Raw genomic sequence first — 115,343 nt, forward strand, 5'->3', positions numbered from 1 at the left:
ACTGGCCGCACACGACTGTCTGACGATTTCCAATCGCCAGGGTCGCAGCACGTGGCGTTTGCAGGGTCCACGCGGCAGTCAGGAAGTCTCGATCAACAGCCGGTTCGCGGTCAACGACATGCGAGTGCTGGCGCAGGCTTGCACAGCTGGACTTGGCATTGCGCTGCTGCCGCAATTGATAGTTGAGCCAATCATCGCGCAGGGGAAACTGGTGCGCGTGCTGCCGACCTATCGGCGCACGAGTACCGGCCTGGGTCTTCAGCTCGTCTACACGAGCCGCCCGCCAGTGGCGCCTGCAGTTGCGGTCTTCGCCGAATTTCTTCTGGAGAAGCTGGGCGAAGCGATGACAATCCCCTCAATGAACCATGCAATTCGATAGTACGGATGTCCAGCAGACGGTCCCGTTATGCGGGGGAGGGTATGCGTCTCACCGGCGTCAAACTTGAAGACGTTCGACAGCTTATCGGTGGGGCTCCTGTCCGCGCGGCCGCTGTTCGCGTATGCGAGCCACAGTTCCCAACTCTGAACCCGAGGGGCGTTTAAGGTCGCTTCTGGAATGATCGGCGCACGTAGCGTGCGCCGTGCCTCGCCGCTGCCGGTCGCCTGCTCGACGCTCGCGCGCAGCGCCGATCTCAGCAGCCTCGAATCGATCAAACCAGCGGAGCCCTTGCACTTCGATCCGCTCGCCAGCTTGATATTTCCAGACGATTGAAATACACAGGTCATACAAACCCGGGGGTAGCGAAAGACAGAGACACTCGCTAGTCTGCGTCCGCTCTATCGATCATATCTGCGCTCCATCCTCCACCCATCGCCTCATAGAGCGTCACGCGCGCCGCAAGCGTATCGGCACGAAGCTGCACCACACCGAGTTCCGCTGAAAGCAGGTTGCGCTGCGCGTCGAGCTGATCCAGATAGCCGGCGTATCCTTCGCGATATCGATTGGTGGCAATGCGCAACTGTTCGGACAGGGAGTCGCGCTGGGCGATTGCCAGCACCAGTTGCTCATCGAGACGCTGGACGGCGGCCAACGCTTTTTCAGCCTCGCTGATCGCGGTCAGTGCAGTGCCACGATAGGCGAAGGCGGCCTGGTCGCGCTGCGCGCCGGCCTTTTCGGCGAGCGCAGTCAGCTTGCCGCCCTCGAACAGCGGCGCCAGAATGCTCCCGCCTATCGACCAGATATTGAACGGGTAGATCTGCTCCGTGCCGAAGGAGCGGCCAAACGAAGCCGCCAGATTAAACTGCGGCAGGAAGTTCTTGCGCGCCGCGGCTAGCGACTCGTCTGCCGCTGAAAGCTGGTACTCCGCGGCAGCGACGTCGGGGCGCCGCCGCAACAACCCGGATGGCAACTCCTGCGGAATGACCGGATCGGTCAGCGCGTCGAGCACCTTGCCGCGCGGGATATCGCCTGGGATATCGTCGGTGAGCACGCTCAACGAATTTTCGGCGCGCGTAATCGCCAGCTTCGTCTGCGGGATGAGCTGCCCGGTCGAATCGTATTCCGACTGCGCCTGCTGCAATTCCAGCCGCGACGAATAGCCGCTCTCGAATTCCGTTTTGGCAAGGCGCAGCGAATTCGCGCGCGCGGTGAGGGTTGCCTCGGCGATCTTCAACTGTGCATCGAGACTGAGCAGCGTGATATAGCCGCTCGCCGTCGAACTGGCGACTGACAGCCGCGTCGCATCGCGTGCGGCTGCGCTGGCGAGATACGCATCGCGCGCGGCAGCACGCTGGTCGGCCAACCGGCCGAACAGGTCCACTTCCCACGCAGCCTCGATGTCAACCTGTCCGGTGCTTAGCTGGAGTGGCGTACCAAACGGGCTGACGATCCGGGAGCGCCCGGCGTTATCGAAGCCGGCGTTGAGCGTCGGCAGCAACGCCGCACGCGCGATCCTTGTGTCTGCGCGCGCCTCGCGCACGCGGCCGATTGCCTTGCCGATATCGGTATTGCTGGCGAGCGCTTTTTCCACCAGCGCGGTCAAGACCGGATCGCCGAATTGCCGCCACCAGTCCTTGTCCAGCGACATCGTCTGTGCGGCATCGTGTTGCCAAGCCGCGGGCTCGACGACAGCGGGCACCGCGGCGACCTTGACTGGCGGCCCCGCGCAGGCAGACAGCAGCAGGGCAACGCCGAGGCCAGGGACGCAGCTAAGAACGCAACTACGGACGCAACTACGGACGCAACTACGGACGCAGCGCTTCATCGGTCACCATCGCGAGTATCGACCGCGGTTTCGACCGACATGCCCGGTCGCAGCCGCCGCGCCAGTTCCTGTCCCGGATCGACACTGATGCGTATGGCAATGCGCTGCGCGACCTTGACGAAATTTCCGGTCGCATTGTCGGGCTTGATCGCCGCAAACTCCGATCCCGTTGCGGGCGCGATTGTTTCGACATGGCCATGCAGCTGCGCGTCGCCCAGCGCATCGACGCGGAACGTCACGCGCTGGCCGGCCCGCATGCGATGCGTCTGCGCTTCCTTGTAGTTGGCCACGACCCAGACGGTGTGCGGTACCAGCGACATCATCTGCGTGCCCGCCGTGACGTAGTCGCCGTTGCGCACACCGACTTCGGAAAGCTGTCCATCGACAGGCGCGCGAATCACGGTGTTCTCCAGATCGACCTGCGCACTGCGCAGCGCGGCTTTGGCGGAGTCGATCGCCGCCTGCAATCCTGGCCGCGCGACAAGCACGGTGCGCACATCTTCCGAGCCGATCGAGCGGCCCGCGACGGCCTGTTGCAGCGTGGCCCGGGCCGCGAGCAATGCAGCACGGGTCTGGTCGTATTCGCGCTTCGAAAGCGATCCGTCTTTGACGAGTGCATCGGCACGGCGCATGTCGGCTTCGGCGCGGACCTGCTGTGCACGCGCTGCGGCGATGTTCGCATCCTGGCTTTGCGTCGCCAGTTCGCGTGAGCGCTGCGATTGCGCGGAATTAGCGAACGCCGCCCGCTGTGCGGCGAGATTGGCCTCGGCTTGCGCGACCCTCGCAGCATAGATGCGGTCGTCGACGGTCACGAGAATCTTGCCGGCCTTCACTTCCGCAAAATCGTCGACCGGCACGCTGGTGACATAGCCGCTCACCTGCGAACTGATGGTCGTCACCAGCCCGCGCACATAGGCGTTGTCGGTATCCTCCGAAGTGCCGGTGAAAGGCGGCAGGCGCCAGGCGCGCAGGACCACGCCAATCGCGCACAGTGCGAGCAGTGCGATGACGATGATCGTAACCGGGCTCTTTTTCGGCGGATGCCAGCTGCTCGGCTCAGCCGCTGCAGCGGGAGAAACAACCGTTTGCTTCTGGCTATCGCCCGCGGGCAGATCTTTCTTGGGCTCGTTCATTCCGGGCTCTTCCTGTTGGCTTGTGCCTGATTTGCCTTCATCACTTTTTGCTGAAGAAGGATGAGCGGCGAGACTTCGCGGCGTCGCCACATCAACCACTGGATTACCACGCCCCAAACAACGGTCAGGCTGGCCAACACACCCACCAGCAAGAATACGTCGTTATAGGCCAGAACATTCGCTTCGCGCGTTACGCGTAGCGACAGTTGCACCGCTCCTTGGCGAACCTGCGCGGCGACCACTGGATTGCTCATGACGAGAGACTGAACGAGTTCGTTCGAATGAAACCTCTCGCGAACTGTCTGAAAGGTGCCGAGCAAGGTACTGCCGACGACTCCCCCAACGCTCTGGCTGATGTTGAATACAACGATGAAGCTCACGAGATAATTCTGGCTGCCGGCCACGACCATTCGCGAAGCACCGATCACCATCGCCCGCCCCAGGAACAGGAGCGAGGCAAAGCCGATCAATCCCTGGCTGATGTAGAAATTTGCCGGCCTCGACAGGTTGGTTGCGTCCGCATCCATGAAGGCTCCTATCGCGATCAGCGCGGCCGCCACGGCGATCGGCCTGCCTGGATTTTTTGGATCGAGGGTCAGCGCACTGAAGACGATCCCGGCGACCGATGCAACGAGGATGATGGAATTGAGCGTGATCATCTGGTCGTTGAGCATGCCGAACAACGTCAGCAAGCCGACCGATCCAAAGGTTTGCTCGGAGAGGAGGATGCGGATCGCTGCGGCGATCAGCATGACGCGGGCTACTTCGCGGGTGCTCAGCCAGCGCGTATTGATCAATGGATTCATGCGACAGTGTTCGACGATCAGGCCCGCGGCAATCAGGGCCACGCTGGCGACGAGGGCCCAGCCCAGCCAGGCGCGTTCGGTCCACCATTCGATCCGGCCTTCGGAGAATATCGCCACGAATAGTGCGAGCCCGGGCCCCAGCAGGGCCAGAGTCAGGAAGTCGGCCGGCTCGAATACCTTGCGGCGCTCGCTCGGCGGCAAGGGTAGGGCCATCACGGCCGCCAGCGTCGCCAGCGCCATGCCCAGTTCGAACCAGTTGAGCCTGTGCCAGTCACCCGTCTCCAGCAGTCCGGGCGACAGAACGCGCGCGAGCGGCGTCGCAAGCTGGGGAACGCTGATGCCGATGAGCATCCCGAGCATCTTCTTCGGCGGGGGAAACGACTGCATCAGATAATAAATGCCCATCGACGAAAGGCCGGCTGCGGAGATGGCGCTGATAGCCCGCACAGCCACCGCCGAGCCGAAACTCTGCGCGAACACATGTAGCAGCGCGACCAGGACATAGGTGCCGAGCAGGGAGGTGACGAAGCGCCGCAAACCGAACTGCTGGCGAAATTTCACCAGGATCAGGTTGGCGGTCGCATAGACCATGAAATAGGCGGCGGTAAGCCAGGTCGCTTCATCGCTGTAGAGGCCGAGCGTCCCCTGCGCGTAATTCAGATTCACCGAGACCAGCCCGTTGCCGAGTCCTTGGGTGATGCCGATCAGGCAGCCGATCGCGAAATAGGCATAACGCCTTGCCGCCGGATGGTCGGGACTGGCAGGGCCGCCCAGCACCAGCGGCCGTTCATGCGGCTTTAACGCATAGTCGCTCTCTTCAAATTGGGTAGACAAGCAACTCCCCCTAATTTACTGAACGCACACTATCGCTGTCTGGCTGTGCACTGCCGGAAAAATAGCAGGGCGCATGGGAAGTACTTCATATGGCACAAGCGGGTTCCGTACGGTCGAGCGGCGGCCGCCGAGGCGCAAGCTTTGTTGGGTGAGGCGCGGTCGATGCAGTGATCTGGTCTGTTACCAGGGATAGCGTCGCCGCGCGTGCAACACGTTCGGGATCTGAATTCGATCCAACTTCACGCGATAGACGACGATGTAGTTCGGCAGAAGGGTAAGAGCGGGCTCGATCAGAATTCTTCTCATGAGAGTCACCTCTTTTCGATGCGTTAATGATAACGCAGCCCCGTCGGAGCGTCACCGCGACCAGCAAACACCCACTGAAATTCCCCCGCACGTCACTTGAGAAATGTGGCGAGACGGCGACACTTGTAACCGGAAGTAAGCGGAGTGTGCGGTGCACCACATAGCGATCATCCGTCTGCACATACCATGCATTCACTGACCGACAACGACCACCCGGACACATAAAAATCACGATCCAGAGGCAAAAGGCCAGATACGAGGGAAACACCATCAAGGCGGTAACGGGGGTTCCCGCCTTGATTTGCGGCCCGGCTTTTGCCGGGCCTTTTGCTTTCTGCAGCCAATTTGACATCTCCGCATTGGAGACTATTTTTGAGGTTTTCGCTCAGGACGCGAGAAAATTTTCTTCGTCGCCACGTTGACGACCCAATAAATCAGTGGGCCGATGGCGACCGCAGCAATGGCTATAGATCAGACGTGCGCGTTGAGTCTCTTGTCCACTCGCCGCAGCGCGCTGCTCAAGTCTTGGGCCATCTCCGCTGACGTGCCCCAGCCACGTGCTTCATCCGGTGCCGCATTCGGTTCGCCGAGGGGGAGCGTTCTGACATGATTCAGTCGTGCGAGCTCGCTGTCGAGCTCGGCAAGCCACGCGTCGAACAAGACGCTCGCTTCGAGCGCCGTGATGTCCGCGCTTTTGCGCATCTGTTGATAGGCGGTGATCAGGTTGGCCTTCGCGCGCTCGGGGCCATCCGCGCCATCCCAAAGCGCGTTGAGCGCGTCGTTCTTCATGTCTATGAAAGGGCCGAGGCTTTCATCGTCGCGCGACGCTGCCCCGGTGATACCCAGGAGCACATAGTCGGAAGCGCGATACGGGATCTCGCCTGCTGCGGGGGCATCATGAATGCGCAGCCGGCGATCGCGAACGACGAGTGCGCTGGTGTCTGGCGGCACGGGTGGCGCGATCATTGCGCAAAAGCCTGTGGTCAGAGGATCCATCGCGGAGGTCGCGAGCGAGAGCCTCAGTCCGGTCAGCATCACCGTGCCCTGAAGGTTCAGCAATTCGTCCACGCCTTCGAGCAGGGCGGCGCCCGTTCTCGCCATCACACCGATCTGAAGCGCGCCTCCGACCAGATCGGACAAACGCTCGATCATGCTGAGCATGGCCTTCGCGTGATTGGCGCGCTGCACCTGATAGAAGCCGATCGATATGTCGATGTCGCCTCCCCGATACGGAAAAGGTCCGGCGACGCGCGTGTCCAGCACGACCGAGCCATGCTTCGGGTTTTGTTCCGCGTTCTGCTTGTGAATCAGGTTGGGGCCGACCACATAGGGGACCGTTACTCGTTGCTTGCCATGGTTGAATTCGGTCACAACCAGGACGAGCGGGTCGAAGACCGTGTACCACTGATGATTGAGGTCGAGATGCAGTTCGTTGACACGCAGCGTGAAATAAGCCTCGTCTCGCCGGATGCGGGCGCCAGCCGACCCGTCTGGCCAGCATCGCTCCTGCGGGACGACGGCGAGCGCGGGCAGCGGCGCATTGTGACCTTTGATGTGGGACCAGATCTGTTGCACTTGCTCGAAGAAGTCGGTCATGGTGGTGGCCTATTGGGGTGAGAGGAGAGGAAGCGCTGCCAATGCAGCCCTCAGCTTGAGCTCGTGCGACTGGATCTCGTCCCTCTTCAAAAGGACTGGTCAGTCATCAGGCGCTACGCAAGGAAGGCATCAGAAACCGTCGACACCCCCATTCACGACGTTCGCGTTTTGGACGACCAAGCATCTTCTAAAATTCACCGTGCGAAATTTCATAGTAAAGTAAGGGCGTGTGAAACTGATTCCACGCGGCTTCCAGATCCACTTTACTAATCGCTCGCCAGTGATGAATTCAATGCAAAACGAAGCTCCCCCGGTACATCTGATTGGCCCGCGTTTGCGCATGATGACGTCGGCGCTCACGCCGCTCGAGAACAGCCTTGTACGTGTCATTCTCAATCCCGGTTTTAACGACACCACACCGTTAAAGGAGGTGGCTGAGCAAGTCGGGATGTCAGAGGCAATGGTGGTCAAAACCGCGAAGAAGCTGGGCTTCGACGGTTTTCGGCAACTGCGTCAGTCGGTGGCCGCGTACAACCGGCTTCCGGTGAACGAGATGCACAAGGAGTTGCTTCCGACCGACAGCACGGGCGAGATCGTCACGAAGGTATTTCGCACGGCCATCAAGGCGCTTGAGGAAACGCTGGCGATCCTCGATCTGAAAGCCTTCGAGCACGCCGTAACCCTTCTCGCCGGCGCCCGCCAGAGAGACTTCTATGGGCTTGGCGGATCCGCGCAAATCGCCCGCGACGCCGTGCACAAGTTCCTGCGCATCGGCATCCGCGCAACCGGATACGACGACACCCATCTGATGCTGATGTCCGCGTCTCTGCTCTCTGAAAAAGACGTGGTTCTGGCCGTCTCACATTCGGGTCAGACCGCCGGCTTGATCGAGGCGGCAAAGGCTGCGCAGGCAAGCGGAGCGAAGATTATCGCCCTCACGAACTACCCCGACTCGCCGCTCGCCGGGCTCGCTGACGCCGTTCTCTATTCAACCGCGCAAGGCTCGCCGCTGATGGGCGAAAACGCCGCCGCCCGCATCGCGCAACTGAATATTATCGACGCGCTGTTCGTCGCGGTGGCGCAGCATGATTACGGTACCGCAGAGGACAATCTCGCTCGCACCATGGGTGTCGTGGCACACAAGCGTCGCTAAACGCTCTGTCGTTGGACATTCGCGTAAACCCCTTAAACTTTACTATTGACACTTTCATAGTAAAGTAAAGAAAATGGGTTCACGCGATTACCCACGACAGGAGCAACCATGAAATTTGCCGCACGCCTGAACTCTTTTGGAACCCGCCCCGAGATGCAATGGCCCGGCCTGACCGGCAAGCCGAACGTTCTGCAGCTCCTGCAGCGTGCCGCCACCGTGAAGGGCCTGACCCACGTCGATCTGAATTTCCCGAACCATTTTCGCGACGCGGATGCCCGTACCCGGGCGTCGCAACTGGAAGACGTCGGGCTCAAGCTCAACGGTTTCGCGATGCGCTATTACAGCGAGCCGGAGTTCAAGGCCGGCGCCCTGACTCACCCGGACGCGGCAGTGCGCCAGGCTGCAATCGACCTGGCGAAGCGCGGGTTGGATGCGCTGCGAGAGTGTGGCGCGTCACTGATGACCTTCTGGCCCGGACAGGACGGTTTCGAATATCCGTTCCACGCCAACTACGGAAAACTGTGGGACCTGCAGATTGACGGTATACGCCAGCTCGCCGAATACGCGCCCGACATCACATTCAGCCTTGAATACAAACCGGACGAACCCCGTGCATTTTCAGTGCTTAACAATGCCGGCACGACCCTGCTCGCCATCAAGGAACTCGGCCTGAAGAACCTCGCCATGACGCTTGATTTTGGCCATGTGCTTTACGCTCATGAGCAGCCTGCTTGCACGGCCGCCCTGGTGAGCAAGCACTGCCGTCTTGCCGGGCTTCACCTTAATGACGCTTACGGTCACCGCGATGACGGCTTGATGGTCGGTTCCGTCAACACGATCCGTACGATCGAGTTGCTCACGCAACTCGTTCGCGACGGTTACGACGGGGTCTATTACTTCGACACCTTCCCGGACGCAATTGGACTCGATCCCGTGCTTGAGACCGAAACGAATATTCGTACCGTACGGGCGATGATGAAGCTCGCCGAAAAGCTCGCAGCCAATACGGAATTGACCGCGGCGAATGAGCGTCAGGACGCGCTGACTTCCCAACGCATTGTCCAGACGGCCCTGTTTGGAAACCTGTGGACGGAGTGACAAAGGGAGTGGGGGCACACATTGCCCTGCGACCTTGGACCCGGTAAGCCGTGTTCATTTAATCAACAAGCCGTGCAGGAGACAAAAAATGAAAAAGCGTTGGAGCATAGTCACGTCGCTCTTGATCTGCCAAGCCCTTCAGTCAGCGAGCGCTGCAGCGCTCAAGCCGCTAGACCCTGATCGCGAGCCGGATCGCGTGGAGTGGTCGCAATTGACGGAAAAGCTTGGACCGGTTCCCAAACCCAAAGCAGGAACCAAGATTGGCGCTGTCGCCAAGACATTGACTAACGAGTACTGGCGGCTGCTCGGGGATGGCTATAAGGCGGGGTCGGCAAAGTTCGGGGTCACGGACGACCTGCAGGCGGCCCAAAGCGAAGGTGATCAGCTCGGCCAGCTTGCAATGGCAGAGAACATGCTGACGCGTGGCTACACGGCCTTGTTGTTGTCGCCGCAAACAGATGCGAATCTGCAACCGGTGCTCGGTGAGGCTGCCAAGGCGAACGTGCCTGTCATCAACGTCAATGACGCTGTCATTCCGCAAGCCGAACACTATATCGGCAACGTGCAGCGCGACAACGGCGTGCGCGCGGCCCGATGGTTCATCCAGAACCGGCCGGCCGGCGGCAAGATTGCCGTGATCGAAGGTATGGCGGGCGTCTATGCCGCGGTTCAGCGAACCGACGGGTTTAAATCGACGCTCACGAAAGAATCGACCAAATTTTCCGTGGTCGCGAGTGTGCCGGGCAACTGGGATCGACAGATTTCGTATGACGCGGCGGCAACGATCTTGCAACAGCATCCGGATCTGGCCGGCTTCTATTGCAACAACGACACCATGGCCTTGGGGGTAATCGAAGCTGTCAAAGCGGCGGGCAAGCTGAAGCAGGTGGCGGTCATCGGCACAGACGGCACCAGCGATGCGTACAAGTCGATCCTGGCCGGCGATCTGACGGGTACGGTTGATTCCTTTCCTGTCCTGACCGGCGAGGTCGCTGTCGAGACGGCTCTGCGCATTCTCGCCGGTCAGAAGGTGCCACGGGTCGTTGCCACACCGCAAGCACTTGTCACCAAGCAGAACTACGCAAGATACAAGACTGACGAGGCGTCACAACGCAAGGCCCTGATCGAGGACAGTGCCAAAAAATAGGCGTTCGAATGGGAAATGCCGGGCCTTGCGGCCCGGAGAACGTCTTGTCAGGCAAAAGGTGAATCGAATGACTACCTCGTATGCACTACAACTGAGCCACATCACCAAGCATTACGCCGCGGTCAAGGCGCTCACCGACGTTCATCTCCGGGTCCGGAAGGGGGGAGGTTCACGCGCTCGTTGGCGAGAACGGGGCCGGCAAGAGCACCTTGTTAAAGGTGATTTCGGGTGTCATTCGCCCTGACAGCGGCGAAATACGTCTTGGGGATCAACTCGTTTCGCTCAATTCGCCCAAGGATGCGAAGCGCGCGGGAATCGCAATGATTCATCAAGAACTACAGTTGGTCCCGGAACTGGATGTGGTTCAGAACATGTTTCTCGGCGCGCCTCGCACCCGCTTTGGAACACTGCTCGATCGCGCGTCGATGATGGAACGAGCCGGCAGCGTGCTGCATCCGCTCGATCCGACTATTCCCTTGACGGCCAGGATTCGGCAGCTGAGCGTCGCGCAAAAGCAGATGGTGGAAATCGCGCGCGCGTTGTTGGCCGATGCTCGCGTCATCGCGATGGACGAGCCGACTTCAAGCCTCACGCCCGCGGAATTCGACAAACTGTCCGAGATCATTCGCAAACTGTCACAGCAAGGCGTCGCGGTCATCTATGTGTCGCACAAGCTCGACGAACTGTTCGCGGTATGCAGTCGCGCGACGGTCCTGCGCGACGGGAAGTTTATCGACGAGCTGGATCTCGAAGGCGTGACCGAGCAGCAACTGGTGCACAAGATGGTTGGCCGGGAACTGGCCGCATGGCCCAAGCGCGAGTACAGCGAAGCGGACACCGTGCTCTCCGCCAATGCGCTCTCCTGGGGAACGCGAGTGCGGGACGTGTCACTCACGCTCAAGCGCGGGGAAATTCTCGGTATCGCCGGTCTCGTCGGAGCGGGGCGAACCGAACTGGTCAAGCTTCTTGCCGGCGTCGAACGGGCGGACAAAGGCGAGATTCACAAGGATGGACGGCTTCTGAAACTGCGCTGCGCGCGCGACGCCATCAAGGCCGGCATTGTCCTGGTGCCCGAGGAGCGCAAGGTCGAGGGCATCGTGCCGATGCAATCCATCTTCTCGAATATTTGCCTGCCGGTGCTGGGCAAATGGACACGAGCGGGATTCATACGACGGGCCGCGTTGCACAAGCGCGCCATGGAACTCGCGAAACAGGTCAATCTTCGACCGTTGCAGCTTTCCCGGCCCATACGCCTCTTGAGCGGCGGCAATCAGCAGAAGGCGATCATCTGCCGCTGGCTCAATTCGGGCGCCGACGTTCTGATATTCGACGAACCCACACGTGGTGTCGATGTAGGCGCGAAGCAGGAGATCTACCAGCTGATCGAGCGGATCGCCCATGAGGGGCGCAGTGTTGTCATCGTTTCGTCCGAGCTTGATGAGGTCATGCGTCTGTCGGACCGAATACTGGTCATGCAGTCCGGACGCATGTCCGGAGAGGTCCACAGCGCGAACTTTTCTGAAGCCGCCATCATGACTTTGGCGATTCCGCGTGAATTGAACACGCAGCCGTCTTAATGGAAACACCATGAATACTCGAACCCTTTCGAACGTGGCGCTGCCTTTCTCAGTGCGCGATCTTGGAACCCTGATCGGGCTGGTGCTGATATTTGCCGCGTTTTCGTTCGTGGCGCCATCATTCCTGAATTCGCAGAACATCATCAACATCTTCCAGCAGAGCAGCATCAACGCCTGCGTTGCCATCGGCATGACGATTGTCATTATCAGCGGCGGAATCGATTTGTCAGTTGGACCGGTTGCCGCACTTTCTGCGGTTGTTGCAGGAACACTGATGCTGAAAGGGCTGCCGCCGGCCATCGGGTTCCTCGCTGGAATCGGTGTGGGTGTCGTATGCGGGACCATCAACGGCGTCATCGTGGCGTACTGCGGGTTGCAGCCGTTCATCGTGACGCTCGGCACCTTGAGCATCTATCGTGCGGTCGCTTTGATCTTCACTGGCGGCAATCCCGTGCTCGGCATCCCCGATGACTTTCGCAACTGGCTGTCCGCCACCGCGTTCGGCTTGCCCATGTCGGTGATCCTGGTGGCGATCGTCGCGGTCTGCGCATGGCTGATGCTGCGCAAGACTCCGATCGGCGAGTATCTCTTCGCCGTGGGCGGCAACGAGGAAGCGTCGCGCGTGGCCGGTGTGCCGGTCGAGCGCACGAAGATCGTCGCCTATGCGATCAGCGGTGCGCTGGCTTCGCTCGGTGCAATGATTGTTGTCGCTCGGCTCGGTGCAGCAGAACCGATTCTCGGCAACCTTTGGGAACTCGAAGCGATCGCGGCGGCGGCTATTGGCGGTGCTTCGCTGCTGGGTGGCAAAGGCGGCATAGTCGGGACGCTGCTCGGCGCGATCATCCTGGGTGGCATGCGCAATGGACTAACGCTCATGAACGTGCAGGCTTTCTACCAGTTGCTGGCGACAGGCATTGTCATCCTGTTGGCGATGATGGTGGACCGGTTGACGAGAGGCCGCCGATAGGCGTCGTCGAAGCACACGCTGTGTCAGAGCTATCTGAAGTTTGATGACGGACAAAATTGTTGAGGTATCGCATGAGCGAGTCGGTTGCAGTCTTGGGCAGTATTCATATGGATCTTTTAGTGGGGGCGTCGCGCCTGCCGATTCTCGGTGAAACGCTCATGGGTGGTAACTGGTACCAGACTCCCGGAGGCAAGGGGCTTAATCAGGCGGTTGCCTGCGCGCGAGCCGGAATCAAAGTAGCCATGTACGGCGCGGTAGGCAGCGACAGCTTCGGGGATTCACTTGTCGCTTACATGAAAAGCCATCATGTCTGCACGCATAACGTGACCCGCGTCGCTGAGCAGCGCTCGGGCATCAGTATTGTCGTGCGAACGCCCGACGACTATGGGGCCGTGGTTTCTTCGCAGGTCAACGCATACCTGAGAAGCGGCATCGTCGCGCAATGGGCGGACTCGCTGGCAAATACCGGCCTCCTGGTTCTTCAGAACGAAATTCCGGAAGAGGTAAACGTTGCGGCCGCAGCGCTTGTCAGACGCGCGGGCGGGCAGGTCGTACTCAACGCGGCACCAGCCCGGCCCCTGTCGAAAGCGCTCTCCGATCAGCTGACGCTCCTTGTGGTCAACGCTGTCGAAGCGTCCATGATGGGCGCCGGTGACGTGCACGATTTACAGTCGGCCGTGAGCGCGTGCGAGCAACTGCAGGGGTCGCTTGATTGCGCGGTTGTTGTGACGGCCGGTCCTCATGGCGCCGCGTGGATGCTCGGAAGCGGTGAACGAGGGAGTGTTGCCGGAATCAGGGTCGATGTCATCACGTCTCATGGAGCGGGCGATGCCTTTATTGGCTACCTCGTGGCGGAGCTTTCTCGCAAGCGGCACCTCGGCGAGGCCGTTGAGGTTGCAAACAAGCAGGCCGCGTTGTTCGTTTCTACTCCACGGCCACGGGATCAGGGAACGTTGGCGTGAAAAGTCGGCGGTGTTAAAAGGGCGCGGGTTACACCGCGCCCACACCTATTTCTGCGCCAGCGAAAAACTACAAAACATACCGATAGATGGCACTACGAATAGAAAATAGCGAGCACTCAAGTGACGTCCTGACAGACAAAGGTTCGCGGGTACGTTGCCACGGATCGATGAAAGAACTGCCGTTTGATGCAGTCATGTTCGACTGCGATGGAACACTTGTCGACTCCGAGCCCATAACGACCGGAGTCCTGGCCGACATGTTGAGACAGTCTGGCTGGCAAATCACGCAGAAGGAGATGGACGAATTCTTCGTCGGTCGTTCGGTAAGAGACCAACTGCCGCTTATTGAAACCAGGACCGGTGCGCCGGTGACATCCAACTGGCTGAAAGCATACCGGGCCCGGCGCGATGCCGAACTGACCGAAAGAGTCACCGCGACCTCCGGTGTCGCGAGCGCAATAGCGCAATTGGCCGACATGACGGGCGCACGTCTCGCGGTGGTCTCCGCGTCCGACCGGAGCAAGGTTCGACTGCAACTCACGAAGGTCGGCATCATCCACCGGTTCGGAAACAACATCTTCAGCGGCCATGACGCCGAACGCAACAAACCCCATCCCGACGTCTATCTTGAAGCAGCGGCTGCGATGGACGTTCCCATATCCCGTTGCGCGGTCGTGGAGGACACGGTCTCCGGCGTAACGGCGGGAGCGAGCGCGGGCGCCACCGTTTTCGCCTACCTTCCGATGGATCGCGACCAGGGCAATCGGGAGGTTCTTCTACAGGCGGGCGCTGTGCACGTATTTAGCGACATGCATTCATTGCCGATGTTGCTCGCGTCTGTGGAGATAGCGGAATGAAACGCGATTTCCACTGACGGCGAAGCGTGAAGATGCTGACTAAACTCGCGCCTGGAAACATCGAGATGACAATTACTGCGGTTGATATTCAACTGAGTCGTCGCTTGGGTGTTAGCCGCATGTTCGAGACGCGAGAGCTTCCATGGAGGCGAAAGTATCTGTTGTCAGTCGCACGCCATGGCCGGCAGATTTGCAGCGAGGGGGCTTCTCAGCGTCCGATAGAAGAAAGCCGGTTTGGCCCGATAACCCTCCACGCGCCAAGACGCCCCATGGATCGCCAGGCAGGGTCACTAGCTGGCGGTCGGGCAAGCCAGCCACGTCATTTGCGCCTTGCCCACCACGTTCGCACTACGCCGGCGCCCGCAACGCCAATTAGCGTGGCGCCCCAGATGGATAGCGTAATGAACTGACTCAGGTCGATCATGCTGGCCGCAGTCGATATGAGCTGCAGGATCACCAGCGCAAGCACGAGCCCGCTGACCCGGCCGAATCCACCCGTTGGGCTGACACCGCCAAGAACGGCCGCGAGGATGGTCACGAGCAGATAACTTTCGCCGTAGGCGGCGTTCGCCGAGTCAAAGCGGGCCATCATCACCAATCCGGCAAGGGCGGACAGGAGTGAGGAAAGAAGATACACGCGCATCTGCACGCCTCTGGTATTGACACCGGAGTAGCTCGTTGCCCGTTCGTTCGAACCGATCAATGCAATCCGTAAGCCGAGGGGGCTACGTGTCAGCATCACGCTGACCGGCAGGGCGACGGCAACAAACAGCAACAATGCAGCGGGTACGCCGAACACCAGGCCATGGCCCAAAAAAAGAACCGCGGCAGGAAAACCGGAGATGACGCCGCCGTGCGTGAGGCCAACCGCAACCCCTTTTACGACTGTCATGCTCCCCAGCGTCGCGAGAATCGGGGAAACACGCAAATAAGCAATCAGCCAGCCGTTGAGTGTGCCGACAAGCGCCGCAACCGCGAGGCCGGCCATCAGCGCGCCTGCGACCCAAAGGGTTGAGGTGAGCGCGCTGCTGCCCGGCAATACATGCGTGCACATCCATGCCATCGCCAGTGCGCTCAGGTTCGCGGTGGCGATGATGGAGAGATCAAGTCCGCCGGATAGCAGGGGTATCAGCATGGCCAGCGAAAGCAGACCAAGTTCGGGAAGTTGAAAGGCCATCGACCGCAAGCTGCCCGCACTGAACAGCTGTGTTCCTGCGATGCTTCCAAAGAAGATGGAAAGCGCGATGAGCAGTCCGATGAGTCCGAAATTGGTCGGTCCGACGGTGGACCGGATGGTGGCGATACCGGATGCAAGGGGAGTGGGAGTTGCCACCGTTGCGGCCTTATGGTTTGAGTGAAGCAGGCTCATGCGGTGGTCTCCTGAAGAATCGCTTTGCGGGTTGCCCGTTGCCGCGCCATCGTTGCCACTGCGAAAAGAATGACGATGCCGGTACAGAGTTCTGACCAGTAGGATGAAACGCCCATCAGCGCGAGACCGTTTTGCAGGACCGCAAGCAGCACGACACCCAGCGCGGTGCCAGGCACGCTGCCAACCCCTCCGTTCAGACTCGCGCCTCCGAGTACAACGGCTGCCAGAACGTCGAGTTCACGGCCGACCAGCGCTGAAGGGGACACCGACTGGACGTATTGCGCATGCACGAGTGAAGCGAGCCCTGCAAGCATCCCCATGAAGCAGTAGACAATCAGGTTGAGCTGGAAGACCTTGAATCCGACCCGCCGCGCCGCCTCAGGATTGCCGCCCATGGCCACGATCTGGCGACCCACGCTGGTCCGGCTCATCATCAACCATGTAAAAGCAATAACGGCTACGAGCGTAATGATCTGGAAATTCAGCGCCTGTTGTGCGCCATGGGAGTCCGTGTAAAACACCCAGTGCAGACCTTCTGCAAACCAGTCCGGCAGGGAATAGATGTCCTGGCCCTTGGTCACGCTCATCAGCAGTCCATAGAACAGGCTCTGAGTCGCTATGGTGACAATAATGCTCGACAGGCGCAGCGTACTGACCAGCACGGCGTTAAACAATCCCAGCAACGCGCCGATGAGAAGACTGACAAGGATGAGGCCGGTCCATCCAACCATCCCATGGTTGGCGAGGGTCAAGGCTATGTATTGCGTGATGGATGCCGTCGCTGCAAAGGATATGTCGACACCACCCGACACAAGGACAACAAGCAGTCCGGTCGCCAGGATGCCGGTGAATGCGGTGGATGTGGCGAGGTCCATCAGGTTCTGCACCGTCGCGAAGCGGGGTGTCGTGATGGCCAGGAGAACACTCAGCAAAATGACCACGCCGAGGATGCGCGCTTCCGGCGCGCTACGTAGATGACGCCATTGCTCAGCCATGGACGGCCTCCTCAAGGATGTCGGCGCTGGTATTGCCGGCGATATGCTCAGAGACAATACGGCCTTGCCGCATCACCACGATTCGATCGCTATGAAACAGCACTTCGGGAATCTCGTCTGAAATCATGATTACCGCCATACCTTGTGCGGCCAGCTCCCGTATGACTTCGTAGATGCCGTCTTTCGCGCCGATATCGACGCCAACAGTCGGACTGTCGAGTATCAGAACCCGGGGATCTGTCGCGAGCCACTTGGCCAGGACGACACGTTGTTGATTGCCGCCGGACAGCGTGGACACTGCATTGTTGGCATCGCGGGTCTTGATGCGAAGGCGGTCGATCCCATGCTTCTCGGCTTCGTTGCGCCGTTTGGTGCTGATCAGGCCGAGGCCGTTGGTCAGACTGTCGAGCACCGAAACGATAATATTCGAACCGATGGATTGCTCGACCACGAGGCCAAGGCTCAGCCGGTCCTCTGCCAGATAGGCGATACCGTGGCGGATGGCGTCGCGGTTGCTGGAGAGGTTGACCGCCTCGCCGTCCACGCGGATTTCTCCGCGGTCCGGACGGTTCATGCCGAACAGGGAAAGTGCCAGCTCGGTGCGCCCGGCTCCGAGCAGTCCGGTGACACCCAGGATCTCGCCGGCGCGCACCTGCAGAGTGATGTCGTCGTATTCGCCCGAGCGGCTCAATCCATGGGTTGACAAGGCAATGGGCGCACTGCTGTGGTCGATCTGCCGGGGTTGATATCCATACGCCTGACCGGTCATCAGCATCGTGAGACGTTCATCGTTCATCTCGCTGGCGGGGTAGCAGCCTTGCGAGACCCCGTCGCGCAAGACGGTCACCCGTTCAGCGACCTCCATCACTTCGTCGAGCCGGTGGCTCACGAAAAGCACCGTTACACCGCGCTCCTGAAGTTGGCGGGTCAACGCCAGCAACGCGTCGACTTCGTGGCGCGTCAGTGATGCAGTGGGTTCATCCATGACCACGAGGCGAGCCTGACCGGCCATGGCCCGGCAAATGGCCACCAATTGACGCTGGGCAATACCGAGTTCGGCCACCCGTATCAGAGGATCGAGCGCGATACCGAGATGCTCCATTGCTTCGCGCGCGGTATCGCGTATTGCTTTGCGATTCACGTTGTGCCAGCGGCCGGCGTGCTGCGCAACCGCGATGTTTTCCTCGACCGTGAGGTTAGGGAACAGCGACAGATCCTGGTAAATGACCTGCACGCCCAGCCGCGTGCTGATGGCAGGGGTGAGGTGAGTCTGCAGTTGACCATCGATTGTGATGAGGCTGTCGGCGTCGGGACGCTCGACGCCGGCAATGATCTTGATCAGGGTCGATTTTCCTGAACCGTTCTGCCCGCAAAGGCAATGAACCTCGCCACGTCGCAGCGTCAGGCTCACGCTTGATAGCGCCTGGACACCACCGTAGCGTTTCGACACGTTGTGCAGATTGATGAACGGTGTTTCTTGAGTAGAGCCCGTCGGACCGCTCAGCGGTGTCTGGGCTGCTGGCGACGGGGTCGGGCTCATGTCGGTCACAGTCCTTGCTTGACGAGACCGTCGATGGTCGATTTGTTGATGGTCAGGATGCGGTCCAGCATCACAACACGGCTGGCCTCGTCGACCGTTGCCTTGCCGAGACCCGGCACGTCCATACCCGACTGGAACTTGTCGCCGTTAATGGTCATGTGCGCGACGGCGACCATGGCATAGCCGGCGTCTCGTGGACTCCACAAGAATCCTTCGCGGATCACCCCCGCCTCAATGAGCGGTTTCGCCTGAGAAGGGATCACCGTGCCGACCAGTGCGACCTGCTTCTGCAGTCCGCGCTGGCGCAGCACGTTGCCGACCCCGATCGGGCCGTTCGAACCCATGGAGACAATGCCGCGAATATCCGGATAGGTCTGGAAAATCTCTTGTGCCACGCGCGTGGACTGGTCGATGAGGTCGGCACCCGGGAATCGGTCCGCGACCTGATGCATCTTGGGGAAGTGGGCCTTCTGATAGGCGACGGCGGCATCCGCCCACTGGTTGTGACCGGTTGTCGTCAGCGTTCCCACCAGAATCGCGTAACCACCTTCGCCGCCCATCTCGCGCGCCAGCGACTTCATCTGCGCCTCACCGTAAGCCTGCGCGCTCATCAGTTCGACGTCCCACGTTTTGCCCTGCTGGGTAGGGCCTTCCTGGGTAATCACAATGATCCCGGCTTTACGCGCGAGTTGCACTACCTGCTCGGTGACGCGCGTGTCGAGGGGCACAAGACCAATGATGTCGACCTTGCGAGCGATCAGGTCTTCAATCAGCTTGACCTGCTGCGCAGGGTCGGGGGTTGCGGGTCCCGTCATTGACGACTGGATCGAGTACTTGGCCGCGGCATCATTGAGACCCTGGTTGAGAATGTTGAACCAGGGGACACCGGCTTCCTTGACAACAGTCACCATCGTCTTGGTTTCAGCAGCGCGGCCGAGGGAAGGAATCTCCCACAGACTGCTCCCAAGCAGCGTGCCACCCAGCACGGAAAGGCATTGTCGACGATTCATAAGGGTTCCTGATCTGGTGAGATGTTCTGAGGAATTCGCAGTTTTCCTATGTATCGACATAGTCGACTGCGGGAAACGCCAAGCGGTGGTGACGGGCTTTCAGCATCGGCACTCCGCAAACTCTATCCAGACTCAACTTTACCCAAACTACTTTTACAGTGAAGTATGAGAAACCCTTGAACACTATTCGGGACCCCGCTGCGACACGCTACGGTGCAGCTTCAAACAATCTCGATGATCCGGGCGATATATCTTTTCACTATCCAGCGATTTCGCTGTGCCGCAACGGCAAATGCAAAGCCGCAAACGATGTTGTATGACGCAGACCTTTACCCGTAACCAAAAGGAAGCAGGCCGGGCAACGGTAGGGGATTCTCTCAAGCGCCGGTAAAGTCGATTGAAGAGCAGGCATTTTCGATCTTCACATCAACCCTATGAAGCAATTTCCTGTTCGTTCTGCCGCGTGACGACGCCGCGTAATCGATGGATGTTCTGCGGACCGAAACTCACGTTACTTTACTATCTTGTTATTGTTAGTGAAAATATGTCTGTCTCAGGCATGCGACTTGAGGCCACTCAGCGAGGCTCGGCCATGCACTCTTTCGAAATCCATCTCAGCCCCGATCAGTTTGATGTCTCTGGCCGGTGTGTTGTAAGCAGTGACATGTTTAACGTCGAACTATTCCGCTATCACACGGGTGTTCCGGCAGTCCGGCTGAAGAACAATCGTGGCGCTCTGGAGGTGTTGCCTTATTGCGGGCAGATGATCTGGAGCGCGACGTTCGACGGCGTGAATCTAACCATGGGCAGTCCGTTCCGTGCACCGCGTCCGACTCAGGATCTTCTGGCCACTTACGGGTGCTTTCTGTACCACTCCGGAATTCTGCGCAATGGCAATCCGGGCCCGGAGGATGATCATGCGTTGCACGGGGAAATGCCATGCGCTCCGATGGACCGCGCGACATTGACTATCGGTACAGACGCACTTGGGCCCTGGCTCGAATTGAATAGCGAGTGCGAGTACGTGCGTGGTTTTGGCGATCATTATCTGGCCCGGCCTGCCGTGCGCCTGCGGCCGGATTCCGCGTGCTTTGAGGTGCGAATGGAGGTGCGCAACCTGGGCCGCGAGCCGATGGACCTGATGTACATGTGCCATGCGAACTTCGCGTTTTTGCCAGGTGGCCGACTGATTCAACCAGCTCCGTTTGATTCCAGGCATACGGCAATCCGGGCGGCGGTTCCCGCGATCGTAAAATCAAGTCCTGATTACCTGACACGACTCGATCAGATAGGACAGGACCCGTCGGAAACTGAGTGGCTGGACCAGGTTGCGCTCTTCGATCCCGAGCTTGTCTTTTATCTCAGGGGCTTGCGTGAGGGTGACGATGGGTTGACCCGCTTCATGCTGAAGGCGCGAGACGGCTCGGCGTTTTGCGTACGTTATCGGCAGAAAGAGTTTCCGCATGCGATCCGGTGGCTGCTGTACAACAGCCGTGCGCAGGTGGCGGGGTTCGCGATGCCTGCCACCTGTGAAGTGGAAGGGCATGCGGCCGAGCGGCGAAAGGGGAACGTCCGTCAACTTGGGGGAGGTGAGTCGGCGGCGTTTTCGGTGGAGATGGGCCATTTGAACGAGGCCGAGGCGCTCACGGAAGAAGCACTGATCCGCAGTGCCTGATCCAGTTGAAGACTTTCTGAACGCAAACGGGCGAAGCCTGGAGCATCCATCGCGCTATGCATGTGCCGGCACCACAAGTGATGTTCCGCCTTGGATGAACGTCAGCTTGCGTGATACGAAGTGATTGATCGCTTTAGACCACGTGGAGACGGAAATGGCCAACAAGACCTTCGACGATTTACCCCGAAGCTAGCAGGAAGACTTCCGAACCGTTTGCTTGAATGCCGGGCTCGCGCCAGACGCATTTACCGTGTCTTATACAGAGGATTTAGTCGGGACCGATGACATCAAGGTGTTGGAGCGCGAGGTTATGGTTAGTTATGTTTAGTTTTGGCAATATCACTCGTGGATACACCACTGGCAACGGCACACACTGGAGGGTCGATTTCGAGGATGACGTAAGGTCGCATGTGTTCGTCTAGCTGCGAGCTATGCTGTGCACCGAACTCCGTTGTATTGAACAGTATAAAGACCGATAACGATGGAAAGAATGTTCGTGATCGTCTCGGTGATCCTAATGGCAGCATATGCCTCACCGGCTGTGTTCAAAGATCCGAAAACAGGCCAGGTCGCTCAATGCAACGCATCGACACCTGGCGTCTTTCCGATTATCGTGCAGCACGAAATCGCCACCTGCTCTGACGCATACGCGCGCATGGGCTGGGTGAAGCAGTGAGCCGCAAGATCTACGAACACACCTGGTTACTTACCATAGGCAGGCCTTTAGCTGTCATCGAGCGCCGCGAAGCCTCGCTCCAGTAACGCACCCTGATGGGTAAAGCGGGTAGCGTCGCGGGTCCTAAGCTTGCCAAGATTCTCGATCTTCCAGCGGATTGCCGGTAGGTCGCGTAGATGGTCGTACGGCATCAGTGACCAGTCTGGCTCGAGTCTCACGAGCGAGGTGAGAAATTCGCGGTGCTCCGTGGTCAACGCCCGCGGAAGGTCATGGTGGAGTCGGGATTGGACAGCCTCCAGTGCAGCCAGATCGACCTGATCAACGGTCATGCCGACAAAGCCGGCCTCGTATTCGTCCTCAAGCGATCGCGGCTTCGCAAAGAGTGCCGACCTGGATGACTGTTGTCAGGCTCCTAGCGACCTCCAGAGAAAACTATGACATCGCTGTCCGGAAGTTCTGCCTCAAGGACTTACCCTGCACAATGTCAAACTTCTTGACATTGTGAATTTGGTTTCATAAATTCGCTTCAACCGAGCCGTCATTTGTCCTGGCGGCTCCACGGCAACGATGCCGTGCTACATATGGAAGGCTATGCAGCCCCCGAACTTGCGTCCAACGCTGGTTCGGGGGCTTTTTGCTTTTGGGAGAAGAAATGGTGACATTGGAATACAACCGCTCGGAACGTAGCGCTGAAAGCCTGGTCGTGGCATGCGTTCAGATGGAACCTCATGTCGGCAGGAAGCATGACAACGTGGCGCAATGCATTCGGCACATCGAGGCCGCCGCGGCTCACGGCGCGTCGCTGGTGGTGTTGCCTGAGCTGGCCAATACCGGCTACGTGTTCGCCGATCGCGCTGAGGCGTTCGCGCTGGCCGAACCGTTACCGGAAGGGGAAACCACGCAATTGCTTGCAGAAGCGGCGCGGCGTCTCGGCGTCCATATTGTCAGCGGTATCGCTGAGAGGGCAGGCACGCAACTGTATAACTCAGCGATCCTGACCGGGCCGGCGGGTCACGTCGGCGTCTATCGCAAGCTGCATCTCTGGAATAACGAGCACCTCTTCTTCGAGCCGGGCGACCGCGGCGTTCCAGTGTTCGACACGCCATTGGGACGAATCGCGATCGCTATCTGCTACGACGGCTGGTTTCCCGAAACATACCGGCTCGCCGCGATGCAAGGTGCGGATATCGTTTGCGTGCCGACCAACTGGGTACCCATGCCCGCGCAACCGGACGATCGTGCTGCCATGGCCACGACGCTCACCATGGCGGCCGCGCACAGCAACGGCGTGGTGATCGCATGTGCAAACCGCATCGGCATAGAGCGTGGTCAGCCGTTCATCGGCCAGAGCCTGATCGTGGGCGGCAACGGCTGGCCTGTTGCGGGTCCGGCCAGCGTTGACCGGGAAGAAATCCTGTACGCCGCAATCGATCTGACGCGCACCCGTTCGGAACGCACGTTGAACGCCTTCAATCACGTGCTGCACGATCGTCGCGCGGACGTGTACGACCCAATGCTTGGAACCGGCTGGCCGACCTCAGCCGCATGAAGCATCCAATCGCACGCCCCGATGAAACACAAGAACTTCATTCGACCACTGTGAGGAAAAAAATCCATGACTACGTTCAATAGACAATTCTTTGGCACTGCAGCGGCACTCGTTGCAGCCTGCGCCTGCATGAGTGCGCTCGCCGCCGATCCGATCAGGATCGGCGTAGCGGTCGGACTGTCTGGCGCAAATAGCGTGGTTGCGCCAGCGGTGGTGCAGTCGTCGCAACTCGCCGTCGACGAAATCAATGCAGCGGGTGGCATCTTGGGCCGCCAGGTGCAGCTCGATATTACCGACGATGCATCCGGTGCGGTCGGCGCGCAAAAAGCGTACGACACGCTCGTGTTCCAGAAAAATGTCGACGCGATCATTTCCATGGAAACGAGCGCCGCGCGTAACGCGGCGCTGCCCATCGTGGCGCGGGGTAAAAAGCCGTTCGTGTACACGTCGTTCTACGAGGGCCGTTCGTGCAGTCCGTGGATGTATGTCAACGGCTGGGTGCCTGAGCAGCAGGTCGCGCCGGTGGTCGATTATTTCGCGAAAAGTCTCGGCGCCAAGACCTTCTACCTGGTTGGCAACGACTACGTTTTTGGCCGCGGTATGCTTGGATTTACCAAAAAATACATCGAGGAGCATGGCGGCAAGGTAGTCGGCGAGGAATACTTACCAATCGACGGCACCGACTGGACGCCGATTCTTTCCAAGATCCGATCGGCTCATCCCGATGCGCTGATCAGCGCGACGGCCGGCGGCGCACCTAACGTGTCGCTCGCCAAACAGTTGAAGGGTTCCGGCATGACGCTGCCCTATGGCAACCTGGCAATCGATGAAGGCACTGCGAAGAGCATGGGCGACGTTGCCACGGGCATGTACATGTCGGGCTCCTACCTGACGGGCATCGATACCCCGGGCAACAAGAAATTTGTCGCCGCCATGACCAAAAAATTTGGCAATGACCTGAAGACGCCGAATGAGTTGTCCGAGCCGCAGTACGAAGCGTTCTTCCTGTACAAGGCCGCGGTCGAAAAGGCTGGCTCCACCGACGCCGACAAGGTGATCAAGGCGCTGGGCCAGGTGTCGTTTGACGGACCACGCGGAACGGTGGCGATGAACAAGAGCCGTCACGCGCCTCTCGCCATGCGCCTCGGCCAGATCCAGCCGGACGGCTCGGTCAGGATCCTGCAGACCTTCCCTAATGTGGATCCGGGCGCGCAGTGCCCGAACATCAAGTAAACGCAACGGAAAATTTAACATCAGTCTGATGCGCCTGCGCAAGCGGCGCATGAGCGGATGTGACTGGAGAAGACAATGGTTTTGGCACTCGATATTCTTACAACTGCGGCGGTGCTGTTCATCGTGACCGCAGGGTTGATGGTGATTTTCGGCGTGATGAAAATCGTCAATTTCGCCCATGGTGCGCTTCTGACAATAGGCGCTTATGCGAGCTTCGTCGTGACGCAGTTCAAGCTGAATCCCTGGCTCGGGTTGCCGCTCGCGATCGTGGTGGGTACCGTCGTAGGCATGCTTGTCGAGCAGGTGATCGTGCGCCCGCTCTACAAGCGTCCGCTCGACGCGATCCTCGCTACCTGGGGATTGGGAATCGTGATTGGACAACTGATCGTGATGGCGTTCGGACGCGAAGCGCAGTTCGTAGAGACACCGCTCAAAGGGGCCGTCTCGATCGCGGGGACCGACTACTCTGCCTACCGTTTGCTGTTGATCCCGATTGCGCTCGGTCTTTGCGTCCTCATGACCGCGCTTCTCACGGGAACGCGCTTCGGCATCAAGACGCGTGCGGTGATCATGAACGAGGACCTGGCGCGAGGTCTCGGCATTCATTCCGGCCGCATCCGTTTCATCACGTTCAGCTTGGGCGCGGCGCTCGGTTCCCTTGCCGGCACGCTCATTACGCCGTTGTCGAGCGTCGACCCCGACATGGGGCTGCCGTGGCTCGTAAGCGCGTTCATGCTCGTCATGGTCTCAGGCCATTCGATGCTCAGTCTGCTCGCGACCTGCCTCGTATTCGGTGCATGCCAGGTGTTGGTCAGCACGTTCGTGAGTCCGGTGCTGGGTGGGTTGACCATCGCCGTGCTGGCGGCGCTCACGCTGCGCATTCGTCCCAAGGGGTTCTCTCATGGTTAAAGTCGACGCATCGTCACCCCGAGCCGGTGGTCAAGCTGTCCGAAGCGATGGGCGAGCCCACAAAAGGTTAACGATTCGTGGACGCGGTCTGCTTGTGGCCGGAGGGCTCGCTGTGGTGCTGCTGGCTGCCGGTCCGCTTGTTTTCGGCTCTTACCTGCTCAACGTCCTCATTCAAGCCTTCTTCTTTTCGATCGTGGCCGTGACCGTGGATATCCTGTGGGGATACACGGGGTATCTGACCTTTGGGCAATCGGCGTTCTTCGGTCTGGGCGCCTATGCCGCGGGTCTCGTTTTTACGCACGGCGGGTTTTCGACAGGCTATGTGGTGCTCGCACTGGGGGCGGCGATCGCGGTGACCGCGGCCGTGGCCGCGCTGCTTGGATGGTTGTCGTTCTATCGCGGTGCATCGCCTTTTTTTGCGACCGTGATGTCCCTTGTATTGCCGATCGTCCTCAGCCAGCTGCTGCTCTCCGGCGGCGAGTGGACCGGCTCGAGTTCGGGCCTCACCGGCTATGAGACGTTCGATCTTTCGCTGCAGGCCTGGTACTGGCTCGCGGGTGCGGCGCTATTGACCGTCGCCATGATTGCGTGGCTATTCGTTCGCAGCGACGGCGGCCGCGTGCTGGCCGCCATTCGCGACAACGAATCACGCTGCGCGTACCTTGGCATCAATACGTCGCTCGTCAAGATCGTCTTGCTGGTTGCGACCGCGGCAATCGCCGGTCTTGCCGGATTCGGCTACGGCTCGTTCAGCGGCGTGGTCGCGCCTGAGCTGACCGGGTTTGTCCTCGGCACTCAGTTGATCATCTGGGTCGCGCTCGGCGGCAGGGGGACGTTGTGGGGACCCGTAATCGGCGCGCTGCTGATCAATGTGGGAACCGCCTATCTCAGCGGCAGCATGCCATTTGCGTGGCAACTGATTCTGGGCGCAGCGTTCGTGGCCGTGATCGTGTTGTTGCCGCAAGGTCTGGTGCCGCTGTTGCTAAAACCATTGATTCATCTCGGCGGTCGCGGCGCCGAACCGGAACTGGTCGAGCGCGAGGTCCGCGCGATTAATCAACAGCCGAAATCAGCGCCGGCATTACAGATGAACGGCGTCGCCAAACATTTCGGCAGCCTGAAAGTTCTGCAAGGCATCGACCTGAGCGCCGATGGGGGTGAATTGGTTGGCCTCATCGGCCCGAACGGTGCGGGCAAGACAACGCTCATGCGCTGCATGAGCGACGGCGCGGAACGCTCCGACGGCACGGTTGTGCTGTGTGGCAACGATATCGGGCAATTGCCGCCGGACCGATGCGTGCAATTCGGCTTGGGGCGCAAGTTCCAGAATGCGAATATCTTCGAAACGCTGACCGTGGCCGAGTGCCTGAGAATTGCGGGCACCATCGTCGAGCGGCCATCGCTGCTGCGACGTTCCACTACGCTTTCACTGCCGCCCTATGCGCTGGAGGTGTTGCGCACCACGCATCTCGATCAGCGGCTGGGCGCCGTGGCGAAGGACCTGTCGCATGGGCAACAACAGGCGCTGGAGCTGGCGATGGTGCTCGCACTTGAACCGCGTATCGTGCTGCTCGACGAGCCCACGGCAGGTTTGACCAAGACGGAGCGCACGCAGATCGGCAATGTGCTTGCCGCATTGGCTCACCAGTATCAGCTTTGCTGTCTGCTGGTGGAACATGACCTCGATTTCGTCGCCGGAATTGCGACGCGCATCGTGGTCTTGCATCAGGGGCGTATCGTGATGCAAGGCAACTTCGATGAAGTCGTCAACTCGGAACTGGTCAGGACGATTTATGCCGGGACCGCGCAAAGCGCCGCGGCAGGCGAGAACGCCGGACAGCAGGAGGCGTCATGAGCAAGATCGCCCTGGAGTTGCAGGATGTGACCAGCGGATACAAGGCTTCGGTGGTGCTGCGTAAGCTTTCCATGAGCGTTGCCGACGGCGAGGCCTTCGCGTTGCTCGGCAAGAACGGCATGGGCAAGACGACGGTGCTCAAGACGATCATGGGCTACCTGCCGAAAAAAGCCGGCGCGATCCGCGCGCGAGGGCAAGATATCACTCGCATGGCGCCTCATCAGATCGCACGGGAAGGCATTGCCTATGCGCCCCAGGAACACGCGTTGTTTCAGGACCTCACCATCCGCGACAATCTGCGTCTCGGGCTTGAGAAGGCATCGGCGTTCGACGAACGATTCGCCGCCATCGAGCCCGTGTTTCCGGTATTCACCAGCCGCCTGAAGCAACTGGCGGGCACGCTTTCAGGGGGCGAACAAAAGATGCTGCTGGTCGCGCGCGCGCTCATGATGCGTCCATCGCTTATCTTGCTCGACGAGATTACGGAAGGGTTGCAGCCGTCCGTGATCGATCGTCTCGCCGACGCGCTGCTATGGGAGCGCAGCCAGCACGGCACCACGCTGCTGCTGGTCGAGCAGAACGTTCCTTTTGCGCTGAAGGTCGCGGACCGCTACGCCATGCTCAAGCAGGGTGAGATCCTCGAACACGGCGACGCGAAGGATGAAACGGCAGTGGCATCGATCTTCGAACACTTGCGTGTCTGACATTCAGGACAACCATGACAATAGGCTCTAAATGATGAACGCAAACTCGTTTTATCGGCCACGCTCGGGACTGGACTTGCTCGCGCAAATTGCCGGTGACTCTCGCGATCGCGCTGTCCTCGAGTCATTCGAACGCATCGAGGAGGTCGAGTCCGAGGTGAGGGCGATGACGGCCGTGATGCATCTGGAGACGGCGTTGAGCGCGGCCGTCGCTGCATCGGGTCCACTTGCCGGCATGCCGATCGCGGTGAAAGATATCTTCGATACGAGCGACCTGGTCACCCGCTACGGTTCGTCAATTTATGACGGCCACCAGCCAAGCTCCGATGCCGCGATTGTCACGTTATTGAGGCGCAACGGCGGCATTGTCATCGGCAAGACTGTCACCAGCGAATTCGCCTATATGACGCCGCCGGTCACGCGTAATCCGTGCGATCTGGCACGCACCCCTGGTGGATCGTCATCCGGGTCGGCCGCTGCTGTGGCAGCCGGTATCGTGCCGTTCGCGATCGGTTCGCAGACCGGCGGTTCAACCATCCGGCCCGCTTCGTTTTGCGGTATCGCAGGCTATAAGCCCACATTCGGCATGCTGCCGACCGTCGGCATGAAATGCTTTTCGTGGTCGTTGGATACGGTCGGCCTCTTCGGCGCCGGTGTGCGTGACGTGGCTTACCTTGCACAGATCGTGTCGGGCCGGCCACTTGCGCCGAACGGCGAGACGGACAGCCCGGTGTTCGGTGTGCCGGACAGCTACCCTTGGACCGCGCCGTCGGCGAACGCGAGTGACACGCTCGACAGGGCGGTGCGCGCCATCGAAGAGGCGGGTGGTCGCGTGCGGCGTGTGAGTTTCGCGCCCTGGATGGCGGACATGGTCGCCGCGCACGACACAATCCAGAGCTATGAAGCGTATCAGGCGTTGGGGTTCGAGTACGATCATCGTCGTGACGATCTATCGCCGCTGCTTGGCGGTTTTCTCGAACGTGCTGCGAGGGTCGATACGGCGACTTACGCTCGGGCGTGTGTTCTCGCGGAACAGTCGAAGGGGAGGCTTGGCGAACTATTCGACGGCATCACCGGGTTGCTCACGCCAAGCGCCCCCGACGAAGCGCCCGACGGCCTGGCGTCCACGGGCGACCCCGCGTTCAATCGCAATTGGACGCTGCTCGGTTGCCCGTGCGTGAACGTACCGGGGTTGCGAGGCGCACGAGGCGGTCCAATAGGCGTGCAGGTTATCTGCCGCCCTTGGGACGATGCCCGATGCCTTCAGGCCGCCGCATTCGCCGAGCAGGCAATCGCGGCGGCAGTGGGACGTTTCCCCGCAACCTAAAAGGAGGAAGCGATGCAAGGAAAAAGAGACATGGAGGCAAAAGCGCGACAGCCGGCCAATCCGGCGCCTGCGGACGAAGGCTGGCGCATCGGCGTGTTGTACTCGCGCACGGGCGTGACCTCAGCGACCGAGTCCGAGCATTTTTTCGGCACGGCGCTGGCGATTGAGGAGGTCAACGCGGCCGGCGGCGTGGGCGGGCGTCTGCTCGACCCCGTTGTCTACGACCCGAAGAGCGATCCTGATGAATACCGCCGGCTCGCCACCCGGATGCTGCAGGAAGACGACGTAACTGTGATTTTCGGCTGTTCGACCTCGTCGAGCCGCAAGGCGGTATTGCCCGTAATCGAACGCACCAACGCTTTACTTTGGTACTGCTCGATCTATGAGGGCTTCGAGTATTCGCCGAACGTGATCTATACCGGCGCGGTGCCGAACCAGAACAGCATGCAACTGGCCGCCTATCTGCTGCGCAATCATGGCCGCCGATTTTTTCTGATTGGCGCCGACTACATTTATCCGCGAGAATCGAACCGGATTATGCGCGACATGGTCGAGCAGCATGGCGGCGAAATCGTGGAGGAGCTCTATCTGCCGAGCGACGCGGATCCAGCGGCGCTGGAAGAAGTGGTACGGCAGATCAAAAGCGTCGAGCCCGACGTGGTGTTCTCCACCCTGATTGGGCGAGGTGCGCGTGCTTTTTATCGGCTGTATCGCGAGCATGGTATCGACCCGGCACGGATTCCGATCGCAAGCTTGACAATGACTGAAGGAGAAACGCGGATGATTGGCGCCGAATTATGCGGCAGCCACATTGTCTCGACGAGTTACGTCAACACGCTGAACCTCGCGAGTAACCAGCGCTTTCTGAAATCATGGCATGCGCGATTCGGAGATCAACCAGCCAGCATGTGGTCGGAGATGGCGTATAACCAGGTGCATCTCTTTGCGCTGGCGCTGGCGCGTAGCGAAAGTCTCGATACGGCAAAGCTGGTGGAGGCGGTGCACGAAGTCGAATTCGACTCACCGGAGGGGATGCTGAAAATTGACCCGGAGAACAATCACGCGATCCTGACGCCGCGCATTGCCGTGTGCCGGCTTGACGGCACGTTCGACATAGTCTGGGAGGGGCGAGCTCCTATCAAGCCTGATCCCTATCTCACGTCTTACGGATTCGCGGAATTCTGGCTCGATGGAGAATCGGTATGAGCACGGGGGCCCGTCGTCTTTTCGACGATCTGCGCACGCTGCGCGTTCTCGTCATTCACCCGCCAGGCGAGGACCGCATTGTTCTGGAGGAACAGTTGCGCCGCATCGGTTGTCCGGTGCGCGTGCTCTGGCCGTTTCCATCGAAATTGCCTGCTGAAGTCGACGCAATTTTCTTTCTCGTTGGCCCGGAAACGCGCAGTGCGGGAAACTGGTGTGCGGCTGACACTGAAGCTACGTTGATCGCGTTGTCCGACTACGAGAATCCAACTGCGCTGAAGATGCTGGTAGATACGCAGGCTCATGGGGTCATCACGAAGCCTTACCGTTCTACAGGAATCCTGAGCACCCTCGTGCTCGCGCGCGCGTCCTCGGGCTATCAGCAGCGGCTGAACAACAAGGTCGCCAAGCTTGAAGAGGCGATCAAGGCGCGACGCCACATCGAAAAGGCCATCCGCATTCTCATGGAAGCGCACCATCTCGGCGAAAATGACGCATACGAGCACATTCGCTCGAGGGCGACGAGTCTGCGGGTCACGGTGAGCGAGATCGCTACGTTGGTCATCGACGCACATGAGGCAATGGAAAGACTCGGACTCGCCAAGGGATCAAAACCTTAAATCCTAACGTCGCTAGCGGAACGCTGGAGAGAATTGAAATCGGACGACATGCTTCCGAATCCATTGCGTGAAATCACAGATCTTGCATCGAGAAGTGAACTTAATGTCAGCCGGAGATTGATTCAGCATAACAATGCTTCAGTTGTGAAGGTCACATTGTTGGCTTACTTCAGACGATGAAAACTTAAGTGGGATTGGCCATTTAGGGTCGATGACTGCCATTCGCGCCGCTGCAGCGAACACAGATCATCTGACCCCACGACAACGTTGACGCTGGCCGGAGTGGATTGAAGCCGATCTGATACGAAGCGATCGGTTGCCTTAGCTAGTTGAGAACATGAGGACGTTGGATCAAGCAGAAGAGCGCGAATAGCGGACTGAGTTGGATCGAACTGCTAGTTTTATTTTACATAATCTTAATTATCACCGGAGCTAGTATGTTTACAGCCGTTGCATCTGGAACGACTGACAGATGGTTCTGACCGCAACATCGATTTGATAAATGGTATCTTCCTGTGTTGCGAAAACTGGCAGAACGCAGGAATGCTCGAACAACTATCTGATAAGTCGGTGCCACCGGGACTGCGAGGCCCGATTCTGGTCGATCAACGCGGGTTGCCGCGATACTGGGCGGCTGTGTGGGCGACGACGTCTGCTGCGCAGTTAGCTGATTCAACACACGTCAAAAAGCTGCGCTACATCGAGAATCTGTATCAACATGCGGACCAGTTGCGCGGCATGTCAGCGCTGGACGATGCGCTGGGAACATTGAATGACGAGGTGTTGGCCGAGATCCTTGAATCGTGGTTTGTGTCGATCCGCAACCAGCCAAACGGTACGGACATTGACGAGAAGCGCTGGCAGACCGGTCTGGGGTTCGTAACATCGGTTGTCACCTGGGTGTCGAAGAGCCAGGCGGCCGACAATCGGATCCGGCGTATTGAAGAACGGCTGAACCGGCTTTCAACGCTTTATAGCCAGCTTCATGTCCGCAGGGTCAAGACGATCGAAACAGTTCGTTCGTTGCCAGCGAGCACGGTCGAAGCGCTGTACGAAGTACTGGACCCGGAATCGGCAATGAATCCTTTCGCCAGGGATAAGACGCGTTGGCGCGTATTCATTGCATTTGTATTGATGCTGCACCAGGGGTTGCGGCGTGGCGAAGTCTTGCTGTTGCCCGTGGATGCAGTCAAAGGTGCCTACGATCACAAACAACACCGGACGCGGCATTGGCTCAACGTGCAGGAAAACGAGTACGAAGACTCAGACGGCGATCCACGGTATTCCAAGCCAGGAATCAAGACCGCTCATTCGATTCGGCAGGTGCCGGTCAGCGAGTTAACGGCCAGTATGGTGCAAACGTACGCCGGAAACTATCGTGGCCGGCCGCGGCATTCGTTTCTGCTGAACTCGCAGGTTGATATGCCGTTGTCGACCGAAGCGTTGACGAAAATGTTTGCGCAGATCTCACACCGCTTGCCCACGTCCGTCTTGAAAGAACTGAAAGATCGAACTGGCAAAGAGTCCGTCACGCCACATGATCTGAGGCATACCTGTGCCGTGGTGCGGCTTCATCAGTTGCTTGAACAAGGCGACTCGATGGACGAAGCCCTCCAGAAACTGCGCACCTTCTTCGGCTGGTCCAAGACATCATCGATGCCGTCACGGTACGCACGAGCCGTGTTTGAAGATCGCTTGGCCAGCGTGTGGAATGATGCCTTCGATGACCGTGTGGCATTGTTGCGTGCGCTTCCGAAGGGACACTAGATGAGCAAGTCGCCTGCGCAACGAGATTTGTTTGGAAGCGGAGAAACAGCGACCGATGTCATTGGTCTGCTCTGTGCCGCATTGCCGGCCTTACCACCGGTCATCCGTTACTACGACGACTTCGCCGACAAGCCGCGATCCATCCGGACTCCGGTTGAGCAATCTGCGTTCGAGCTGTCGATTAACGGTAACCGCGTCAACGTTGATTTCTCACGACTCGACGAGCGTTGCGCATTCGTGTTCAAGCACGTCTTTCTCCTCATCCTTGGGCAGAACCTTAGCATTGCGACTGCTGCACTTTACGTCTCGTACGCACACAATCTGGCTGTGACTGACATAGCGGCTATCCTGGGTGCGGGGCCTACCGGTATAGGTCCGCTTTGGACGGCTTTGCGTGCCCGGACCATGACGGACCACACGTATCTGTGTGTAAAGTACCTTCTTCACCTGTTGTGCGAGCACCGGCTGTTCGGGTGGTCGGCTGACTATAGCATTTACATTCGCACCGCTCTGCCCTTGCCTGCCCGCGATGCTTACGCGGGTGTCCGGTCTGGCGATGTGTTTCTGGGCGCGGACGAAGAAGCCGCGATAGTACGACATCTGGACGAAATGACGGCAGCTCTTATGTCATCGGCGGGAACAGATCCTTTGCACGAGGATGTCTGTGATGCAGGAATGTTGCTGTGTGCCTATCAGTTCGCGATGCGCCCGATCCAGATCGCAATGCTGACCATGCGAAATGTGCGTATCTGGCAGGATGCACCAGACGGGCCGCCGACGGTTCATCTAACCTTCCATATGGCAAAGCAGCGAAGTGACGCGAAGAAAAAGCCACTCACGCGTCGGGTCAAGCGTGAATGGGCTCCGATCTTCGTTGCTCTCAATGCCCAACGACAGGCTGAAGGTCTCGCGGGTGCTGGGCGCTTCTTTGCTGTCGAATCGAACTATGAGGCTGGAGCGCGGATTGCCGCGCTCGTCAGAAAACTGATCAACTCCGAAGATCTCGGTACCGCTACGGACCTACGCCACACCGCAGCGCAGCGACTCGTTGACGCCGGCGCAAGCCACGAAGAACTGGCCGAGTTTCTGGGCCATTCGCACACACAGACGGGCTTGGTGTATTACGCGACCTCGGCGACCCACGCGGAGCGGGTGAACCGGGCACTCGGCGCGTCGGACATATACCGACGCGTGGCGAAAATTGCACACGACCGGTTCATCTCCCCGGAGGAACTCACCCTTCTGAAAGGCGAGCAACAGATCGCTGGCGTGCCTCACGGCATTCCGATTGCAGGTATCGGCGGATGTTCTTCGGGGCAGCCTGCCTGCCCTTACAACCCGGTCACGTCGTGCTATGGATGCAGGAAGTTCATGCCCTTGCACGATAAGGCGATGCATGAGCACGTGCTAGCCGCCATGCGTGAAGTAGTGGTGTTCTTCGATCAGAGTTCTCGCGGCGACACCAGCTCGCCGGCCTACCTGCAACTGCAACGCACGATCGCTGAGATACAGGCGGTCATCGAGGAACTGGAAGGCGACAATCGATGAATCCACACTACTCCGCGTTCATCGAACTAGGCAAAACGCTGGTTCGGGAAAGAGGCATGCAGTGGGACATGCCCGTCGACAAAACAGGCTCCGCACGCGACGGCGTTGGCTGGAACCTTACCGTCATTGCCGGCGACGTGCCGCCGCCGAACTATTATCTCCGAGACCTCGGGGCTGATACGAAGGCACTGGCTATCGTCAATGCGGAGCGCGCCGAGGGCAACCTGACGCCACTTGCCCTCCAAGCTCTATTGCCCGCGTGGCAGGACCTCATCAAGGCCGCAGTCGCCGAGCAGTTGCTGTTCAAGCGGAACAAGGCCAGTTATGTGCTGCAGTGCATTGCGCGTCCGCTGCGTGTGATCGCCACATGCGTGGACAAGGACCCGTGGCAACTGACCGTCGACGATTTGCGGCTTGCGGTCCGCATCGGGAAAGCGATCCAGTCCTCCGGAAAACTGGGTGACCTGGTTGCTGGCATCGTCAGAGTGGTGTTTGATGCGCAGCACATCTGCGACGCCGGTCAGTTGTACTCGTCTCTCGCTGTTCCTCGCATGAAAATGAAAAGCGCGATCAAGGCGAAACATATCTGGTCGCAGGACGAATTGCGCGCCGATCTGGAGGCACGCAAGCGTGAAGAGCGGCTCCCTGAGCGCCGAGCGTTCTGGGAACTGACCCGTATCGTAATGACCGAGAAACCGCGCACGTTCATGGATGAGCTGCGGTTCGCCGCGATACGCACGATGATAGTAACTGGCTTGCGTATCGGCGAAGCTGCGCTACTCCCGATTGACTGGAAGCGCGAGCGAACCCATCTGGATTCAAGAGGGCTCCCCGCAGGTGAATCTGGCGGCATCTCGACATCGCTCATGCTCCGCCACTTCGCTGAAAAGCAGCAGGATGATGAGTCGGATAGTGCTGTGCTGCATGAAAACACGCAGCCTGTGCCGGACATGTTCCGGACGCTGCTCACTGAGACGCTTGATCATGTCGCGAGGATCACGGAGCCACTTCGCGCAACGCTGAAGCTGCAGTGCGAAACGGGGCGACTACTGCCGTGGTATGCGAACGATGATCTTGTGTCTATCACCGAACTTTATACACGTTTGATGGGTAATCCGTTCTGGACCGCAATCTCTCGTGAAGCCTTTGTCGACCGCTATCGCGAAGGCTTCGACCCTCGTGTCCTGATCGACTTGCATCAGCGCCAGTCTATGGAACATCGGACAGGCGCAATCCAACTCGACATGGCGCTTTATCAGTTCGCGCACCGCTTGCAAAAGAAGATGGCCGCTCAACAGATTGCGTTACGATTCCGCAACGCAAGTGGCTCTGTCATTCCAATTACTAGTGATCGGAGTTGGCCCACGGAACGCATGTCTTGGCACAACACTTACCTGCGCGTCGGTGAGTTAGAACAACATATCCGCTCTACGACACCGACAAAGGTATCAGACACGGCACCACTGCCGTCGGTGACTGGCGCAGTGCAGTCGTGGGAGTTGCTGCTCATCCATCCGAAGCGCTCGCTTGCAGAGGAGCGGAACGACGGCTTGTGCGACGTGACCCGCTACATGGCAGTTGGCCGGCCAGATCCGCGGTTTGTAGGTTTAGCGCTTGGGGACAACAAAAACATACCATCGCTATTTGAAAAATATGGTGAGTCGGACGAGGATCGAGGGTTGAAGCTCGAGTCGCATATGCTGCGTCATCTGCAAAACACGGAGCTGTTTCGGCTGGGCGTTGCCGACACCATCATCTCCAAACGCTTCAACCGGCGCAGCGTCGCACAAAGCTACGAGTACGATCATCGCAGCTTGGCCGAGGATCTTGACCAGATCGAAATCCCGCTGGATATCGAGATCATGCTCGGTGAAAAAGCGAGTACGGTTGCCCGGCTCATCAAGGGCGGCAAAGCCAACGGTCCGATCGTCGATGCGTTTCACCATATCCAGGCAACGGAGGGTGACGCCGCGGCGTATGAGTATCTGCGCGCCGAAGCGGACGGCTTCCACGCCACGCCGTACGGGCACTGCCTGAATTCATTTACGGTTGACCCGTGCCCCAAACATCTCGAATGCTTCGCGGATTGCCGCCATCTCTCGGCAACTGATCTGCCGGAGAATCGACGGAACCTCATTCGTCTGGAAGGCAAATTCAAGCTCGCAGTGGAAACAATCAAAACCCGGCCGTCGACGAGCATTGGCTGGAGGAATCAGCTCGACCACGCAGAAAAGCGGCTGGCTGGCGTACAGAGGCTTCTCGCGACGCCACCAGGAGAGCGCCCCTTCCCTGATGGCCCCGACCTGTCGCAACCTCGGGAACGTGGAGTACTTGATGACTGAATCGAACGAGATTGCGCCGTCCAACGACAACGAAATGCGCGAGATCCTCGAGATGTTGCTGGCCGATGACGAAGACATTACGGCACGCGCCGTTGCCCGACTGCACCCGTCCATCAATGCCGCATCGTCGATTACGCGCAGTGAGCCACGCAGCAAGTTGCTTGCTGAATATCAGCAGCGTCAGGCGGAGTATCGGCGCTGGCGCGGTCGCGTTGCGAAGCGGTCCGGCGCAGACACGGCAACATCACTAGCGGACAAGGATATCCGGATCGCAGAGCTTGAGTCGAACGTTCAGTTGCTGACGGCGTCGCACCTCGCCATGCTGCGCGCCGTCGGCGAACTGGGTGGCTTCAGCAAGTGGGCGAAGTTCTATGAACCGTATCGGGAAGCACGAGACAAACTCGCCGAGCTTGGTGCGCTGCCGGAGGCGACCGTGTCAACAATGTCCCCGGATCATCACGTTAAGCCGGCCCGTGGCCCGGCGAAGAAGCGACGCTGAGTTCGTGGACTCGCGCTAGAGCGGTACGCTAACGTTTGACGAACGCTTGCCACGAAATGGCCGAGCCTCGCGGCTGACGCCGCCCTCTCCCGAAAGGAGTGTCACATGTCCTACTGCCCTTTCTTCCAGACACTGCATGACGAAACTCGTCCCGTTGGCCATCTCGGCCGCGGAACCCACTACTCCGTTCTGCGAGTACCGACGTGGCACGATGAACTGCTGAATCCGCTCCAGAGCGCCACATTCCTTGACTTCGCTATTGTTTGGGATGAGGACCACGACGAGCGGATCATCGATGCGATTCTGATCCTTTACCTCGGTGGCATGCTGGCTCCGGTTCGATTCATCGGCGAACGGAAAGGCGTGCTCTCGATACTCCTGGCGCCAGGCGTCATAGACGCGTGGGATGACGCGACTTTCCAGCGTTATCGTGACGATGTCGAGAGCGTTTGCACGAGCCTTGAGGATCCGTGGACTGCGGAAGTGAACAGCGTCGATAGTTCGCGACATTCAATCATCCACGCGGCACCCGAGGACGTCGCCACATATCTAAAGAACATCGACATGCTGTGGCGACTCGGCACCCGGACGAATGTCGCAGCGTGAAGCTGTCTAGATCAGGAACTGTCGGTAGGGGCGGCCCATGGGTGCGGATCGAAGCTGCGCAACACGTAGCCGCATACCATTCGTGCAATTGCCTGCTGACCGTTGCATCACAGACATCTGCATGCCACAACAAACTCGTACTTACCGCCGACGCAACACCTAACCCACAGAATTGTGAATATCCTGTGGATAAGTCGGTCGCCTTCCCCTTTAAAATATAGCAACCCTGAAAACTGAACCAACGCAACAGCCGACCATAGGTGCCAAGAATCACCGTGAAATCTTGTAGGTCCCAAGTTCAGATGTCGTGTTTGAGCAAGATAGATGGAATGGTCGCCTCCCGCCTCAGCGGTCGTTTAAGCGTCGTAGTTCAGCGTCTCCGGCAAATGTGCCAAAGTCTTGTTTCCGTTGCCACCCTCGGTAAGGAGAAATCAGATGGAACCCACGACCATTGCGATTGACCTGGCCACACGCGTTTTCCAGGTGCACTTCGTCGATCCAGAAACTGGTGCAATCCATAGCAAAGTTCTCAAGCGTGCTCAACTCGTGCCGTTCTTTGCTAATCGTTCACGATGCCGGATTGTGATGGAAGCCTGCGGAAGCGCTCATCACTGGGCTCGCCAACTTGCTAAGCTCGGTCACGATGTCAGGCTGATAGCAGCGCAGTTTGTTCGCCCATTCGTCAAGTCAAACAAGAACGACGCTGCAGATGCTGCGGCGATCTGGGAAGCATCTCAGCGGCCCGGCATGCGCTTCGTCGCTGTCAAGACGGAGGATCAGCAAGCCATGCTTGCTCTGCACCGCATGCGCCAACAACTCGTCAGGTTCCGCGTGATGCAGGTGAACCAGTTGCGCGGGCTGCTGTATGAGTTCGGCGTGGTCTTGCCACAAGGTCGGCGTGCATCGATTGAGGCTGCGAAAGGTGCAATGGCGCCGTTGGCTGACCAACTGCCCACGATGCTGACAGACAGTCTGCAGGACCAGATATCGAGGCTATCGGCACTCGACGAGCAAATCCAACGTATCGAACAACGCATAACAGAATGGCGTCGAGGTGACGAAGCCTGCTGCCGCATCTCGGAGATCCCGGGCGTGGGTCTGCTCACCGCCACGGCCGCGGTGGCGGTTATCGGCAACGCACAGGCATTCAGATCAGGACGGGAATTTGCGGCTTATCTGGGACTGGTGCCGCGACAGAACAGCTCGGGTGGCCGAGTCAAGCTAGGAGGCATTAGCAAACGCGGCGATGTGTACTTGCGCACGCTGCTCGTTCACGGAGCTCGAGCGGTCATATCGAGTTCGAAACATTTGCCTGAGCGGCTAAGAAACATGCTCGTCCGACGCCCTATCAATGTCGTGGCCGTTGCATTGGCTAACAAGCTCGCACGAACTATTTGGGCGTTGCTCGCGTACGGTCGACGCTATCAAACTCCAGCGCCCTTACCAGCTTGACACTTCGTTGTATCACGTACAAATCCACTCACGGTTGCATAGGTGATATTGAGCGATGGCAAGACAGGTTGGACCGCGCAAGGACGAACCTGGGACATTTCTCGGACTTCGAGTCCGTTAAGATAGATTAGGATCCTTGCGGCGAAATCCATCGGGGCCGGCGGGTATGTTCCGCGATCGAGTCCGGATATAAGTCCGCAACCACCCTCCTCGCCAAACACAATATCTCCTTGCAAATGGGAGGCGACCATATAAGAAATGTCGTGTTTTCGGTTTGCGGATGACTCACCCCACGAAGCCGCTTCGCTCCCCAGCAAGGCCCGGTGGCTTCTGCGGTCGCTTGCGTCCGGGTTGCCGTTTCGGCAGAAGGCCTCATCCTATTCCAGTAGGCCTTTTCTGGCATGTCACGATGGTTTTATCAGAAAGACCATGTACTTGAAAATACCGCGTAGAGAAACGGCTGTGGCTTAGCAGTACACATCGAAAGGTTGCGAAGGTAAATGAAGATGTAATAGCAAGAAACATCATGGCAACATCACCTTGCAAGCTGGGCAGTGTTCATATAAGAACCCTGCTCCGAACATTGCATACGCACGGTCATTCGTAGCCGCTCACTGCGTTTGTCTGACAGGCACACGATCGCGAATCAGTCACCTGATCAACGACTCACGCCGACCTCGCATGCTAGCCCCCGCATTTCGGTCGAGCCCAAGATAAACAGGTATCGACAGCAACGTGACCACTCCGAGCACAACAAAAGACCACGTAAAGTTACTCACCGTTAATCGTCCGGTTTCCCCAGCCGATATATACAGCGTAAGCCCGGCGAGGCTAATCCCAAAGCCCAGGCTAATTTGCTGGATGACGGTAGACAAGGTTGATGCCCTGCTAACGTCTTCAGGCGCGACATCCGCGAAAGCTAGCGCAGATGACGCGACAAAATGTGCCGCACGGAAGAATCCTCCCGCTATGAGCGTTGCTACGATAAATATGGCCGATGAGCTGTCCCGGAACGCTGCCGGAATCATGGTCGCACCAGCAGTGAAAAATGCGGTGACAACGAGCGCCTTTCGAAACCCGACAAGCCGGATCGCGAAGGTGCCACCAAACCGGGCCAGGATCGAGCCAAGCATCATTCCGGTCATGACAAGTCCAGCACGCACCGGTGACCAACCAAGCCCAATCTGAAAAAGCAGAGGCAATAGAAACGGCATGGCGCTGATGCTGAAGCGCATCAACGAGCCGCCTATCATGCTGGCCCGATATGTCGACTTCGACAACAGACGCAAGTCCAGCATCGGGGCCGCAGTTTTTAATGCATGCAATACAAAAGCCGTGCCAAAAAATAAACCCACGAGCAACAGAATGACCTGCCCTTTTATTGAAAGTAACCCGGTACCGACGGTCTCGGAAAGGGTAACGACCGTCATGATCGTAAGCGCCGCCAGAACGAAGCCGATCCAGTCGAACCTCCCCGGATGAACATGCCGAAGACGGGGCACGAAGCGAAGCACTGCGAAAATTCCCACCAGCCCTACAGGCAGATTGATAAAGAAGATCCAACGCCAATTTGCGACCTCAAGCAACAGGCCTGCCAGAGGAGGTCCTAGCAACGGCCCCACTACAGCTGGCATGGTAAACGCGTTCATCGCATGCACGAGACGCTCACGTGGCGTAGTTGCAACGACGATCAGGCGCGCGACCGGCGTCATCATTGCGCCTCCAATTCCCTGCAGGACGCGTGCCGCGACCAGCGTCGTGACCGAAGTTGATAGCCCGCAACACAGAGAGCCCAGCAAGTAAATCTTCACGGCGTTGACGAAGACTCGACGCGGACCAAAACGGTCGGCGAGCCAACCGCTGGCCGGCACGAACACCGCCATCGTCATCAGATAGGCTGTCAGCGCGAATTTCAGCTGCAGCGGCGTCGTATGGAATTGCCTCGCCAGCGTCGGCAGCGCTGCTCCTAATGCCGATGTGTCAAGCAGGTCCATAAATAATGCGCTTGCCATCGCCATGGGAAGAAACCGGGAGGTCGCCGGTAACTGGGGCTCCGCAGGCTGTGCCTCGCAAGTATTCACGTCCACAGGGTCAGATACGTACGCTGGCTTATCCATGACCTCGACTCATCACTGTTTATCCCCTCCACGTTCCGTTGAGGACGGCGCGTCATCCCGGCAGCAGCCGATCAACACGCTCGGCGCCCGCGCCGCCGTACGCAGAAACCGCTCGCCTTTCCGACCGGACACATCGAACTCGCACCGCCCCCGCGGTTATTTCGCGTGCGATGCTCTGTTTGCAGATGCGCTCGCGCCTCAACACGAATATAACTTATGCATCGTCATTTATATAACGGACTGCATCGGATGCACAAAAGCGGATCATTTTATTATCCCCATAGACGTAAAAACCGCCATTGGGGTCTCCGCTAGTTGAGCATACACAACTGACGCATCATCATCTTATGGAACTACCATGTTCATTCACTTTGACATCGACAATACGGCAGGTCGTGACAATGGAGATCGTTGTAGTGACTGGGATCGGAGGCATGGGAATGGCCTGTGCACGGCGATCAGGGCCAGCACTTATCTTGGTTTCAGGAGATTCCGACGCGGAACATCTCGCGAGTTCAGCGCAAGCATTAATCGCAGAAGGCTATCTGGTTCTCCCCCAGGAACTAGATGTCTCCGATGCGGCATCGGTAAATTCCTTCGCTGGGCTTGCGGCTTCGGCTGGACGACTAAGGGCTCTTGTACATACCGCTGGCGTCTCGCCGGTCATCGCTGCTCCAAATCGCGGCATCAACCCCCCTAGCGTCCAACCTCTGCAAGCAACGCTTCAGCGAGTTCTTCGGGCGTATCGATCATCATGTCATGCCCAGCATTGATGGCTACAGTGCGCCAGGCCGGATCGTGACTCAACCGCTCAAATACTTCGCGGTTAAGCCCGAAGCTGTAGTTCTTGGCGAGCACATATGTACGGTTGCGAACGGCACGCTCCTTGCCTGTGAATCTCACCGCCTCGATGAACGTCGCGATGGGATGAGGCACACACAGACGTTCGACCCAGCCTGAATCGGCGGGATTGACGTTGAAGAATCCAGTTCCAGGTGACGGCACGCGGCCGTCCAACATAGCGGAGGCGACGGTGTGTGACATAGTCTCCGAACCGACAACATCGAATAACGATTGACCGTCCTGGGGAACGATCGCGTCGAGATACACGAGCGTGCTGATGCGCTCACCTTCGATCGCCGCCACACCGGTGATAACCATGCCACCATAAGAGTGTCCGCACAGGATCACATCGGCTAGCCCTTCGCAGCGCAGCAACGCCGTCACATCCTCCACGTGCGTGGACAGATTGATCGACAAGGACGCGAGATGGGCACGTTCGCCGAGTCCCGTTAAGGTTGGCGTATAGACTTCGTGGCCGGCCATGCGTAGTAGACGCGCCACGCGCCCATAGCACCACCCCCCATGAAATGCGCCGTGAACAAGAACGAATGTAGCCATAACCATGCTCCTCTATTTGACCTGCGGTGACCGTGAAATATCTGGCGACGCAGTTCGCCCATTTCGCAACTTTTCAGCGAAATGCCTGATCGCCGCTGATATTTGATCCGGCGCCTCGACCATGTTTTCCCGCAATCAGTTAGGGCGGACGTTGAGAGGGATCCGCGATGACCTTCGCCATCTCGACTAACGCTAAACGCGGCCGCGCCAATTTTCAGCAGTAGCGGAGATAGCACTTTATCCATCTATAAATTGAGCATGCGGGTATGGACTTGGGAGACCAATTTATTTACACAGTAATCCTGATCAATTGTCAACGTACGACCTGAGGTCGCAAATGAAGCACAATGTAAGGGCTAGTAAAAGGATATAGCCCCCCAAGCCCGCGACATCAAGCGCAAGCGGTTCGCCGCCTGTCTATTCGACCTCGCCTCTATCGTCTATAACAAACCGCAGACGATCCGACACGAAACCCTACAGAACAACACTTGGTGCGGTACCGGTCGACTTTGCTCGATTCTCATTCGGAGCGCCATACAAAGCCAGACCTACTGCATCCCGAATTGCCGATGCCGCGGCACGTTGCTGCGCACTGCATCCAAGGCCGAGCAAATGGGAATTTGGGCTGTACGCATCGAGCGCGACTTCCAGCGCCCTGAGCATCGTCGGAGCAGCACGCAAAAGGCGGGCAATAGCAAGTCCGTCTGCGTGATGACGCGAAAGCCTGTTTACGGTTGCCACGACCGTTCCGTCGGTATCGCCGATTACCGCCGAGCGACCGTCGTACGGATCGACATAAAGCTCAAAATTGTAATCACTGATGCAGTCTGCCATGGTTGCACTCGTCTATAGAGTTAGGGCGCCAGGCCCTGAGGTATCAATTCATTTCAAAGGTGAAAATCATACAAAGCCGGCATCCTACCTGGAACCAGATGTGGGAATTTCGTCGAAGGGCACGTTTCTGTCGACGCGCAGATCTCCCGGTAAGCCGAGAACGCGTTCCGCAATAATGTTCCGGAGTATCTCGTCGGTCCCGCCGGCGATTCGCTTGCCCGGCGCGTAGAGACAGGCTTCCTGAAACAGGCCGCCGTGCAATGCCAGGGTAGGATCGGACACAATGGCGGCGGGCCCCATGACCTCCAATGCGAACGCTACGATCTCCTGCAACTTACGGGCGTTGACCGCCTTCGCTATTGACGCCTCAGGCCCAGGTTTCTGCCCGCGTGACAGCGCTGTCATCACTCTGTATCGGGTGTATTTGACGCCTTCGGTCTGAACATACCACTCAGCAAGCCTTTCCCTGACAGCCTGATTGTCGATCGGCAATTTCGCGCCGATCTTCGCCTGAGAACACAGGCGGAATATATCTGCGAAAGTCGGACCACCGGTCTCCGCTATTGCAAGCCGTTCATGTGAGAGCGTCGTCAGGGCCACACTCCATCCCTCACCAACCGCGCCCAGGCGCTGTGTGTCGGGAATGCGAACATCGTCGAAGAACACTTCGTTGAAGCTATGGTCACCAGAGATACGCTTGATCGGCCTGACTTCTATTCCGGGTGAACGCATGTCCATATAAAACGCGGTAAGGCCGGCATGCTTGGGTATCTTCGGGTCCGTGCGTGCAAGCAGTAGCCCGAAGTCCGCAATATTGGCGTGTGACGTCCAGATCTTCTGACCGCTCACAGTCCATTCTTCACCGTCTCGGGTGGCACGCGTGCGCAGCGCGGCGAGGTCGGAACCCGCAGACGGCTCGGAAAAAAGCTGGCACCAGATCTCTTCCCCCTTCAGCGCGGGCTTGACGTGCCGTTCCAGAGCAGGTTGCGCGGCGTAGCTTAGCAATGTCGGAATGCACATGCCCAGCGTTACCTCGAAAACGCCACGCGGAACATCGAAGTGGCTTTCTTCCTGATTGTAAATAACCTGTTCGATTGGCTTTCCCTCCCGGCCACCCCATTTCTTGGGCAGTTGAATCGATGCAAAGCCGTGCTCTGCCTTAACGGCCTGCCATTCTCTGGCGCGTCTGACCATCTCTGAGTCGGGTGCTCCCTGAGACAGGCGCGCATGAGTGTCGGATTTGCGCACGGCATGTTGCTCGAGAAACGCGCGCACCTCAGCACGAAACAGCGCTTCAGCAGGTTTATCGTCAAAATCCATCGTGGTCACCCGGTGATAAGGTCTGGCTGCTTGACAAGTTCACTCACGATCTCCTCTTTCCAGTAAGAGGAAGCTCCGGCGAGTGCCGAAAGCGCTTTGGATCGGCGCAGGTACAGATGGCAACCGGCTTCCCATGTCACGCCGAAACCGCCGTGTGTCTGGATGTTTTCTCTTGCGCAGAGGTCAAAGGCGCTCGACGCAGACACCTGCGCTATTGCCGCAGCAAGCGGCATTTTCGTACTATCGCCGGTCAACGCCCACGCAGCGAAATAGGCGTTGGCGCGCGCCAGTTCGACCGCGATATACATGTCTGCGAGCTTATGTTTGATAGCCTGGAACGATCCGATCGGACGACCAAACGCGTAGCGCAGCTTCGCGAATTCGACAGCAGCGTCCAGGCAGGCTTGTGCGCCACCCAGCATCTCGAACGCTAGCGGCACGGACGCACGTGCCAACAGGTTATGCAGATCCCGTCGCTCGATTGCGACCGATCCTAGCCGCTCTGCATGCGCATTATTGAAGCGGATGCGAGCGTAGTTGCGCGTTGGATCAAGCGTTGTAAGACACTCACGCTCAACCTCCGGGAGGTCCAGTTGAACGATATAGAGGCCCGTGGTGTCTTTGACCATGCCGTCACGCGCAGCAACGACAACGAAGTTCGCACAGGCGCCGTCGGGCACCGGCCACTTCACGCCACTCAAGCGCCCGGCCACCACCTCGCAAGCGCAAGGTCCCGTCGGGGTCGCATCGAATCCCTCTGCGAGACTGAAAGTACCGATCGCTTCACCCGTCGCAAGAAGGGGAAGCAGACGTTGTTTCTGTTCGGGCGAGCCGTAGGCCAGGATCGCACCAGTCGCGAAGTACGTCGACGAAGAAAACGGAATAGCGGCGTTTGCCCTCCCGAGTTCGTAGGCGAGCATACATATCACCTCGTCGGAAAGTCCGGAACCTCCGCAATCCTCTGGAATGGAAGCCGCAGGCCACCCGAGTTCGACAACGAGACGCCAAAGCGACTCGTCGTATAACGACTGTCCATCGAGTACGCGACGTGCGCCTCCTAAGCTGTCGTGACGTGCGAGGATGCGCTTCGCTTCATCACCGACTGCCAGCGCCTCTTCGGAAAAATCAAAATTCATGGTGTCCTCGGAACGTTTCCTTGCTCGGCTGTATCTCCAACCTGTTTAGCGGTCAGCCGACGTCAACTGCGATCTGCTGCGGCCTGCATCACCATAGCGCCCCGCTCCATCATGTCGTCCGGAGCAGGAGGCAGGACAACCGCGCCGGCCGCCCTTGTCGGCAGGATGACCGTGGCGGTCCCTGGTGCTGTCACCTCGCCTCGCTGGTTCGTTCCAGTGACTTCCAGGTCGACGACGTGGTGAACACCGAGAACGCGCTTATCCACCACTCGCCCGGAACAGATTGTCGTGTCGCCCATAAAATTGAATGCGCGGGACTGGCATGACAATTTCCATAGCCACGCGTCATCGCCCATCCAGTTCGTCACCAGGTGAATCAGCCAGCTGGTGCGCATTTGCCCATAATCGTAGGAGGTCGGTAGTCCAAGATCGGTCGCTCGATTGTGGTCCCAGTGGACACGTTGCACGACGTCCGGTACACCGTATGCGTCGGGCACGAAGAACGCGGGCATCCGCGTGCGCTGCTGCCAGTTGTAGCGCAAGGGCCCGATCCCGCTGCTCGACAGGCCCAACCCCATATGCATCGAGATAATATCGACCATAGTCAGCGGCCCCTTCGCTACCGGGACGAGTTCATCGCCTATTTCCACGTCGTCCCAGTACCGCTTCTCTGCCCCACGACGAAGTTCAGCCGCATAGATTTCGTCGATCCGCGCGATGTCCTCGGCGGTATATGCTTGCCGTTTAACGGCGGCGTAGCGGCCCGCTTTTCTACTACCCTCGCGTTCGGCGCTCAGATACGCTTCCTCGCGACGTCCGACCGGTAAGCCGGCACGGTTGACCCAAAGATCACGGTAGACCTCGGTAACCGATATACCTCCGCTAAAGGAAGATTTCTGATTGACTTTGACCTCGGACGTTACGCGCTCGACAAAAAGCCGCTCGTCGGGGTAAAGGGGCTGCCACCATGTCCAGGCAACCCCGGTGTAGTACTTTCCCACCCCTCGGAACAATCCTTTGAACAGATCCTTTTGCGCGGCGTCAGGCTTTGGCGTCAAGTTTGTGCCGGTCGAATGGAGAAACAGCGGAAAAGCGATCTGATCTCTCCAGCGCGTGCTCATGCCGTATGCGGAGTCATGCCAAAGCGGATTGTCGTCACCGCAGGCCCAGGCAAAATGACTGATGACATCTCGGGATGCAATCGCGTTATATGGCTTGTTGTACGCGAATTTGGGAATGCCGATCTGTGCCCTTGCCCGCTCGATGTCCGCCTGGGTGATCTTTCCGGCGCTCTCGCCCAAGGCTACCGCCGCAGAGTCATTTTCCTGCTCTTTCAGTTGCATTTTTTCCTCCGTTAGGACAGCCAAAAAAATTCCTTGATGCCATCCGGTGAGTCATATCCAGAAGCGAGCATTTCTTGCAGGTCCTGCGACTCGACTCGCACCGCGCTCTGTATCAGATCCCATTGAAGCGCGGCACACGTTTTTCGCGAAATGCCAGGACCGCCTCCTTAACGTCCTGGGTACGACCGCAGCGCGCCATGTGGAATGCCTCACTTTCGATGACTTCATCCAGCGATCCGGTTTCAGCGCGATATATGTTTTGCTTGATATAACGCAACGCAACCGCCGGACCATCAGCCAGTTTCCTGGCAACGAGGAGGGTCGTGTCGCGGAGCCCGGTGCCGACTTCCACTCGACTGACCATCCCTATGCGTAGCGCCTCTTCCGCGGAAATTTTTTCGCTCAGGAACATCAGCTCGCGGGCTTTCGCGGAACCGACCAGCTTGGTCAAAAAGTAGCTCATGCCGAGATCACCCGACATCGCGACGTGCACATACGACGTCGTCAGTACGGAGCCACGTGCTGCAAATCGCATGTCACAGGCAAGCGCCAGCGCGAGTCCGGCTCCGGCCGCTACACCATTGATCATCGCAATGGTCGGCTTTGGCATTGCGTGCAGCAACTTAGCCGTCTCTCCATGGTGCTGGAGGTTGTCGGCCCGCTCTTCGAGCGTCGGCTTTGACGTTTTCGCGGTGTCGCGCTGCTGCATGTCGCCGCCTGAACAGAAAGCACGTCCTGCTCCGGTCAGAACAACCGCGCCTACTGTTGCGTCTGTCGCCGCCTGCCGCAGCGTCGCAAGCAGCCGCTGGTGCAACTGTGGCGTCAGCGCATTCAGCCGGTCGGGACGGTTAAGCGTCACAATAAGGACTCGCCCTTCGCGGGTGGTCGTGAGCACGTCTGGTTCGTCCGTGCCAAGAGCGTCATCGGTGCAATTTTTCAGGCTTACGTCGAATACTGTCACGGTCGGATCCCTCAACGATTCTGCATGTGGACCAGCACACTGCCAGCGCAAACCAGCACCGCACAGCGGGTCGATTCGTTTACCTCAGCGTCCAGTGGCCGCTTTTAGTACTCGCTGGCCGCAGGTCGGTTGCGATAGGCTTACCAATCTGAATGTACTTGAGCGCATTGTTCACCGCCTGTGCCCGCGGCAGACTTTGCGCTTCCCAGAGAGCCCGGACTGATCCCTGGACCGCCACTGGATGCCGTTGTGCGATCATGACCGCAAGCTCCCTGGCCCGTGCCCACAGTTGGTCGGAGGTGGTCACTTCGGTTACCAGGCTGATCCGCAACGCAGTGCTTGCGCCGATGCGTTCCGAATCGGCAAGCAGCACCATTCGCATGATCTCTTGATAGGGGATGCGGCCCATGGCTCCGATCGGCTCCACCGCCGAAATTTTGCCGAACTTCAAATGAGGATCGAAGAACGTCGCGTCATCCGAACAGATGACGATGTCGGCTTCGTTGAGCCAGTAGAACGCCCCGCCCGCTGCAATACCGTGCACCGCGACGATCAACGGCTTCCATACCTTGTTGCTTTTCGGTCCGAGCCATTCGCCGGGATCATCCTGGTCAAACGGCGCAATGTCTTCCTCGGGTGCGCGCCAACCCTCCCTTACATCGACGCCCGAGCAAAATGCGCGTCCGGGCGCCGCGCGCAGCACTACGACACGCACCTTGGGATCGGTGCGAACCACCCGCCACAAATCGCGGAACTCGGTGACCATCGCCCTGTTGAAGCAGTTGAGCTTGTCGGGCCGGTTTAGCGTAACGGTGGCAACGCCGTCCGCCACGTCAACCTGAATGGTCGTGTAGTCTGTGAAAGCTTGTGTTTCCATAGTGTTTTCCGAAGGGCCTAGAGGCCGAGCAACGCTTTCAGTTCGGGACGGCTCACTTTCATCGACGCCGTACGCGGCAACGCTTCGACGATGCGAAACTCCGTCGGAATCATGTAGGCCGTGAGCGAAAGGCGGGTAAATGCATCGAGTTCTTGCGTAGTGGGCACGACGGCACCCGGCGCCATTTCTATCGCCGCGACTGGAACCTGCCCCAGGCGTTTGTCTGCCTTGCCTATCACTGCCGCATCGCGCACGCCAGGATAGCGACGCAACACCTCGGCGACTTCTTCCGGCAGGATCTTGAAACCACCGCGGTTGATTGCGTCGTCGGCACGTCCGTGCAGAAAGAGAAAGCCCTGTTCGTCAATTGAAGCAAGGTCGTTGGTACGGATCCAGTCCGGACCAAAGCGATCGCATTTGACGCACAGCACGCCGACTTCACCAGGCGCCAACGCAGCGACCGAGTCTTGAGCCGTTACCTTCAACGAAACGTCGCCGCGCGCCCGTCCGACGCTGCGACGTTTGGTCGACGCATATTGGCGATGATCGTCCAGGGTCCAGCCCGCGACACCTCCGATAAACTCCGCGGCACCATAGTCGACCAGCACGGGCACGCCGTAGCGTTCTTCAAAATCGACTTGAACCTGCGGGTCGAGGGGCGCGGTTCCAGCGCGGACGGCCTTGAGACTCTTCAGCAGATCAGGCTCGATGCCAGCTTCCAGAATCATCTGGATCATCGCGGGGACCAAGCTCGCGGATTTGATTTGATGGCGCTCGATCGCATGCGCCCAGTCATCTGGCGAAAACTTCTCCAGCAGTACCATCGGACGCGCCTGATAGAGCGCGAGCAGCAGTCCGAACAAACCGCCCGCATGGCTGAACGGCTTCAGTAAAATGGCCGCCGAGCGTTTCACGCTCAATTCACGCGTGGCCTCTCCGAGGCGGCCATGTTCGGCCGATTGCAACGACGGAATCAGCACCTCTTCGCGCACTGGAATTCGCTTGGGCGCGCCAGTGGTGCCGCTCGTAAGTCGTTCGAGAACGTACCCCGGCGTTGGTTGGCGATGCGGACCAGTGCCGACAACGGAAAGTGCGGGATGTACGCTGACAGAAATCTGTGCTGACCCGCTGACCACGACACCGAAGGTGCCAGCCTCGGCGGCAGCTTCTACTACCCCGGCTTGCGCCCAGTCCTCCTCGTCTGCGAGTACGGCACATAGCCGTTGGGCGCCGAGTTCGACCGCAAAAGCCGCGGATGTCTGGGGCGGGCGCAACGGTACGACCATGCGCCCGTTCATCAGCAAGCTGGCGAATGACGCCACCGCGGCGACCCGATTGCGCGCGACCCAACCGATTGGAGCGTCTTGCTCGACTCCGGCTTGTTGCAGCAATCGTTCAATCTCCCCCGCCGCACGGTCAAGGTCCGCCCAGGTCGTACGCGTGCGATCGACTTCTACGGCGACCCCATCGGGTTTCAGGAGCAGCACTGCGCGGATGCGCTCGCCCAGATGCGTGGTGTTCGTCGACGGCATTTCATCTCCATATAACAAGCTGGCTTGACGACAGGTGGTGCGATGCCACCGTTGCCCAAGGCTACACGCCTCAGATCCAATGATAACTCACTAATCGTCATTTTTCAAAGCGATCATGGACCTAGGGAAAATTTGGTATGTCACAACTAAATCCCTATATACGTGGCACAAAATCGAAAATCCTCATCTTGACTGGCCTCTAATAGCTGATACTATATCATTTATCAAAGACGCCAACGGCCAACCGAAGGCGACAAAGAACAACGGAGGAGCGAAATGGATATGCAATTTTCGCGAGAGGACAAGGTCTTCCGCGAGCAAGCGCGAGCCTGGCTCAATGACAATGCCCCAAGAGAACGCCGACCGCATTCCGGCGAAGCCATGCGCGAGTTCGATCTGGCTTGGCAGCAGAAGCAATATGGGGGTGGCTGGGCCGGGGTGTCCTGGCCTGAGGAATACGGCGGCCTGGGGCTTTCCCTGACGCGGCAACTAATCTGGCACGAGGAATACGCACGGGCCGACGCCCCCGATAACCACCTGTGCTTTGTCGCGCTGAATCATGCCGGTCCCACCATCATCGCCCGCGGTTCAGAAGCGCAAAAACGGGAGCATCTGCAAAAGATCCTCCGGGGTGACGTCATTTGGTGTCAGGGATTTTCGGAACCCAATGCCGGATCCGATCTGGGCAGCCTGAAGACCCGCGCTCATATTGAAGGCGACGAGTTGATCGTCAACGGTTCGAAGATCTGGACGAGTCATGGCCACCTTTCGGACTGGCAGGAATTGCTGGTTCGTACCGACCCGACCGCGCCAAAGCATAAAGGCATCAGTTGGGTGATCTGCGATATGAAAGCACCCGGCATTACTCTGCGTCCGATCGAGATCATGACGTCGCCCAACCAGGTTCATTTTGTCCAATGCTTTTATGACGATGTGCGCATCCCGTTGAGCAATGTAGTCGGCGCAGTCAACGACGGCTGGAATGTCGCCATGTCGACCTTAGGCTTTGAGCGCGGCACCGCGCAGATCCGAGACCAGATTCGATATGCGTTCCTGGTCGAGAAGATGATCGCAAAAGCTCAGCAACGCATGGGCACGGACTGTCCGCTCACACGCGACGAGATCGGTGCGCGTCTTGCGCAATTGCGGGCTGACATGGCCGCGGCGAGAGCCATGACCTACATGGTGGTCTCGCGCGCGCAAGCCGGCATCAGCGGCTCGGAGAGTTCCCTGATGCGCGCGATGGTAGGCGAGACACAGCAGCGTGCCCGGCGGCTCGCGATCGACATCATCGGCCCTGACGCACTCGAGAATCCCGAAGATGACGACTGGGTCTACTACTACCTTCGCTCGTTTTCGATCACCATCGCCGCTGGTACCGCGCAGATCCAGCGCAATATCATCGGCGAGCGTGTTCTCGGCCTCCCCCGTTAGCACTTGAGGCAGTCCATGAATTTATTGCTTTCCGAAGATCAGGTTCAGATCGTCGACACGCTCAAACACTTCCTGTCCGAACAGGCGCCGGTGTCGCGCTTCCGTCCGCCCGCTTCCCAGATCGGCAACCAGGACCATTTGATCTGGCCTCATTTGGCGGAACTCGGATTTCTCGGCATTGCCCTGCCTGAGCAATCCGGCGGTATCGGGTTAAGTGGCGCCGAAGAAATGGCCGCCTACCGGGAGTTCGGCCGACATTTGCTTTCCCCGGCGATCATGGGCCAAATGCTCGGCGCACGCGTTGCTGCCGCAACGGGCAACGCGACGCTGCTGAAGGATCTGCTATCCGGCAGCACTCGCGTCGGACTGGCTAATCCGCGCGGCGCGACGGCCTTGGGGTCGCTTTGTACAGGCGAATTCCATCTGATCGAGAGCCCAGATGCACCGTGGGTATTCTGTTGCGACGAAAGTGGCGCAGCGCTGTTCGAGCGCAGCGATTTCGCTGCTATCGAATCGGTCCGCAGCATGGACCATTCCCTCTCACTAGAACGCGCCCGTCTCGACGGCATCCGTCCAACTGCCTGGGTAAGTGCGGAGCAGGATCCCATCTATATACGCGCGCTCGTGCTCATTGGCGGCTTCGCGGTCGGCCTCGCCGAAGCCACGCGTGATATGGCAGTGGAGTACGCGAAGGTCCGCGAACAATTCGGCAAGCCAATCGGCTCGTTTCAAGCCATCAAACATATTTGTGCCGACATGGCGATCCGCGCCGAAGCAGCCTTATGCCAGGCTACGGTCGCCTCGCTTGCGCTGTCCGACCGGGATGCGGGAGCCAATTTTCAGGGCACCGCGTGCAAGCTCGTGACAATCGATGCGGCGCTAAAAAACGCCGCGCAAAATATTCAGGTGCACGGTGCAGTGGGATTCACTTCCGAAGCCGACGCGCATCTCTATCTGAAACGCGCGCATGTGATGGACCAGTTGTGGGGCGACACGCGGACGCAACGCGAACGCATGCTACTCGCTTCGTTTGGCTAACGACGACGGATGTTCGATGACCTACAAAACCATTTTGTTCGAGAGCTGCCGAGGCATCGCGCGACTGACACTCAACCGGCCAGATCGTCTGAACGCGTTCACCGCCCAGATGCATGAAGAGGTCGCGGATGCGCTGTCTGAAGTCGAAGCGGACCCCGCAGCGCGCGTGCTACTTCTTACCGCTTCGGGTCGGGGGTTTTGCGCCGGCCAGGATTTGACTGAGCGCGACGTTCACGCAGGTCCACTAAATCTCGGCAAGACCACCCGAACCTATTACAACCCGTTGATCCGCCGTCTCACGGCCCTGCCGCTACCGGTGGTCTGCGCAGTCAACGGTGTGGCTGCCGGTGCCGGCGTCAATCTTGCCCTTGCGTGCGACCTGGTCATTGCATGCTCGAGCGCGCGGTTCGTGCAGGCGTTTTCCGGTATCGGACTCGTACCCGACGCAGGCGGTACCTGGGCGTTGCCGCATCTGATCGGTCAGGCGCGCGCGCTTGGATTCACGCTGACCGGCGGCACGCTGTCGGCGAGCACAGCGGCGCAGTGGGGTCTGATCTGGAAAGCCGTCGACGATGAGCATTTCGAAGCTGAACGCGAGGCGCTTCTTGAACAACTCGCGCGCGGGCCGACGCGCGGTCTCGGAGCCGCAAAGCTCGCTATCCGTAGTGCCGCGCGTGCCACGCTCGACGAACAGCTTGATCTCGAGTCAGAACTGCAGCGCCAATGCGGCCTTACCAACGACTACAAAGAAGGAGTGTCCGCGTTCAAGGAACGCCGGCGCCCGGACTTTACCGGCAGCTAACCATGCACCATTCGTCGCATCAGCGCTTCGCGGACAACCGCATACCCGACAAGAGCCTCATGTTCAATAATCGCGTCACCCGAATGCTCGGCATCCGCTACCCGATCATCCAGGGCGGTATGCAATGGGTAGGGCGAGCTGAGCTTGCATCTGCGGTCTGCAACGCAGGGGGGCTTGGCGTGCTGACTGCATTGACACAACCCACTCCGGCACTATTGGCACGCGAAATAGAGCGTTGCCGCTCAATGACAGACCATCCGTTCGGCGTCAATCTTACGATTCTCCCTACAGCTTCGCCGCCACCCTATGCGGAATACGTTGCCGCGATGATCGACAGCGGCGTCAAGATAGTCGAAACCGCGGGCAATAGTCCTAAGCAATTCATCGAACGTTTCAAACAACACGGCGTTTTGATCGTGCACAAATGCACCACCGTGCGTCACGCCGTTTCTGCCGAACGCGATGGTGTCGACATCGTCTCGATCGACGGCTTTGAATGCGCGGGACACCCGGGCGAAGATGACATCCCTGGCCTTGTCCTTCTCCGACTGGCGGCTAAAGCACTTCGAATTCCCCTCATCGCATCAGGTGGCTTCGCCGACGGGTACGGCATGGCAGCCGCGCTGGTACTCGGCGCAGAGGGCATCAATATGGGCACGCGTTTCGTCTGCACTCGTGAAGCACCAGTCCACGATGACGTCAAGCGCGCGCTTGTTAGCGCGACCGAACGAGATACAAACCTCATTTTCCGGACCCTCGGCAATACCGCGCGCGTGCTCAAAAACAGTGTTTCCGACGAGGTGGTAGCGCTCGAACGACGACCCGGCGGATGCGATTTCGAGGACCTCCGGCATCTTGTCATGGGCGCCCGCGGCCGCGATGCGTGGGCGTCAGGCGACGCCAACGGTGGCGTCCTCACCGCGGGCATGGTTATGGGCCTTATTGACGATATTCCCAGCTGCGCGGAACTTATCGAGCGCGTCACGCTTGAATGCAAGGCCCGCTTGGATATCGCACGGTCCTCAATCGACACGGATGGAATCGGCAATGACTGACGCTGCCAAAGACCATCCGCCAGTCCCGATCGAGTCGGTGCCGCGAAGGCATTTGCCGCGGCTGACTGACGAAAACACTTTTTTTTGGCAAGCAGGCCGAACCGGCCGGCTGCACTTCACGCGTTGCGATGCCTGCGAATTCTATGTACACCCGCCACTGCCCATCTGTCCGCGCTGTAAGTCGCGCCAGGTAGCTCCGCGCGCGGTCAGCGGCAAAGCAACGGTGGTCTCCTATACTATCAACCATCAGGTTTGGGAGCGTGGGCTCGAGGCGCCCTACCTCATTGCGATCGTCGAGATCGCCGAACAACGCTGCTTGCGGCTCACGACCAACCTTGTGAACTGCGCACCCGAGGAAGCCAGAATCGGCATGGCAGTCCGGGTCCTGTTCGACCACCGCGAGGATGTGTGGCTCCCCCTTTTTGAGCCTGATGTCGACCCGGCATCAACTTGAGGCCGTGACGATAAAATTGAGCCGGCACATGCTTTCGAGCGTTAATGCGCACGAGTGTGAAGTCGCGTGGTTCTTCTGATACCGGATGGCGTCGCCTTTGAACGCAATCCGGCCGAGTGAGCGGCGAACGTCACCCGACACATGCCACCGGAGTTTCAGACAGGACAGAGGCGAACCCGGCGTGACTCGATTACTAAGCAGTCTGCACCTCTCGCGGCCGCCCCTTCAACGGAAAGAGCCCGCCGCTCATGATCAACGCAACCTCGTCCGTTAGCAGCACCATGACGCCGGCAATCGCCGACGGGGGCGTCCAGCCGGAAGTGTCCGCCGCAGGCATGTCCAGGCGATTGGCAGGCGTATCGATGATCTCGGGCATGACGCAAAACACGCCAATGCCCTTGTCTCTGAGTTCGTCCGCCATGCTTTCCGTCAGGCGCATCACCGCGCCCTTCGCAGCGGCATACGCGCTCATGTGAGCCTGGGCGCGCACGTGAGCGGCGGCGCCCACGTTGATGATCGTCCCTCTTCCCGCCCGGATCATCCCCGGCACCACGGCACGGACCGCATTGATCAATGTCGTCGCATTCAGATCGAGCATTCTGCGCCAGACATCTGCTGGCATTTCGTGAACCGGCTCGCCGTAATAAAACCCGCCGGCGACATTGCAAAGAACATTAACCGCACCGAATTTTTCGTTGACAGTCGCAATCGCCCGCTCGACGGACGAGCCATCCATCAGATCAAGCGGGATCAGAAGCCGGTCATCGGATTTGACGGGGTAGGCTGCCTGAAGGGCGGCGCCATCAATGTCGACCACCACGCGCCGGCAACCCGCCCGGGCGAAAGCATCCTCTGCCGCGCGGCCAAGGTTACCCGCACCGCCCGTAATCATGACGACCTTATCACTCATGGTGTTCGCCTCTTTCCATGCATGCGCGGACTACTTCCACCGCGCCAAATTAAAAGTCTGTGCCCCCATCGATATTGACAGTCACGCCCGTTACATAGGAAGCCCGGGCTGACAGCAAATAGGCGATGAGATCAGCGAATTCCTCATGCCGTCCGGCCCGCTCCAGCGCAACCGACATACCCGACTCACGGCGCACCTGCTCATAGCGTGCGCGTGCCTCCGGCACTCCATATTTCTCGGCAAGCGCCCTGTTCGTCCCGGCGTCCCGGTCGATTACACCCGGTGCAATGCAATTGGCACGTAAGCCTTGTGCGCCATAAGTCTTGGCTATATTTTTTGCTACGCTGGCAATCGCGCTCTTCATAGCAGTATAGGCAACGAGTCCAGGTTTTTGCGACCGGATCGAGAACGCAGACGTCAGCACGATGGCAGCATCAGACGCTTCAAGCAGCGCCGGAATCGCTGCGCGACACGCCCCGACCGCCAGCATCAGGCTTTGCCGGAAATAGAACTCCCAGTCGCGATCGTCCAGTTCGTGCAGCGCCGCGCGCACCCCCATCGGGCCGGCGACCACCACCAGGCGATGCAGGGCGCCGAATTGCGCCACAGTTCGCTCCACAGCATCATCCAGAACGCCTTGGGCTCCGGCGTCTCCGCCCAGCGCGATAACCTCTGCTCCGCTTTCCCTTAATTCCCGCGCCATCAGATCAAGCTCGTGCTGGCGGCGTGCCACAAGGGCCAGCTTCGCGCCCTCACGGCACAGAAGCCGCGCGGTGGCTGCGCCGATCCCGCTGCTGGCGCCAACGACCAGCACGACTCGCCCGTGCAACTCAAGGTCCATCTCAGATCCTGAGAACCGTGCCGCCGTCGACACACCAGGTTTGCCCTGTCACCCAGGCTGCATCTCCTGACAGCAAGAAGAGACACGTGTTGACGATGTCCTGGGTAGTGCCGATGCGGCGTAAAGGCAGGTTAGACAGCAACGCCTGCAGGCGTTCGGGCGGGACGCTGGTCCGCGTCGCAGTCGTGTCCGTCGGACCCGGTGCAATACCGTTGACGCGAATATTCATCGGACCCAGTTCGCGAGCCAGCCCGATCGTGATTGCGTTCAGACCTGTCTTCGCAATCTTGTAGTAGTTACCCGCTTCATAGGCCGCTGTCGAAGACTGGTTGAGGATCGCGCCGCCACCGCGCGCGACCATGAATTTATAGACAGCGCGCGTAACGATCAACGCGCCATTCATGTTGACTTCCATGAAGTGCTGGTAATACGCGTAATCGACTTCCAGCAGGCTCTCGCGGCGCATCCCGGCAAAGATGGCCGCATTGTTGATCAGCAAATCGATTCCTCCGAACGTTTGCGCCACACTCGCCGCCAGGCTCGCTGCAGATTCTGGCGACGAGACATCGGTCTGCACAAAAAGCGAGCGCCCGCCAGCGTCGGCGATTTCCTGCGCGACACGTCGCCCGTTTTCCTCGTTTATTTCCGCGACGGCAACAGCAGCTCCTTCGTTGGCCAATGCACGAGCATAGGCTTCACCGATACCCTGCCCGGCGCCTGTCACAATCACGACCTTGTCCTGAAAGCGCATCTGTACTCCTCAAGTTTTAATTCCTGTCTGATCAGACGGATGGGGTCCATTCGTGTCTGCCGCTTCCCCCGAAGAGCGCAATTCCAGCAGGTCGACATTCGCCTCCCGCGGCAAACCCAGTAGATCCATCACGGCCCTGGCAGTAATCTGCGGCGAGATCGGCTCGCCAGAAGCCGCGTGGTACCCCTCTGCCTTCACGATCTGACGATAGCGCGCACGACGGTCTTCAGGCCAATCGCGATTAAAGCCGCTTTCGCTCATCCGGCCCGAACGCAGCACGGTGATCCGGATACCTTGCCCGCGCAATTCCGTCCGCAGCCCGGCTGACAGTGTTTCCATTGCACTCTTGGTCGCCGCATAGACCGTCAAAAACGGATACGGCATATTCACGGACTCAGACGTGACGTTGACGATGTGTCCGCCCCCTCTCAACCGCATGAGCGGAATTGCCGAACGCATGCAGTAGATCGGGCCAAGCAGGTTCGCACCGATCTCCTCCTGGAGCAGATGGTCATCCGCCTCCTCCACGGTCTGAAGGTGGCCGAGCGCCGCGTTATTGATGAGGAAATCGACGCCACCAAAACGCTGGCCGATCGCGCCAAAGGTCTGGCGAACGGCTGCCGGATCTGAGATGTCGGTCGGAAAGACCGCTGCCATCGATCCGATTTCGGAAGCGGTGGCCAGCAACGCGTCGGCATTTCGCCCAAGCAATGCCACCCTGCAGCCTTCGCGGACAAAGGCCTCTGCGATCCGCTTTCCCAGACCCCGCGATGCGCCTGTCACCACGGCAAGCTTTTCCTGAAAACGTTTCTGCTGATCCAGGTTCATTGCGGGGCCTCGTCTAATCCAATCGCGCCGCGCGACCATGTCAACGCGCGTTTATCAATCTGGTTCACCCGTGTCTCCGGATTGTGTAATGGTTTGGAGCACCGCGCAGACCGATTCAGATCGGATCCCAAGGCGTGATGGCCATTGACGGTACGTTCTCGTAAAAACTCGGAGCTAGCGCCGGTATCGCATGTTCGGCGATGCTTTCAGGTGTCCACCCTTCGCTTCTGTGCAAGGTGCGTATGATGCGCGGCTGACTGAACAAGTAGATCTCGTTGGCCCGTACACCGAATATCTGGCCCGAAACATCGACAGCCTGATCGCTGGCGAGGAACACCGCGAGAGGCGCAATCTTCGCGCTGTCCATTTTCTTCAGTTTTTCGATACGCGCAATGTTCTCAGGCGTGTCGGCCGGAATGTTCGCGGTCATTGCGGTCCATGCCCACGGGGAGATGCAGTTCGAACGCACCTTGAACTTCGCCATGTCCAGTGCGATCGATTTCGATAAACCGACAATACCCATCTTCGCCGCCGCGTAGTTGGACTGCCCGACATTGCCGATCAAGCCGCTGGTCGACGTCATGTGGACATAGCTTCCGGAATTCTGGCTCTTGAAATGCGGTGCGGCGGCACGCGCGACATGAAACGAACCATTCAGATGCACGTCCAGCACTGCTTGCCATTCCTCATCACTCATATTGAAGAAAAAGCGATCGCGCGTAATACCTGCGTTGTTCACTACGCAGTCAAGCCGGCCAAAGTGGTCGAGCGCCGCCTGCACGATACGCTGCGCCGAGTCGCTCCTGGCGACGCTTTCCACCGCCGCAATGGCCTGCCCTCCCGCCGTCTGGATTTCCGCCACGACGTGCTCAGCCGCGAACCCATCGCCGCCAACGCCCCGACCGGTGTCGTTGACGATGACTTTCGCGCCGTTCGCAGCGAACGCCCTCGCCAGATCCCGTCCGATGCCACTGCCCGCACCGGTCACGACCACCACTTTCCCCTCGACCATGTTGCCCACCGTTCGTCTCCTGTTCCTTACTGTGATTCCTACTGTGAAGCAATCTCAACGACACCGTTGTCCAACACTATTGCGTTGCGAGCGTTCACGCGCGCGCGCAGCCTCATCGTGCCCGCGTCAACGCGCCAAAGTTCAAAGTGAACGTCCTCTCCGGGATAAACCGGTGCGGTAAAGCGCACTGCCAGAGCGCGTAGCCGTGCAGCGTCATATCTCAGCACCGCCCGCAACACCGCGTGGCATGCCATGCCATAGGTACAGAGCCCATGCAGGATCGGCTGTCTGAATCCCGCCGCGGAGGCGGCCTCCGGATCAGCATGCAACGGGTTCAGGTCCCCTGTCAGCCGGTATAAAAGCGCCGCCTGCGGTAGCGTCGAGAGCTTGATCGTCAGATGTGCCGGTTCTTCAGGCATCCCTGGTAAAGGCTCAGGAAACGGATCGGAAATGCCACTGACTGCGCTAAACCCGCCGTCGCCTCGCAGGAAGCTCACATTCCTGCTCTGTGCCACGAGTTCGCCCGTTTCAGCATCGACCAGATCCCTCAACACCACGCCGATTGCGCCTCGGCCTTCGCCCTTGTCACTCAGCGAATGCACCCGGTTTTTTGCGATCAGGGTGCCGTTCACCGACAAAGGCCGGATCAGCCGCAGACCCTGCTCCCCATGAACGAGTTTCACCGCGTCGGCTCCCGTGCGTGGATCGCGCCACCACGCGCCCGGGGCCCCCATGATCGTGGCCATCGTCGGCACTGCCTGGAGGTTTTTCTCATAGGCGTAACGCAGCTGGTACGGATCCGTTGGCTCGGCGCCTAGCCCGATCGCTAGCGCATACAGCATGGAATCGCGCGCGGTGTACACGCAGCGCACGTCATCAAACACCCAATTTTTGACCACCTGATAGTCGATCATTGAGGGTTTTCCTTCAACTGTGGAGCATGGTCGTGAGTAAGATCGCGGCCCGCCACCGCTTCGGATAGTTCACGCTGCCAGCGCGGTGACCGCTTCTCGGCAAACGCACGCGGACCCTCGATCGCGTCCCCGGACGCGTACATTGCCACCACAGCCGGGTAGTCTTTCTGGCGACCCAGCGCTTCGTTCAAGCCTGGCTCATCGAGTCCATGCATGATTACCTGCTTTGTCGCGCGCACGGCTAGCGGGCCCGCCTGCAAGATTTCTGCTGCCCAACGACGTGCGATGTCCAGCGAGGTTCCTTCTGGTGCCACTTCGTTGACAAACCCCAACCGACGCCCCTCCGCCACGTCGACACGGCGACCGGTCAATGCAATTCCCATGGCCGTCTTCAGGCCGACCTCGCGCGGCAACCGATGCAAACCGCCAGCAAGTGCGGCCAGACCGACCCTGACCTCTGGTAGCGCGAATTGTGCGCGTTCGTCCGCCACGATCAGGTCGCACGCGAGCGCCAACTCAAAACCGCCGCCGAGCGCAATCCCGTTGACCGCGGCCAGCACCGGCTTCTCGAGATCGAAGCGCGAAGTCAGGCCGCCAAACCCCGACTCCGGCATCGCCTGGCGTCCCGCAGCAGCGCGGAATTTCAGGTCATTGCCTGCACAGAAAGCTCGCTCGCCAGCACCGGTCACGATGGCAACCCATTGGTTCGGATCGGCCTGGAAAGCGTCGAAGGCAGCGGCAAGTTCGTGGTGCGCTGGCGGATGCAGTGCATTGAGCACCTCGGGCCGGTTTATCGTGATCAGCGTGAGCCGATCCTCTTGCGCGACGGCGATGAACTCGTATCGCATGAGAGCGCGGCTCAGACTTTTTCGAGGATATGAACTGCGCACGCGCTACCGAGGCCGACAACATGCGTGAGGCCGATCCGGGCGCCCTGCACCTGACGCTGTCCCGCCTCGCCACGCAAGTGAGTGACGACTTCGTAGATGTTGGCAATACCGGTCGCGCCCAGCGGGTGTCCCTTCGAGAGGAGTCCACCTGAGGCGTTGACCGGTATACGGCCGCCGATGGCCGTCTCGCCGCTATCGATCAGACGCCCGCCCTCACCCTCCGCGCAAAGTCCCAGATTCTCGTAGTGGAGAATCTCCGCAGTCGCGAAACAATCATGCAGCTCGACCAGATCCAGTTCATCCGGACCCATACCTGCCATCTCATAGGCTGCTTTCGCCGCGAGGCGTGTCACTGTATTGATGTCCTGCATCACTAAATTACGCTCGGACCAGGCGTCGCTCGCAAGCGCGGACGCGCGCACTTTTACCGCCCGTTTTTCGAGTCCGAGCTCGCGCGCCTTTTTGGCTGACATCAATACCGCCGCGGCTGCCCCGTCGACGTTTACCGAGCACATCAACTTGGTGTTCGGGTATGCGATCATTTCTGCATTCATCACCTCCTCAAGCGGCGTCTCCTTTTGATACATCGCTTTCGGATTGAACGTTGAATGATGATGATTCTTGACCGAAACCCGCGCAAATTGCTCCGGCGTGGTTCCATATTTGCGAGAGTGCTCCATGCCCACCATCGCAAACACTGCGGGCATCGTCTCCGAGCCGATCAGCCCCTCTGCCGGCAGCGGCTCGTTGCCGACCTTTTTCTTGACGATCATGCCCGGCTGCATTTTCTCGACACCGATACACAGCACGATGTCATAGAGGCCAGCCTTGATGGCAGTCCAACCCTCCCGGAACGCTGTTGCCCCGGTGGCGCACGCATTGGTGCAATTGACAACAGGAATGCCCGTTTGACCGATGAGTTGCAATGTGCGCTGACCGGTCATCGTTTCGCCGATATTCCCGCTATAAAGCGCCTGCACATCCCCGATTGCCACACCGCAATCGTCCAGCGCGTGCAACGCGGCATCCGCCGCGAGCTGCACGACTGTGCGGTCCGGATAGCGGCCAAACCGGATCATATCGATGCCCACTACATAAACGTCAGACATGTCGCTTCCCTCAAGCCGGAACAAAAAAATGCGCCAGATAGCCGAGACCTTCCGCGTTGGCAAGTTCAGCTCCGCGGAACACCATCCTGACCGGCATTCCGAACGCCAGCGCGCCCGGATCAGGCTCGATGTCGAGCAGATTGCCCTTCACTACAGTGCCGTCGTCCAGATCGACGATAGCCGAGATGAAAGGCACTTTGATCCCTGGATAGCTGCGGTACACGATCGTGTAGTTGTAGAGGTGCCCGTGCTCGCCCAATGAGTACGTCTCGATAAATCCGCGCGCTCCACAACGCGCGCAGTTCTCACGCTTGCCGAGAAACCGGGTACCGCACGCTCGACATTTACTGCCTTCAAGGTAAGCCGAACCATCGTCGCGCACACGCGTGTAGGACGTGGCCGGACTCAGTGCTGCGGGTTTGCTGTCTTCCATATCGCTCTCTCTTTCAATAGACTATGCGAGCTTGGCGCGACCGTTGCTGATCACCGTCGCCCTGCGCGCCAGCACGGCGGCTTCGAAGGACACCGTATCGTTGTCCAGCCATAAATTCATCGTGATCAACTCGCCGGGGAATACAGGCGCCGAGAACCGAACCGAGTATTGGAGAATGCGTGCCGGATCGTAAGCACAAAATGCTTTGAGCACCGCCCGGCACGTCATACCGTACGTGCACAATCCGTGCAAAATCGGCGCTTGGAAGCCAGATCCACGTGCAACGTCCGGGTCCGCATGCAGCGGGTTGCGGTCCCCGCAGAGCCGATAAAGTAACGCCTGGTCGCGACGCGTTGGCAATTCGATCGTCGCATCGGGCTTGCGTACAGGTACGGCGCCAGCCGGCCGCGTGTCCCGCGGCCCACCGAAGCCGCCATCCGCCCGGGCGAATGCGGTACGCGTGATGGTCGCAATTCGTTCTTTTGACTCTGGGTCCGTCAAGACGGTCTCTCGCTCGATCACCGCCCCCTTGCCAACGCCCTTGTCGTAGACCGCCACTACCCGGCTATCCGCCACGACCGAACCGCTGACCGGGATGGGTCGATGCAGCGTTAACGCCTCGCTCCCATGTAATGTCCTGGCGCGATCGAGCCCGATGCGCTCTGGCGAGATGCCCGCCCCCCAGGCTGCAACCGCAGCGAAAGTAGGCATCGCGTGCAAGCCCTTTTCGTAGACGAATGGCAATTCGCTGCGATCGAGCGGATCAGAACCCATGCCGACAGCGAGCGCATAGAGCAGCGTATCGCGGTCAGTCCAGGTAAAGCGCCGGCCTTCTTCCTTGAGCTCGAGTACTGCTGGGTACTGGATTGGCATCGACATGTCCCTTCTTCAGCTTTTCTGGACAGGGCCATAGGCATTGACGAAATTCAGATCTCGCTCGGGCAGCATCACCTTGCCCGCTGCGATCGCTTGAGCCAGTCCCTGCGCATCGAAGTGTTCAGGCGGCACGAGACCGGGCCCCGTTTCCATCCGGATCTCGCTGACATAGCCGCCGCCCGCCAGCAGCGTTTTGCCGGTTTGCTTCCCGGACAGGCCACTGACCATGTACAGCAGTACCGGTGCGACGCGCTCGGCGGTGAACACCTTCTTGTACTCGTCGGACACCAGGCCGTCGGTGAGCTGGCTCGCCGCCGCCGGGGCTATTGTCCAAACGCGGATGCCGTATTTGAGCCCTTCCTGTGCGAGCGAATTCGAAAATCCCCAGATACCGGCCTTGGCGGACCCATAGTTCGTCTGCCCGAACTTCCCACGCAAACCGGAGGTCGATGTCGTGTTGACGATCACACCACCACGCCCGCTTTCCTTTAGGTGTCCAAAGACTGGCCGCGTCACGCAGTAGGTTCCCTTCAGATGAACGCGAATCACTGCATCCCAATCTGCCTCTTCCATCTTCAGCAGCGACTTGTCGCGCAGGATACCGGCGTTATTCACCAGGATATCGACCTTGCCAAATGCTGCGAGCGCATGCTCAAGGATGCTTTCCCCTCCCTCCACGCTCCCCACATCAGCCACGCTCACGGCCGCTTTGCCGCCTTTCGCGCGAATGTCCGCTACCACTTCTTCGGCAGGCGCCTGCGCATAATCATTCACGACAACAGCCGCACCCTCTTGAGCAAGCAACTGCGCATACGCGCGGCCAAGGCCAGCACCCGCACCGGTCACTACCGCGACCTTACCGTCCAACAAACCCATTTCGTTACCTCATCTTTTTCACAAGACGGAACTGTGGTGCGCTCCAGACCCGCGCCACACTCCGTTCGTCATCCGGCCAATCAACCTGCCTGAATCTCGATTAGCTGCGTCTGGGTAAATTCGTTCAAGCCGTCTTCGCCAAGCTCGCGGCCGTATCCGGAACGCTTGACGCCGCCGAATGGGCCGTCTGAAAGCTGGGTGCCGGCACCACCGTTGAGCGTGACGCCGCCGGTGCGAATCGCGCGCGCCATTTCGAACGCGCGGCCCACATCGGCACTGACGATGCCTCCGCGCAACCCGAAGCGTGAATCGTTCGCGATGGCGACTGCTTCGTCATCGGTGTCGAAACCGATGACGACGCCGACCGGCCCGAATATCTCGTCCTGCGCAATCGCCGAACGGCTGTCGACGTCATCGAAAAAGGTCGGCTCGTAATAGAACCCTTTCGTAAGATGCGGGGGACGTCGACCGCCTGCCATCAGCCTCGCACCGCTTTCCAGCCCGAGCGCGACATAGCGTTCGACACGCTCTCTCGCGGCAGCGCGGATCAGAGGCCCCATTTCGGTGTCTGCGGAGCGCGGATCGCCGACTTTCACCGATCGCGCCATCGTGGCCAACTGATCGACGAAGTCACGGCGGATCGAGTTGTGCACGAGAACCCGCGTGTTCATTGCGCACCCTTGCCCGGCATGACTGGTGAATCCGCGCAGCGCCTGGGACAGCGCCATTTTCAGACTGGCGTCGCTACGCACGATCAGGGCCGACTTGCCCCCCAGCTCCATAACGAGCCGCTTCAAGGTCGGGGCGCTTTGCGCAGCGATTGCCGCCCCTACCTGATCAGAGCCTGTGAAAGTCACCATGTCGACGCGGGCGTCGGAAGTCAGCCGCTCGCCGACTTCCAGTCCGCCAGTGATGACGTTCAGCACACCCTTAGGCAAACCGGCCTGCGCCGCCGCGCCAGCCAGCACGAGTCCCTCGAACGGTGTGTAAGGCGAAGGCTTCAACACCACGGTATTACCCGTGACCAGCGCAGGCATGACTTTGACCAGGTTCAGAAAATACGGGTAGTTGTAAGGCGTGATCGCTGCAACGACGCCAACCGGCGCCCTCACGACGAACGCGGTGCCAAGCACAGTGACGCTCCCCGCGCCGAGCGTCAGTTCCGGAGCGAGCGTCCTCACGTCTTCACGCACGCCCAGTTCCAGAAAGCGCCGAAAATGCTTCATTGGAATGTCGAACTGGCGAGCTTTCGCATTCGATTGCACCGAGCCCGCCTCGAGCACGATCAACTCGCAGATCTCATCGGACCGAGCTTCAAGCACGTCATACATCTTCTGCAGACACGCGATGCGCTCCCGGGCGCTCATCCGTGGCCACGGCCCGGCGTCGAACGCTTCACGTGCCGCGGCAATGGCGGCGTCCGCGTCGCGCACGCCACCAACGGCAACCTCGCCGATCGCTTCTTCGGTGGCTGGATTTATAACCACCTCGCCGCGTTTCTCTGCTGGCGGGACGAACGCACCGTCGATGTATATCGCCCCTGGCTGCTGCAATGGCAAATTCAAGACCGCCCCCTTCTCTCTTACCGAAAGATTCATCCGCTCCGGCGACACCGCGCCGTTGCCCGAAAGTCACTGCGGCCAAGGTGCAACACACAGCAACTGCGCCTGACTGCCAGCGAACCGATAGGACGGTTAGACATGCGAAAGAATTTTCTTGATGTCAGCTGACGTCACTGGTTTGTCCGAGCCCGCGGAAGGATTAAGCCCTCCGCGCGATAACGGCTGGGTATCGACCCCCGCCGCGAGCGCACGCAACGCACCGACCGTGCAATTCTCGCGCCCTAAAATTGAAAACGGATCAAAGCTGAATTCCCGCATCGCGTTCAGGTGCGTAATCTTGTTGATGTCGGTGGACGGGAGCGCGCGGATGCTCTGCCAAAGGTGCTCTGGGGAGTTCGGCCACGTTGCGTCCGAGTGCGGATAATCTGCTTCCCAGGTAATCATGTCGATACCCACGTCCTGCCGGTTGCGCAGGCCAAACTCGTCGTCAATGAAGCAGGTGATGATGTGCCGGCGGAAGACATCGCTGGGTTTATCTTTGCCGAAGTTGGAGCGAGTCCAGGCGCTGTGCTGCTGGTAGGTAAAGTCAGCACGCTCCAGCAAATAGGGAATCCAGCCAATCCCCCCCTCGGACAATGCCATGCGCAGTCCGGGATAACGACGCCAGAAACTGGCGAACAACCAGTCCGCGGCAGCATTGGCGATAGAGATCGGCATCGACGTAATCCAGGCATCGATAGGCGACTCCTCCGACGGATAAGGCGCATTTCCGCCGGACCCGATATGGCAGCAAATCACCACCGCGTTTTCCTCGCACACCGCCCATAGCGGTTCCCAGCATTCGTTGTGCAGGCTCGGCAGTCCGATCATGGAAGGGTTGTCGGGGAAGGTAATCGCATGGCAACCCAATTTGACCAATCGCTTTACCTCCTCCACTGCCAGCTTCACATCCCACAGCGGCAGCATACCGAGAGGAATAAAGCGTCCGGGGTGCTTACCGCACCAGTCATGAAAATGCCAGTCGTTATAAGCCTGGATGGTCGCCAGCGCCAGATCCTTGTCCTGCATCTTCTGAAAACGCGCACCGGCAAAACCGGGAAACGATCCAAAACAGATGGAGCCAACTACACCGTTCGCGTTCATATCTTCGACACGAGCATCGACGTCGAAGCAGCCCTTTCGCACCTGGTCAAACGAAACCGGCTCAAAGCCATACTCCTCCTTAGGCCGCCCGGCAACTGCGTTCAGCCCGAGACCCGGAGCGCGCTGACCCTCCACTACCCAATGATGAGCGCCGTTCGTCCCGCGCACCACCTTTGGCGCGAGATCCTTGAACGCCGGGCGGATGTGACGCACGAACATGTCCTCGGGTTCAATCAGGTGGTCGTCAACGCTAACCAAAACAAGATCTTGCAGCTCCATTTGCGTCTCCTAGTCGTACATCGTCATAATTAACTGACTTTCGTTCATTTTATTTAACTGATGCCACGCTGTCAATGCGGTATGTATAGGTACATAAACTAGGATAGCAAGCGCCAAATAGCAATAGACAAAAACTGACTGTTCGTCCATTATTGGTAAAAATCCCCAGCACGAACGGCGCCGGCTTTCTATTTCGACAGGCTTCGCGGCAGCCCCGCTGCCTGGGATTTTTCGGGGATCGACGGATGGGCCGACGAGTCCCGTAGACGAACCCGCGCGGCTCCTGCGGGCCAACGAACGCGAGAAGATTGAGACGACAGCACATGAATGAGCAAAAGACCTGGTCCCTCGGTACGCAGGACACCGTAACCGCAGCGTTGGCCCGCTCGGCGGCACAGTATCGCGACCGAATATTTCTCGATTTCAGCGGCGAACTGCATAGTTACGCCGATGTTGATCGCGAGTCCACGCGACTCGCGCACGGCCTGATTGCGCTTGGCGTCAAGAAAGGGGATACCGTCGCCAGCATTCTTGACAACAACATCGAGGCGGTATTGAGTTGGTTCGCAATCAACAAGGCAGGCGGCATCAGCGTGCCAGTCAATACAGCCTATAAGGGCGAATTTCTGCGGCATCAGTTGAACGACTGTGGCGCCAGGATAGTGATCGCGGAGGCTGATTACGCGCAGAGGGTAGCTGACATTGAAGGCGGACTTTCGTCAGCTACCGTGCTTTTGCAGCGAAGCGGACCACTGGTTGCCACCTCTATTCTCCAGACAGCTGAACTAGCCTCCGTTTTCACCGATTCCAGCGAGCCGCTGGTCGACACGAACTCTCCGACCGACCTGTCGATGCTGATTTATACGGCCGGCACGACCGGTCCATCGAAGGGCTGCATGATCAGCCATAACTATGTGTGCAACCTCGGCAGGCAGGTGGTTCAGATGGAAGACCGGCACAGTGAGGATTGCAACTGGACGGCCCTTCCTCTATTTCATATGAACGCGACTGGAGGAACCATACTATCTTGCATGTTCGTCGGTGCACGAGTAGCGATCTTTCCGCGTTTTTCAGTATCGCGCTTTTGGCCCGATATCCGACGTAGCGGTGCGACAGTCGCCAGCCTGCTGGGTTCGATGATCACCTTCCTCGCCGAAGCAGAAGATAGCGAAGCATCCACAGCATGTTTTGGTCAATTGCATACCGTTCGCGGCTCGCCGTTTCCCGCCCCGCTGCAGAAAAAATGGAAAGAACGTTTCGGAGTAGAGACCGCGGGGTCGAACAGCTACGGACTGACCGAGGCGGCGCGCGTGGTTACAGGCATGCGCTCCGACGAGTCCGCGCCGCCAGGTTCCTCGGGGCGCGCGAACGAGGACTTCGATGTGCGCATCTTTGATGACAACGACAATGAATTGCCGCCCAATACGCCGGGCGAGATCGTAATTCGCCCGCGCCGCCCGCATATCATGTTCGAAGGCTATTGGAATCGCCCCGGAGACACGCTGAAAATCATGCGCAATATGTGGCTGCACAGTGGCGACATAGGCAAGTTCGATGAGAACGGCTATTTTTATTTCGTTGACCGAATGAAGGACTACCTGCGGCGCCGGGGCGAGAACATCTCAAGCTTTGAGGTGGAAACAGGATTACGCGCTCATCCGGACATTGCAGATGTGGCTGTGCACGCGGTGTTTTCCGAGTCTGGGGAAGACGATGTGAAAGCGACGATCGTCCTGAAAGACGGCGCCGGTATCACGGAAGAGGATATTTGTGTGTGGGCAATCGACCGCTTGCCTTATTTTACAATCCCACGTTACTTCGAGTTTCGCTCTGATCTCCCGCGAAATCCCGTGGGCAGGGTATTAAAGTACGAACTGCGCGCCGAGGGTTGCACCCAGGCTACGTGGGATCGGGAGAAAAGCGGCATGCAGGTCCCGAAGCGATAGGTAAATTGGCCAAGCTGTCGGGGTAAATCAGCATATAGGAATCAGAGAGCCAAAGATGCCTAACGAAGCGCACGCCGCAAATACCGTGATAGTCGGCGCCGGTCACGCGGCAAGCGAAGTAGCGGTATCCCTGCGGCAAAAGGGATATAGCGGACGGCTGCTCATGCTGGGCGAGGAGCCCTACCAGCCCTACCAGAGACCACCGCTGTCCAAGGGCTACCTATCCGGCGAAGCGGATGAGCAAGCGCTATATCTCAAGCCAACGAGCATGTATGAAAAGCTCGGCATAGACGTTCGCACTGGCATCCGGGTTGTCAAACTGGACCCCGTACACCAGACAGTTACGCTCGCCGACGGAACCGAAGAACCCTATGACAAGCTGATACTCGCAACCGGGGGGCGACCGCGCCCCTTATCGTTGGCAAATGAAGCAAAGAGCGCCCGGCGCTTGTCGAATCTTCATTACCTGCGCACAATCGACGATGTTATTAGCATTCGGCGTCAGTTCAAGCCCGACTTCAGGCTCGCCATAATAGGCGGCGGCTATGTTGGACTCGAAGTGGCCGCTATCGCCAGCCGACAGCGCGTGCACGTGACGGTTCTGGAAGCATTGCCGCGCGTCCTGGCGCGCGTCACCGCGCCCGAGCTGTCTGCTTTTTACGAACAAGTGCATCGGGAAGCGGGTGTGGACATTCGCACATCGGCACAGGTAGAACGCCTCGAACTCGACGCCTCGGGCGATGCGGTCAAGGCTATCGTCTGCGCCGACGGCACCGTCTTGGCTACAGATTTTCTGATCGTCGGGATTGGCCTCATTCCCAACGTGGAGCTCGCACAGGAGGCTGGTCTCACGCTGGACAATGGCATTGCAGTAGATCAGTCCGGCAGAACGTCCGACCCGAATATTTTTGCGATCGGCGATTGCTCCAGCCGCCCGAGCGCGCTTTATGGGAGGCGAGTCAGGCTCGAATCCGTGCCCAACGCGCTCGAACAGGCGCGCTGCGTTGCCGCGGCTCTATGCGGCCAACCCTGCCCAGATGAGTCGGCGCCGTGGTTCTGGTCCGATCAATACGATCTGAAGCTGCAAATGGCAGGGCTTTCGCACGGTTACGACACCCTCGTAGTCCGCGGCAAACCTTCAGCGCGAAGCTTCGTTGCTTTTTATCTGAAGGAGGGGCGGATTATCGCCGCGGATGCGGTGAATTCGCCGGCTGCGTTTATGCTCGCAAAGCGAGTCGTCGCCAAACAGCCGCTGATCAATGACCCTAGCGCCCTTGCGGACGAGACAATTCCTCTTCAGAGTGTCTTTTCCGACGCAGCCCAATAGATTTTAACGAAGCCTGAATTATGCCCACGATCAAATTTATTGAACATGACGGTACCGAGCACGTTGTTGAAGAGGACGTTGGCCGCTCGCTGATGCAGGCGGCCGTTGACCATTGCGTACCTGGCATCGTTGCCGACTGTGGAGGAAGTTGCAGTTGTGGAACCTGTCACTGTTTTGTTGACGAAGCGTGGCTCGCACATGTTCCCGAGTCCCAGAGCGATGAGCAGTCTCTTATCGAGGGATTGCTCGATGTCAGAACCGGTAGCCGGCTGAGCTGTCAGATCACGGTCACGCCAGAGCTCGACGGCCTGGTAGTGCGGTTGCCAAAGTCACAGTTCTAATGCCGTATCGAGCCAAGCCACTCATTGGCCTTCATGGAGACACAGATGAAAATAATCGTCGACCGTTCTAGATGCGCCGGACATGCGCGTTGCGCAGCAGTCTCTGATTCACTGTTCGAACTCGACGAAAGCGGCTACATTTCGTTCGACGAGAAACTCGTTCCGGACGGCATGGAGGCGTTGGCGCGCCGGGGCATGCGGGCCTGCCCCGAACGCGCGCTGACTCTTGATGACGACAACGCACCTGACAAAAATGACAAACCGCCCCCAGACAAGCCTGGAACGCTATAATCACAACTGACACGGGGTCATTAATTGACCGTCGTCTTCAGCAAGTAGCGCGATATTAGGGCATAGCGACATGAAAACGACCGATCTTATTCAGTCAGCGGAAATATCTACGAACGAAATCGATGGCCGGAAGGGTTCACGGCCTCGGAACCTTTACGGGCAATCGATTGGACGAAAAGGTGCCGAGACCCGCGAGCGTTTGATTAAAGCAACGGTCGAGCTATTGGAAAAGCGATCCCTTCGCGACGTGAGCGTCGCAGACATTACCGCAGTCGCCGGCACCTCGTCATCGGGGTTTTACATTTACTTCTCCGACGTCGCGGCCGCCGCGCTGGCAGTTGCGGAAACGATCATCCAGATCACGCCCGAGATCGAGGCGCTTCTCAGCAAAGAGTGGACCGCGGAAAATGCAGATGCCAACGCGCATGCGCTAGTCAGTGCTTACGTAAATTTCACTCGTCAGCACCACGCAATCTTGCGCGTGCGGAACCTCGCAGCCGACGAGGGTGACCGGCGCTTCGAGGACGCGCGCCATAAGGCGGTTGCCCGTATTCACGAGCTGCTCACAGCACGTATTGAGGCCGCAAATAACGGACTGGATCCGTCATCAGGCGCGTCTGCTGTGCTCGCGCTAATGGAGCGAATCAGCGCGATTTCCCGGCTTCCCCTCAGACGTCATCATTCGCGCCCGAAATTGATTTCCTCGGCAGCCTTCATGGTGGCGAGTGCGATGACCCCCGCTAAGCGCGTTACCACCTGAGACCTGAGGCAACATGGAGATTCTCGAACGTCGAACCGCTATCAGTGGCGTCGGCCTGAGGCTCGCCGGACGCCAAACCGGCCAGAGCGCATTGCAGCTCACGCTCGACGCCATTGACGACGCCCTCTCCGATGCCGGCCTGAGTTATGACGACATCGACGGATTGAGTTCGTGGCCCGGCATATCGTCGACTCCAGGCATGGCGCCGGTTACCCTACGTGAAATCAAGGAGTCGCTGGACCTGAAACTCAATTGGTTTGCGGCCTCTCCGGAGGCGCCCGGCCAGCTCAGCGCAGTCATGAATGCTGCGATGGCAGTCGCGACTGGGCAGGCACAGCATGTAATTTGTTTTCGCACACTTAGCCAGTACTCCGAACAGGTTAAGGCGCGCAGCCGAAAGACGACAGACACCGCAGAGGCTTCCCGTGTGGATGGCCTGATGTCGTGGATTCGGCCTTTTAACGGCCTGTCGGCTGCGCATCCACTTGCGCTGGTCGCGACTCGCCATATGCACGAGTACGGCACTACCCGGGAACAGTTGGGCGCCATCGCGGTCAACGCCCGCCGCAATGCGATGGTCAATCCGCTCGCGCTATACCGCGAGCCCATGACCCTTGACGACTATCTGGCGGCCAGAATGATCACCGAACCGCTCTGCCTGTACGATTGCGATGCGCCAATCGACGGTTCGACCGTCATCATCGTCTCGAACCTCGACGCCGCCAAGACATTGCGCAAACCTCCACTGCGTATAGAAGCCATGAGCGGCGCTCTATACGGACGCAACTCATGGGATCAGTTCGACGACCTGACCAGCATGGCAGCCAACGATGCCGGACGGCATCTGTGGACGCGCACCAGCCTCAGACCCACAGACATACAAGTTGCGAACTTATACGATGGCTTCAGCATCCTGACCCTGATCTGGCTCGAGGCACTGGGATTTTGCGGCAAAGGGGAAAGCGGTGCTTTCGTGGAGGGCGGCTCGCGCATTGCTCGCGATGGCGAACTCCCCCTCAACACCGGCGGCGGCCAGTTGTCCGCCGGCCGGTTGCACGGCTTCGGCTTGTTGTGGGAAACCTGCATCCAACTTTGGGATGAAGGCGGTGATCGACAAGTTGCCGGCAAGCCGGAGGTTGGTTTAGCTGCGGCAGGCGGCGGTCCCCTCGCCGGCTGCATCCTGTTGACCCGCGTTTAGCGGAAACGCGCACCCCGCCGCATCGCGGGCGCTGCAGGAGAAAGACAACCGTCTTACGGAGCAAGCATCTCGGCCAGAGTCGCGACGTCATCCAGATTGTCCAACGCGTCGACTGCCTCGACAATGCGCACAGCGTGTTCATCGCCCCCGATTCCCGAAACAAGCCCACGGAATTTGGCATTGAGCTCACCGTCTGAAACAGAACACTCGAGCAACCCGCGAGGAGTAAGCTGACCTCTCCACCACTTTGGTCATATTCCACGGTTCCAGACGCGTCACTGGCGGACACACTCAGCGCGTGCGTGGCCTGCCCGGCATCGAGCTTGGGCAAACGCGCTGCCGCGCCTACCGCGCCGAACACACCGGCGACCTTGGCACCAAGCCAACCGAGGATCAGCGCACCCTTGTGGATCAGCATAACCATAACTGCAGAGTCGTCATTTTATATGATGCACCTCGGATATTTAATGGACTTGAAAATTCAGCTTTATAAGCTTCTTCACGAGATAATAGTTCACAATAGTTGACGAAGTGTCATCTTTTTGCGAGAATGAATTCAATAGGTGCGAGAGCCTTGTCAAGCCGCGCCGCCTGCCGCCAAAAAACCAAATTCGAGACACTGGAGGACCAGCAAATGCATGCGACGCGGACAACTGAAGGAACAGAATCGAGCCAACCGGGCATACCTGACCATGTTCCACCTGAACTCGTGCGGGCGTTCGATTTTCGGACCGACCTAGGCAGTTACCCGCATTCGACTGTGTCCGAGCTACATAGCGGGCCACGCATCTTCTTTTCACCCATCCATCACAATGCGATTCCCGGTCCGGGCACTTGGGTGCCGACCCGCGCGGAGGACATCCGTGCAGTCCTGCAAGACGCTGCAACTTTCTCGAGTGCCGTTTCGCGTTCGAATTCTTCGCTCAGATTGATCCCGCTGGAAATGGATCCACCCGAACATTCGAAATTTCGGGCGATCATGAATCCGATCTTCTCGCCTGCACGCATGAAGACGTTGGAAGAGAAGGTCCGTAACCGGGCAAAGGAACTCGTCGCAGCTTGCTACGCCAAAGGCGCCTGCGATTTTGTGGAAGACTTTGCCAAGCCTTTTCCTGTCGGCATATTTCTCGACATGATGGGCCTACCCATGGACAACATGGGCCGCTTCATGGAATGGGAAGCGTTGATCATGCGGGACAAGTTCACGCGTGCGGGGGCGATGCAGCAGGTCGCGGCGTATTTGCAGGAATTGGTTGAAGACCGGCGTAAATCACCGACTGACGATCTGATCAGCTTTGCCGTCACTGCGAAGGTGGACGGGCGTCCTCTGACCGACGCTGAAGTCACTGGCATGTGCGTGCTGCTCTTCATCGCTGGGTTAGACACTGTCACAAGCAGTTTTTCTTACCATTTCCGCCACCTTGCGGAAAACCCCGCCGACCAGGACAGCCTGCGTCACGATTTCTCGCTGATTCCAACTGCGGTGGAGGAGCTGTTTCGCGCCTTCGCGGTGGTCAACACAAACCGCTATGCAACCCGGGACGTCGAGTTGGCCGGAGTGCTAATCAAAAAAGGCGATAACGTAACTTGCTCGACCATCCTTGCCTCGCGAGATCCTCGCGAGTTTGAAAACCCGAACAAGGTTCAGCTAACCCGCAGCCCAAATCCGCATAACGCGTTCGCATACGGGCCTCATCGCTGCCTTGGATCCCACCTCGCGCGCCGCGAAATTATCACGGGTATTGAGGAATGGCTCACGCAGGTACCGCCCTTCCACGTAAAACCCGGAGCAGAAATTGTGACTCACGGCGGCGGTGTGTTCAGCATGGAATCCTTGCCGCTGATCTGGTGAGCGTGTCAGTCAATGTGGAGCGACCGCCCATGACTCGACACTCGGCCCAGACGTCGCCCGAGCATCGGACCAGCCTCGTCCGATTTGCTGGAAAGGGAGGTTTGGCGCTGGCCGCGGACGTCGGCGGTGACCCGAACGGCATACCAGTGATACTGCTACCCGGTGCCGGCCAAACCCGTTATGCGTGGCGACATGTGGCCATGCGGCTAATCGCGCAGGGATGTCACGTGATCTCGCTCGATCTGCGCGGTCACGGCGATAGTGCCTGGGCCGCCGATGCGGATTATTCGATCGGAGCGTTTGTCGACGATCTGCTCGCTGTGCTCGCAACGCAGCGAGATCCCCAGATTCTGATCGGCGCTTCAATCGGCGGAATCGCGTCGCTCCTTGCGGTCCAGAGACAAGTGTTGCCTGCCGTGCGCGGGCTGGTCCTGGTCGATGTGGTTCCGAATATGCAGCGCGAGGGCCTCGATCGAATCCGCGGTTTCATGACGGCCGGCGCGACAGGCTTCGCGACTGTCGATGAAGTTGCTGACGCCGTTGCGCTGTATCTTCCTCATCGGCCGCGGCCGAAATCAAGCGCGAGCCTGGCCAAGAATTTGCGACGAGGACCTGACGGCCGATGGTATTGGCACTGGGATCCGGCCTTTCATGCCGGTTCCCGACAACGCGCTGAAGAAGGCATGTTTGCGCAGATGGAGCGCGCAGCCGCTTCCATCAGTGTTCCGACGCTGTTGATCAGCGGCTCTCTGAGCGAAGTCGTCGATACTGAAGGCGCGACCCGATTGCTGAACCTGATACCGCATTGTCAGTGGGTCAACGTTCAGGACGCGGCTCACATGGTCGCGGGTGACCGGAATGACGTCTTCAATAGCGCGATTGCCGATTTCGTCACGCAGGTGCCGAAGCAAACCGCGGACAAGCAGTCATGAATTCCCTCGACCTCGAACATCTGCGCAGTTGGATCGGCCGCCGCGAGACACGCACCGAGCCAATAACCTCTGCGCCTGCGACATTACTCGCCGCAACGCTTGACCGCCCGGATATCCTTACTGGCCCCGGCGATGCTTTGCCGCCTCTCTATCAGTGGCTGTATTTCCTGCCCGTATGTCCTCAGTCCCAGATCGGCAGCGACGGGCATCCGGCTCGAGGCGACTTGCTTCCTCCTGTCCCGCTGCCTCGACGGATGTGGGCTGCAAGTACGATCGCTTTCAAGCACCCGCTCGCGATAGGCGATATCGTGACGCGCTGGACCGAGGTTGTCGGCGTAAGCCTCAAGCAGGGCCGAAGCGGTCCGCTCGTCTTCGTGACACTGCGCACCGTCCACTCGGACAGTGAGGGACGCGACGCCATCGAAGAAACCCAGGAGTTGGTGTACAGGGACCATCCCAACCAGACCGACCCATCGCCCACGCCGGCAATCGCACCGCGCGACGAACATTGGTCACGCACCCTGGTTGCCGACCCTGTGCTGCTGTTTCGCTATTCGGCTCTTACCTTTAACGCCCATCGCATTCATTACGACGTCGAATACGCACGCGAAAGTGAGCGATATCCCGCGCTCGTCGTGCACGGTCCGCTGACCGTTACGCTGCTTCTGGACCATCTTCAGCGCAACCTGCCCGGCAAGCGCGTCATCCATCTCGCGTTTCGGGCCGTGCGCCCACTTTTTCAAGGCAGGCCGTTCGACCTCTGCGGACAGCTTGCAGCAGATGGCAAGACCGTCCAGCTTTGGACGCGTGACGATCACGGCGCCTTATGCACCGACGCCGTTGCGTATGTCGAGTAGTACTTAATTCCAAGGATAGCCCTCCCGTGCAATATCAGAACGAGCAATTTCAGGAAATACGCGATGGGATTCGCTCCCTGTGCGCGGGTTTCCCCGACGAATACTTTCGCCAGATCGACGAGCAACGGGAATATCCGGAAGCGTTTGTCAACGCGCTCATGGGTGCCGGATGGCTCTCGGCAATGATTCCGGAACAATACGGCGGATCGGGGCTAGGGCTTTCGGCCGCGACCGTGATCATGGAAGAAATAAACCGATGCGGCGGCAACGCAGGCGCCGTGCACGGCCAGATGTACAACATGAGCACCCTGCTTCGTAACGGCACCGCCGAACAGAAGGCTCGCTACCTGCCGCGAATCGCCGCAGGGGAACTGCGCATCCAGTCGATGGCCGTCACCGAGCCCACGACCGGCACCGACACGACCCAGTTAAAGACCACGGCAGTCAAGCGAGATGGCCGCTATGTCGTGAATGGACAAAAGGTCTGGATATCACGCGTGCAGCATTCGGACCTCATGGTCCTGCTAGCGCGTACAACACCACTGGCGGAGGTCAGAAAGAAGTCCGAAGGCATGTCGATTTTCATCGTCGACCTGAAGGATGCAATGAAGCAAGGCCTTACCGTTCGACCGATTTCCAACATGGTCAATCATGAGACGAACGAGCTGTTCTTCGACAATCTCGAGATCCCCGAGGAAAATCTGATCGGAGAGGAAGGCAAAGGATTTCGCTACATTCTCGACGGTCTTAACGCCGAGCGTACGCTGATTGCCGCCGAATGCATTGGCGACGGCCGCTGGTTCGTCGAACGGGCGACCCGATACGCCAACGAGCGGATCGTCTTCGACCGGCCAATCGGCAAAAACCAGGGTGTGCAGTTCCCCATTGCGCAGGCGTACATCGATGTCGAGAGCGCCGACCTGATGCGCTTCAAGGCGGCGCAGTTGTTCGATGCGCACCAGCCGTGCGCAGCGGAGGCCAACATGGCCAAATATCTGGCAGCGCGAGCGTCGTGGGAAGCCGCCAACGTATGTTTGCAGACCCATGGTGGCTTCGGCTTCGCGTGCGAATACCATGTCGAACGAAAATTCCGGGAAACCCGCCTATATCAGGTCGCGCCCATCTCGACCAACCTGATATTCAGCTACGTCGCTGAACACGTTCTTGGCTTACCGCGATCCTTCTGAGAGACCTATGCCACTTCAAAGCCCCTCATCTGCCCTCCCGGACATCTCGGGCCAGGAAGTTCCGGCCGGCGGTTTGATCGATACCTCTCCGCTGTCCGGCGGCTCAGTAGCGCGGTGGAGTCGATCCAGGCGTGCGTTCGTCTTGATGCTGCTGTGCGTGGTCGTGGCAGTCAACCTCGCGGATCGGCAATTGATTACGATCCTCATCGGCCCCATCAAGCATGAATTCCATGCCAGCGACACTCTGATGGGACTCCTGACAGGTATGGCCTTCGCAGCAATCTACGTAACGGCCGCATTGCCAGTGGCCTACCTGTCCGATAAAGGCACACGGCGGTCCGTCATTGCTGCGTCTGTCGGCGTATGGAGCCTGATGACCATGCTGTGCGGCGTAACACAATCGTTCGCCCAGCTTGCGATGGCCCGAATGGGCGTCGCGTTTGGCGAGGCTGGCTGTAACCCAGGCTCGCATTCGATCATTGCCGATCTCTATTCTCGAAACAATCGCGGAAAGGCAATTGGACTGTACAACGCGTCGGCTTCCATCGGTCTCGGCCTCGGGCTCTTCGCCGGCGGCTTGCTGATGACACATTTTGCGTGGCGCACCGTTTTCCTGATTATCGGTGCTCCCGGCCTTTTACTCGCCATATTTATCCGGTTCGTGGTGCCGGAACCTCCACGCGGAATGTCCGATCCCGATCTGACAGTGGAATCAACGCCGCCATTTCGGGAAACCCTCAAATGGTTAGGCAGACTCCGGGCGTTTCGTTTCCTTGCGCTTTCGTCGATGACATGCGGTATCGTCAACTACGGCATGCAGTCGTGGGCCGCGACGTTTTTTATGCGCGTCCATGGTGTTGCTGCGCAAGAGCTCGGCGCCAAGCTCGGAAGTGCTTCGGCGATTGGATTGCTGGCGGGCACGATCGGCGCCGGTGTAATCGCGGACCACCTTGCACGCAGGGATTTGCGCTGGTACATGCGTATCGCGGCAAGCGGTATGTTGCTGGCGGTTCCGTTCGGCGCGGCATTCCTGCTGACGCCAAATCGCAACCTTGCGTTCGCCATGTACGGATGCGCGATCGGGTTCCTCTCGGTCTGGGCCACGCCCATTCACGCATTGACGCAGACGGTTGCCAAGCCGCGAATGCGCGGCCTCGCCGCTGCTATCGTGGCATTCTTCCTGAATGTACTGGGCTACGGCCTGGGGCCACTCCTCGTCGGTGCTTTAAATGATCATTTGCAGCCGGAGTTCGGGGATAGCTCGATTCGCTACTCGCTTTTGATCTTGCTCGTAGGGGCCATCGGTGCAGCGGTTGTCTGCTTTTCCACCAATCGCACGCTGCTTTCGGACTACGAGCGCACGCAGGCGCCCTTTGCGCCCCTGGTCCCCCCGAACAGCGCGGTCATCTCAATCAAGCAGATCATCAAATGACATCGTCCGCTACGTGTTGCGCCACGCAGGCGCGCTCTTATCTGTTCGTACCGGGTGACCGCCCGGAGCGCTTTCAGAAGGCTTTTGACGCCAATGCCGACGCCGTCATCCTGGATCTCGAGGATGCGGTCTCGCTGGATAACAAATCGGCCGCACGCGATGCGATCGCCAACTTCGTCACGCCGGATCATCACGCCATTGTCAGAATCAACGCAATCGGCACGGCGTGGCTGGCAGAGGATCTCGCGCTATGCAGGCATCCCGGCATAGCAGGCGTGATGCTTCCCAAGACGCAATGCGCGGATGATGTGACCGCCGTCGCCGCTCAGGTCGGACGCGACATCGCGATACTGGCGTTGATTGAAACCGCCCAGGGCATGGCCAATTTGAACTCGCTCTCACAAGCACCGGCATTGCGGCGCCTGGTATTCGGTTCGATCGATTTCCAGCTCGACATGGGCATTGACGGAGACGATATGGAACTGTTGCCGTTCCGCTCGCAGCTCGTTCTGGCTTCCCGCTGCGCGAACCTGCCGCCGCCCTGCGACGGCGTCACTACGGCGATCAATGACCCGCAAATGCTCGCGAAGGATGCATTGCGCGGGCGGCGGCTTGGTTTTGGCGCCAAGCTTTGCATACACCCGCGGCAAGTCCAGGTCGTCAACGAGACGTTCAGCCCTGATGCCGGCGCGTGTGCCTGGGCGAAGCGCGTTCTGGAAGCGGCGGCCAATGCGCGCGGTGCGGCTGTCGCGCTGGATGGCGAGATGATCGACCGCCCCGTTGTGATCAGGGCGCAGCGCATTGTCGAAGCCGCTCGTCTGCGTTGACCGTACCGCATCCACAGCCATCCCCGCAGTTGCCAGATGCGAGCATCAGCGTTGCACGAATCGCGCAATTGAAATCGCGGGATATCCGGACTAACCGTCATCAAGAGGATTCATCTCATGCACACGCCCCTGCCAAACCCGGACATCGCCTCCGACAAGATCCTCGAGTTCGATTTTTTTGCGGTAGAACCCATCGACGGCGACATCCACCTAGGCTGGAAGAAACTCCACGAAGGCCCGGAGATTTTCTACACACCGCTCAACGGCGGCCACTGGGTGTTCACGCGAGCCGAGGACATTGGTGAAAGCTGGCGAGATTCTGAACGCTTCTCGAACAAGGGCGTGGCGATGTCGCGCGAAGAGCGCGAGATGCAATTCTTTCCGGGAGAGGCGGACGCACCGGACCACACGTTTTACCGTAGTCTGTTGCAACCCTTCTTCTCGCCCAAGGCCGTGCAGCAACTCGAAGCAGACATGCACGGGTTGAGCCTGGAATTGATCGACGGGCTGGTGAGCCGCGGAGGCTGCGAGTTCCAGTCCGACGTCGCCCAGCGGATGCCGATCTACATCTTCCTGGCGATGATGCAGTTGCCGCGGGAACATGCTGAAGTACTACTGCCCGCCGCCGACTGGTTGTCGCGCGATCCCGACCCGGAATCGTTCATGCGCGCCGTGAATGCGATGATGGGCTACCTTCAGGAACGCATTGCCGAGCGAGAGCAAAAGCCATGTGACGATTTCATTAGCCGGCTGCTTGCTGCACGGGTTGGCGACCGTCAGACAACGCGGCACGAGGTGCTCAGCATGACCGCGAATGTCATGTTCGGTGGCCTGGACACAGTTGTTTCGTCAATGGGCTTTTTCATGAACTTCCTGGCCCGCCATCCTGAACATTGCCGCCAGCTGGTCGAGGAGCCGGACGTGATTCCGGATGCAGTGGAAGAGCTGTTGCGTCGGCACGCGATTGCAAATTTTGGCCGCATGGTGACACAAGATTTCGAATTCAAAGGCTTTCCGATGCGTGCAGGAGACCTCGTACTGCTGCCCGCCGCGCTCTACAACCTCGACGAACGAAAATACCCCGATCCAATGGCGGTCGACTTTCGCAGGTCAAACAAGGTACACATGGGCTTTGGAACCGGAATCCATCGTTGTCTTGGCGCGCAGCTTGCCCGCATCGAGCTGCGTGTTTTTCTGCAGGAGTGGCTCTCCCGCATTCCAGTGTTCCGTATTGCCGATGGTGCGAAGGTCGTCGTGAAATCCGGCCGTATCAATGCTGTCAAGGAACTGCCTCTGCAGTGGGACCACTGAGCGGAGGCTAACGCAAACGCTTGCCACAGGGCTGGTCGCCGGAATTTCCGGTGACCAGCAATCTACATCGGCCACAAGACTGAGGACCGGTCACAGCCTCGTTTCGTCAAGACAGCAGGACACCCCCGTCGACCACGATTTCGGACCCCGTAATGAACGAGGCGTCCGGCGACAGCAGGAACGACACCGCCTTGGCAATCTCGACCGGCTCACCCATCCGTTTCATCGCCGTCAGTGCTGCGATGGCATCGGTCTGTTCCTTCGCGCCCCGTGTCAGCGGAGTCGAGATCGGACCGGGCGACACTGCGTTGACACGCACCCCGCGTGTTGCGTATTCGATCGCCACTGACCGGGTGAGTCCGAGCACCGCGTGCTTGCTTGCGGTATACGCGTCGAGCCGGCGCAAGCCGAGGTGCCCGTAGATCGAAGCCGTGTTGACCACCGCTCCGCCACCGGCTCTCTCGATCGCCGGCAGTTGGAATTTCATGCCGTAGAAGACGCCATCGAGATTCACGCCGATCACCTTGCGCCACTCTTCTACGTCGACGTCCGCCAGCGCCTCGAACCTGCCGCTGATGCCCGCGTTATTGACTGCGTAGTGCAGCGCGCCAAAAGCGTGTTCGGCCTTCTCCACAATTGCCTGACTCTGCTCCAGCAGGGACACGTCGGCACAGAAAGCGAGCGCCTTGCCGCCCTGCTCACGGATCGCGCGCGCCACCGCCTCCGCGTTATCGCCCTGGACATCGACAACCAGCACGCTGGCGCCATTCAGCACGAGATCCTGGACCACCGCCTCGCCAATCCCACCCCCTGCGCCTGTCACCACCGCTACCTTGCCGTCGAATTTTTTTGACATCGGTGTCTCCTGAAAATTGATTTGTCATCCGGACCGGTTCGCCAACGCCGGTCTCATTGCAGCGCGGCAACGATCTGTTCGGTACTGCGAACCAGGCCGAGCAGGGGAAATATAGTGTGAGCCGCGAATTCGTGCATTCCCGCGCTCACGCTGCTGATCGCATCTTCGGCGAATATGAGCTGGTATCCCAACTCATAGGCAGCGCGTGCTGTCGACTCTACGCCCATGTTGCTTGCGACTCCCGCCAGAACGAGAGTCTTGATGCCACGGCGGCGCAGTTGCAGATCAAGCTCAGTGCCATGAAACGCGTTCCACTGGCGCTTGGTAATCACAATGTCGCCCGGCGATACAGCCAGATCGCCCGACAGATCAGCCCAGTCTGGCGGCAACCCGCCCGGCGGCATGGGTAGCGGCTGGTCCACCTGCTGCGTGAGCGCATCGGCGAAGTTGTCAGCCCACGCGACACGCGTGAACACCACCGGGGCGCTCACCTCGCGAAAACGCCGGGAAAGGCGCACACCATTCTCAAGCACCGCGCTCGCCGTGTACGGCGCAAACGGCACCCGCAGAATGCCCTCCTGAAAATCAACCACGACAAGCGCGGCATGTTGAATGACGAGTTGCTCCATAAGTGCCTCAAAGAAGTGGGTCCTGCTGATTCCGGAACGTTTCACCTGTCATAAGACGGCTCTGAAATGCCTACTGCAGGTTAACAATAAATGATTTACCGTCAGTTGTGTAGTCGGACTTCCTATAATTTGATTAGTCGATGTTTCACAATACGATGTGGCTTCTGGATAGCACAAGCCAACGAAATAGCTCTTCACATAGCTGATAGATTATCATTTATAGTGAGATTTCTTTTTCGCCTGACGGCGGCTTCGGGCATCGCGACACTAATGGAGACAGAAGATGACATTGGACGTGGGCTTCATAGGACTCGGCAACATGGGCGAAGGCATGGCGTCGAACCTGGCGAAAGCCGGCTTTCCGCTCGTGGTCAGGGATATCCGGCCGGAGCCCGTCGAGCGGCTCGTCGCTTTGGGGGCGTCGGTCGCCGACAGCAATTACCAGTTGGCAACGCGCTCAAAGCTGGTCTGTATCGCCCTGTTCGATGAGGCCCAGGTGCACGCCGCGTGCTTGCCCGACGGCGATGATCAGGGCGTGTTCGCCGGCCTGAAACGCGGCAGCATCGTCGCGATACATAGCACCGTACCCCCGCGATTGACTCAGCAACTGGCCGTACAGGCCGCTGAACGCGGCATCGAACTTCTCGACGTGCCAATGACAGGCGGTGGCGATACCGCTGCCCGCGCCGGCAAGCTGACGTTCTTCGTGGGCGGCGACGCCTCCGTCCTTGAAACAGCACGCCCGGCGCTGGCGGCAATGTCGCAGCACCTGTTCCATGTCGGCGGTGTGGGCGCGGGCTCCACCACGAAGATCCTCAGCAACTTCATGGCCATCTCCAATGTGCTGTTGGTACGGGAGGCGCTGCGGCTTGCCCGCGCGGCCGGCATTGATGAAGAACGCTGGCTGTCGGTGATCAATGCCGGTGGCGTCGGCTCCAGCTGGGTCAGCAACAACTGGGCGCGCATCCGCGAACAGGAGGACAACTACACCACCGGCTCGGCTGGCATGGTCGCGATGTCGAGCAAAGACCTGCACCTTGCACGCGAACTCGCGCGCGAACTCGGCGCACCGATGCCCACCCTCGACCACCTGGTCGACCACGCACTGCCGGAGCTGGGAAGCCATGGTCTTACGCGCTGATCCGCAGGCCTTGCCCGACGGTGGGATAACCGCCGGCAAGCTATGCATAGGAGTCGACGTCGGCGGCACGTTCACCGACGTCGTTCTGTCCGACGGCAACCGGGTCTGGCGCGCGAAGGCGGCCTCCACCACCGGGGCCCTCGGCCGTGGCGTGATCGCCGCCTGCCGGCTGGTCGCGCAACGCGCCGGGCTGGACATGGAGGTCATGCTGTCCCGGGTCGAACGCTTCGGTCTCGGAACGACCGCCGTCACGAATAGCATTGCATCGCGCACCGGGCACAAGGTCGGCCTCGTGACAACCCGCGGATTCGAAGACCTCGTGCCGATCGCCCGGGTGCGCCGGGTGCCGCGCGACGGCTGGCTTGTGCCTCCCGATTCATTGATCGAGCGTGACTGGATCGTTGGCGTCGACGAACGCATCGACCGCGATGGCGACGTGCTTCAACCTCTCGACGTACAGCAGGCCGTGGCCGCGGCGAAGCACCTGCACGAGCGTTTCGGCATCGAAGCGCTGGTGGTGTCGTTCCTGTGGTCTTGCGCCAACCCCGCGCACGAGGCAGCGGCGGTTCTGGCGATTCGCGAGACGCTGCCACATCTGCCGGTTCTTTCGGGAGCCGCGCTGTACCCCGTGGCGCGCGAATACGAACGGACCACATTCGCGCTGCTCAATGCCTACACCTCGGGGTCGCTCGACGGGATCGACGAACTGGTCGACGAGCTGGAGCGACTCGGCTTGCCGCGCGCGCCGCTTCTCGTCCATTCGGGCGGCGGCTCAATCACCGTCGCCGAAGGCCGCAGCACGCCGGCGGTGCTCGCCGAGTCGGGGCCGGCTGCCGGCGTAGTCGGAGCGCTCGCAGTCTGCCGCGCTGCGGGCGTGGAAGATGCCGTGGCCTGCGACATGGGCGGCACGTCATTCGACATGGCGATCGTGCGCCACGGCGAGCCGATGCGAAGAACCCGCGGCGAACTCATGGGCATATGGACCGCGATGCCGATGGTGGACATCGAGTCCGTCACCGCCGGCGGCGGCTCCATTGCGTGGATCGATTCGCTCGGGCTGTTGCGCGTCGGGCCGCGCTCGGCGGGCGCCTATCCGGGCCCTGCGTGCTATGGACGAGGCGGCACCGAACCCACCGTGACCGACGCGCTGGTCGTGCTCGGATATATCGAACCATCGCGGTTCCTGGGCGGCGACATGACGCTCGATCTGGAGGCCGCCACCGCAGCTTGTGAACGTCTCGCGCAGCGGCTTGGCTCGGACCCACGCCAGGTTGCCTGGGGCATTCACGAAATCGCCAAGGTCGAGATGGTGCGGGCGCTGCGCGCGCAGTTTGCACAGCGCGGACTGGACCCTTCCGCCCATGCCATCGTAAGCATGGGTGGATGCGGCGGCCTGTTCAATGCCTTGATCGCCCGGGAGCTTGGCATACAGCGCGTACTGGTGCCCGAGCTGACCTCGGTTCTGTCAGCCTTTGGCGCCGCCAACGCCGATATCAGGCGCGAGCGCAGCCGCAGCGTGGACCTGCCCTTGCCTTGCGACGCTGCGCGGGTCGAAGCGAGGCTGTCTGAACTGGCCGGAGCCGTTCAGGCCGACCTTGCCGCCGACGGTATTGCCGAATCCGATCGCTCGGTCAGCTTCGAGGCCGACCTGCGCTTCATGCGACAACAATCAGAATTGACGATCGACTGTTCAGCAGGCTTTGACCTCGCGCAGCAACAGCGCATCGTCGAGGAGTTCAAGGCCGAATACGGGCGCCGCTATGGACAGGGCGCGCTGGTCACAGGCACACCCGTCGAACTCGTGACGCTGCGCGCTATCGGACGCGGGCGCACGGTGCGGGCGGGACTCACCCTCCATGCCAGCGACCCCAGTCCGGGGCCGGCACCGGTTGTCGGCACGCGCAGCGTGTATCTCGGTGCGCAAACGGCCGCACTGCAGGTAGACGTGATTGCCGGCGCCGACCTGCTGCCTGGCCAGACGCTCGAAGGGCCGGCGCTGATCGACAGCGTCGACACCACGATCTGGATTCCCCGCGATGTGCGCGCCGTCGTCGACGCGCACCGCACGATTACCCTCGAGGTGCCGAGATGAAGGCAGCAACAGACTCCGCGTCCGATGCAATCGCACTTGAAGTATTTCGCACCCGGCTGCAGGCCGTGGCCGAAGAAGGCGCGACGACCATCGAGCGCACCGCATGTTCGCCGACGATAGCGGAATCGCGCGACTGCTCGTGCTCGCTGCTCGACGCCGAAGGGCGGCTGATCGTCGGCGGCGGTGCGGTCGCACATCATTTCGGCGCCTGCAGCCACGCGGTGCGTTTCACACTCGCGCAACATGGTGACAGCATCGCCCCCGGCGACGTGTTCATTGCCAACGATCCGCATAACGGCGGCGGCCTGCACTACATGGACGTCGTCGTACAGCGGCCGATCTTTCACGACGGGCAGTTGATCGCCTGGGTAGCGAATTCCGGTCACATGATCGATGTAGGCGGCATGACCTTCGGCTCGTGGTCGCCCGCTGCCACCGAGTGTTATCAGGAGGCGCTGCGCCTGCCACCGGTGCGGCTGTTCCGCCAGGGCGTGGAAGAGCGCGACGTGTGGGCAATCCTGCGCAACAACATCCGCGTGCCCTTGCTCGTCGAGATGGACATCCGAAGCCTGGTGGCCGGGTGCCAGGTCGTGCACGACAAGATCTCCGCGATGGCCGAAACATCGGGAGCAGCGGGGTTCACGGCAGGCGTGCAGGCGTTGCGCGCCATCGTCGCACGCGAACTGCGGCGCCGGATCTCGCTGCTGGAAGATGGGGTCTATCGATTGACGACCTGGACCGAATGGGAGGACGAGCGCTACAAGGTGCCTTGCCAACTTACCATCGCCGGTGAAAGCATGGTGTTCGACTTCGAAGGCGCCGCGCCGCAATGCACGCATTTCTTCAATTCGAAGCCACATGTGATCGAATCGATCGTGATCAGCGACGTCACCGACGTGCTCACTCACGACCTGCCCTTGTCGGCGGCAATGTTCGACGCGATCGAGGTGCGTTGCCCGCCCGGCACGGTGGTCAATGCCGCTGCGCCGGCGCCCACGGCGTCGGCGCATTTCGATGTCGCGCTGAACGCCAGCATGGCCGCCCACCAATGCCTGATGATGGCAATCGCCATCTCGGGCGACGCAGCACCAGGACGGCACCTGCTCTCCGGACCCGTTGCGCCGTCGTGCATGGGCCTGCACACCTGGGCGTATCGCGATGCGGGCGGAGCGCAGGATGGCTGGCTGATGATCGATGGCGCGATGGCGGGTGGATCAGCCGGGCACGACCGTGACGGCTATGACCTGTTCAGCTTCATGGTTGCGCGCAAAGCCATCATTGAATCGGTGGATATCGAATCGTTCGAATCGCGCTACCCGGCTCTCGTGATTGCAAAGCGGCCACGCGTCGGCGCTGAAGGCGCCGGCCGATACCGCGCGGGGGCTGGCTGCCAGATGGCCTACAAGCCGCACAAGACGGCGTCATGGACCGGCGTGATGCTCGGCATGCGCGAGCGCCTGCCCCTGCCCGGCTTCGCGGGCGGCATGCCCGGGGCAACTACCCAGTTCTCGTTACGCCGCGCCGATGGTCGAGTGGAAGCCGTGTCGGGACACGCCGGCGCGCTCGTGGTGGGCGATGACGAGTTGTTCGAGTTTCGCCTCGGCTCTGGCGGCGGTTTTGGCGATCCGATCGAGCGCGACCCGGCTGCGGTCGTCCGTGATCTCCAACAATCACGCATCAGCGCCGATGAAGCCGCATCCGTCTACGGCGTCGTGCTGGATGCGACGCAGGTTGCGCCGAACCTCGACGCAACGCTTGAGTGCCGCTCCCGGATGCTGCGCGACCGCCTCACGAGAGCCCAACCGGCAACAAAACCGCCGGCGACGCGGGATCTACTCGCGTCAGCCCGGCGCGGGCGCGGGCGCTTGCTTTACCCTGGTGTCGAACATCACGATGGCGTGGCCTATGGGGTGGCCAGCGGAATGCCGTTGGCGCGAGCGCCCGATACGTGGACTGACGGTTGCCCGACGCTCGAGGAGAGACGTGAAGGACAGGTCGTCCTGCGCCACTATCTCGACCCGGCAAGCGGGAAAGTGCTGCTGGTCGACGCCACGCTGGAAGGCGAACCTTGCACGATCGAGTCACGACCGAAACATTGGCGGCGCGTGAAATCGTAGTCCCGGCACGTTGAAACGGTGCCTGACGATATGGGTCGGGCGCAAGGCATGTTGCCTCCAGCGCCCTTCCGTCGGACCTACCCGGTCTCCTTCCGTATCCTAACCATTGCTTCCTGTGTGACCGACGCAACCATCTTTCCCGCCGCCGAAAAGAAGTGCCCGTATATCAACACACGCCCTTGAGCCGCCCATGCGCTTTCCGTCTCGTAGAGCAGCCATTGCGAAGGGTCGACCGTATCGTGAAACCACATGGCATGGTTCAGGCTCGCAACGAACAGGTGCTCATTGGGGATTTGATCGACATGCGGAATCAGCGCGGCGTTGATAAGCAGGTAGTCGGACAGGTATGCAAGGACCGCTGCCCACCCGGACGTGCTGCCCGGCATACGTCCGCGCGCCCGTATCCAGAACCGCGACACAGGCGCGCCCGGGCGCAGCAACAGATGATGTTCCACATCGATCGGCCGTATTTCGAGTTGCGGGTAGGTCGTCAAACGGCCCTTTCCATGTTCCGAGACGTGGGCGCCATAGCGCGCCGCCACCGTCGCGAGCACCGGCGCCGAGTCCGGATCAGGCGGCTCCGAGCGCCAGGACAACTGATGTTCGAATCCCGCTTCTGTCGCATTGAACGAGACGTTCGCCCACAGCACCGTCCGACCGCTTTGGCGCGCGGTGACCCGGCGAGACGACAGACTGCTGCCGTCCCGGCCATTGCACACACGGTAGACGAGGGAGTCCGCGCCGGAAGCAGGGAATTCAAACGACGCATGCAGGGCATGCGGTAGCTTGTCCGACACAGTCTGAGCCGCCGCGTAGAGCGCTTGCGCCAGGAGTTGACCGCCAAAGATAAATTGATTCCGGTTTGTTTGCGCAGCAGTACTGGCGAAACGAGCGCCCCCCAACGGAAGCAGTGTCAGCAACTGATGCAGATCCGGGTTCAACGGATTTTGATTCGATGGGGCTGCTCGATTGTTCATCGGAAACTACTCCACGGATGCCTATCGCAATGTTGATTCATACACGTGCCGCTCCAGTTCATCGCGAAATTCCGGCGCGGCGATTGCGATCAGGCGCTTGCCACGCTCCTTCAGCGACAGGCCGCGCAAATCCGCCACGCCATATTCCGTAACGATAAGACCAGCGTCCGCGCGCGCAACGGTCGCCGGCCCGGAGAGCGACGCCACGACCCGGCTCGTTTTGTGAGGCCCCGCACCGGCTGTCGCCAGCATCGCCACGATCGGCAGGCCGCCTCGCGACCGGTGTGCGCCGCGAAGAAAGTCCAACGCGCCACCCACAGCACCAACATATACGCCGCGGGCCACCTCGGAATTGATCTGACCGGTCAAGTCCACTTCCAGAGCCGAATTGATGGCCGTAAAGCGATCGATGCTGGCCAGCACATTGGCCGCGTGCGTGTAGCTCACGGACCTGAACTTCACCGCTACATTGCGATGAATCCATTGGTGTAGCGTACTGCCGCCCATCGCGACGCCCGCGACGGTTGTCCCGGCGTCAATCGTCTTGCGAGCATTGGTGATGACGCCCGCTTCGATAAGCCGGACGCCCCGATCGACGAGCGCCCCCGTATGGATACCCAGTTCCCGATGACCGGTAAGTTCGCCGGCGACAGCCTCCGGTATCGTGCCGATCCCGAATTGAAGTGTCGATCCGTCTTCGATCAGCTCAGCCACCCGACGGCCCACCGCGCGCTCGGCATCCGTTGGCTCCACGCGCGCTGACTCGAGCGGAGGCCGCGATGTCAGAATCGCGAAGTCGATATCGTCAGCCGACAGGCTACGCTCGCCGTAAGTCCAGGGTGCCCGGTCATTGATTTCGGCGATCACAAGCCTCGCGGAATCGATAGCCGGCACGAGATAATCATGAGCCAGCGAAAGACTGTATCGCCCGTCGGGACCTGGAGGCGCCACCTGCAGCAACAGCACGTCAATCCGTAGTTGTCCGGATGAAATCAATTCGCCAAGGTGCGAATAGTGGCACGGCAGGACATCAAGCAATCCGGCCTTGGCAAGCGTACGGTTGGCACCCGCTCCGCAATATGAGCGAAAGTTCACGCAGTCGGCGAACGACGGGTCAGCGCAATGCGACCACGTCGCCCCAATGAATACAGTGAGGCGACCAATTCGATGACGCTGTGCCATCAACGCCTGCGTCAATGCAACAGGCTCGGCCCCCGCCTGGCCCCACATCACAGTCTCGTCCGGACGTATGAGCGCGCCGAAGTCCAGTTCACCTACGCCTAAAACCTTCACGTGTTTACCATCCTCATCGATTGAACCGCCACTTCCTGCCCGTAGCGCCATATAATTGACGATGTGTCATTTTATACCTAACTCGCCGAAAGACCCATCGGAGACTGAAAACATGATGTCAACACTTAGACGAGCGGCAGTGGTCGCACCCCTTCGAACCGGCGTAGGCAGTTTCGGCGGTAGCTTGCGCCCTCTGAGCGCGGACCAGCTCGCCACGCACATTATCAAGGCCGTACTCGAGCGCAGTGGCATTGAGAGCGCGTCGATCGACGAAGTTATCGTCGCCCAGTCTTACGCGTCCAGCGAGGCTCCGTGCCTCGGACGGTATGCAGCGCTTGCAGCAGGATTGCCGATTGAAGTCCCTGGATACACGGTCGACCGCCGCTGCGGGTCGGGGCTACAGGCGGTCATAGATGCTTCGATGATGGTACAGACGCACGCAGCTGACGTCGTGCTGGTCGTAGGCGTTGAAAGTATGAGCAACATCGAATACTACTCAACGGACATGCGCTGGGGTTCTCGCTCCGGTTCGGTCACGTTCCATGACCGATTGCAACGGGGACGGGAGCGCTCCCAGCCGCATGAACGCTTCGGGACAATTTCCGGGATGCCGGAAACGGCAGAGAACCTCGCCACTGAATACGGGATCACCCGCGAAGAAGCTGACGCCTTCGCAGTTTCAAGCCATCAACGCGCAGCCGCAGCCTGGGCCGAAGGGCGTTTCGACGAGGAGGTCGTGTCCGTGCCCGTTCCACAGAAGAAGGGCGAGCCTCTTGTCTTTGCCAAAGACGAAGGTATCAGATTCGATACAAGCAGAGAGGCACTCGGGCGCCTTCGGCCCGTTCTAAAGGGCGGCAGCGTCACTGCCGGCAATGCCAGCCAGCAGAACGACGCCTCAGCCGCTTGTCTTATCGTCGCGGAGGATCGGCTGGCTTCGTTGAACCTGGAACCAATGGCGTTCCTCTCCGGCTGGGCGGCGGCCGGATGCCACCCTGCGACAATGGGCATCGGTCCGGTGCCGGCGGTTAAAAAGTTGTTTGCTCTGACCGGTCTCTCGTTTGACCAGATCGATCTCGTCGAGCTTAACGAAGCGTTTGCCGCCCAGGTACTATCCGTGTTGAAAGCCTGGCAGTGGGATGACCGGGAGCGCCTGAACCCGAACGGCGGAGCCATCGCCCTCGGCCATCCCATCGGCGCGACCGGCGTGCGGATGCTGACCACCTTGCTGCATGAACTGGCGCGCCGCAAGGGCCGCTACGGCCTGGAAACAATGTGCATTGGCGGTGGACAGGGACTCGCAGCACTCTTTGAGCGCCCCTGAGTCGGCCCGAGTGGAACCGTAGCCGGATCATCCCGGCTACGCGAACACGTTACGCCGGAGGCAGGCAACTCCTACGCACCGGTCGAATGCTCTCTCGACAACGCTCGGGCATCCCGCCTGCCTGCGGTCTTACACTGCCGCTTGGTACTGACATTGCGCAGCAGGAAATGCGACAGGGAAGGAATCAGTACCAGGGCACCGATCATGTTCCAGATAAACATGAATGTCAGCAGGATTCCCATATCTGCCTGAAATTTAATGGGCGACCAGACCCATGTAACCACGCCCGCAGCCAGCGTTACGCCGACGAGTGCTACCACCTTGCCGGTGAAGCCGACAGCCTTGCGGTATGCCTCTGCCAGATCCAGCCCCGCTCGTTGCTGGGTGAGCTGAACGCTCAACAAATACAGCGCGTAATCTACTCCGATGCCTACTCCGAGCGCTACCACCGGCAGGGTTGCCACCTTTACGCCAATTCCCAGAATTACCATCAGCGCCTGACACAGCACGGAGGTTACGACGAGGGGTATCACCGCGACAATGGTCGCGCGCCAACTACGAAACGTGATCAGGCAAAGCAACACGACGGCCGCATAGACAAACATCAACATGCGCTCATTGGCCTGCAGCACCGCGATATTGGTTGCCGCCTCGATACCGGCATTACCGGCTGCAAGCAAGAATTGGCGATCGCCGTTAGTGTGCGTCCTGGCGAATGACTCGGTGATCTTTACCACCTGGTCCAAAGTGCTTGCCTTGTGATCCGTCAAATAGGCGATTACGGTTCCCGCAGTCCCGTTCGCGTTCATCAATTCGGGATCGTTCGTCTTCAGGTCGAAGGTCGCCTGGGATGACAGCGAAGCTTGCCGACTTAACGTGAACCATTTCGGGCTGCCTTCATTGATACCAGAGGTGCCGTAACGCGCCATGTCAGCAGCCGAGACGGTGCCCTGCACCACCGGTAGGGCGCGCAGTTGCTGCTCGAGCCGGTCCTCTTCCGTGAGCGTGGGAAAACTGCTCATGCTGTCGGGCCTGGTCTTCACAATGACCGCGAACACATCGCTTGACAGTCCAAATTTCGTGGCGATGAAAGCATTGTCCCGGTTGTATCGGGAATCCGTACGTAACTCCGGCGCGCCTGGATCGAGGTCGCCGGTCTGAAGGTGCAAGCCGATCACAAAGCCGCCAGCGGTCAGTCCCGCCGTCACGAGCAGAGCGCCCGTAGCCCAACGGCGCTCCGTGAAGCGGTCGAGCAGGCTCCATAAGCGACTCGCCACGGTGCGCTTTTCAGCGTCGCCCTCCTCCGAACGCAGACTGCGCTGCGCCGCGGCACGACTCACTCCCGTGTACGACAAGACGACCGGAAGAAGAACAAGGTTGGTAAATATCAGCAGACCCACGCCAATGCTGGCCGTCATCGCCAAATCCCTGATCACCGGAATATCTATGATGGTCAGGATGCCAAAACCGACTGCATCCGCCAGTAGTGCCGTCAGTCCAGCGAGAAACAGCCGACGGAACGTCTGTCGTGCAGCAACATACCGATGCATGCCGCGGCCGACATCCTGCATGATGCCGTTCATTTTTTGCGCCCCGTGCGAAACGCCGATCGCAAAAACCAGGAAGGGAACCAGCACCGAATAGGGATCCAGCACGAATCCAAGCAGATGCACGATCCCGAGCTGCCAGATCACTGCGATTAGTGAACAGCTCAGCACGAGAACCGTGCTGCGAACACAGCGCGTATAAAAGAAGATTGCTCCCGCGGCTACCGCTGCCGCAATCATGAAGTATCTGCTCATCTTGCCGATGCCATCGATCAGGTCACCGGCCAACTGCGCAAATCCGATTACGTGGATGCCAATCCGGTCCGACTCACGTGCGAAGACCTGTCTCTTCAGTCCATCGGAAAACGCCTCGTAGTCCAGCGGCTTGCCAGTCACCGCGTTCGTTTCAATCAGCGGCACGACTATCATGCTTGAATGCTGATCGTTGGAGACCACGCTACCAACGATGCCTGCGATCACGACATTGCGCTTGAGCTGATTCAACGACGCGGAGGTGGAGTTATAGTCCTGCGGCATAACCGCGCCGCCGCGATATCCATCCTCAGTGATCTGCGTCCACCGCACGGAAGGTGTCCAGAGCGATTTCATAAAGAGGCGATCCACACCGGGCATCAAGAACACGGCATCGTTAATCTCTCGCAGTGTCTTCAGGTATTCCGGGTCGTAGATGTCGCCCTTCTTGTTTTCGACTACGATGCGCACCGTGTTGCCGAGGCCACGCGCTGTTGCCCTGTTGTCCAGATAGTTACGGATAAACGGCTGTGACTGAGCCAGTGTCTTGTCAAAGCTTGCGTTGACCTTTAGCCGTATCGCCTGCGAACCCAGCAACGCCGTCAACAACAGGCAGATCACGCCAATCATCACGCGATGGTTGAAAATCAGACGTTCGAGCAGATTGCCCGAACGCGGGTTGAAATCTTCGAGCCGCTTAACGGCCGGTTGACCGCCTGACACATCAGACTGATTGGATTGATTCATTGCGAAACCTCATGAGACACCGATGCATGGCGCATAGTGAGTTGCTCCACGCCTATACCTTCCAGGCCGGTCAGGACAAGCCGGTCGGCCCCGAGCACACTCACGGCCGTAAAAAGCATTGGATGCGAGGGTTCGTCCGCTCGGAACGTGACGCCCCGATCGTGGCTTACCGCGAGAGCGCCACCGGCAGTTACCAGAACAATCCCATCACTACCGCCAAGGAGCGTAGCGGCGGTCACGGTGTCTTTGACGGGCGTGTCAATATGTTGCCACGTCTTGCCCCTATCTTCGCTACGATAGATAGTGCCGCGCAACCCAACCGCGAGCATGAAACTGTCCGTGCCAACAATATCGAAAAAGCTGCCCTTGTAGGGCGCCGGCACTGCAACGAATGAACCGGTCTTGTCGTCATACCGGTACACCCCGCCTTGTTCGCCCGCAATGACGAGATCGTTGCCAATCTTTCGGATCACGTTCAGATTCAGGAACTCCTTATCGTCGATCCGATCCAGCCACGGCAGCCAGTGCCTGCCGCCGTCGCTCGTGGCCACGATCATGCCAAAGGAGCCGACCGCGATACCATGCTCGAGGTCAGTGAAATGGATGCCGAGAAACGGCAGCGATGTGTCGCCCTGAGTGTTCAGTTGTACTTGCTTGAGAAAGGGCTCCAATGACGTGTCGCCCGCAGCAATCTTCCTCTGGTAATACGCCGGCAATACGACCGCTGCCAAGCGATTGTCAAACTGCTTCGTCCACGTTGCCCCGCCGTCTTCCGTGTGCAGAATGACGGCATCATGACCCGACGCCCAACCTTGCCTGGAGGTCACGAACTGGACCGCGACCAGATCCGTTTGCACTGGAACCCGCGCCTGCTGCCATGACCGCCCGCTGTCATCAGAAAAGACAACGAGCCCGCGCAGCCCGACGGCGATGAGCCGCTTACCAGCCTGCGTAATAGCCATGAACGACTGTTGAGTAATCCCCCGGGCACCAAACTCCTGGATCGCCGGCGTGTCTAATGGATCCTGAAACGGGTTGCCTTCTGCCCGTGCATGATCCGGTTCGGAAAGAAGTATCGCCGCCAATATAAGGACGGCGAAAGACGACCACTTGCTTTTCATTGAAGACTCCAGCCTGCCGCAAACCGCCTGTACCCGCGGCGCAGACGACGCACGCGTCGTCTGCGCGAATTACCAAGCGACTCGCGTGTTCCAAGGGTTAGCGCATGCCTGCGCTCAAAAGGCCAGCGGGCGTCAATCTGGACATATCGGGCAGCTTCGGACCGCTTTTTTCATATCCCGTGCCGAATTCCCCTCCAAAGAAATAGGAGCCCTTCGTTAGGTCTACAAAACTGTATCGCGCATCCGTCAGATAAGGCGCAGTCGGATCATAAATGACCGAGGGATAATCGACGCCAATCCGGTACAACTGCCCGGCGTGGTCGTATTCGTCAACCTCGTTCACGATCCAGGAGTCTTCATCGACATAGAAAGTCCGACGGGACATGATATGGCGCTGTCCGGACTTGAGCGTCGCCTCCACGACCCAAACACGGTGCTTCTCAAAACGCACCATACTCGAGTTCGGAAACTTCCCTGTCAGGAAACTTTCTTCCGGTGTCGTCGGCATGAAGGGTTTGTAGACGTTGTAGGGCACATAGATCTCCTTCTTGCCGATTAGTTTGAAGTCGAACCGATCCATGCGGCCTGAGAACATGCCGACCTCATCGTAGGTCAAAGCACCGTCGAAATTCGCAGCGGGCGTGTCGTAGGTGAACTCGGGGGCCGTCCTGACCCGGCGTTGGCCGGGTGTGTACAGCCAGTTCAATATGTCTGCCTGAGTGTAGTTCAGCGAATACGAGAGGATGAGGTTGTAGCCCACCTGGGACGATGGAGCATTCCCGATCTCCAGTTGCTTGAGATAGTAGAGGTCAGGTACGCTGGTCGCGTCCGGATCGTAGTACCTATTGCCATAGGTCCCCGTAAACGTACCCAGTAGTGTCCGGCCGCCGTCTGGCTCGACCAGATAAGACTCGTTGCGCACGACCCGCCCAGCAGACATCCAGTGCAGGTAAAAATTCCACATCACTTCGTAGCCGCTTTTCGGAGCAGGGAAAGGAACACCGCCGTAAGCGCCGGTGACACCATCTCCTTCGATTGTTCCGACCAAGTGTGCCTTGGCAGCATTGGCCAGGGTATTCTTGAGCACCCATGCCGGATAAGGTGCGGTGCGATGAGTCGGATAAATCTCCATCCGGTAATCCGGATATTTCTTGAACATGGCGATCTGCCCTGCGCTTAGATTCGCTTCGTGCTCAGCCACATTCTTCGAATCGATTGTCAAAATCGGCTTCTCGTTCGCGAATGGATCTGGATAGACAGTACTGCCGGCCTTATAGCCCGGAGCCGCCTCAGTTAGTCCGCCGGTGTACGCAGGAATGGATCCATCGGCGCTGCCCGCTTTTTCTGCGCCGAATTCCGTCAAGGTTGTACCGAGGCTCTTTGCGGAGTCTGCGTCCGACGCTGCGAACGCATTGCCGCTTCCCTGCAAAGCGGTCAGAAGCGCCGCCAGAAGCCATACATTCCGTTTCATCACTTGTCTCCATAGATTTGAACGGGTGTTGACGGCTGAGCCATCGTTCCCTTTTCGTCTTCGTCTTCGTGTTGTGTTTCACTGTCATCGGTGCCGCGCTGAACGGCATATGCGCCGCCTGGTGCTACGTCCACGATAATTATAATAACTGACTATACGTCATTTACTTCGAAAAAACGATCACCTTCGCTGTTTTCATTTTGGATGGTCAGGCACCCTTGAAACAGCCCCGCTGTTCCCCGGTTTCCCAAAAACACTTGAAAGGTCTCTCGCTCGTTGGTACCCCGCACAAGGGGAAGCCTACTGGCCGCGAAAAGTTGCACCGCGTTTTTCGGCAAGTGCGCTTAGTCCTTCGATATGGTCATCTGTCAAATGACAGAGCGCCTGGGCCATCGCCGACATCTCCATGACCGCGTCGTACGATGTACTGCGTCCGTGACGCATCAAACTCTTTGCGAGGCGCAGTGCGTGCGGCGGCTGGCCGGCAATCTGCCCGGCCAGATCGAATGCCACCCGAAGCAGCTCAGCCGCCGGTACTACTCTTGAGACAAGGCCCCACTCTGCGGCAAGCGCGGCCCCGATCAATTTCCCGGTATAGAGCAACTCGGCAGCACGGCTATAGCCGAGGACACGCTGTAGCAACCAGGCGCCGCCATCGCCAGGGATCAACCCGACCTTCAAGAAAGTGACTCCAAAGCGTGCATCTTCTGCAGCTATGCGAATGTCGGCGAGGCAGGCGAGGTCGCAACCCAAGCCGACCGCGGCTCCGTTGACAGCGGCTATGAGCGGAACTTCAAGGTTGTAGATTGCGCTGCTCAGCGCGTGGAATTCTCGTCGATAGCTTTCCCGGATGTCGATACCGGCTCCCGCAAACGCGCCGCTTTTCTCGAGCATGGACTTCACATCACCGCCAGCAGAAAAAGCACGTCCTGCACCGGTCAAGATTGCACATCGGATGTCCTGATCGCGATTGATACTCTCGCAAACGCTACGGATAGCATCCCCGTCGCCAGTCGCCCCCAACGCATTCATGACCTCTGGCCGATTGAGGGTGAGAAGCGCGACGTGGCCGCGCTTCTCCACTAGGAGCAGACTCATGAAAACCTCGTCAAGCAATCCAAATATTGATAGAAATCAGCTGTTGCTCCCCACGAGGAAACAACGCCAATTGCCAAACATCCTCCAACGTGTAGTTCGTCGGACGTCTTCAAATTTTTCACCGAATAGTGCTATCCGTGACGAACGATAGAAAGGAACTCCCGTCGCGTCGACGGGTCGGTCCGAAACGATCCCAGCATGCGCGATGTCACCATTGCGGCATCAGACTTGTGGACACCGCGCGTAGACATACATTGATGGGCGGCTTCAAGAATCACACCCACGCCCTTCGGTTCCAGCACCTCGTTTAGCGCGTCCGCGATCTGAACAGTCATCTTTTCCTGTATTTGCAGCCGCTTCGCAAATGCATCAACCAGCCGCGCGAGCTTCGAGATACCCACGACCCGATGTTCAGGCAGATAAGCAACATGGGCGCGCCCGATAATGGGCACCATGTGGTGTTCGCAATAGCTTTCGAACCGGATATCTTTCAACACGACCATCTCGTCGTAACCATCAACCTCTGAGAACGTGCGCGCAAGGATCTCGCGCGGGTCGACCACGTAGCCCGCGAAGAATTCCTTGTATGAACGTGCGACACGGGCCGGCGTGTCTATCAAGCCTTCGCGCGACGGGTCATCACCAGCCCAGCGAATCAGAACTCGCACCGCGTTTTCAGCATCCTGCAATGACGGACGGTCGATTGATCCGGATGATGCATCTGCGCCGATCTCACAATGATATGACTTCATGATTTTATGCAGAACCTGATTAGATTATTCGGATGCCTAATCGATAAATGAAGCCGCGGCAACTGCTTCGCAAACAATTCAACCGCTTTGCGACGCGCAACCCTTCAAAAGGACATCTGCAGAGTCAGCGATACCCATCCTCTGTCGTTATAGAAGTAGATCCCGTTGCCGCTTGTGTAATACGAGGCAGCGCCTCCGTTGACAAGAGTGTTTCCTCCGTTGGTGTGCGCGTGATAGCCGTTGTACTGAAGCGTGGCGTTGTATTTGTTGTAGATCAACGCGTGGACTCCAGCTGTATAAATCAATCCACCCTGTCCAGGCGAAGTGTCGAGGCTCGCGGCGTTTCCATAGAGGCCATATTCCACGAATATCGGCATATCAATGTCGACGCCCGGGAACACCTGCAGCCACGTTGGGTCGAACTGCGCGGCAATCGCTACCGCATTTCTTGTAGAGCAACCGTCCCACTTATTGCCTGTTGCACATCCCGATGGATTCCCAGTGCCGTTGTAAAGCGCACCGTTACTGGTTATCGACGTCAGATGAGTCGCGGCGATTTCCGCGGTCAATGAGCCTGTCTGCCACAGTGGAGTTCGAGTAAGGCCCGCGATGACGTTCGCAATCACGTTGATGGTATCGCCGCGAGCCCCGGCCGTACCAGCCAGATTGCTTGGTAGCGGTCCGGTAGCGCTGTTTAACGCGGTGTGCTGGCGATACGATACTTCGAAACCCGTACTATAGTTTGCGATCTGCTTTTCGAGGCTCAATCCGTAAAGGTGTACATCGGTCGCATAGGCAAGATGATAGTTCGTGGCGCCCGTCGCGGGATCGACACCAAAGAGCGGCGCCCAAGGCTGCACTTCGTCGAAACGACGATAGTAGGCATCCAGCGTGCCTCGCAGCCATTCGGGTGTCCATGAGGCCTTGAAGCCGTAGTTCGGGTTGGTATTGCTAGGGGACCCGGTCGGACCGCGCGGAATCGATCCGTCCAGAAATTGAGGCCCGTTAAAAAGAAACCCTGCCGTACCCAGATACGTCCCCCCCTCCGGCTCCAGATTGTTGGCACGACGAAGAAAGTACTGTGCTTCCAAGTTGATGGTCGGCGTAACCTGCGTGCTAACCAAGGCCTGCAGACGCGGCAGCGCAAGCTCCTTCGCCGTGGACCCGGGTTGGCTGGAACCCTTGATGCCGTCCGAGGCATTCTGGGAATAATCGATACCCTGAGAACCGAAAAACAGCGCGTTGCCCCAGAACTGGGTCAGTTGGCCCAATTTGATCGTCGTGCTATGCCCTCCTATGTCGAAGCGGCCGTACGCAAACGCGTCCAATAGCTGGACGCCTTGTTGGTAGTACCTGGTCGTGTAGTTCGAATACTGACTGTTCTGATATGAGAACAGCGACGAATAAGGCACCCCGGGCGCAAAATTTCCTGGATTTGTGTTGACGCCGTTCCCATAGGCAAAGTCCTTAAAGATCGACGCACTGATCCGGAAGCCATATTTGTCGCGAAATACTGCATCGAACTCCGATAAGTCGCTGACCCGATCCGTTACGACGTCACCCGCGTGCGCGAACTTATAGTCTGACTCTGCAAACGCCGGATTATTTCCAATGCCCGGATTGATGCCTTGCGCACGAACGCCAAGGTTGTACGTAATCGTGTTGTCCCAGTTGACAGCCCAGTCCGGACTGACCGGCAATTCGAAAGCCCGTGCGGTACCGATTCCTACGACGATCGCCAGACAGGCGACCGCAGTCGAACGCGCTCGTCGAGGCGATTTGCAAGCGCTTGGCTGGTTGCTTTTCATTCGAGTCTCCTACCTTCTTGATTTAAGTTATCGGGCACTTACTTCAAAACGCAAACCAAAAGCCAACCTGCGGCGAATACTTGCAAACCCTGTCGGCCTCGCACCCGCACGCCCCAAGGGGACGCCAATCACAAACAGACGATTTTCTTTTTGAGCCCTCGTTTCTGCCACGTTCGCGTCCCTGCATTGAGGTCATCCGTCTCCTCCAGTTCCCGCTGTCTTCATAGAGAGCCATTCAATGTGGCTCGATTGACGGCATGACACGTTGCCGCCTCCAAGGGAGTCATCTGTTCGACCGAAAGGTCCGTGCGCTCTACATAATCCAGGACCAGGTAGGTTGTCGACGTCATACATTTATGACACATCGTCAGTTTATTTTGAGCTTACTTCGACTGTCAATAGGCGCTTGCACATATGTCTTCGGCCTCTGATGCCGCAAAGAAAATTCTCCTTTCCCTTGAAAACGCTTGTGATATCTACCTTCAAATGATTTAGTCATCGGCTCGACCCGCTTTTAAAGATCGCCTAGGGGTTACCCCAACAAGTGAAAAAGCGCGAAGGAAGACTGTTGATAACTGACTGTAGATCATTTATATTTGAATCTGAAGCGGATCAAAGAAGCAGCGCCTGCTGCGACGCCTCGTGAATCGCGACACGGCGCGTCTGCGACCCGGCACGGCGAGCAATATCGATGGCTGGACATTTTTTCCGGGCGCTACGCACGACGAAGCAGTCGACGGAAACCACAGAACAAACGCGGGTGGCGTCACTCCGAACGCAATGGAACTGCGCGCAATCGCTACGGCTCGGGCCCCGCGCGACGTCCCACAGGAACAGACATTCCTATCCTTTAGAGAGCAAGCATGAGAATTCTTGTACCGGTCAAGAGAGTGGTCGATTACAACGTGAAGGTATCGGTGAGGTCGGATGCCACGGGCGTCGACATGACGAATGTGAAGATGTCGATGAATCCGTTCGACGAGATAGCAGTGGAAGAGGCGGTGCGCCTGAAAGAAGCGGGCGTAGCCAGCGAGGTGATCGTGGTGTCGGCGGGAGTGGCGCAGGCACAGGAGACGCTGCGCACTGCCCTCGCGATCGGCGCCGACCGCGCGATCCTGATTGAATCAAGCGAGGAATTGCAGCCACTGGCAGTCGCCAAGCTCTTGAAGGCGTTGGTTGACAGAGAGCAACCTCAGCTCATCATTCTCGGCAAGCAAGCCATAGACGACGATTTCAACCAGACCGGGCAGATGTTGGCGGCCCTGGCGAACCTTCCGCAGGCGACGTTCGCATCAAAGGTCACCATTGCGGACAGCAGGGCCATTGTTTCACGGGAGGTGGATGGCGGGTCGGAGACGCTGTCACTGAGCCTGCCGGCGGTGGTCACGACCGACCTGCGCCTGAATGAGCCACGATACGTAACGCTGCCCAACATCATGAAGGCGAAGAAGAAGCCATTTGAAACACTCAAACCCGAAGACCTCGGTGTAGATGTGACGCCGCGCCTGAAAACGCTGAAGGTGGCGGAACCGGTTAAGCGCGGCGCTGGCGTGAAGGTGCCGGACGTGAAGGCGCTGATCGAGAAGCTGAAGACTGAAGCCAAGGTGCTCTGAGGGAGACGAAAGAAAATGACGATTCTGCTAATTGCGGAGCACGACAATACGTCGCTAAAGGCTGCGACACTTAACGCGGTGTCGGCAGCGCGGCAAATTGGTAGCGAGGTCCATGTATTGGTCGCCGGTCACGACGCGCGGTCGGCGGCCGATGCGGCGGCGAAGATACCTGGCGTTGCGAAGGTGCTGCTAGCGGACGCTTTGCAGCTCGCGGCCGGTCTGGCGGAAAACGTTGAAGCCACTGTGCTTACTATCGCGAAGGACTACTCACACATTTTGGCGCCGGCCACGGCCTATGGCAAAAACATCGCCCCTCGAGTCGCGGCAAAACTGGACGTCGCGCAGCTCAGCGATATTACGGCGGTGAATAGTTTCGATACGTTCGAACGCCCTATCTACGCCGGCAACGCCATCGCGACGGTGCAGTCGCTGGATTCGATCAAGGTTATCACGGTGCGCTCGACCGGCTTCGACCCGGCCGCGGCCGAAGGCGGCAGCGCAGTTGTCGAAACGATCGAAGCGCCAGCAGATCAAGGCACCAGCCAGTTCATGAGCCGGAAGGTGACGAAGCTGGACCGTCCGGAATTGACCGCTGCACAGATCATTGTGTCGGGCGGACGGGGACTGGGAAGCGGCGAGAATTACATGTCGGTGCTTGAGCCGCTGGCCAACCGGCTCGGCGCAGCACTGGGCGCATCACGGGCGGCGGTGGATGCGGGCTTCGTACCGAATGATTATCAGGTCGGCCAGACTGGGAAGATCGTCGCCCCGCAACTGTATGTGGCCGTGGGCATCTCGGGCGCGATCCAGCATCTGGCGGGGATGAAGGATTCCAAGGTAATTGTCGCCATCAATAAGGACCCGGACGCACCGATTTTCAGCGTAGCTGACTATGGGCTCGTGGGCGACCTGTTCGACGTAATCCCAGAACTGATCGAAGACCTTGGATAGCAACACTACGCGCACGCGCAAGGAAGCAGCGGCGAATGCGAACGCCGAGGATGCTGCACTGTGGCGGTGGTTCTCGGACCTCTATGATCAGGGCTTCATTCGTTGGTGCAAGACGGACAGCGGCTGGCTCGTCAGCGTCAATCATCGGCACGTGGCGACGACTGTGACGTTCGACGAAGGTATCCGCGAAGCCAAAGCTCGCACGCAGGCAATCGAACCCGGCGCAAACAAAAACCGTCGCAGAACGCCCTGACAAAGGATCTTCGTGCCGTCCTGCGGGTGAAGCAAGTCACATACAGCACAGCATCGCGTACAGACAGACATAAGCATGCCCTCACCTGCCCCGACCAACGGACCGGCCCCACCGGTACCCGTGAGCGCTGGTGGAATTGCTGAAGGGGTTTCGAGCTCCCTGTGCACAACGCCGACAAAAGGGACTTCTCCGTTTCCTTGCGTGAAATACTATCGGCTCAGTGTCCACTGCAACGGTAACTGCTTGATTGCGTTGATACGAACACGGGCCCGATGCGCACCCATTAAAGAAAACTCAAGCTACTCGGATCGGCGACGTGCGCCGGTTGGTGATCCGCCTGGAGCGAACGGCTGCGGTTCAGGCCAGAAACCTGGGGTGACCCAGAAGGGAATTGCCGCCACTGTAGTTAAAAATCTGCCCGGTCTCGAAGAATTCATCGCGCACCAACATATACGTCATGGCCGCGATGTCTTCAGGGCGCGTGATGCGGCCGAGCGGCGTCAGATCCACGAAGCTCTTCTCGAAGGCGTCTGGATCCATCCCAAAGTCGCGCACCCCTTTACGCGAAAGCTCCGTGGGCACGAGGGATGGGATGATGCCATTAATTCGCAAGCGCTTTTGGCGATATTCCAGCGCTGCCCCCTGGATCACCCGATCGCCCGCACGCTTTGATGCGGCGTAACCAACAATCCCGGAAAGCGGGTCGTAGGCAGAAAGAGAAGATATGTTCACGATTGCACCACCGTCAACGATGGTCTCCGCGACATGCTTGATAAACATTGCCGGTCCGATAAAGTGCATCTTTGCCATATGCATCAGATGCTCTTCTGTCAATTCCTTAAATGGCACGCGGGGTGCAAATCCAGCTGCATTCACCGCGATGTCGAGCCGGCCGTAGGTTGTCTTTGTATAAGCAACGAGATCGGCAATTTTCTGCTGGTCTGTGATGTCAGCCTCAAGGGCGGAGCCACCCAGCTCTTCGGCGAGGGCGCGCAAGTGTTCGGCGCCCAATCCGGACACGACCACCCGCGCGCCTTCAGCCGTCAAACGACGGGCCATGGCCTCACCCATGCCCCCCGGCGTCGATGCGCCGAGGACGATAGCCACCTTGTTCTCGAGATCTTTCATGCGAGTTCCTGTTGTGCAATGTCTGAATTCAAACTTTGCCCGGCGTGCGCTTGTGTATCGGGAGAGGTCCATCGGGCCATTGCCGGCGAATCGATTCGACACCTTCGAGATAGCGTTTTTCGATCAACTCAATGGAATACGGATGCGTCCATATGAAAAACTCCTCCGTCTTGATCCCCTGCGCCACAAGGTTCCCAACGAACTCGGGGCTCATGCCATAAGCTTCAAGGGCCGCGTGGTTCTGCTCGCTGCCCTTGAACGCGTTGCCGAGTTCCTCCGGGCGGTTACGCCCGGCATCCCAAAGCTCTGTGTTGATGATTCCAGGGCACAACACACTGAAGCCGATGCTTTCCCCGTATTCAAGGCGAAACGCGTCGGCGAAACCGAGCACTGCATGCTTGGTGGCGACGTAGGTTGCGACGCCCGCGGTCGGTGTGCCCACGGCATGATGCGAGGCAGTATTGCAAATCCACGCTTTCGTACCATTAGAAAGAAAACGCCTGCCGAACACCCGGCAACCGTTGAACACGCCATAGACGTTCACCTCGAACTGCCACCGCAAATCCTCGTCGGTTGTGTCGAATCCCGGTCCGGTTGCAATGACGCCAGCGTTGTTGCAGAGGATCTCTACGTGTCCCAATGCGTCCCACGCAAAGTCCGCCAGCCTCTCGACCGATTCGGATTGGCGCACGTCACATTGGAAGGGGCGGGCCACGCCCCCCTTCGCCTCGATTTCGGCGCACACTGCCTCGGCTCGTTCGAGCTGCACGTCGGCGATTATGATCCCGCTGGCGCCGGCGTCGGCCAGGGCCAACGCGATGCCTCGGCCGATGCCACTGCCTGCGCCTGTGACGACGCAGCCCTTCTGCTTGATTTCCATATTTTCTCCGTCTCAGACTAGTGCCGCATGACGAACGGCTGATTGGTGTCTGGCTTGCCGCAGATCCACACGGTCTTTGTTTGCAACCATTCGTGGATTGCCTCGACTCCTCCTTCTCGGCCGAACCCGCTGCGCTTATAGCCGCCGAAAGGTGTGGCGCAGCCGCCAACCCGATAGGTGTTGACCCAGACAGTGCCTGCTTGCAGAAGCTCAGATGCACGCATTGCCCGCCCCATGTCCGATGTCCAGACGCCGGCGGCAAGGCCGTAAGGCGTATCGTTCGCGATCTGGTAGGCATCTTCCTCGGTTTCGAACGGAATGATCGAAAGCACGGGCCCGAACACTTCCTCGCGCGCGATGCGCATGCCGTTATGCACGTTGGTGAAAATCGTCGGCTCGATGAAGCGTCCTCCCTCCGCGCCGGGTCCCCTGTACGGCCCACCACCCAACACGCAATTTGCGCCCTCCTGTTTAGCGATGTCGATGTAGCCAAGTACCTTCTCGTACTGCTGCAGTGTCGCCATCGGACCGACATGAGTGTCCGGTTGCATCGGATCGCCGATACGCGCGGCGCGAGCCGTGTGTGTCAAACGATCGACGAACTGATCGTGAATCGAACGCTGGAGCAAAAGCCGCGAGCCGGCGATGCAGGTCTGCCCGCTGGCAGCGAAAATTCCAGCGATAGCGCCTGCCACGGCGGCGTCAAGATCCGCGTCTTCGAACACGATATTCGGTGACTTGCCGCCCAACTCCAGTGCCACGTGCTTGAAATCGCGCGCTGCTGTCTCATTGATGACGCGGCCGCCAGCCTCCGACCCGGTCATGGCGATTTTCGCTATGTCCGGATGCGCGACCAGTGCTGCCCCAGCTTCGTGCCCATAGCCGGTAACGACGTTGACCACACCGGCTGGGAAGCCGGCCTGCGAGAAGAGCTCCGCGAACTGAAGCGTCGAGGCCGAGGTGAACTCGGATGGCTTGATGACAGCGACGTTACCGGAGGCCAATGCGGTGGCCAGCTTGTGCGTCAACAGAAGGAGCGGTGAATTCCACGGTGTGATTAGCGCGACCACGCCTAACGGCTCGTGGCGGGTAAAGGCGAACATGTTGGCCCTGCCCGTTGGAATGACGGTTCCCTCGATCTTATCGCTCAGGCCTGCGTAGTAGCGATACCAGTCGGACATGAGCCGCATCTGCGGGAGCATCTCCGTGTATAGCTTGCCATTGTCGCGAACTTCCGCAGCCGCGAGCGACTCCGCGTGGACCTCAATCAGGTCGGCCAACCTGAACAGGGCCCGGCCACGTTCGGCGGGTTTCAGTGCATTCCATACCGGAAGAGCGGCTTTGGCCGCAGCGACAGCCCGGTCGACATCGGCGCTGGTACCGCGCGCAATTTCGCCCCAAACCTTTCCGGTATAGGGATTGTCCGTGAGAATATATTCTTCACCTACAGGCGGACTGATACTGCCGCCGATAAGTAGGTCATGGCGTTTCAGCTTACCTGACGCTTCTGCGCTTGTAGACGCTGGACTGATGTTCATCGTTTCCTCAATTGACTGCTTTGACAGTTGCAATGGGCGACCTTGTCGGACATCGTTCACTCGATGGTGCGGTATGCACGCCGCACGAGTCGCGCGGCAACATGCTCGATATCCAGCGACTATTGCATTGGGGGATCCCAGCAAATCGGGAGTGTGGAAAGTACCGGCGCTTCACTGGCAATCGCGTGCACCTTTGCGCGCTGTGGGATACGAGAATCCGGAATCCGCGCAAGAGTCGTACGCAAGAAGGACCTCTACTCTCTCCCAAATGCGTCACGCGCTGATAAACGATGCGTTCGCCTGCCGAGTTGCCAAAGAATGGTTTGGAGGATGTTTACTGACGTCGGAAACATCATAAGCACCCGAACACCATTCCCTTCGCCGCGCTGAACCTAAATGTATGCGTAAGGAGCCTTTTGATAGTTCGCGTAGCTTTCAGCATCGTGCGAGAAAAAGAGGTCCGCGTCATGTAGCTCCGCCAGGTCCTTCAAACGCTGCATGGACGCTCTTGTTTGGTCCTCATCGCGATTTCCTGCCTGGATGCACATCATGTCAAGATTCTTCTGTGAATAACACGCGTCGGCGGTAAAGAGCATTGGTCGGCGATGTGCCAGTTTCACCATGAGGCTGTAGTGTCCCGCGGTATGCCCCAGCGTTTCGAACAGGTAGACACCCTTCGCAATTTCTTGATCTCCCGTCAGCGTCTCAAATCGCGGAGTGAAAATATCGAGTTCACCACTCCCCAGTTCGTCATCAGCCGGCTGATCTCGAAGATGTGGCGCAAAGCTCGTGTCGGAGTACCCAAGTTCTTCGGACTCCTGTGGAAAACGAAAAGCTTCGAGTTCGCATTTGTGGCATATCGTTGTCGCGTGCGAACAATGCTTGTTCCCGCCGCAATGGTCTATGTGGTAGTGGGAATTGATCACGTGAGTAATCTCCGAAGGACGCATCCCCAACAAGTCGAGCTGACCGGGGATCGTCTGAACAGGCGTTTGCGAAGGCTTCGTAAACGGCACGGTTTCGCAGGTATGGCCGAAATCAAACCCGGTATCGAAAATGAACCGCCCCTCAGGATGGTCAATGAGCACCCCGTACACTGGAAAACGTTCGTCGCCTGTCAGGCCGGCATTGAGGTACAAGTATGACCGGTCCAAGGCCATGCTACCGCCATCAAGAAGATAAACCCTCGTCTCTTTCATAGCCGTTTCTCGCCTTGATTTCGCTGTGATTGCATTGCTTTATGCATTTTCAAACTATAATAACTGACGATAAGTCCGTTTTTATTTGGTACATACCCTATGCCCACGACGAAAAGGACGATAGCCGGCAGCCTCGCGCATACATGCTTTTCGTCAACGCCCGGACAGTGGCAACCGTCGTTAGCCCGTCCTTGAACGAACGACCAAAAGCGACGACTTCTGATCGAAGGGTAAGAGCCAATCACTTGGGAGCACGAGCCTCAAATCGAGCCAACGCCAGTATTGCGATCGATCCGGCCTCGAGGCAGAGCCAACGGCCCCGTAGCTACTTTGCAACCTTCGCGACGCTGACGTGATGCGTGTCTCGACTCGATTGCAATGCCATTAGGAAACCAGATGGAAAAGCCACTTCTTGCGATTACATATGAGCGCCTGGACCAGTGGGTTCACTCTTTACAGTCCGCACTCGCCGGCGAAGGATTCCAATGCGCCTTGGGCGTCTTGCGTGGAGGAGGCACCCTCGCCCTGATGGTTTCGCATACCGTGGGAATCCCGGTAGCTTTTTTGCGCTATGAACGGGCGACGAGAGCGGTCATTTGGGATTCGTCGCTCCCCGTACCACCCGCCGGCGCTAAGGTATTAGTTTGTGAGGATCTTGCTGGTGCGGGCGATACGCTGGTCGATTGCGTCGAGTTCCTTCGCGCGCGTGGGTTGATCGTTAAGACTCTAACCGCCGGGTTTGACGATTTGAGTCGTATCCACCCAGACTATGGAATCGATGGTCGCGGATACTTCCTACTTTTCCCCTGGGAAAGACACGCTTATACCGACGGATATCGAGAAAGATGGACGCGCACCGACGCCGGACGTCGCGGTGACATAGGAGAAGATCACGAGTTCCAGGCCATCGGTATTGATCTCGACGGCATCCTTCTGCCTGATCTGCCGCCTGAACGGTACGATGACAACCTCGAGTGCGCCTTGCGCGAGCGCGACGAACTCCTGCCTTTCATCACAATGCCGCCATTCGACATTTCTCAAGTCAAAGGTGTTGTTACCGGCCGACCAGAGACGGATCGAATTCGCACCGAAACATGGCTGAAGACTCATGGTTTTGGCTCTTTTCCGCTTGTGATGCGAAATCCCGATATCTGCGACGATTCATCATCCTGCGTAGCGGCATATAAGGCGCTAGCAGCCCTTCGGCTCGGGTGTACTCATTTTGTTGAAAGCGATCCCATCCAGGCTATCGAGATCGCGCGACACGCGCCTCTCCTGCATGTTATTTGGTGGAACACACCTGCAGGGGAAGGAAGACTTGTCACGAGCGACGACTGGCGTGGAACTCGAGAGTCCTGCAACGACGATCCGGCTGCGGCGCACCGACGGCCAAAGTAGCTGGTTCGACATAGTTTCCAGGCTGCCTGCGCGACGATGGGGGCCCAGAGAGCGCCAGCGGGACCGATCATGAACAATCCTGAAAGGATTCGAGGATGTCCTTCGAACATATTTCGATGCGACCATACCGGAGAGCGATCGCTCCCTTTTCAGCCATTGCCTTCAGCTCAAGCGAGAGCGTTTGGCGCGTGATACCGAGCATCATGGCCAGGGTCTCTTGCGAGACGCTGACGTTCTGGCGACTCTGCGGCCAGGTGGTTACGTCGCCCGACGCGAGCAGCAGCAGGCGGCGGGCAACGCGTGCGCGCGTCGAGTGAAGGGTGGCATCTTCGACCATGCGGTAGAGCCAATTCATGTGGATGGACTGCAATTCGGCGATGGCCCGGACAAACGTTACACTTCGCATGAGTTCGTCAAAGGCGAATGGCGGGACTATGAGAACGGTCGATCGCTCGATTGCCATGACATCACGCGCGCGTGGCTGGCGGGCGGTCATAGATGCCTGCCCAAACCAGTTGCCGGCTTCGATCACGGACAGAATGGCTTCCTTGCCGTCTTCGCGCAGCGTGAAGGCCTTCAGTCTGCCGTTCTTGAGGCCACAGAAGCCGGTCGGCGTATCGCCCCGGCGGAACAGATATTCGCCAGGTTGTAGCGTCAACAATTTGCTTCGCTCGATAAGCGCCTGCTGTTCGGCCGGCGGCAACGAGCAGAACCACTCGTTTGTCCGCATTTCTTCGGACGTGTCCGTCATGAATGACATTATCGGGATCGGCCGCTGATAGAGAAGAACGATTCATTCTATGCGTACCGACAATCGCAGAGCAAGGTGGGGAATTCGGGTGTATTCCCTATCCTCGCCAAAAATTCTTCGAACTGCACGCGAACCACAGGAGTCAGAGCGGGAGATAGTGACGCAGTACAGACCACCCGTCTCTAGTGATGCCTCGTTCCTTTAACTCTGCGATTTCCTCGGGGCCAAAACCGAGATCCCGGAGAACCCCTGTTGTGTCGGAACCGGGAAGCGGCGCCGACCGGAGTTGCGAAATGGGAGTACGAGCAGTCCGATACCACGTAGGCAAAAGAAGTGAGACGGTGTAACCACTCGGATGGTTAAAGTGCTGCATCACGATAGAGCGCGTGTCCGCTGCATCGGGACTCTTTTGGATTCCTTCCAGCTCATAATCCGCGCGAAGTTCGTCCAGCCGTCGAACCGCGACCGCCGCGGTATGGGGAACACAAGCGACTGCCTCAGAGACTTCCCTCATGGTAAGTTGACGAATTCTGGCTGCGATTGCGTCATGACTCGTGGTGTCGGCCTGCAGCGCGTCGGCAATCGCCTCAATAGACGCCTCCCGACCCCCGAGGTAAATCCAGCCGTCGGCTGCTCGATAAACGGACTGAGCCGGACCATAGCCGGTAGTCCTCGAAACTTCCGGCTCGTTCAGCCGATTCACGCTATCGACGACATACGGGAACTGCACAAGCTGGCCGCCCATGCTCAGGGACGTCTCTACATGTGCGCTTCCGCGGCCCAGTTCCTTTGCTATCAACGACTGAGCAATGCCCAGAGCAGACAGGAAGCCGGTTATGTAGTCGATACACGATGCCAAGCCGTGCAGGACCGGTTGTTCGGTGGTGCCGTAGCGGGAAGCGATGCCGACGCCAAACTGGACGACTGGATCGTAGCCGGGGTCGTTCTTGCGGGGACCACCCAAGGGGCCGCGCCATGCGGTTATCTGGCACGCAATCGCGCAAGGATTGGCGGCTGAGATCTGGGCGAATGAAATCCCCAGCCTATCGCTCGACTCGTCGAGAAAATTTTGGATGACGACGTCTGATTGCTTGACGATCCGGCGCAGCGACTCGCGGCCTTCTTCGGTCTTCAGGTCGACGATGATGGCCCGCTTGCCCTGGTTGACTTCCATGCCGAACCACATGGTGTGGCGAGGACCGGCAATCGGCGCAGGCGGATCAATGCGAATGACGTCAGCTCCGAATTCAGCCAATACCCGTGCGGCCGCGGGGCCGGCAATCGTATTGGAGATATCCAGCACGCGGATACCCTCCAGCACGGCCTTACGCCCGGCGTCGACTGCTTTGGGTACGACACGTTTGCCGGACCAACGCGCCGCTAGCGGGTCGTCAATATGGCGGTACGGGCGCAATTCCGGCGAAACCGTTTTACCATTCGCGCCAAGCAAGGTTAAGAAACGACCGGCTTGACGAGTCTCGCCAAGGATCGGGTCAACCAGTGACGTAACGTTGCCGCCTTCGAGTGCAGAAGGAAGCTGGAGCCATTCTTTGGTTGTCCGAACGATAGAGACAGGTACACCGGCGCATGCCAGGAGCGTTTCCCATTCGGCTGCGGGTCGAGTGGAGATACGTTCTTCGATCGCGCTGCGCAACTTCCTCCGCCAACTGACGCTCAGCGTCGCCAGATTGACGTTGTTATCAGCACCGCTCTCGTCGAACGGACTGCCAAGCACAAGTCCTTCGCCTATCATGCGATCGAGCAACCCGAGTGCCTGGAGCAGCACGCGGGACTGCTGGACATGTTCCACCGCATTGATGAAGATCTGCGTGCCATCCGAGCAGCTATACGTCGCGAACAACGGCCATGCGAAGTCGGAGAGGTAGCGGTCCAGCGCGGCGCGATGTTCGGCCGTGAGGTGCGTCGAAAGATCCCGCAGAATCGGGAAAGCGACATCGCGCATCGCCTTTTCAACTGGCGGGAGGTCGAATCGCACGGGTTGGTTTTCGATGTTGATCGCCAGCAGCGCCATCGCGGACATCACCGCGTCCGCCAGCGGGACTTCAATGTACTGCCCGATACCGCTGCGCAGTCGATGGAGATAGCCCATGCTTGCGGCAATCGCCCCGTGCACGCCGCCGTATGCCGAAGCCAGCGGAATGGACGTAAAGCGCGGTGCACCGCCGAGCAACGGTCCGGCAAGATGGATGTCGGTGTACACGCCGCAGGCAGCGTTGATCACGCCTTCCCAGCCGGGTATGTCGCTCTCCGCGCTCTTTGATGCGAATGCGGGCAGCGAGATGTAGACGGCTGCGGGATTGAGTGCCTCGATTGCAGGATAGTCAACGCCGAAACTCGCGCTTCGGCCGGGGCCGAGGTTTTCGATCATGATGTCCGCGTCCTGGGCGAGCGCGAGGGCGGCGCGTCGACCCGAGTCGGATTTAAGGTCGAGCGTTATGCCGGTTTTGCCGCGACCCAGCAGTGCATCTTCCACGGAGGCCGGTCGATTCGGCGGCTCAATTTCGATCACTTCCGCCCCTTGGTCGGCAAGAAGCATCGCAGCGACCCGGCCGGCCCAGGAGTTGCCGAGATGGAGTACCCGTACGTCTTTCATCGGGTAGTTGAGTTTGGTCATTCGCTGTCTCCTCGAGTCGCCCCTCTTCCGGGGGCGCCGGCACAATCAGACTTTGCGGCAAGATTGGCGCGGCTTGATCCGCTCGTTCCTGCTCGCCATGGAATTCGTCGCGCTCGATGGCAACTTCAGCGAGCGCTTGCAGATGGGCCTGGCCGCGGGCTCAGTCCAGCAGGTCCGGTTGTTCCTTGACGATGCGGGAGTAAAGCAGTTGGAACTGGAACCAGCCCGCCTGCGCGGAGCCGACAATCGAATGCGACTGGCGCGCGGCGGCATCGGAAATCGTTTTCAGCGGTGCGCCGGTGCGTGCCGCCGCGGCTTCCGCCATCAATTGCACGTGGCATGAACGCTCCATGGTGATGAACCACCATGCGGCCTCGTCCACAGTCTTACCCACTGTCAGCAAACCGTGGTTCTGCAGAATCGCCGCCTTGTTCGAACCCAGCGCATTGGCTATGCGCTGGCCTTCGTCCAGCTCCACTGCCACGCCGCCGAATTCATCGTAGACGGCATGGTCGTTGTAGAAGGCGCAGATATCCTGCGTGATCGGGTCCAGCGGGCGGCCCAGCGTCGACCACGTCCTGCCGTAGATACTGTGCGAATGCGCGGCTGCCATCGCGTCGGGTCGGGCATGGTGCACGCGCGAATGGATCGCAAAGGCCGCTGCGTTCACCGGGAGGTCTCCCTCCACGACATTGCCATGATGGTCGCAGCGGATCAGGTTGGACACGCTCACCTGACTGAAATGCACACCGAACGGATTGACCCAGAAAGTGTCGCTGAACTCCGGGTCGCGCATCGTGATGTGTCCCGCCGCACCTTCGTCGAAGCCGAACTTCGAGAACAGCCGGAACGCGGCCGCGAGGCGCTGCTTGCCGTGCAAACGCGCCTGCGCCGGAGAATCGAACTCAGGTGGGCGAGAGACATGCTGGTATCGCGCCTTGAGTTCTTCGGAGAGGCCCGTAGCCATATCAAAGTCGGGCGCAGCTTGCGTTTGCGGGGACGTCATGTTGATTTTCGCCTGTGTGGATATGCGAGTGAATGAATGGATATGCGCAGTCACTGTGCTGTGCTCTCAGTCAGTGAAACCCTCATCCATTCGGATTGACCACATCCTACGATGGCGTATGACCGGCGATCTGCAAGATTTCTGACGTTTCGGGGGTTTCCCATGGTGCGTTTAAGGGCTCTGGTGCCAATAGGCTCATTGGATTGGTTAAAGTAGGAGAGCGCGCCATTCCGGGGGCTGGGGCGTGGTACGACGCGTCGC

The 115,343-nt window shown here is 59.1% G+C and carries 100 protein-coding genes and 1 pseudogene (2 of these 101 running past the window's edge); 52 read left to right on the forward strand and 49 right to left on the reverse strand.

What is annotated here, in order from left to right; translation table 11 throughout:
• Both ACSOSP_RS30540 and ACSOSP_RS30545 read left to right on the forward strand, forming a co-directional pair.
• Positions 1–379, forward strand: partial view of a LysR family transcriptional regulator gene (locus tag ACSOSP_RS30540; RefSeq protein ID WP_455312264.1) — the 3' portion only. Its footprint begins 545 nt before the window's first position; 379 of the gene's 924 nt are visible here — the last part of the coding sequence; the start codon falls outside the window, past its left edge; the stop codon is at positions 377–379.
• Positions 380–556: 177 nt separating this feature from the next.
• Complete coding sequence (locus ACSOSP_RS30545; protein ID WP_455312265.1) at positions 557–712, forward strand: hypothetical protein; 156 nt, start codon at positions 557–559, stop codon at positions 710–712.
• Between the two features lie 49 nt (positions 713–761).
• Here the strand turns inward: ACSOSP_RS30545 and ACSOSP_RS30550 are convergent, their stop codons facing one another.
• The 5 genes from ACSOSP_RS30550 to ACSOSP_RS30570 form a co-directional block, all read right to left on the reverse strand.
• Positions 762–2,078, reverse strand: a complete 1,317-nt coding sequence (locus tag ACSOSP_RS30550; protein WP_455312266.1) for an efflux transporter outer membrane subunit — start codon at positions 2,076–2,078, stop codon at positions 762–764.
• 122 nt (positions 2,079–2,200) lie between these two features.
• Entirely contained in the window at positions 2,201–3,337 is a 1,137-nt protein-coding gene (locus ACSOSP_RS30555) for an HlyD family secretion protein (RefSeq protein WP_455312267.1), read from the reverse strand.
• Positions 3,334–4,920 carry an MFS transporter gene (locus tag ACSOSP_RS30560; protein ID WP_455312268.1) on the reverse strand — a complete coding sequence of 529 codons (1,587 nt, stop codon included), beginning with the start codon at positions 4,918–4,920 and terminating at the stop codon, positions 3,334–3,336. Before ACSOSP_RS30560 ends, ACSOSP_RS30555 begins: the two co-directional genes overlap by 4 nt.
• A 237-nt stretch (positions 4,921–5,157) precedes the next feature.
• Positions 5,158–5,283: a hypothetical protein gene (locus tag ACSOSP_RS30565; protein ID WP_455312269.1), complete on the reverse strand. Its 126-nt coding sequence runs from the start codon at positions 5,281–5,283 to the stop codon at positions 5,158–5,160.
• Positions 5,284–5,754: 471 nt separating this feature from the next.
• The gene (locus ACSOSP_RS30570) at positions 5,755–6,879 is read right to left on the reverse strand and encodes a hypothetical protein (protein ID WP_455312270.1); all 1,125 of its coding nucleotides are present in this window, start codon (positions 6,877–6,879) and stop codon (positions 5,755–5,757) included.
• Between the two features lie 292 nt (positions 6,880–7,171).
• On the opposite strand from ACSOSP_RS30570, the gene ACSOSP_RS30575 reads away from it, so the two are divergent.
• The 7 genes from ACSOSP_RS30575 (at position 7,172) to ACSOSP_RS30605 (ending at position 14,640) form a co-directional block, all read left to right on the forward strand.
• On the forward strand, positions 7,172–8,032 hold the full coding sequence (locus tag ACSOSP_RS30575; RefSeq protein WP_455312271.1) for a MurR/RpiR family transcriptional regulator: 861 nt from the start codon (positions 7,172–7,174) through the stop codon (positions 8,030–8,032).
• A 108-nt stretch (positions 8,033–8,140) separates the two neighbouring features.
• Complete coding sequence (locus ACSOSP_RS30580) at positions 8,141–9,130, forward strand: sugar phosphate isomerase/epimerase family protein (protein ID WP_455312272.1); 990 nt, start codon at positions 8,141–8,143, stop codon at positions 9,128–9,130.
• Positions 9,131–9,218: 88 nt separating this feature from the next.
• The gene (locus ACSOSP_RS30585) at positions 9,219–10,277 is read left to right on the forward strand and encodes a sugar ABC transporter substrate-binding protein (RefSeq protein WP_455312273.1); all 1,059 of its coding nucleotides are present in this window, start codon (positions 9,219–9,221) and stop codon (positions 10,275–10,277) included.
• A 218-nt stretch (positions 10,278–10,495) separates the two neighbouring features.
• A complete protein-coding gene (locus ACSOSP_RS30590) occupies positions 10,496–11,854 on the forward strand; it encodes a sugar ABC transporter ATP-binding protein (RefSeq protein WP_455313721.1) in 1,359 nt (452 codons plus the stop codon).
• A 10-nt stretch (positions 11,855–11,864) separates the two neighbouring features.
• Positions 11,865–12,821, forward strand: a complete 957-nt coding sequence (locus ACSOSP_RS30595) for an ABC transporter permease (RefSeq protein ID WP_455312274.1) — start codon at positions 11,865–11,867, stop codon at positions 12,819–12,821.
• Positions 12,822–12,892: 71 nt separating this feature from the next.
• Positions 12,893–13,783 (forward strand): PfkB family carbohydrate kinase, encoded by an 891-nt coding sequence (locus ACSOSP_RS30600; protein ID WP_455312275.1) that lies wholly within the window; start codon positions 12,893–12,895, stop codon positions 13,781–13,783.
• Positions 13,784–13,950: 167 nt separating this feature from the next.
• Positions 13,951–14,640, forward strand: a complete 690-nt coding sequence (locus ACSOSP_RS30605) for an HAD family hydrolase (RefSeq protein WP_455312276.1) — start codon at positions 13,951–13,953, stop codon at positions 14,638–14,640.
• Positions 14,641–14,959: 319 nt separating this feature from the next.
• On the opposite strand, the gene ACSOSP_RS30610 is transcribed toward ACSOSP_RS30605, so the two are convergent.
• Genes ACSOSP_RS30610 through ACSOSP_RS30625 form a run of 4 tightly spaced genes read right to left on the reverse strand, consistent with a single transcriptional unit; the run spans position 14,960 to position 19,554 of the window.
• The gene (locus tag ACSOSP_RS30610; protein ID WP_455312277.1) at positions 14,960–16,009 is read right to left on the reverse strand and encodes an ABC transporter permease; all 1,050 of its coding nucleotides are present in this window, start codon (positions 16,007–16,009) and stop codon (positions 14,960–14,962) included.
• The gene (locus ACSOSP_RS30615) at positions 16,006–17,004 is read right to left on the reverse strand and encodes an ABC transporter permease (protein WP_455312278.1); all 999 of its coding nucleotides are present in this window, start codon (positions 17,002–17,004) and stop codon (positions 16,006–16,008) included. Before ACSOSP_RS30615 ends, ACSOSP_RS30610 begins: the two co-directional genes overlap by 4 nt.
• Positions 16,997–18,544, reverse strand: a complete 1,548-nt coding sequence (locus ACSOSP_RS30620; protein WP_455313722.1) for a sugar ABC transporter ATP-binding protein — start codon at positions 18,542–18,544, stop codon at positions 16,997–16,999. The genes ACSOSP_RS30615 and ACSOSP_RS30620 overlap by 8 nt, the downstream gene beginning before the upstream one ends.
• 5 nt (positions 18,545–18,549) lie before the next feature.
• Positions 18,550–19,554, reverse strand: a complete 1,005-nt coding sequence (locus tag ACSOSP_RS30625) for a substrate-binding domain-containing protein (RefSeq protein WP_455312279.1) — start codon at positions 19,552–19,554, stop codon at positions 18,550–18,552.
• 559 nt (positions 19,555–20,113) lie between these two features.
• Here ACSOSP_RS30625 and ACSOSP_RS30630 point away from each other — a divergent pair.
• Positions 20,114–21,229 carry a DUF4432 family protein gene (locus ACSOSP_RS30630; protein ID WP_455312280.1) on the forward strand — a complete coding sequence of 372 codons (1,116 nt, stop codon included), beginning with the start codon at positions 20,114–20,116 and terminating at the stop codon, positions 21,227–21,229.
• Between the two features lie 490 nt (positions 21,230–21,719).
• Positions 21,720–21,905, forward strand: a complete 186-nt coding sequence (locus tag ACSOSP_RS30635) for a hypothetical protein (RefSeq protein ID WP_455312281.1) — start codon at positions 21,720–21,722, stop codon at positions 21,903–21,905.
• Between the two features lie 47 nt (positions 21,906–21,952).
• Here ACSOSP_RS30635 and ACSOSP_RS30640 read toward each other — a convergent pair whose 3' ends face one another.
• Positions 21,953–22,234: a hypothetical protein gene (locus ACSOSP_RS30640; protein WP_455312282.1), complete on the reverse strand. Its 282-nt coding sequence runs from the start codon at positions 22,232–22,234 to the stop codon at positions 21,953–21,955.
• Between the two features lie 323 nt (positions 22,235–22,557).
• Here ACSOSP_RS30640 and ACSOSP_RS30645 point away from each other — a divergent pair, with 323 nt between their 5' ends.
• The 14 genes from ACSOSP_RS30645 to ACSOSP_RS30710 all read left to right on the forward strand — a co-directional run bounded on the left by ACSOSP_RS30645 (position 22,558) and on the right by ACSOSP_RS30710 (position 39,519).
• Positions 22,558–23,454: a nitrilase family protein gene (locus ACSOSP_RS30645; protein ID WP_455312283.1), complete on the forward strand. Its 897-nt coding sequence runs from the start codon at positions 22,558–22,560 to the stop codon at positions 23,452–23,454.
• A 66-nt stretch (positions 23,455–23,520) separates the two neighbouring features.
• A complete protein-coding gene (locus tag ACSOSP_RS30650) occupies positions 23,521–24,687 on the forward strand; it encodes a substrate-binding protein (RefSeq protein ID WP_455312284.1) in 1,167 nt (388 codons plus the stop codon).
• Between the two features lie 75 nt (positions 24,688–24,762).
• The gene (locus ACSOSP_RS30655) at positions 24,763–25,596 is read left to right on the forward strand and encodes a branched-chain amino acid ABC transporter permease (RefSeq protein WP_455312285.1); all 834 of its coding nucleotides are present in this window, start codon (positions 24,763–24,765) and stop codon (positions 25,594–25,596) included.
• Entirely contained in the window at positions 25,589–27,451 is a 1,863-nt protein-coding gene (locus ACSOSP_RS30660) for an ABC transporter permease subunit (protein WP_455312286.1), read from the forward strand. The genes ACSOSP_RS30655 and ACSOSP_RS30660 overlap by 8 nt, the downstream gene beginning before the upstream one ends.
• Positions 27,448–28,155, forward strand: coding sequence for a branched-chain amino acid ABC transporter ATP-binding protein (locus ACSOSP_RS30665; RefSeq protein WP_455312287.1), 708 nt, complete (start codon positions 27,448–27,450; stop codon positions 28,153–28,155). The genes ACSOSP_RS30660 and ACSOSP_RS30665 overlap by 4 nt, the downstream gene beginning before the upstream one ends.
• 31 nt (positions 28,156–28,186) lie before the next feature.
• Positions 28,187–29,482, forward strand: a complete 1,296-nt coding sequence (locus ACSOSP_RS30670; protein WP_455312288.1) for an amidase — start codon at positions 28,187–28,189, stop codon at positions 29,480–29,482.
• A gap of 30 nt (positions 29,483–29,512) precedes the next feature.
• On the forward strand, positions 29,513–30,688 hold the full coding sequence (locus tag ACSOSP_RS30675; protein WP_455313723.1) for a transporter substrate-binding domain-containing protein: 1,176 nt from the start codon (positions 29,513–29,515) through the stop codon (positions 30,686–30,688).
• Entirely contained in the window at positions 30,685–31,305 is a 621-nt protein-coding gene (locus tag ACSOSP_RS30680; protein ID WP_455312289.1) for an ANTAR domain-containing response regulator, read from the forward strand. The genes ACSOSP_RS30675 and ACSOSP_RS30680 overlap by 4 nt, the downstream gene beginning before the upstream one ends.
• Positions 31,306–31,755: 450 nt before the next feature.
• Positions 31,756–33,072, forward strand: a complete 1,317-nt coding sequence (locus ACSOSP_RS30685) for a tyrosine-type recombinase/integrase (RefSeq protein ID WP_455312290.1) — start codon at positions 31,756–31,758, stop codon at positions 33,070–33,072.
• Complete coding sequence (locus ACSOSP_RS30690) at positions 33,073–34,620, forward strand: site-specific integrase (protein ID WP_455312291.1); 1,548 nt, start codon at positions 33,073–33,075, stop codon at positions 34,618–34,620.
• Complete coding sequence (locus ACSOSP_RS30695) at positions 34,617–36,962, forward strand: hypothetical protein (protein ID WP_455312292.1); 2,346 nt, start codon at positions 34,617–34,619, stop codon at positions 36,960–36,962. Before ACSOSP_RS30690 ends, ACSOSP_RS30695 begins: the two co-directional genes overlap by 4 nt.
• Positions 36,955–37,461 carry a hypothetical protein gene (locus ACSOSP_RS30700; protein ID WP_455312293.1) on the forward strand — a complete coding sequence of 169 codons (507 nt, stop codon included), beginning with the start codon at positions 36,955–36,957 and terminating at the stop codon, positions 37,459–37,461. The genes ACSOSP_RS30695 and ACSOSP_RS30700 overlap by 8 nt, the downstream gene beginning before the upstream one ends.
• 105 nt (positions 37,462–37,566) lie before the next feature.
• Entirely contained in the window at positions 37,567–38,067 is a 501-nt protein-coding gene (locus ACSOSP_RS30705) for a hypothetical protein (protein ID WP_455312294.1), read from the forward strand.
• 435 nt (positions 38,068–38,502) lie between these two features.
• Positions 38,503–39,519 carry an IS110 family transposase gene (locus tag ACSOSP_RS30710; RefSeq protein ID WP_455309677.1) on the forward strand — a complete coding sequence of 339 codons (1,017 nt, stop codon included), beginning with the start codon at positions 38,503–38,505 and terminating at the stop codon, positions 39,517–39,519.
• 650 nt (positions 39,520–40,169) lie between these two features.
• On the opposite strand, the gene ACSOSP_RS30715 is transcribed toward ACSOSP_RS30710, so the two are convergent.
• The 9 genes from ACSOSP_RS30715 to ACSOSP_RS30755 all read right to left on the reverse strand — a co-directional run bounded on the left by ACSOSP_RS30715 (position 40,170) and on the right by ACSOSP_RS30755 (position 51,040).
• A complete protein-coding gene (locus ACSOSP_RS30715; protein ID WP_455312295.1) occupies positions 40,170–41,537 on the reverse strand; it encodes an MFS transporter in 1,368 nt (455 codons plus the stop codon).
• 795 nt (positions 41,538–42,332) lie between these two features.
• Positions 42,333–43,037: an alpha/beta hydrolase gene (locus ACSOSP_RS30720; protein ID WP_455312296.1), complete on the reverse strand. Its 705-nt coding sequence runs from the start codon at positions 43,035–43,037 to the stop codon at positions 42,333–42,335.
• A gap of 474 nt (positions 43,038–43,511) precedes the next feature.
• The gene (locus tag ACSOSP_RS30725; protein ID WP_455312297.1) at positions 43,512–43,871 is read right to left on the reverse strand and encodes a hypothetical protein; all 360 of its coding nucleotides are present in this window, start codon (positions 43,869–43,871) and stop codon (positions 43,512–43,514) included.
• A gap of 84 nt (positions 43,872–43,955) precedes the next feature.
• Positions 43,956–45,191 carry an acyl-CoA dehydrogenase family protein gene (locus ACSOSP_RS30730; RefSeq protein ID WP_455312298.1) on the reverse strand — a complete coding sequence of 412 codons (1,236 nt, stop codon included), beginning with the start codon at positions 45,189–45,191 and terminating at the stop codon, positions 43,956–43,958.
• A 5-nt stretch (positions 45,192–45,196) separates the two neighbouring features.
• Positions 45,197–46,327, reverse strand: a complete 1,131-nt coding sequence (locus tag ACSOSP_RS30735; protein WP_455312299.1) for an acyl-CoA dehydrogenase family protein — start codon at positions 46,325–46,327, stop codon at positions 45,197–45,199.
• Between the two features lie 62 nt (positions 46,328–46,389).
• Positions 46,390–47,670, reverse strand: a complete 1,281-nt coding sequence (locus tag ACSOSP_RS30740) for a hypothetical protein (protein WP_455312300.1) — start codon at positions 47,668–47,670, stop codon at positions 46,390–46,392.
• A 112-nt stretch (positions 47,671–47,782) separates the two neighbouring features.
• Positions 47,783–48,631, reverse strand: a complete 849-nt coding sequence (locus tag ACSOSP_RS30745) for an enoyl-CoA hydratase-related protein (RefSeq protein ID WP_455312301.1) — start codon at positions 48,629–48,631, stop codon at positions 47,783–47,785.
• A 79-nt stretch (positions 48,632–48,710) separates the two neighbouring features.
• Positions 48,711–49,508, reverse strand: coding sequence for an enoyl-CoA hydratase/isomerase family protein (locus ACSOSP_RS30750; protein ID WP_455312302.1), 798 nt, complete (start codon positions 49,506–49,508; stop codon positions 48,711–48,713).
• A gap of 17 nt (positions 49,509–49,525) precedes the next feature.
• Positions 49,526–51,040 carry a class I adenylate-forming enzyme family protein gene (locus ACSOSP_RS30755; RefSeq protein ID WP_455312303.1) on the reverse strand — a complete coding sequence of 505 codons (1,515 nt, stop codon included), beginning with the start codon at positions 51,038–51,040 and terminating at the stop codon, positions 49,526–49,528.
• Between the two features lie 282 nt (positions 51,041–51,322).
• On the opposite strand from ACSOSP_RS30755, the gene ACSOSP_RS30760 reads away from it, so the two are divergent.
• The 5 genes from ACSOSP_RS30760 to ACSOSP_RS30780 are packed head-to-tail and all read left to right on the forward strand — an operon-like array spanning position 51,323 to position 55,823.
• Entirely contained in the window at positions 51,323–52,474 is a 1,152-nt protein-coding gene (locus ACSOSP_RS30760; protein ID WP_455313724.1) for an acyl-CoA dehydrogenase family protein, read from the forward strand.
• Positions 52,475–52,489: 15 nt separating this feature from the next.
• Entirely contained in the window at positions 52,490–53,512 is a 1,023-nt protein-coding gene (locus ACSOSP_RS30765) for an acyl-CoA dehydrogenase family protein (RefSeq protein ID WP_455312304.1), read from the forward strand.
• Positions 53,513–53,528: 16 nt separating this feature from the next.
• A complete protein-coding gene (gene paaG, locus ACSOSP_RS30770; RefSeq protein WP_455312305.1) occupies positions 53,529–54,314 on the forward strand; it encodes a 2-(1,2-epoxy-1,2-dihydrophenyl)acetyl-CoA isomerase PaaG in 786 nt (261 codons plus the stop codon).
• 59 nt (positions 54,315–54,373) lie between these two features.
• Positions 54,374–55,369: an NAD(P)H-dependent flavin oxidoreductase gene (locus ACSOSP_RS30775; RefSeq protein ID WP_455313725.1), complete on the forward strand. Its 996-nt coding sequence runs from the start codon at positions 54,374–54,376 to the stop codon at positions 55,367–55,369.
• A complete protein-coding gene (locus ACSOSP_RS30780) occupies positions 55,362–55,823 on the forward strand; it encodes a Zn-ribbon domain-containing OB-fold protein (RefSeq protein ID WP_455312306.1) in 462 nt (153 codons plus the stop codon). The genes ACSOSP_RS30775 and ACSOSP_RS30780 overlap by 8 nt, the downstream gene beginning before the upstream one ends.
• Positions 55,824–56,016: 193 nt before the next feature.
• Here ACSOSP_RS30780 and ACSOSP_RS30785 read toward each other — a convergent pair whose 3' ends face one another.
• From ACSOSP_RS30785 to ACSOSP_RS30845, 13 genes are all read right to left on the reverse strand, one after another.
• Positions 56,017–56,733 carry an SDR family NAD(P)-dependent oxidoreductase gene (locus ACSOSP_RS30785; RefSeq protein ID WP_455312307.1) on the reverse strand — a complete coding sequence of 239 codons (717 nt, stop codon included), beginning with the start codon at positions 56,731–56,733 and terminating at the stop codon, positions 56,017–56,019.
• A gap of 49 nt (positions 56,734–56,782) precedes the next feature.
• On the reverse strand, positions 56,783–57,574 hold the full coding sequence (locus ACSOSP_RS30790) for an SDR family NAD(P)-dependent oxidoreductase (protein ID WP_455312308.1): 792 nt from the start codon (positions 57,572–57,574) through the stop codon (positions 56,783–56,785).
• Between the two features lies 1 nt (position 57,575).
• Entirely contained in the window at positions 57,576–58,325 is a 750-nt protein-coding gene (locus tag ACSOSP_RS30795; RefSeq protein ID WP_455312309.1) for an SDR family oxidoreductase, read from the reverse strand.
• Between the two features lie 9 nt (positions 58,326–58,334).
• Positions 58,335–59,153, reverse strand: a complete 819-nt coding sequence (locus tag ACSOSP_RS30800) for an SDR family oxidoreductase (RefSeq protein ID WP_455312310.1) — start codon at positions 59,151–59,153, stop codon at positions 58,335–58,337.
• Between the two features lie 115 nt (positions 59,154–59,268).
• A complete protein-coding gene (locus tag ACSOSP_RS30805) occupies positions 59,269–60,165 on the reverse strand; it encodes an SDR family NAD(P)-dependent oxidoreductase (RefSeq protein WP_455313726.1) in 897 nt (298 codons plus the stop codon).
• Between the two features lie 38 nt (positions 60,166–60,203).
• Positions 60,204–61,079, reverse strand: coding sequence for a MaoC/PaaZ C-terminal domain-containing protein (locus tag ACSOSP_RS30810; RefSeq protein WP_455312311.1), 876 nt, complete (start codon positions 61,077–61,079; stop codon positions 60,204–60,206).
• Positions 61,076–61,927 carry an enoyl-CoA hydratase-related protein gene (locus ACSOSP_RS30815; protein WP_455312312.1) on the reverse strand — a complete coding sequence of 284 codons (852 nt, stop codon included), beginning with the start codon at positions 61,925–61,927 and terminating at the stop codon, positions 61,076–61,078. The genes ACSOSP_RS30810 and ACSOSP_RS30815 overlap by 4 nt, the downstream gene beginning before the upstream one ends.
• A gap of 11 nt (positions 61,928–61,938) precedes the next feature.
• Positions 61,939–63,078: a thiolase family protein gene (locus tag ACSOSP_RS30820; protein WP_455312313.1), complete on the reverse strand. Its 1,140-nt coding sequence runs from the start codon at positions 63,076–63,078 to the stop codon at positions 61,939–61,941.
• Positions 63,079–63,088: 10 nt separating this feature from the next.
• Positions 63,089–63,511 carry a Zn-ribbon domain-containing OB-fold protein gene (locus ACSOSP_RS30825; RefSeq protein WP_455312314.1) on the reverse strand — a complete coding sequence of 141 codons (423 nt, stop codon included), beginning with the start codon at positions 63,509–63,511 and terminating at the stop codon, positions 63,089–63,091.
• A gap of 21 nt (positions 63,512–63,532) precedes the next feature.
• The gene (locus ACSOSP_RS30830; protein WP_455312315.1) at positions 63,533–64,390 is read right to left on the reverse strand and encodes a MaoC/PaaZ C-terminal domain-containing protein; all 858 of its coding nucleotides are present in this window, start codon (positions 64,388–64,390) and stop codon (positions 63,533–63,535) included.
• 9 nt (positions 64,391–64,399) lie between these two features.
• Positions 64,400–65,263: an SDR family NAD(P)-dependent oxidoreductase gene (locus tag ACSOSP_RS30835; RefSeq protein WP_062086085.1), complete on the reverse strand. Its 864-nt coding sequence runs from the start codon at positions 65,261–65,263 to the stop codon at positions 64,400–64,402.
• Between the two features lie 80 nt (positions 65,264–65,343).
• Complete coding sequence (locus tag ACSOSP_RS30840; RefSeq protein ID WP_455312316.1) at positions 65,344–66,828, reverse strand: aldehyde dehydrogenase family protein; 1,485 nt, start codon at positions 66,826–66,828, stop codon at positions 65,344–65,346.
• A gap of 129 nt (positions 66,829–66,957) precedes the next feature.
• Complete coding sequence (locus ACSOSP_RS30845) at positions 66,958–68,247, reverse strand: amidohydrolase family protein (protein ID WP_455312317.1); 1,290 nt, start codon at positions 68,245–68,247, stop codon at positions 66,958–66,960.
• 323 nt (positions 68,248–68,570) lie between these two features.
• Between ACSOSP_RS30845 and ACSOSP_RS30850 the strand changes: the two genes are divergently transcribed.
• The 13 genes from ACSOSP_RS30850 to ACSOSP_RS30910 all read left to right on the forward strand — a co-directional run bounded on the left by ACSOSP_RS30850 (position 68,571) and on the right by ACSOSP_RS30910 (position 82,508).
• Positions 68,571–70,193, forward strand: a complete 1,623-nt coding sequence (locus ACSOSP_RS30850; protein WP_455312318.1) for an ATP-dependent acyl-CoA ligase — start codon at positions 68,571–68,573, stop codon at positions 70,191–70,193.
• Positions 70,194–70,248: 55 nt separating this feature from the next.
• Positions 70,249–71,520, forward strand: a complete 1,272-nt coding sequence (locus tag ACSOSP_RS30855) for an NAD(P)/FAD-dependent oxidoreductase (protein ID WP_455312319.1) — start codon at positions 70,249–70,251, stop codon at positions 71,518–71,520.
• Positions 71,521–71,540: 20 nt separating this feature from the next.
• On the forward strand, positions 71,541–71,861 hold the full coding sequence (locus tag ACSOSP_RS30860) for a 2Fe-2S iron-sulfur cluster-binding protein (RefSeq protein ID WP_455312320.1): 321 nt from the start codon (positions 71,541–71,543) through the stop codon (positions 71,859–71,861).
• 45 nt (positions 71,862–71,906) lie between these two features.
• On the forward strand, positions 71,907–72,152 hold the full coding sequence (locus tag ACSOSP_RS30865) for a ferredoxin (protein ID WP_455312321.1): 246 nt from the start codon (positions 71,907–71,909) through the stop codon (positions 72,150–72,152).
• A 70-nt stretch (positions 72,153–72,222) separates the two neighbouring features.
• On the forward strand, positions 72,223–72,912 hold the full coding sequence (locus ACSOSP_RS30870) for a TetR family transcriptional regulator (protein WP_455312322.1): 690 nt from the start codon (positions 72,223–72,225) through the stop codon (positions 72,910–72,912).
• A gap of 13 nt (positions 72,913–72,925) precedes the next feature.
• Positions 72,926–74,110 (forward strand): thiolase family protein, encoded by a 1,185-nt coding sequence (locus ACSOSP_RS30875; protein ID WP_455312324.1) that lies wholly within the window; start codon positions 72,926–72,928, stop codon positions 74,108–74,110.
• Positions 74,111–74,684: 574 nt separating this feature from the next.
• Positions 74,685–75,962 (forward strand): cytochrome P450, encoded by a 1,278-nt coding sequence (locus tag ACSOSP_RS30880; RefSeq protein ID WP_455312325.1) that lies wholly within the window; start codon positions 74,685–74,687, stop codon positions 75,960–75,962.
• A gap of 29 nt (positions 75,963–75,991) precedes the next feature.
• The gene (locus ACSOSP_RS30885) at positions 75,992–76,894 is read left to right on the forward strand and encodes an alpha/beta fold hydrolase (protein WP_455312326.1); all 903 of its coding nucleotides are present in this window, start codon (positions 75,992–75,994) and stop codon (positions 76,892–76,894) included.
• Positions 76,891–77,751 carry an FAS1-like dehydratase domain-containing protein gene (locus ACSOSP_RS30890; protein ID WP_455312327.1) on the forward strand — a complete coding sequence of 287 codons (861 nt, stop codon included), beginning with the start codon at positions 76,891–76,893 and terminating at the stop codon, positions 77,749–77,751. Before ACSOSP_RS30885 ends, ACSOSP_RS30890 begins: the two co-directional genes overlap by 4 nt.
• Before the next feature lie 26 nt (positions 77,752–77,777).
• A complete protein-coding gene (locus tag ACSOSP_RS30895; protein ID WP_455312328.1) occupies positions 77,778–78,938 on the forward strand; it encodes an acyl-CoA dehydrogenase family protein in 1,161 nt (386 codons plus the stop codon).
• Positions 78,939–78,945: 7 nt separating this feature from the next.
• Positions 78,946–80,370 (forward strand): spinster family MFS transporter, encoded by a 1,425-nt coding sequence (locus ACSOSP_RS30900; RefSeq protein WP_455312329.1) that lies wholly within the window; start codon positions 78,946–78,948, stop codon positions 80,368–80,370.
• Positions 80,367–81,197, forward strand: coding sequence for an HpcH/HpaI aldolase/citrate lyase family protein (locus ACSOSP_RS30905; RefSeq protein ID WP_455312331.1), 831 nt, complete (start codon positions 80,367–80,369; stop codon positions 81,195–81,197). The genes ACSOSP_RS30900 and ACSOSP_RS30905 overlap by 4 nt, the downstream gene beginning before the upstream one ends.
• A 117-nt stretch (positions 81,198–81,314) precedes the next feature.
• Positions 81,315–82,508: a cytochrome P450 gene (locus ACSOSP_RS30910; protein WP_455312332.1), complete on the forward strand. Its 1,194-nt coding sequence runs from the start codon at positions 81,315–81,317 to the stop codon at positions 82,506–82,508.
• Between the two features lie 106 nt (positions 82,509–82,614).
• Here the strand turns inward: ACSOSP_RS30910 and ACSOSP_RS30915 are convergent, their stop codons facing one another.
• Together ACSOSP_RS30915 and ACSOSP_RS30920 are read right to left on the reverse strand one after the other, a co-directional pair.
• On the reverse strand, positions 82,615–83,364 hold the full coding sequence (locus ACSOSP_RS30915; RefSeq protein ID WP_455312334.1) for an SDR family NAD(P)-dependent oxidoreductase: 750 nt from the start codon (positions 83,362–83,364) through the stop codon (positions 82,615–82,617).
• 53 nt (positions 83,365–83,417) lie between these two features.
• Complete coding sequence (locus ACSOSP_RS30920; protein ID WP_455312335.1) at positions 83,418–83,993, reverse strand: hydrolase; 576 nt, start codon at positions 83,991–83,993, stop codon at positions 83,418–83,420.
• 283 nt (positions 83,994–84,276) lie between these two features.
• Between ACSOSP_RS30920 and ACSOSP_RS30925 the strand changes: the two genes are divergently transcribed.
• Genes ACSOSP_RS30925 through ACSOSP_RS30935 form a run of 3 tightly spaced genes read left to right on the forward strand, consistent with a single transcriptional unit; the run spans position 84,277 to position 89,343 of the window.
• Complete coding sequence (locus tag ACSOSP_RS30925; RefSeq protein WP_455312336.1) at positions 84,277–85,134, forward strand: NAD(P)-dependent oxidoreductase; 858 nt, start codon at positions 84,277–84,279, stop codon at positions 85,132–85,134.
• Positions 85,118–87,226, forward strand: coding sequence for a hydantoinase/oxoprolinase family protein (locus ACSOSP_RS30930; protein WP_455312337.1), 2,109 nt, complete (start codon positions 85,118–85,120; stop codon positions 87,224–87,226). Before ACSOSP_RS30925 ends, ACSOSP_RS30930 begins: the two co-directional genes overlap by 17 nt.
• Positions 87,223–89,343, forward strand: coding sequence for a hydantoinase B/oxoprolinase family protein (locus tag ACSOSP_RS30935; RefSeq protein ID WP_455312339.1), 2,121 nt, complete (start codon positions 87,223–87,225; stop codon positions 89,341–89,343). The genes ACSOSP_RS30930 and ACSOSP_RS30935 overlap by 4 nt, the downstream gene beginning before the upstream one ends.
• A gap of 77 nt (positions 89,344–89,420) precedes the next feature.
• Here ACSOSP_RS30935 and ACSOSP_RS30940 read toward each other — a convergent pair whose 3' ends face one another.
• Both ACSOSP_RS30940 and ACSOSP_RS30945 read right to left on the reverse strand, forming a co-directional pair.
• On the reverse strand, positions 89,421–90,320 hold the full coding sequence (locus ACSOSP_RS30940; RefSeq protein WP_455312341.1) for an acyl-CoA thioesterase: 900 nt from the start codon (positions 90,318–90,320) through the stop codon (positions 89,421–89,423).
• Between the two features lie 21 nt (positions 90,321–90,341).
• A complete protein-coding gene (locus tag ACSOSP_RS30945) occupies positions 90,342–91,613 on the reverse strand; it encodes an acetyl-CoA hydrolase/transferase family protein (RefSeq protein ID WP_455312342.1) in 1,272 nt (423 codons plus the stop codon).
• Between the two features lie 115 nt (positions 91,614–91,728).
• On the opposite strand from ACSOSP_RS30945, the gene ACSOSP_RS30950 reads away from it, so the two are divergent.
• On the forward strand, positions 91,729–92,934 hold the full coding sequence (locus ACSOSP_RS30950; RefSeq protein WP_455313727.1) for an acetyl-CoA C-acetyltransferase: 1,206 nt from the start codon (positions 91,729–91,731) through the stop codon (positions 92,932–92,934).
• A gap of 71 nt (positions 92,935–93,005) precedes the next feature.
• Here the strand turns inward: ACSOSP_RS30950 and ACSOSP_RS30955 are convergent, their stop codons facing one another.
• From ACSOSP_RS30955 to ACSOSP_RS30980, 6 genes are all read right to left on the reverse strand, one after another.
• Positions 93,006–95,480 carry an efflux RND transporter permease subunit gene (locus tag ACSOSP_RS30955; RefSeq protein ID WP_455312344.1) on the reverse strand — a complete coding sequence of 825 codons (2,475 nt, stop codon included), beginning with the start codon at positions 95,478–95,480 and terminating at the stop codon, positions 93,006–93,008.
• Complete coding sequence (locus ACSOSP_RS30960; protein ID WP_455312346.1) at positions 95,477–96,601, reverse strand: WD40/YVTN/BNR-like repeat-containing protein; 1,125 nt, start codon at positions 96,599–96,601, stop codon at positions 95,477–95,479. The genes ACSOSP_RS30955 and ACSOSP_RS30960 overlap by 4 nt, the downstream gene beginning before the upstream one ends.
• Positions 96,602–96,698: 97 nt before the next feature.
• On the reverse strand, positions 96,699–98,072 hold the full coding sequence (locus ACSOSP_RS30965) for a DUF1329 domain-containing protein (RefSeq protein WP_455312347.1): 1,374 nt from the start codon (positions 98,070–98,072) through the stop codon (positions 96,699–96,701).
• A 300-nt stretch (positions 98,073–98,372) separates the two neighbouring features.
• Positions 98,373–99,170 carry a crotonase/enoyl-CoA hydratase family protein gene (locus ACSOSP_RS30970; protein WP_455312348.1) on the reverse strand — a complete coding sequence of 266 codons (798 nt, stop codon included), beginning with the start codon at positions 99,168–99,170 and terminating at the stop codon, positions 98,373–98,375.
• A 131-nt stretch (positions 99,171–99,301) separates the two neighbouring features.
• Positions 99,302–99,922, reverse strand: coding sequence for a GTP cyclohydrolase I FolE (gene folE, locus ACSOSP_RS30975; protein ID WP_455312349.1), 621 nt, complete (start codon positions 99,920–99,922; stop codon positions 99,302–99,304).
• A gap of 104 nt (positions 99,923–100,026) precedes the next feature.
• Positions 100,027–101,622, reverse strand: coding sequence for a DUF1302 domain-containing protein (locus ACSOSP_RS30980; RefSeq protein WP_455312350.1), 1,596 nt, complete (start codon positions 101,620–101,622; stop codon positions 100,027–100,029).
• 971 nt (positions 101,623–102,593) lie between these two features.
• Here ACSOSP_RS30980 and ACSOSP_RS30985 point away from each other — a divergent pair.
• From ACSOSP_RS30985 to ACSOSP_RS30995, 3 genes are read left to right on the forward strand one after another with little or no spacing between them, the layout of a single operon-like run.
• Positions 102,594–103,343 (forward strand): electron transfer flavoprotein subunit beta/FixA family protein, encoded by a 750-nt coding sequence (locus tag ACSOSP_RS30985; protein WP_455312351.1) that lies wholly within the window; start codon positions 102,594–102,596, stop codon positions 103,341–103,343.
• Positions 103,344–103,358: 15 nt separating this feature from the next.
• Positions 103,359–104,294, forward strand: coding sequence for an electron transfer flavoprotein subunit alpha/FixB family protein (locus tag ACSOSP_RS30990; RefSeq protein ID WP_455312352.1), 936 nt, complete (start codon positions 103,359–103,361; stop codon positions 104,292–104,294).
• Positions 104,287–104,547, forward strand: coding sequence for a hypothetical protein (locus ACSOSP_RS30995; protein ID WP_455312353.1), 261 nt, complete (start codon positions 104,287–104,289; stop codon positions 104,545–104,547). The genes ACSOSP_RS30990 and ACSOSP_RS30995 overlap by 8 nt, the downstream gene beginning before the upstream one ends.
• Positions 104,548–104,904: 357 nt before the next feature.
• Here the strand turns inward: ACSOSP_RS30995 and ACSOSP_RS31000 are convergent, their stop codons facing one another.
• The 4 genes from ACSOSP_RS31000 to pldA form a co-directional block, all read right to left on the reverse strand.
• On the reverse strand, positions 104,905–105,675 hold the full coding sequence (locus ACSOSP_RS31000; RefSeq protein WP_455312354.1) for an SDR family NAD(P)-dependent oxidoreductase: 771 nt from the start codon (positions 105,673–105,675) through the stop codon (positions 104,905–104,907).
• A 28-nt stretch (positions 105,676–105,703) separates the two neighbouring features.
• On the reverse strand, positions 105,704–106,555 hold the full coding sequence (locus ACSOSP_RS31005; protein ID WP_455312356.1) for an SDR family NAD(P)-dependent oxidoreductase: 852 nt from the start codon (positions 106,553–106,555) through the stop codon (positions 105,704–105,706).
• A gap of 17 nt (positions 106,556–106,572) precedes the next feature.
• Entirely contained in the window at positions 106,573–108,093 is a 1,521-nt protein-coding gene (locus ACSOSP_RS31010) for an aldehyde dehydrogenase (protein WP_455312357.1), read from the reverse strand.
• A gap of 392 nt (positions 108,094–108,485) precedes the next feature.
• On the reverse strand, positions 108,486–109,292 hold the full coding sequence (pldA, locus tag ACSOSP_RS31015) for a 4-pyridoxolactonase (protein ID WP_455312359.1): 807 nt from the start codon (positions 109,290–109,292) through the stop codon (positions 108,486–108,488).
• Positions 109,293–109,688: 396 nt separating this feature from the next.
• Between pldA and ACSOSP_RS31020 the strand changes: the two genes are divergently transcribed.
• Complete coding sequence (locus ACSOSP_RS31020; RefSeq protein ID WP_455312360.1) at positions 109,689–110,690, forward strand: phosphoribosyltransferase; 1,002 nt, start codon at positions 109,689–109,691, stop codon at positions 110,688–110,690.
• A 67-nt stretch (positions 110,691–110,757) separates the two neighbouring features.
• Here the strand turns inward: ACSOSP_RS31020 and ACSOSP_RS31025 are convergent, their stop codons facing one another.
• The 3 genes from ACSOSP_RS31025 to ACSOSP_RS31035 form a co-directional block, all read right to left on the reverse strand.
• On the reverse strand, positions 110,758–111,441 hold the full coding sequence (locus ACSOSP_RS31025) for a Crp/Fnr family transcriptional regulator (protein WP_455312361.1): 684 nt from the start codon (positions 111,439–111,441) through the stop codon (positions 110,758–110,760).
• A 142-nt stretch (positions 111,442–111,583) separates the two neighbouring features.
• Positions 111,584–114,076: a CoA transferase gene (locus tag ACSOSP_RS31030; protein WP_455312362.1), complete on the reverse strand. Its 2,493-nt coding sequence runs from the start codon at positions 114,074–114,076 to the stop codon at positions 111,584–111,586.
• A 160-nt stretch (positions 114,077–114,236) separates the two neighbouring features.
• Complete coding sequence (locus ACSOSP_RS31035; RefSeq protein WP_455312363.1) at positions 114,237–115,082, reverse strand: class II aldolase/adducin family protein; 846 nt, start codon at positions 115,080–115,082, stop codon at positions 114,237–114,239.
• Positions 115,083–115,317: 235 nt separating this feature from the next.
• Here ACSOSP_RS31035 and ACSOSP_RS31040 point away from each other — a divergent pair.
• Positions 115,318–115,343, forward strand: a pseudogene (locus ACSOSP_RS31040) (methyl-accepting chemotaxis protein); its annotated part runs 575 nt beyond the window's last position; the annotation flags it as partial.

Source organism: Caballeronia sp. KNU42, from assembly GCF_053760385.1.

Excerpts from the sequence above, each read along its gene's own strand:
- ACSOSP_RS30545 (WP_455312265.1), top strand. The coding sequence starts at position 557 with ATGATCGGCGCACGTAGCGTGCGCCGTGCCTCGCCGCTGCCGGTCGCC.
- ACSOSP_RS30555 (WP_455312267.1), bottom strand. The coding sequence starts at position 3,337 with ATGAACGAGCCCAAGAAAGATCTGCCCGCGGGCGATAGCCAGAAGCAA.
- ACSOSP_RS30565 (WP_455312269.1), bottom strand. The coding sequence starts at position 5,283 with ATGAGAAGAATTCTGATCGAGCCCGCTCTTACCCTTCTGCCGAACTAC.
- ACSOSP_RS30570 (WP_455312270.1), bottom strand. The coding sequence starts at position 6,879 with ATGACCGACTTCTTCGAGCAAGTGCAACAGATCTGGTCCCACATCAAA.
- ACSOSP_RS30575 (WP_455312271.1), top strand. The coding sequence starts at position 7,172 with ATGCAAAACGAAGCTCCCCCGGTACATCTGATTGGCCCGCGTTTGCGC.
- ACSOSP_RS30580 (WP_455312272.1), top strand. The coding sequence starts at position 8,141 with ATGAAATTTGCCGCACGCCTGAACTCTTTTGGAACCCGCCCCGAGATG.
- ACSOSP_RS30585 (WP_455312273.1), top strand. The coding sequence starts at position 9,219 with ATGAAAAAGCGTTGGAGCATAGTCACGTCGCTCTTGATCTGCCAAGCC.
- ACSOSP_RS30595 (WP_455312274.1), top strand. The coding sequence starts at position 11,865 with ATGAATACTCGAACCCTTTCGAACGTGGCGCTGCCTTTCTCAGTGCGC.
- ACSOSP_RS30600 (WP_455312275.1), top strand. The coding sequence starts at position 12,893 with ATGAGCGAGTCGGTTGCAGTCTTGGGCAGTATTCATATGGATCTTTTA.
- ACSOSP_RS30605 (WP_455312276.1), top strand. The coding sequence starts at position 13,951 with ATGAAAGAACTGCCGTTTGATGCAGTCATGTTCGACTGCGATGGAACA.
- ACSOSP_RS30610 (WP_455312277.1), bottom strand. The coding sequence starts at position 16,009 with ATGAGCCTGCTTCACTCAAACCATAAGGCCGCAACGGTGGCAACTCCC.
- ACSOSP_RS30615 (WP_455312278.1), bottom strand. The coding sequence starts at position 17,004 with ATGGCTGAGCAATGGCGTCATCTACGTAGCGCGCCGGAAGCGCGCATC.
- ACSOSP_RS30620 (WP_455313722.1), bottom strand. The coding sequence starts at position 18,544 with ATGAGCCCGACCCCGTCGCCAGCAGCCCAGACACCGCTGAGCGGTCCG.
- ACSOSP_RS30625 (WP_455312279.1), bottom strand. The coding sequence starts at position 19,554 with ATGAATCGTCGACAATGCCTTTCCGTGCTGGGTGGCACGCTGCTTGGG.
- ACSOSP_RS30630 (WP_455312280.1), top strand. The coding sequence starts at position 20,114 with ATGCGACTTGAGGCCACTCAGCGAGGCTCGGCCATGCACTCTTTCGAA.
- ACSOSP_RS30635 (WP_455312281.1), top strand. The coding sequence starts at position 21,720 with ATGTTCGTGATCGTCTCGGTGATCCTAATGGCAGCATATGCCTCACCG.
- ACSOSP_RS30640 (WP_455312282.1), bottom strand. The coding sequence starts at position 22,234 with ATGACCGTTGATCAGGTCGATCTGGCTGCACTGGAGGCTGTCCAATCC.
- ACSOSP_RS30645 (WP_455312283.1), top strand. The coding sequence starts at position 22,558 with ATGGTGACATTGGAATACAACCGCTCGGAACGTAGCGCTGAAAGCCTG.
- ACSOSP_RS30650 (WP_455312284.1), top strand. The coding sequence starts at position 23,521 with ATGACTACGTTCAATAGACAATTCTTTGGCACTGCAGCGGCACTCGTT.
- ACSOSP_RS30655 (WP_455312285.1), top strand. The coding sequence starts at position 24,763 with ATGGTTTTGGCACTCGATATTCTTACAACTGCGGCGGTGCTGTTCATC.
- ACSOSP_RS30660 (WP_455312286.1), top strand. The coding sequence starts at position 25,589 with ATGGTTAAAGTCGACGCATCGTCACCCCGAGCCGGTGGTCAAGCTGTC.
- ACSOSP_RS30665 (WP_455312287.1), top strand. The coding sequence starts at position 27,448 with ATGAGCAAGATCGCCCTGGAGTTGCAGGATGTGACCAGCGGATACAAG.
- ACSOSP_RS30670 (WP_455312288.1), top strand. The coding sequence starts at position 28,187 with ATGATGAACGCAAACTCGTTTTATCGGCCACGCTCGGGACTGGACTTG.
- ACSOSP_RS30675 (WP_455313723.1), top strand. The coding sequence starts at position 29,513 with ATGGAGGCAAAAGCGCGACAGCCGGCCAATCCGGCGCCTGCGGACGAA.
- ACSOSP_RS30680 (WP_455312289.1), top strand. The coding sequence starts at position 30,685 with ATGAGCACGGGGGCCCGTCGTCTTTTCGACGATCTGCGCACGCTGCGC.
- ACSOSP_RS30690 (WP_455312291.1), top strand. The coding sequence starts at position 33,073 with ATGAGCAAGTCGCCTGCGCAACGAGATTTGTTTGGAAGCGGAGAAACA.
- ACSOSP_RS30695 (WP_455312292.1), top strand. The coding sequence starts at position 34,617 with ATGAATCCACACTACTCCGCGTTCATCGAACTAGGCAAAACGCTGGTT.
- ACSOSP_RS30700 (WP_455312293.1), top strand. The coding sequence starts at position 36,955 with ATGACTGAATCGAACGAGATTGCGCCGTCCAACGACAACGAAATGCGC.
- ACSOSP_RS30705 (WP_455312294.1), top strand. The coding sequence starts at position 37,567 with ATGTCCTACTGCCCTTTCTTCCAGACACTGCATGACGAAACTCGTCCC.
- ACSOSP_RS30710 (WP_455309677.1), top strand. The coding sequence starts at position 38,503 with ATGGAACCCACGACCATTGCGATTGACCTGGCCACACGCGTTTTCCAG.
- ACSOSP_RS30715 (WP_455312295.1), bottom strand. The coding sequence starts at position 41,537 with ATGGCGATGGCAAGCGCATTATTTATGGACCTGCTTGACACATCGGCA.
- ACSOSP_RS30720 (WP_455312296.1), bottom strand. The coding sequence starts at position 43,037 with ATGGCTACATTCGTTCTTGTTCACGGCGCATTTCATGGGGGGTGGTGC.
- ACSOSP_RS30725 (WP_455312297.1), bottom strand. The coding sequence starts at position 43,871 with ATGGCAGACTGCATCAGTGATTACAATTTTGAGCTTTATGTCGATCCG.
- ACSOSP_RS30730 (WP_455312298.1), bottom strand. The coding sequence starts at position 45,191 with ATGGATTTTGACGATAAACCTGCTGAAGCGCTGTTTCGTGCTGAGGTG.
- ACSOSP_RS30735 (WP_455312299.1), bottom strand. The coding sequence starts at position 46,327 with ATGAATTTTGATTTTTCCGAAGAGGCGCTGGCAGTCGGTGATGAAGCG.
- ACSOSP_RS30740 (WP_455312300.1), bottom strand. The coding sequence starts at position 47,670 with ATGCAACTGAAAGAGCAGGAAAATGACTCTGCGGCGGTAGCCTTGGGC.
- ACSOSP_RS30750 (WP_455312302.1), bottom strand. The coding sequence starts at position 49,508 with ATGGAAACACAAGCTTTCACAGACTACACGACCATTCAGGTTGACGTG.
- ACSOSP_RS30755 (WP_455312303.1), bottom strand. The coding sequence starts at position 51,040 with ATGCCGTCGACGAACACCACGCATCTGGGCGAGCGCATCCGCGCAGTG.
- ACSOSP_RS30760 (WP_455313724.1), top strand. The coding sequence starts at position 51,323 with ATGCAATTTTCGCGAGAGGACAAGGTCTTCCGCGAGCAAGCGCGAGCC.
- ACSOSP_RS30765 (WP_455312304.1), top strand. The coding sequence starts at position 52,490 with ATGAATTTATTGCTTTCCGAAGATCAGGTTCAGATCGTCGACACGCTC.
- paaG (WP_455312305.1), top strand. The coding sequence starts at position 53,529 with ATGACCTACAAAACCATTTTGTTCGAGAGCTGCCGAGGCATCGCGCGA.
- ACSOSP_RS30775 (WP_455313725.1), top strand. The coding sequence starts at position 54,374 with ATGTTCAATAATCGCGTCACCCGAATGCTCGGCATCCGCTACCCGATC.
- ACSOSP_RS30780 (WP_455312306.1), top strand. The coding sequence starts at position 55,362 with ATGACTGACGCTGCCAAAGACCATCCGCCAGTCCCGATCGAGTCGGTG.
- ACSOSP_RS30785 (WP_455312307.1), bottom strand. The coding sequence starts at position 56,733 with ATGAGTGATAAGGTCGTCATGATTACGGGCGGTGCGGGTAACCTTGGC.
- ACSOSP_RS30790 (WP_455312308.1), bottom strand. The coding sequence starts at position 57,574 with ATGGACCTTGAGTTGCACGGGCGAGTCGTGCTGGTCGTTGGCGCCAGC.
- ACSOSP_RS30795 (WP_455312309.1), bottom strand. The coding sequence starts at position 58,325 with ATGCGCTTTCAGGACAAGGTCGTGATTGTGACAGGCGCCGGGCAGGGT.
- ACSOSP_RS30800 (WP_455312310.1), bottom strand. The coding sequence starts at position 59,153 with ATGAACCTGGATCAGCAGAAACGTTTTCAGGAAAAGCTTGCCGTGGTG.
- ACSOSP_RS30805 (WP_455313726.1), bottom strand. The coding sequence starts at position 60,165 with ATGGTCGAGGGGAAAGTGGTGGTCGTGACCGGTGCGGGCAGTGGCATC.
- ACSOSP_RS30810 (WP_455312311.1), bottom strand. The coding sequence starts at position 61,079 with ATGATCGACTATCAGGTGGTCAAAAATTGGGTGTTTGATGACGTGCGC.
- ACSOSP_RS30815 (WP_455312312.1), bottom strand. The coding sequence starts at position 61,927 with ATGCGATACGAGTTCATCGCCGTCGCGCAAGAGGATCGGCTCACGCTG.
- ACSOSP_RS30820 (WP_455312313.1), bottom strand. The coding sequence starts at position 63,078 with ATGTCTGACGTTTATGTAGTGGGCATCGATATGATCCGGTTTGGCCGC.
- ACSOSP_RS30825 (WP_455312314.1), bottom strand. The coding sequence starts at position 63,511 with ATGGAAGACAGCAAACCCGCAGCACTGAGTCCGGCCACGTCCTACACG.
- ACSOSP_RS30830 (WP_455312315.1), bottom strand. The coding sequence starts at position 64,390 with ATGTCGATGCCAATCCAGTACCCAGCAGTACTCGAGCTCAAGGAAGAA.
- ACSOSP_RS30835 (WP_062086085.1), bottom strand. The coding sequence starts at position 65,263 with ATGGGTTTGTTGGACGGTAAGGTCGCGGTAGTGACCGGTGCGGGTGCT.
- ACSOSP_RS30845 (WP_455312317.1), bottom strand. The coding sequence starts at position 68,247 with ATGGAGCTGCAAGATCTTGTTTTGGTTAGCGTTGACGACCACCTGATT.
- ACSOSP_RS30850 (WP_455312318.1), top strand. The coding sequence starts at position 68,571 with ATGAATGAGCAAAAGACCTGGTCCCTCGGTACGCAGGACACCGTAACC.
- ACSOSP_RS30855 (WP_455312319.1), top strand. The coding sequence starts at position 70,249 with ATGCCTAACGAAGCGCACGCCGCAAATACCGTGATAGTCGGCGCCGGT.
- ACSOSP_RS30860 (WP_455312320.1), top strand. The coding sequence starts at position 71,541 with ATGCCCACGATCAAATTTATTGAACATGACGGTACCGAGCACGTTGTT.
- ACSOSP_RS30865 (WP_455312321.1), top strand. The coding sequence starts at position 71,907 with ATGAAAATAATCGTCGACCGTTCTAGATGCGCCGGACATGCGCGTTGC.
- ACSOSP_RS30870 (WP_455312322.1), top strand. The coding sequence starts at position 72,223 with ATGAAAACGACCGATCTTATTCAGTCAGCGGAAATATCTACGAACGAA.
- ACSOSP_RS30875 (WP_455312324.1), top strand. The coding sequence starts at position 72,926 with ATGGAGATTCTCGAACGTCGAACCGCTATCAGTGGCGTCGGCCTGAGG.
- ACSOSP_RS30885 (WP_455312326.1), top strand. The coding sequence starts at position 75,992 with ATGACTCGACACTCGGCCCAGACGTCGCCCGAGCATCGGACCAGCCTC.
- ACSOSP_RS30890 (WP_455312327.1), top strand. The coding sequence starts at position 76,891 with ATGAATTCCCTCGACCTCGAACATCTGCGCAGTTGGATCGGCCGCCGC.
- ACSOSP_RS30900 (WP_455312329.1), top strand. The coding sequence starts at position 78,946 with ATGCCACTTCAAAGCCCCTCATCTGCCCTCCCGGACATCTCGGGCCAG.
- ACSOSP_RS30905 (WP_455312331.1), top strand. The coding sequence starts at position 80,367 with ATGACATCGTCCGCTACGTGTTGCGCCACGCAGGCGCGCTCTTATCTG.
- ACSOSP_RS30910 (WP_455312332.1), top strand. The coding sequence starts at position 81,315 with ATGCACACGCCCCTGCCAAACCCGGACATCGCCTCCGACAAGATCCTC.
- ACSOSP_RS30915 (WP_455312334.1), bottom strand. The coding sequence starts at position 83,364 with ATGTCAAAAAAATTCGACGGCAAGGTAGCGGTGGTGACAGGCGCAGGG.
- ACSOSP_RS30920 (WP_455312335.1), bottom strand. The coding sequence starts at position 83,993 with ATGGAGCAACTCGTCATTCAACATGCCGCGCTTGTCGTGGTTGATTTT.
- ACSOSP_RS30925 (WP_455312336.1), top strand. The coding sequence starts at position 84,277 with ATGACATTGGACGTGGGCTTCATAGGACTCGGCAACATGGGCGAAGGC.
- ACSOSP_RS30930 (WP_455312337.1), top strand. The coding sequence starts at position 85,118 with ATGGTCTTACGCGCTGATCCGCAGGCCTTGCCCGACGGTGGGATAACC.
- ACSOSP_RS30935 (WP_455312339.1), top strand. The coding sequence starts at position 87,223 with ATGAAGGCAGCAACAGACTCCGCGTCCGATGCAATCGCACTTGAAGTA.
- ACSOSP_RS30940 (WP_455312341.1), bottom strand. The coding sequence starts at position 90,320 with ATGAACAATCGAGCAGCCCCATCGAATCAAAATCCGTTGAACCCGGAT.
- ACSOSP_RS30950 (WP_455313727.1), top strand. The coding sequence starts at position 91,729 with ATGTCAACACTTAGACGAGCGGCAGTGGTCGCACCCCTTCGAACCGGC.
- ACSOSP_RS30955 (WP_455312344.1), bottom strand. The coding sequence starts at position 95,480 with ATGAATCAATCCAATCAGTCTGATGTGTCAGGCGGTCAACCGGCCGTT.
- ACSOSP_RS30960 (WP_455312346.1), bottom strand. The coding sequence starts at position 96,601 with ATGAAAAGCAAGTGGTCGTCTTTCGCCGTCCTTATATTGGCGGCGATA.
- ACSOSP_RS30965 (WP_455312347.1), bottom strand. The coding sequence starts at position 98,072 with ATGAAACGGAATGTATGGCTTCTGGCGGCGCTTCTGACCGCTTTGCAG.
- ACSOSP_RS30970 (WP_455312348.1), bottom strand. The coding sequence starts at position 99,170 with ATGAGTCTGCTCCTAGTGGAGAAGCGCGGCCACGTCGCGCTTCTCACC.
- folE (WP_455312349.1), bottom strand. The coding sequence starts at position 99,922 with ATGAAGTCATATCATTGTGAGATCGGCGCAGATGCATCATCCGGATCA.
- ACSOSP_RS30985 (WP_455312351.1), top strand. The coding sequence starts at position 102,594 with ATGAGAATTCTTGTACCGGTCAAGAGAGTGGTCGATTACAACGTGAAG.
- ACSOSP_RS30990 (WP_455312352.1), top strand. The coding sequence starts at position 103,359 with ATGACGATTCTGCTAATTGCGGAGCACGACAATACGTCGCTAAAGGCT.
- ACSOSP_RS31000 (WP_455312354.1), bottom strand. The coding sequence starts at position 105,675 with ATGAAAGATCTCGAGAACAAGGTGGCTATCGTCCTCGGCGCATCGACG.
- ACSOSP_RS31005 (WP_455312356.1), bottom strand. The coding sequence starts at position 106,555 with ATGGAAATCAAGCAGAAGGGCTGCGTCGTCACAGGCGCAGGCAGTGGC.
- ACSOSP_RS31010 (WP_455312357.1), bottom strand. The coding sequence starts at position 108,093 with ATGAACATCAGTCCAGCGTCTACAAGCGCAGAAGCGTCAGGTAAGCTG.
- pldA (WP_455312359.1), bottom strand. The coding sequence starts at position 109,292 with ATGAAAGAGACGAGGGTTTATCTTCTTGATGGCGGTAGCATGGCCTTG.
- ACSOSP_RS31020 (WP_455312360.1), top strand. The coding sequence starts at position 109,689 with ATGGAAAAGCCACTTCTTGCGATTACATATGAGCGCCTGGACCAGTGG.
- ACSOSP_RS31025 (WP_455312361.1), bottom strand. The coding sequence starts at position 111,441 with ATGACGGACACGTCCGAAGAAATGCGGACAAACGAGTGGTTCTGCTCG.
- ACSOSP_RS31030 (WP_455312362.1), bottom strand. The coding sequence starts at position 114,076 with ATGACCAAACTCAACTACCCGATGAAAGACGTACGGGTACTCCATCTC.
- ACSOSP_RS31035 (WP_455312363.1), bottom strand. The coding sequence starts at position 115,082 with ATGACGTCCCCGCAAACGCAAGCTGCGCCCGACTTTGATATGGCTACG.